The sequence below is a fragment of the Rummeliibacillus sp. SL167 genome, from assembly GCF_007896505.1.
GTDB classification, from domain to species: domain Bacteria; phylum Bacillota; class Bacilli; order Bacillales_A; family Planococcaceae; genus Rummeliibacillus; species Rummeliibacillus suwonensis.
The window spans coordinates 288,358-393,313 of record NZ_VCBM01000003.1 but is presented as its reverse complement, the minus strand read 5'-3'; the positions used below and the strand labels follow the sequence as shown (position 1 = coordinate 393,313).

At 35.9% G+C, this 104,956-nt stretch carries 95 protein-coding genes, 2 pseudogenes and 1 other annotated feature (1 of these 98 cut by a window edge); of the genes and pseudogenes, 65 read left to right on the top strand and 32 right to left on the bottom strand.

Annotated features, from left to right (window positions below; genetic code table 11):
• Positions 1–496: 496 nt before the first annotated feature.
• From FEZ13_RS20215 to FEZ13_RS20210, 8 genes and pseudogenes are all read left to right on the top strand, one after another.
• Entirely contained in the window at positions 497–802 is a 306-nt protein-coding gene (locus FEZ13_RS20215) for a lysophospholipid acyltransferase family protein (protein WP_243881324.1), read from the top strand.
• Between the two features lie 366 nt (positions 803–1,168).
• Positions 1,169–1,462: a helix-turn-helix domain-containing protein gene (locus FEZ13_RS15275; protein ID WP_146553383.1), complete on the top strand. Its 294-nt coding sequence runs from the start codon at positions 1,169–1,171 to the stop codon at positions 1,460–1,462.
• A gap of 415 nt (positions 1,463–1,877) precedes the next feature.
• A complete protein-coding gene (gene lepB, locus FEZ13_RS15270) occupies positions 1,878–2,417 on the top strand; it encodes a signal peptidase I (RefSeq protein ID WP_146547815.1) in 540 nt (179 codons plus the stop codon).
• Positions 2,418–2,445: 28 nt separating this feature from the next.
• On the top strand, positions 2,446–2,919 hold the full coding sequence (locus FEZ13_RS15265) for a low molecular weight protein-tyrosine-phosphatase (protein WP_146553382.1): 474 nt from the start codon (positions 2,446–2,448) through the stop codon (positions 2,917–2,919).
• 343 nt (positions 2,920–3,262) lie between these two features.
• Positions 3,263–3,976: a YebC/PmpR family DNA-binding transcriptional regulator gene (locus FEZ13_RS15260; RefSeq protein WP_146547817.1), complete on the top strand. Its 714-nt coding sequence runs from the start codon at positions 3,263–3,265 to the stop codon at positions 3,974–3,976.
• Between the two features lie 656 nt (positions 3,977–4,632).
• On the top strand, positions 4,633–6,333 hold the full coding sequence (locus FEZ13_RS15255) for a methyl-accepting chemotaxis protein (protein WP_146553381.1): 1,701 nt from the start codon (positions 4,633–4,635) through the stop codon (positions 6,331–6,333).
• Positions 6,334–6,617: 284 nt separating this feature from the next.
• Positions 6,618–7,193 (top strand): YdcF family protein, encoded by a 576-nt coding sequence (locus FEZ13_RS15250; RefSeq protein ID WP_244950957.1) that lies wholly within the window; start codon positions 6,618–6,620, stop codon positions 7,191–7,193.
• Between the two features lie 210 nt (positions 7,194–7,403).
• Positions 7,404–7,585: pseudogene (locus FEZ13_RS20210) on the top strand (transposase); the annotation flags it as partial.
• 135 nt (positions 7,586–7,720) lie between these two features.
• Here FEZ13_RS20210 and FEZ13_RS15245 read toward each other — a convergent pair.
• Both FEZ13_RS15245 and FEZ13_RS20205 read right to left on the bottom strand, forming a co-directional pair.
• Positions 7,721–8,476, bottom strand: a complete 756-nt coding sequence (locus FEZ13_RS15245) for a cytochrome c biogenesis CcdA family protein (RefSeq protein ID WP_244950958.1) — start codon at positions 8,474–8,476, stop codon at positions 7,721–7,723.
• A 333-nt stretch (positions 8,477–8,809) separates the two neighbouring features.
• Complete coding sequence (locus FEZ13_RS20205) at positions 8,810–9,826, bottom strand: SEC-C metal-binding domain-containing protein (RefSeq protein ID WP_255473201.1); 1,017 nt, start codon at positions 9,824–9,826, stop codon at positions 8,810–8,812.
• Positions 9,827–10,040: 214 nt separating this feature from the next.
• Between FEZ13_RS20205 and FEZ13_RS15235 the strand changes: the two genes are divergently transcribed.
• Complete coding sequence (locus FEZ13_RS15235) at positions 10,041–11,738, top strand: M3 family oligoendopeptidase (RefSeq protein ID WP_146553402.1); 1,698 nt, start codon at positions 10,041–10,043, stop codon at positions 11,736–11,738.
• 62 nt (positions 11,739–11,800) lie between these two features.
• Positions 11,801–12,074 (top strand) — a binding site (T-box leader).
• Between the two features lie 308 nt (positions 12,075–12,382).
• Entirely contained in the window at positions 12,383–13,243 is an 861-nt protein-coding gene (locus FEZ13_RS15230; RefSeq protein WP_146547824.1) for an SAM hydrolase/SAM-dependent halogenase family protein, read from the top strand.
• Between the two features lie 219 nt (positions 13,244–13,462).
• Here FEZ13_RS15230 and FEZ13_RS15225 read toward each other — a convergent pair whose 3' ends face one another.
• The gene (locus tag FEZ13_RS15225) at positions 13,463–14,173 is read right to left on the bottom strand and encodes a hypothetical protein (protein WP_146553380.1); all 711 of its coding nucleotides are present in this window, start codon (positions 14,171–14,173) and stop codon (positions 13,463–13,465) included.
• Between the two features lie 56 nt (positions 14,174–14,229).
• The gene (locus tag FEZ13_RS15220) at positions 14,230–14,943 is read right to left on the bottom strand and encodes a hypothetical protein (protein WP_146553379.1); all 714 of its coding nucleotides are present in this window, start codon (positions 14,941–14,943) and stop codon (positions 14,230–14,232) included.
• A gap of 135 nt (positions 14,944–15,078) precedes the next feature.
• Between FEZ13_RS15220 and FEZ13_RS15215 the strand changes: the two genes are divergently transcribed.
• The 4 genes from FEZ13_RS15215 (at position 15,079) to FEZ13_RS15200 (ending at position 18,384) form a co-directional block, all read left to right on the top strand.
• Positions 15,079–15,537: a DUF4879 domain-containing protein gene (locus FEZ13_RS15215; RefSeq protein WP_146553378.1), complete on the top strand. Its 459-nt coding sequence runs from the start codon at positions 15,079–15,081 to the stop codon at positions 15,535–15,537.
• A gap of 557 nt (positions 15,538–16,094) precedes the next feature.
• A complete protein-coding gene (locus FEZ13_RS15210; protein WP_146553377.1) occupies positions 16,095–17,174 on the top strand; it encodes an AI-2E family transporter in 1,080 nt (359 codons plus the stop codon).
• Between the two features lie 9 nt (positions 17,175–17,183).
• A complete protein-coding gene (locus FEZ13_RS15205) occupies positions 17,184–17,807 on the top strand; it encodes an NUDIX hydrolase (protein ID WP_146553376.1) in 624 nt (207 codons plus the stop codon).
• Positions 17,808–17,916: 109 nt separating this feature from the next.
• On the top strand, positions 17,917–18,384 hold the full coding sequence (locus FEZ13_RS15200) for a hypothetical protein (RefSeq protein ID WP_146553375.1): 468 nt from the start codon (positions 17,917–17,919) through the stop codon (positions 18,382–18,384).
• A 498-nt stretch (positions 18,385–18,882) separates the two neighbouring features.
• Here the strand turns inward: FEZ13_RS15200 and FEZ13_RS19680 are convergent, their stop codons facing one another.
• The gene (locus FEZ13_RS19680; protein WP_186725946.1) at positions 18,883–19,044 is read right to left on the bottom strand and encodes a hypothetical protein; all 162 of its coding nucleotides are present in this window, start codon (positions 19,042–19,044) and stop codon (positions 18,883–18,885) included.
• A gap of 796 nt (positions 19,045–19,840) precedes the next feature.
• Between FEZ13_RS19680 and FEZ13_RS15195 the strand changes: the two genes are divergently transcribed.
• The 4 genes from FEZ13_RS15195 (at position 19,841) to allB (ending at position 23,996) form a co-directional block, all read left to right on the top strand.
• Positions 19,841–20,551, top strand: coding sequence for an ABC transporter ATP-binding protein (locus FEZ13_RS15195; protein ID WP_146553374.1), 711 nt, complete (start codon positions 19,841–19,843; stop codon positions 20,549–20,551).
• 13 nt (positions 20,552–20,564) lie between these two features.
• Entirely contained in the window at positions 20,565–21,407 is an 843-nt protein-coding gene (locus FEZ13_RS15190; protein ID WP_146553373.1) for an ABC transporter permease, read from the top strand.
• Between the two features lie 27 nt (positions 21,408–21,434).
• A complete protein-coding gene (locus tag FEZ13_RS15185; RefSeq protein ID WP_146553372.1) occupies positions 21,435–22,490 on the top strand; it encodes an ABC transporter substrate-binding protein in 1,056 nt (351 codons plus the stop codon).
• 198 nt (positions 22,491–22,688) lie between these two features.
• Entirely contained in the window at positions 22,689–23,996 is a 1,308-nt protein-coding gene (allB, locus tag FEZ13_RS15180) for an allantoinase AllB (protein WP_146553371.1), read from the top strand.
• Positions 23,997–24,348: 352 nt separating this feature from the next.
• On the opposite strand, the gene FEZ13_RS15175 is transcribed toward allB, so the two are convergent.
• Both FEZ13_RS15175 and FEZ13_RS15170 read right to left on the bottom strand, forming a co-directional pair.
• Positions 24,349–25,347, bottom strand: a complete 999-nt coding sequence (locus FEZ13_RS15175; RefSeq protein WP_146547835.1) for an inorganic phosphate transporter — start codon at positions 25,345–25,347, stop codon at positions 24,349–24,351.
• Between the two features lie 15 nt (positions 25,348–25,362).
• Positions 25,363–25,983 (bottom strand): DUF47 domain-containing protein, encoded by a 621-nt coding sequence (locus FEZ13_RS15170; RefSeq protein ID WP_146547836.1) that lies wholly within the window; start codon positions 25,981–25,983, stop codon positions 25,363–25,365.
• Positions 25,984–26,267: 284 nt separating this feature from the next.
• On the opposite strand from FEZ13_RS15170, the gene FEZ13_RS15165 reads away from it, so the two are divergent.
• From FEZ13_RS15165 to fumC, 4 genes are all read left to right on the top strand, one after another.
• Positions 26,268–26,798, top strand: a complete 531-nt coding sequence (locus FEZ13_RS15165; RefSeq protein WP_146553370.1) for an NfeD family membrane protein — start codon at positions 26,268–26,270, stop codon at positions 26,796–26,798.
• A gap of 35 nt (positions 26,799–26,833) precedes the next feature.
• Positions 26,834–28,366 (top strand): flotillin lipid rafts scaffold protein FloT, encoded by a 1,533-nt coding sequence (locus FEZ13_RS15160; protein ID WP_146547838.1) that lies wholly within the window; start codon positions 26,834–26,836, stop codon positions 28,364–28,366.
• A gap of 314 nt (positions 28,367–28,680) precedes the next feature.
• Positions 28,681–29,217: a PCYCGC domain-containing protein gene (locus tag FEZ13_RS15155; RefSeq protein ID WP_255473200.1), complete on the top strand. Its 537-nt coding sequence runs from the start codon at positions 28,681–28,683 to the stop codon at positions 29,215–29,217.
• Between the two features lie 161 nt (positions 29,218–29,378).
• The gene (gene fumC / locus FEZ13_RS15150) at positions 29,379–30,761 is read left to right on the top strand and encodes a class II fumarate hydratase (RefSeq protein ID WP_146547839.1); all 1,383 of its coding nucleotides are present in this window, start codon (positions 29,379–29,381) and stop codon (positions 30,759–30,761) included.
• Positions 30,762–31,081: 320 nt separating this feature from the next.
• On the opposite strand, the gene FEZ13_RS15145 is transcribed toward fumC, so the two are convergent.
• A complete protein-coding gene (locus FEZ13_RS15145; protein WP_146553369.1) occupies positions 31,082–31,537 on the bottom strand; it encodes a GTP cyclohydrolase, FolE2/MptA family in 456 nt (151 codons plus the stop codon).
• 23 nt (positions 31,538–31,560) lie between these two features.
• Here FEZ13_RS15145 and FEZ13_RS15140 point away from each other — a divergent pair.
• Positions 31,561–31,746: pseudogene (locus tag FEZ13_RS15140) on the top strand (porphobilinogen synthase); the annotation flags it as partial.
• 99 nt (positions 31,747–31,845) lie between these two features.
• Here FEZ13_RS15140 and FEZ13_RS15135 read toward each other — a convergent pair.
• The 4 genes from FEZ13_RS15135 to FEZ13_RS15120 form a co-directional block, all read right to left on the bottom strand.
• Positions 31,846–33,579: an FTR1 family iron permease gene (locus FEZ13_RS15135; protein WP_146553367.1), complete on the bottom strand. Its 1,734-nt coding sequence runs from the start codon at positions 33,577–33,579 to the stop codon at positions 31,846–31,848.
• Positions 33,554–34,834: an iron uptake transporter deferrochelatase/peroxidase subunit gene (gene efeB, locus FEZ13_RS15130; protein WP_146553366.1), complete on the bottom strand. Its 1,281-nt coding sequence runs from the start codon at positions 34,832–34,834 to the stop codon at positions 33,554–33,556. Before efeB ends, FEZ13_RS15135 begins: the two co-directional genes overlap by 26 nt.
• Positions 34,835–34,840: 6 nt before the next feature.
• On the bottom strand, positions 34,841–35,716 hold the full coding sequence (efeO, locus tag FEZ13_RS15125; protein ID WP_146553365.1) for an iron uptake system protein EfeO: 876 nt from the start codon (positions 35,714–35,716) through the stop codon (positions 34,841–34,843).
• A gap of 974 nt (positions 35,717–36,690) precedes the next feature.
• Complete coding sequence (locus FEZ13_RS15120; RefSeq protein ID WP_146553364.1) at positions 36,691–37,851, bottom strand: class I SAM-dependent methyltransferase; 1,161 nt, start codon at positions 37,849–37,851, stop codon at positions 36,691–36,693.
• 603 nt (positions 37,852–38,454) lie between these two features.
• On the opposite strand from FEZ13_RS15120, the gene putP reads away from it, so the two are divergent.
• The 9 genes from putP (at position 38,455) to FEZ13_RS15075 (ending at position 49,901) form a co-directional block, all read left to right on the top strand.
• Positions 38,455–39,942, top strand: coding sequence for a sodium/proline symporter PutP (gene putP / locus FEZ13_RS15115; protein WP_146553363.1), 1,488 nt, complete (start codon positions 38,455–38,457; stop codon positions 39,940–39,942).
• 456 nt (positions 39,943–40,398) lie between these two features.
• Positions 40,399–41,091 carry a VOC family protein gene (locus FEZ13_RS15110; RefSeq protein WP_146553362.1) on the top strand — a complete coding sequence of 231 codons (693 nt, stop codon included), beginning with the start codon at positions 40,399–40,401 and terminating at the stop codon, positions 41,089–41,091.
• Positions 41,092–41,215: 124 nt separating this feature from the next.
• A complete protein-coding gene (gene hflX, locus FEZ13_RS15105; protein ID WP_255473199.1) occupies positions 41,216–42,484 on the top strand; it encodes a GTPase HflX in 1,269 nt (422 codons plus the stop codon).
• Positions 42,485–43,594: 1,110 nt separating this feature from the next.
• Positions 43,595–45,082 carry a peptide MFS transporter gene (locus tag FEZ13_RS15100; protein WP_146553360.1) on the top strand — a complete coding sequence of 496 codons (1,488 nt, stop codon included), beginning with the start codon at positions 43,595–43,597 and terminating at the stop codon, positions 45,080–45,082.
• A 331-nt stretch (positions 45,083–45,413) separates the two neighbouring features.
• A complete protein-coding gene (locus FEZ13_RS15095; RefSeq protein ID WP_146553359.1) occupies positions 45,414–46,364 on the top strand; it encodes an ABC transporter permease in 951 nt (316 codons plus the stop codon).
• Positions 46,357–47,307 carry an iron chelate uptake ABC transporter family permease subunit gene (locus tag FEZ13_RS15090; protein ID WP_146553358.1) on the top strand — a complete coding sequence of 317 codons (951 nt, stop codon included), beginning with the start codon at positions 46,357–46,359 and terminating at the stop codon, positions 47,305–47,307. The genes FEZ13_RS15095 and FEZ13_RS15090 overlap by 8 nt, the downstream gene beginning before the upstream one ends.
• A complete protein-coding gene (locus FEZ13_RS15085) occupies positions 47,304–48,065 on the top strand; it encodes an iron ABC transporter ATP-binding protein (protein WP_146553357.1) in 762 nt (253 codons plus the stop codon). Before FEZ13_RS15090 ends, FEZ13_RS15085 begins: the two co-directional genes overlap by 4 nt.
• A gap of 16 nt (positions 48,066–48,081) precedes the next feature.
• Positions 48,082–49,065 carry a siderophore ABC transporter substrate-binding protein gene (locus FEZ13_RS15080; RefSeq protein ID WP_146553356.1) on the top strand — a complete coding sequence of 328 codons (984 nt, stop codon included), beginning with the start codon at positions 48,082–48,084 and terminating at the stop codon, positions 49,063–49,065.
• Between the two features lie 218 nt (positions 49,066–49,283).
• Entirely contained in the window at positions 49,284–49,901 is a 618-nt protein-coding gene (locus FEZ13_RS15075) for a phosphatase PAP2 family protein (protein ID WP_146553355.1), read from the top strand.
• Between the two features lie 540 nt (positions 49,902–50,441).
• Here FEZ13_RS15075 and FEZ13_RS15070 read toward each other — a convergent pair.
• On the bottom strand, positions 50,442–51,647 hold the full coding sequence (locus tag FEZ13_RS15070) for an MFS transporter (RefSeq protein WP_146553354.1): 1,206 nt from the start codon (positions 51,645–51,647) through the stop codon (positions 50,442–50,444).
• 569 nt (positions 51,648–52,216) lie between these two features.
• Between FEZ13_RS15070 and zupT the strand changes: the two genes are divergently transcribed.
• Positions 52,217–53,026, top strand: a complete 810-nt coding sequence (zupT, locus tag FEZ13_RS15065) for a zinc transporter ZupT (protein ID WP_146553353.1) — start codon at positions 52,217–52,219, stop codon at positions 53,024–53,026.
• A 244-nt stretch (positions 53,027–53,270) separates the two neighbouring features.
• Here zupT and FEZ13_RS15060 read toward each other — a convergent pair whose 3' ends face one another.
• From FEZ13_RS15060 to thrC, 4 genes are all read right to left on the bottom strand, one after another.
• A complete protein-coding gene (locus tag FEZ13_RS15060) occupies positions 53,271–53,906 on the bottom strand; it encodes an NAD(P)-dependent oxidoreductase (RefSeq protein WP_146553352.1) in 636 nt (211 codons plus the stop codon).
• 81 nt (positions 53,907–53,987) lie between these two features.
• Entirely contained in the window at positions 53,988–54,404 is a 417-nt protein-coding gene (locus FEZ13_RS15055; protein ID WP_146553351.1) for an Rrf2 family transcriptional regulator, read from the bottom strand.
• A gap of 357 nt (positions 54,405–54,761) precedes the next feature.
• On the bottom strand, positions 54,762–55,673 hold the full coding sequence (thrB, locus tag FEZ13_RS15050) for a homoserine kinase (protein ID WP_146553350.1): 912 nt from the start codon (positions 55,671–55,673) through the stop codon (positions 54,762–54,764).
• Positions 55,670–56,722: a threonine synthase gene (gene thrC / locus FEZ13_RS15045; RefSeq protein ID WP_146553349.1), complete on the bottom strand. Its 1,053-nt coding sequence runs from the start codon at positions 56,720–56,722 to the stop codon at positions 55,670–55,672. The genes thrB and thrC overlap by 4 nt, the downstream gene beginning before the upstream one ends.
• Positions 56,723–56,952: 230 nt before the next feature.
• Here thrC and FEZ13_RS15040 point away from each other — a divergent pair, with 230 nt between their 5' ends.
• From FEZ13_RS15040 to glpK, 6 genes are all read left to right on the top strand, one after another.
• Positions 56,953–58,164 carry an MFS transporter gene (locus FEZ13_RS15040; protein ID WP_146553348.1) on the top strand — a complete coding sequence of 404 codons (1,212 nt, stop codon included), beginning with the start codon at positions 56,953–56,955 and terminating at the stop codon, positions 58,162–58,164.
• A 555-nt stretch (positions 58,165–58,719) separates the two neighbouring features.
• On the top strand, positions 58,720–59,457 hold the full coding sequence (locus FEZ13_RS15035; protein ID WP_146553347.1) for a gluconate 2-dehydrogenase subunit 3 family protein: 738 nt from the start codon (positions 58,720–58,722) through the stop codon (positions 59,455–59,457).
• 17 nt (positions 59,458–59,474) lie between these two features.
• A complete protein-coding gene (locus tag FEZ13_RS15030) occupies positions 59,475–61,184 on the top strand; it encodes a GMC family oxidoreductase (RefSeq protein WP_146553346.1) in 1,710 nt (569 codons plus the stop codon).
• Positions 61,185–61,229: 45 nt separating this feature from the next.
• Complete coding sequence (gene tatA, locus FEZ13_RS15025) at positions 61,230–61,433, top strand: twin-arginine translocase TatA/TatE family subunit (protein WP_146553345.1); 204 nt, start codon at positions 61,230–61,232, stop codon at positions 61,431–61,433.
• 15 nt (positions 61,434–61,448) lie between these two features.
• Positions 61,449–62,363 carry a twin-arginine translocase subunit TatC gene (gene tatC / locus FEZ13_RS15020; protein WP_146553344.1) on the top strand — a complete coding sequence of 305 codons (915 nt, stop codon included), beginning with the start codon at positions 61,449–61,451 and terminating at the stop codon, positions 62,361–62,363.
• Positions 62,364–62,812: 449 nt separating this feature from the next.
• Positions 62,813–64,309: a glycerol kinase GlpK gene (glpK, locus tag FEZ13_RS15015; RefSeq protein WP_146553343.1), complete on the top strand. Its 1,497-nt coding sequence runs from the start codon at positions 62,813–62,815 to the stop codon at positions 64,307–64,309.
• 106 nt (positions 64,310–64,415) lie between these two features.
• On the opposite strand, the gene FEZ13_RS15010 is transcribed toward glpK, so the two are convergent.
• Complete coding sequence (locus FEZ13_RS15010; protein ID WP_146547863.1) at positions 64,416–64,724, bottom strand: nucleotide pyrophosphohydrolase; 309 nt, start codon at positions 64,722–64,724, stop codon at positions 64,416–64,418.
• Positions 64,725–64,822: 98 nt separating this feature from the next.
• Between FEZ13_RS15010 and FEZ13_RS15005 the strand changes: the two genes are divergently transcribed.
• Complete coding sequence (locus FEZ13_RS15005; RefSeq protein WP_146553342.1) at positions 64,823–65,998, top strand: M20 peptidase aminoacylase family protein; 1,176 nt, start codon at positions 64,823–64,825, stop codon at positions 65,996–65,998.
• A 224-nt stretch (positions 65,999–66,222) separates the two neighbouring features.
• Here FEZ13_RS15005 and FEZ13_RS15000 read toward each other — a convergent pair whose 3' ends face one another.
• On the bottom strand, positions 66,223–67,029 hold the full coding sequence (locus FEZ13_RS15000) for a GNAT family N-acetyltransferase (RefSeq protein ID WP_146553341.1): 807 nt from the start codon (positions 67,027–67,029) through the stop codon (positions 66,223–66,225).
• Positions 67,030–67,256: 227 nt separating this feature from the next.
• Here FEZ13_RS15000 and FEZ13_RS14995 point away from each other — a divergent pair, with 227 nt between their 5' ends.
• On the top strand, positions 67,257–68,183 hold the full coding sequence (locus FEZ13_RS14995) for a manganese-dependent inorganic pyrophosphatase (protein WP_146553340.1): 927 nt from the start codon (positions 67,257–67,259) through the stop codon (positions 68,181–68,183).
• Positions 68,184–68,367: 184 nt separating this feature from the next.
• Here the strand turns inward: FEZ13_RS14995 and FEZ13_RS20200 are convergent, their stop codons facing one another.
• Positions 68,368–69,750, bottom strand: coding sequence for an FAD-dependent oxidoreductase (locus FEZ13_RS20200; RefSeq protein ID WP_146553339.1), 1,383 nt, complete (start codon positions 69,748–69,750; stop codon positions 68,368–68,370).
• Positions 69,751–69,867: 117 nt separating this feature from the next.
• Between FEZ13_RS20200 and FEZ13_RS14985 the strand changes: the two genes are divergently transcribed.
• Positions 69,868–70,575, top strand: coding sequence for a DsbA family oxidoreductase (locus tag FEZ13_RS14985; RefSeq protein WP_146553338.1), 708 nt, complete (start codon positions 69,868–69,870; stop codon positions 70,573–70,575).
• A gap of 118 nt (positions 70,576–70,693) precedes the next feature.
• A complete protein-coding gene (locus FEZ13_RS14980) occupies positions 70,694–71,341 on the top strand; it encodes an FMN-dependent NADH-azoreductase (RefSeq protein ID WP_255473197.1) in 648 nt (215 codons plus the stop codon).
• A gap of 507 nt (positions 71,342–71,848) precedes the next feature.
• Here FEZ13_RS14980 and FEZ13_RS14975 read toward each other — a convergent pair.
• Both FEZ13_RS14975 and FEZ13_RS14970 read right to left on the bottom strand, forming a co-directional pair.
• Positions 71,849–72,376, bottom strand: a complete 528-nt coding sequence (locus FEZ13_RS14975) for a YceI family protein (RefSeq protein ID WP_146553337.1) — start codon at positions 72,374–72,376, stop codon at positions 71,849–71,851.
• Positions 72,377–72,478: 102 nt separating this feature from the next.
• Positions 72,479–73,345 carry a VOC family protein gene (locus tag FEZ13_RS14970; RefSeq protein WP_255473196.1) on the bottom strand — a complete coding sequence of 289 codons (867 nt, stop codon included), beginning with the start codon at positions 73,343–73,345 and terminating at the stop codon, positions 72,479–72,481.
• Positions 73,346–73,491: 146 nt separating this feature from the next.
• On the opposite strand from FEZ13_RS14970, the gene FEZ13_RS14965 reads away from it, so the two are divergent.
• The 7 genes from FEZ13_RS14965 (at position 73,492) to crcB (ending at position 80,264) form a co-directional block, all read left to right on the top strand.
• Positions 73,492–73,797 carry a winged helix-turn-helix transcriptional regulator gene (locus FEZ13_RS14965; protein ID WP_146547869.1) on the top strand — a complete coding sequence of 102 codons (306 nt, stop codon included), beginning with the start codon at positions 73,492–73,494 and terminating at the stop codon, positions 73,795–73,797.
• A 79-nt stretch (positions 73,798–73,876) separates the two neighbouring features.
• Complete coding sequence (murB, locus tag FEZ13_RS14960) at positions 73,877–74,806, top strand: UDP-N-acetylmuramate dehydrogenase (RefSeq protein ID WP_146547870.1); 930 nt, start codon at positions 73,877–73,879, stop codon at positions 74,804–74,806.
• 691 nt (positions 74,807–75,497) lie between these two features.
• Positions 75,498–76,250, top strand: a complete 753-nt coding sequence (locus FEZ13_RS14955; protein ID WP_146553336.1) for an exodeoxyribonuclease III — start codon at positions 75,498–75,500, stop codon at positions 76,248–76,250.
• A gap of 341 nt (positions 76,251–76,591) precedes the next feature.
• Complete coding sequence (locus tag FEZ13_RS19670; protein ID WP_186725943.1) at positions 76,592–76,924, top strand: hypothetical protein; 333 nt, start codon at positions 76,592–76,594, stop codon at positions 76,922–76,924.
• Positions 76,821–79,181 carry a penicillin acylase family protein gene (locus FEZ13_RS14950; protein WP_146553335.1) on the top strand — a complete coding sequence of 787 codons (2,361 nt, stop codon included), beginning with the start codon at positions 76,821–76,823 and terminating at the stop codon, positions 79,179–79,181. The genes FEZ13_RS19670 and FEZ13_RS14950 overlap by 104 nt, the downstream gene beginning before the upstream one ends.
• A 361-nt stretch (positions 79,182–79,542) precedes the next feature.
• Complete coding sequence (locus tag FEZ13_RS14945; RefSeq protein ID WP_255473195.1) at positions 79,543–79,920, top strand: fluoride efflux transporter FluC; 378 nt, start codon at positions 79,543–79,545, stop codon at positions 79,918–79,920.
• A complete protein-coding gene (crcB, locus tag FEZ13_RS14940) occupies positions 79,917–80,264 on the top strand; it encodes a fluoride efflux transporter CrcB (RefSeq protein ID WP_146547874.1) in 348 nt (115 codons plus the stop codon). Before FEZ13_RS14945 ends, crcB begins: the two co-directional genes overlap by 4 nt.
• A gap of 127 nt (positions 80,265–80,391) precedes the next feature.
• Here the strand turns inward: crcB and FEZ13_RS14935 are convergent, their stop codons facing one another.
• Positions 80,392–81,381, bottom strand: a complete 990-nt coding sequence (locus FEZ13_RS14935; RefSeq protein WP_146553334.1) for a P1 family peptidase — start codon at positions 81,379–81,381, stop codon at positions 80,392–80,394.
• Positions 81,382–81,923: 542 nt separating this feature from the next.
• Here FEZ13_RS14935 and FEZ13_RS14930 point away from each other — a divergent pair.
• The 6 genes from FEZ13_RS14930 to FEZ13_RS14905 all read left to right on the top strand — a co-directional run bounded on the left by FEZ13_RS14930 (position 81,924) and on the right by FEZ13_RS14905 (position 87,341).
• Positions 81,924–83,033: a GNAT family N-acetyltransferase gene (locus FEZ13_RS14930; RefSeq protein ID WP_146553333.1), complete on the top strand. Its 1,110-nt coding sequence runs from the start codon at positions 81,924–81,926 to the stop codon at positions 83,031–83,033.
• Positions 83,034–83,392: 359 nt separating this feature from the next.
• A complete protein-coding gene (gene mntR / locus FEZ13_RS14925; RefSeq protein WP_146553332.1) occupies positions 83,393–83,815 on the top strand; it encodes a transcriptional regulator MntR in 423 nt (140 codons plus the stop codon).
• A 27-nt stretch (positions 83,816–83,842) separates the two neighbouring features.
• Positions 83,843–84,700, top strand: a complete 858-nt coding sequence (locus tag FEZ13_RS14920; RefSeq protein ID WP_146553331.1) for a CvfB family protein — start codon at positions 83,843–83,845, stop codon at positions 84,698–84,700.
• Between the two features lie 165 nt (positions 84,701–84,865).
• The gene (locus FEZ13_RS14915) at positions 84,866–85,801 is read left to right on the top strand and encodes a DUF1002 domain-containing protein (RefSeq protein ID WP_146553330.1); all 936 of its coding nucleotides are present in this window, start codon (positions 84,866–84,868) and stop codon (positions 85,799–85,801) included.
• A gap of 170 nt (positions 85,802–85,971) precedes the next feature.
• Positions 85,972–86,253, top strand: coding sequence for a GNAT family N-acetyltransferase (locus tag FEZ13_RS14910; protein ID WP_146553329.1), 282 nt, complete (start codon positions 85,972–85,974; stop codon positions 86,251–86,253).
• 602 nt (positions 86,254–86,855) lie between these two features.
• Complete coding sequence (locus FEZ13_RS14905; RefSeq protein ID WP_186725942.1) at positions 86,856–87,341, top strand: DUF4064 domain-containing protein; 486 nt, start codon at positions 86,856–86,858, stop codon at positions 87,339–87,341.
• Positions 87,342–87,538: 197 nt separating this feature from the next.
• Here the strand turns inward: FEZ13_RS14905 and FEZ13_RS14900 are convergent, their stop codons facing one another.
• Positions 87,539–88,141: a TetR/AcrR family transcriptional regulator gene (locus FEZ13_RS14900; RefSeq protein WP_146553327.1), complete on the bottom strand. Its 603-nt coding sequence runs from the start codon at positions 88,139–88,141 to the stop codon at positions 87,539–87,541.
• A gap of 208 nt (positions 88,142–88,349) precedes the next feature.
• On the opposite strand from FEZ13_RS14900, the gene FEZ13_RS14895 reads away from it, so the two are divergent.
• Together FEZ13_RS14895 and FEZ13_RS14890 are read left to right on the top strand one after the other, a co-directional pair.
• Positions 88,350–88,805 carry a GNAT family N-acetyltransferase gene (locus FEZ13_RS14895; RefSeq protein ID WP_146553326.1) on the top strand — a complete coding sequence of 152 codons (456 nt, stop codon included), beginning with the start codon at positions 88,350–88,352 and terminating at the stop codon, positions 88,803–88,805.
• A 90-nt stretch (positions 88,806–88,895) separates the two neighbouring features.
• Positions 88,896–89,225: a hypothetical protein gene (locus tag FEZ13_RS14890; protein ID WP_146553325.1), complete on the top strand. Its 330-nt coding sequence runs from the start codon at positions 88,896–88,898 to the stop codon at positions 89,223–89,225.
• A 492-nt stretch (positions 89,226–89,717) separates the two neighbouring features.
• Here the strand turns inward: FEZ13_RS14890 and FEZ13_RS14885 are convergent, their stop codons facing one another.
• On the bottom strand, positions 89,718–91,259 hold the full coding sequence (locus FEZ13_RS14885) for a succinyl-CoA:acetate CoA-transferase ScpC (RefSeq protein ID WP_146553397.1): 1,542 nt from the start codon (positions 91,257–91,259) through the stop codon (positions 89,718–89,720).
• A gap of 281 nt (positions 91,260–91,540) precedes the next feature.
• Positions 91,541–92,191: a LytTR family DNA-binding domain-containing protein gene (locus FEZ13_RS14880; protein WP_146547886.1), complete on the bottom strand. Its 651-nt coding sequence runs from the start codon at positions 92,189–92,191 to the stop codon at positions 91,541–91,543.
• Between the two features lie 392 nt (positions 92,192–92,583).
• Between FEZ13_RS14880 and FEZ13_RS14875 the strand changes: the two genes are divergently transcribed.
• From FEZ13_RS14875 to FEZ13_RS14860, 4 genes are all read left to right on the top strand, one after another.
• On the top strand, positions 92,584–93,372 hold the full coding sequence (locus FEZ13_RS14875) for a helix-turn-helix transcriptional regulator (RefSeq protein WP_146553324.1): 789 nt from the start codon (positions 92,584–92,586) through the stop codon (positions 93,370–93,372).
• Positions 93,373–93,668: 296 nt separating this feature from the next.
• Positions 93,669–94,520 carry a membrane protein insertase YidC gene (gene yidC / locus FEZ13_RS14870; RefSeq protein ID WP_255473192.1) on the top strand — a complete coding sequence of 284 codons (852 nt, stop codon included), beginning with the start codon at positions 93,669–93,671 and terminating at the stop codon, positions 94,518–94,520.
• A 79-nt stretch (positions 94,521–94,599) separates the two neighbouring features.
• Positions 94,600–94,845 carry a hypothetical protein gene (locus FEZ13_RS14865; RefSeq protein ID WP_146553323.1) on the top strand — a complete coding sequence of 82 codons (246 nt, stop codon included), beginning with the start codon at positions 94,600–94,602 and terminating at the stop codon, positions 94,843–94,845.
• 102 nt (positions 94,846–94,947) lie between these two features.
• The gene (locus tag FEZ13_RS14860) at positions 94,948–95,703 is read left to right on the top strand and encodes a M15 family metallopeptidase (RefSeq protein WP_255473191.1); all 756 of its coding nucleotides are present in this window, start codon (positions 94,948–94,950) and stop codon (positions 95,701–95,703) included.
• A gap of 364 nt (positions 95,704–96,067) precedes the next feature.
• Here FEZ13_RS14860 and cls read toward each other — a convergent pair whose 3' ends face one another.
• Both cls and FEZ13_RS14850 read right to left on the bottom strand, forming a co-directional pair.
• Positions 96,068–97,543: a cardiolipin synthase gene (gene cls, locus FEZ13_RS14855; RefSeq protein ID WP_370467713.1), complete on the bottom strand. Its 1,476-nt coding sequence runs from the start codon at positions 97,541–97,543 to the stop codon at positions 96,068–96,070.
• Between the two features lie 340 nt (positions 97,544–97,883).
• Positions 97,884–99,053 carry an MFS transporter gene (locus FEZ13_RS14850; RefSeq protein ID WP_146553322.1) on the bottom strand — a complete coding sequence of 390 codons (1,170 nt, stop codon included), beginning with the start codon at positions 99,051–99,053 and terminating at the stop codon, positions 97,884–97,886.
• A 311-nt stretch (positions 99,054–99,364) separates the two neighbouring features.
• Between FEZ13_RS14850 and FEZ13_RS14845 the strand changes: the two genes are divergently transcribed.
• Positions 99,365–99,658: a hypothetical protein gene (locus FEZ13_RS14845; RefSeq protein WP_146547892.1), complete on the top strand. Its 294-nt coding sequence runs from the start codon at positions 99,365–99,367 to the stop codon at positions 99,656–99,658.
• Between the two features lie 328 nt (positions 99,659–99,986).
• Here the strand turns inward: FEZ13_RS14845 and FEZ13_RS14840 are convergent, their stop codons facing one another.
• From FEZ13_RS14840 to FEZ13_RS14830, 3 genes are all read right to left on the bottom strand, one after another.
• Positions 99,987–102,191 (bottom strand): heavy metal translocating P-type ATPase, encoded by a 2,205-nt coding sequence (locus FEZ13_RS14840; protein ID WP_255473190.1) that lies wholly within the window; start codon positions 102,189–102,191, stop codon positions 99,987–99,989.
• A gap of 185 nt (positions 102,192–102,376) precedes the next feature.
• A complete protein-coding gene (gene copZ, locus FEZ13_RS14835) occupies positions 102,377–102,586 on the bottom strand; it encodes a copper chaperone CopZ (RefSeq protein WP_146553321.1) in 210 nt (69 codons plus the stop codon).
• A gap of 13 nt (positions 102,587–102,599) precedes the next feature.
• A complete protein-coding gene (locus FEZ13_RS14830) occupies positions 102,600–102,908 on the bottom strand; it encodes a metal-sensitive transcriptional regulator (protein ID WP_186725941.1) in 309 nt (102 codons plus the stop codon).
• 293 nt (positions 102,909–103,201) lie between these two features.
• On the opposite strand from FEZ13_RS14830, the gene FEZ13_RS19665 reads away from it, so the two are divergent.
• Entirely contained in the window at positions 103,202–103,339 is a 138-nt protein-coding gene (locus FEZ13_RS19665) for an Lmo0850 family protein (RefSeq protein WP_164489537.1), read from the top strand.
• A 163-nt stretch (positions 103,340–103,502) separates the two neighbouring features.
• On the opposite strand, the gene FEZ13_RS14825 is transcribed toward FEZ13_RS19665, so the two are convergent.
• Positions 103,503–104,690, bottom strand: coding sequence for an FtsW/RodA/SpoVE family cell cycle protein (locus FEZ13_RS14825; protein ID WP_146553319.1), 1,188 nt, complete (start codon positions 104,688–104,690; stop codon positions 103,503–103,505).
• Positions 104,691–104,945: 255 nt separating this feature from the next.
• Between FEZ13_RS14825 and FEZ13_RS14820 the strand changes: the two genes are divergently transcribed.
• On the top strand, positions 104,946–104,956 hold the beginning of the coding sequence (locus FEZ13_RS14820; RefSeq protein ID WP_312754959.1) for a hypothetical protein. It continues 751 nt past the right edge of the window; 11 of the gene's 762 nt are visible here — the first part of the coding sequence; its start codon is at positions 104,946–104,948; its stop codon lies beyond the right edge, outside the window.

Below are 104,956 nucleotides of genomic sequence, written 5' to 3'. Positions count from 1 at the left end.
ACGGCGACTCCTACGGGAAAAGCTTGAGCTGAAAGCCCCGCAGGAACGTAGTGACGAGGAGATTGAAGCCAAGCCCGTGGAAAGCGCCGTCTGTAGCGGAACACACAAAGATACGAATTGATAGAAAACATTTGTGCGTATTTTTTATCTAAATTTTGCATTATGAAATTGATTCACATAAACAATATTTGTTGCTGGATGCTATATCGTTTTTACTTATTTAACCTAAAATTTTTGAAAAAACAAACTATTTTCAATGAATTTTGCGCATTGGGTACACATTTTGAAAATTTAGACTACAATATAAAGTAAGGGAAATAGAGATGGATTCATGGAAGTCAACTAATTTAATGGGTTATTAATTTAGTATGGCGCGTGTAGGATGTAAAGGTGTGGAAGAAATATAGCGGACAGGTAGGGTTTGCTATGTTTCTTAAAAAATAAGAGTAAAATTTTTTATAGATTTGTAAGGCGGTTTGTTACTAGATTCTTAGGCTTGTTTAATAAGATAAAGATTGATAATAAGCAAAATATGCCAGCAGAGGGTGGTTATATAATTGCTTGTACACACACTGGATGGATTAATATTTTGAATCTTGGTGTTTCTATTTGCCCGAACCCAATTCAATTCATGACGAAGAAACAACTCTTTGATTATAAACTACTAGGTCGGTTTATAACAAAGATGAAAGCTTTCCCAGTAGATCGTGAAAATCCATATCCTAGCGTTGTGAAAGTACCTATGAATTGGATTCAAGAAGGAAAAGTTATAGGGATTTTCCAAGTGGTACAAGGAATATAGAAGGTACGTCTTTAAAACAAGGTGCTATTCAATCACTCAGCTTTTAAAAGCACCTATGAGATCCCAGTTGTTTAATAGATGCCAATAGCCCAAAAGAGGTCTCACTTGTAAAAAGGGTTGTATGGAAAATCTTTCTATGTTACAGCAAGAGGAAGAGGCAGAGAGAAATTTACACATTACTTGGAAGAGCAGTTAGTTACTTTAAAAGAGAAACTAGAAGAAAAGATTTTGCGAAAAGAGCATTTCGATCTTGAGAACTAGATGGTGTATCTTATGTCAATATTATTTCTTCTAAGTTCGGCAATCTTGAAAAGTAACGCAATCAAAGAATACTGTAGAACACAATTTCTTTTAAGGAGTGGTTAGATGGTTTCTGTAGGTTTATTTGAACAGGAAGATAATAATGTTGAGCGGGAGAAAACTCCTTTAGAAGTGATGGCAGAAAAGCGAAGTCAAATCATTTTTAAACAACGTATGTCGGTAGGACTAACACAATCAGAATTAGCAGAGCGAGCGAATGTCACGCAAAAAACGATCAGCCGCATTGAACGTGGTGACAGTAAAGTCAGAGAAACTACTCTACAAAAGGTGTATGAAGTTTTAGGTATCACAGAAAAGCATTTAGAAACTCTGAAAGAACAGCAGGATACGCAGCTGTAAAAAATTCCGAAGAAACTGTCTATTAAGTCATATTTGACCTAATAGACGGTTTCTTTTTTGCCAGACAGTATATTCTTCACCTCAAGATTCAAGTAAAAAGCAGAGGAAGAGTGTGGTGAAACGGATCATAAAAATACGAGTGGCTTAACGAATGAACAATGTAGATGAAGAAAAGAAGATCCCAATAAATGAAGTTTCACTTGACCTCGCACAACTATCAACAAGTCACTCACTTTGAAATAGATGAGGAAATATTCACATAAATGGAAGTTTTACTTTGCCCTATGTTAAAATTAGAAAGTGGTAGTACAGTTTTTTATATTTTTGATTATTATTCAATGACAGAATTTATCTAAGGGTGGCATAATATTGAATAGCTATGAAAGTAAAGCCACAAATTAGAGGGTGATATAAAATGGAAAAAAGAAATCTAAGCAAGGAAATTTTATCATGGGTATGGCCTATTTTAATTGCAGTAGTTATTGCAGTTTTATGTAGACAGTTCCTGTTTTCACCAGTAACAGTAAAAGGTGAATCAATGGAGCCAACATACGAAAACAATAATAAGATTATTATTAGTAAGACAAGCCACATTGATCGTTTTGATATAATCGTTTTTCAATCTCCTGTAGAAGACGATCATTATATAAAACGTGTTATTGGTTTACCAGGAGATACTGTTAAAGTGAAAAATGACAAGCTCTATATTAATGGTAAAGAATATAAAGAATCTTACTTAAAAAAAGGGATTCGAGAGTACCAAGAGATGGGCGATCATTTCACGGAAGATTTCACACTGAAAGAAGTAACTGGTGAATCCAAGGTTCCGAAAGATTCTTATTTTGTATTAGGCGACAATCGTCAAAATAGTAGTGATAGCCGCGAATACGGTTTTATCAAAAAAACAGCGATTACAGGAGAAGTGAAATTTCAATTTTATCCAATTCAATTTTAATATTAGTAGATTTTAGAGGAGCTTTATTATGAAGATAGGTATATTATTTGTTTGCTTAGGAAATATTTGTCGCTCCCCAATGGCTGAGGCTATATTCCGAAGCCTTGTACAGGAACTGGAAATAGAAGATCAATTTGATATCGATTCGGCGGGTACGGGTGACTGGCATATAGGAGATGGGCCGCACCAAGGAACCGTTCAAAAGCTTGCTGAGCATAATATCTCTACTGAAGGAATGTATAGCCGACAGCTGAGACTAGAAGACTATGATCGCTTTGACTATATTGTATGTATGGATAATAGCAACATAGAAAATGCATTGCCAATGTTAGGACAGCCTGAGAGTTCAAAGGTATTTCGATTACTTGATCTACTGAAAGATCCTAAAGATGTACCAGATCCCTATTTTACAGGTGATTTTGAAGAAACATATCAGCTATGTGTAGAAGGTTGTAAAGCCTTGTTGCAAAAAATTAGAGAAGATGGAGGAAGTCACTCATAAGGGGGCTTCTTTTTTTATTCGGCTTTAACGGGCAGTGAGACCCTCATCTCAAGATTTGAGTAATAAACAAGAGGATTAATGGAGGAACAATTGCCTGTAAAAACCCGATTGGTTCGGGAGAGCAAGATGTTGGTCACTCAGGTGTTGTCACAGGCGCTTTTCACTTCCGTTCTCTAGTTCAGTGGGGATCAAGAAAACCTCCACTGGGTGAAGTTTCACTTTATCCAAATATACAAATTATGAGGATTATAGTGTATAATACAACAGTGAATTAATGTCCTATACTATGTGGGGGCTACCCACTCGTAAATTATATATATTATTTTGAAAGAGAGTGAATCCAATGGGGCGTAAATGGAATAATATTAAAGAGAAAAAGGCTGCAAAAGACCAAGGTACAGCACGTATTTATGCCAAATTTGGCCGTGAAATTTATGTAGCTGCTAAACAAGGTGAACCAGATCCAGAATCTAATGGCACATTAAAAGTTGTTTTAGAACGTGCAAAAACATATAGTGTACCAAAACATATTATTGACCGTGCAATCGAAAAAGCAAAAGGCGGCGGTGAAGAAAATTATGATGAATTACGTTATGAAGGCTTTGGACCTAATGGCTCTATGATTATTGTCGATGCTTTAACCAATAACGTAAACCGTACAGCAGCAGATGTACGTGCGACATTTGGTAAAAATGGCGGTAACATGGGTGTCAGTGGTTCGGTTGCCTATATGTTCGATGCAACTGCTGTCTTTGCTTTAGAAGGTAAATCTGCGGAAGAAATTTTAGAAACGTTGATCGAAGCGGATGTCGATGTTCGTGATGTTTTCGAAGAAGGCGACTCAACGATTATTTATGCTGAACCAGCTCAATTCAATGCTGTACAAGAAGCATTGAAAGAACAGGGGATTACAGAATTTAATGTTGCAGAATTGACAATGCTTCCACAAACAGAAGTACAACTTGAAGGTGAAGACCTCGAAAAATTCGAACGCTTAATCGACCTTCTAGAAGACTTGGAAGATGTTCAACAAGTATATCACAATGTAGAAATGTAAAGAAAATGATCTACCTAAGAAAATCTTAAAATAATATAAAATAACAAGCGTATTGATTAGAAAAAATAGGTGGTAAGTTCGAAGCAATTCTAAAAAGTCTTGGAGAGAGCGAATAAATCCTTGGAGAAAGCGAATAAACCTTTAGAGAGAGCGAATAAATCCTCGGAGAAAGCAAATAAACCCATGAAAATAGCGAATAGCGGGGTAAAAGTAGATAACCAACACGCTGATAAAATGATGAAAAGTCCAGTGGTATAGAGGCCACTGGACTTTTTTTGAATAGCTATTTTATCCCGCGTCAACGAGCAGTAAGACATCCATCGCAATGCTTAGAGAAAATAGGTGGGGGTCTTACTGCTCGTAAAAACCCGATTGGTTCGGGCAGAATGTTAGTCACTCAGGTGTTGTCGCAGGACGTGGCGTGGCGCTTTTCACTTCCGTTCCTCTAGTTCAGTGGGAATCAAGAAACCCACACTGATGGAAGCTTCACTGTATTATTGATTTTTCACGAAATTGTAAAGTGTTGGACACTATTTATGTGATTTTTGTTGTGCAAAGATATTCTATATAGTAACATAATACTATATATGAATGATAAAAAAGAACTAATATTATTTTTGATAGTGACTATTTACATAAGCTGGGGGAGATTTTGAGTGAAAATATTTTTTAATTTTAAATCTTTAAAAACAAAGATATTATTTGGATTTGCTGTAGTACTCCTATTAAACATTTGTCTAGCACTTTATAATATTTTTGCTATGAACAGTGTAAATTCGAGCATAAACAAATTGGCGAAAAAAGATATGCCACTATTAGTGGGCGATGAAAAAATGTCATTTAATATTGCTGAACGCATTGCATTAGCGCGAGGCTATCTTTTAACGGGAGAACAAAGTTATAAAGATGACTTCACGGATTATGCAAAAGAAAGTCAAGTTATTGCAGATGACCTATTAACAAAAACGGATTCTGAAAAAGCAAAAGAATTAGTAGAAAAAAGTAAACAATGGGAGGATATTATTGTTAATGATGTCTTTCCTGCTTATGATGTAGGGGAGTACGAAAAAGCTACAACATTATTAAATGGTGAAGCTCAAACCCTTGCTCGTGATTTGATGAAAGAATATGAAAAAATCGCAAATCAACGTGAAACACAAGCATTAGATAATAGTACAGTTGTTATGGAAACAGGTAAAAAATTATTACATGTAATACTAGTAGTTTCCTTAATTGTGTTGGCTGTTTGTGCTTTTATCGCATTGTTTACGGCCAATACGATTATTAAACCGATTAACCGAGTGATGAAACAATTAGCTGAAATTGCTAATGGTAATTTAACAGTGGAACCTCTAACGACGAAATTAAAAGATGAAACATCAAGATTAATGAAATCATCAAATGATGTACTAGATAAGTTAAGTTTTCTAATGAAAAAAGTTCATTCCAATGCAGAGACACTAAGCGCACATAGTGAGGAATTGGATCAATCTGCCAATGAAGTAACGGAGGGTTCTGACCAAATTGCAACGACCATGATTGAATTAGCAAAAAGCGCTGAGTCACAAGCAAGTAATTCTGTGACGATATCCAATCAGATGGAACAATTTACTAGCCAAATTGAAGAAGTCAACCATAGTGGGCAGGAAATAAAAGAGAATTCCATGAAAGCATTAGTAGTAACCCAAAGGGGACGTGAACTTATGGATTCCTCTATTGGTCAGATGACAACTATTGATACAATCGTAAAAAGTTCTGTAGATAATGTCCACCATTTATATGATCAATCAAAAGAAATTTCTAATCTTGTTTTGGTTATTAAAGAAATCTCAGATCAAACGAATCTATTAGCATTAAATGCGGCTATCGAGGCAGCACGTGCAGGTGAACATGGTAAAGGTTTTGCGGTTGTTGCAGATGAAGTACGTAAATTAGCAGAACAGGTGTCCAATTCTGTTTCAGATATTACAGGCATTGTAAGTAGTATTCAACAAGAAACGGGATCTGTCGTAGAATCATTGGTAAAGGGTTATGAAGAAGTAGAAAAAGGTACTGTTAAGATTCAAAAAACGGGTGAAACATTTAAAGTCATTAATGACTCTTTCGCCCAAGTAAATGCGAATATCGAAAATATTTCTAGTAGTCTTAATAGAGTTTTAGTTGATAGCGAGCAAATGACGAAGTTGATTGAAGAATCAGCTGCATTATCAGAAGAATCAGCGGCAGGTATTCAAGAAATATCAGCATCTGTTGATCAATCAAATAATTCAATGCATGAAGTATCGAAGAGCGCAGATGAACTTGCGCAAACGGCAGAAGATCTTATGGAAATTGTAAATAGCTACCAATTGAAGTGACTAAGTAACGAAAAGACCGCTGAGCAATAGCCTTGCTTCAGCGGTCTTTTCAATACATAATATTTTTAATTCTGCATTAGAAGACCTATGCATCAAAACTTTAGAAATAATAGGGGATTAGCTGGGTTATACAATTTATCCCGCTTTAACGGGTAGCAAGACCCCCACTGATGGAGTTTCACTATCTTATAAGGTGACAGAAAAATATGCTTCTATTTAAAAGGTGTAGATTTTGTTATTATTGAAGTAACATAAATAATAGTCTGTAAGTAGGTGATACTGAGGTGAGAAAAAAGACAATGTTCATCTTACTAATTATTAGCATACCAGTGATATTCTTTTGGGGCATGACGAGCAAATGGTTAAAAGATGGTGAACAACCCAGAGCAAATGGAAAATATAAATATGTTATAGTACTAGGTGCAAAAGTAAAAAGAGGGGCAATACCATCAAAGGCATTGGCCTTTCGTTTAGACGCGGCCTTAACTTATGCTAGGCAGTACCCAAATGTGAATCTTATTGTTTCAGGCGGTCAAGGCGCTGATGAAGATGCAACAGAAGCTTCCGTTATGAAAAAGTATTTGATAGATCGAGGCTTTCCAGAATCGAAAATCGTCATTGAGGATCAGTCAACGTCTACTTACGAAAATCTATTAAACGCTAAAAGAATAGTTGGAAACGATTTAGAAGGATTAACCATTGTATCAAGCGATTATCATCTGGCACGTGCTAAAATGCTTGCAGAAGGACTTCATATAAAATGTGATGTCGTTCCAGCTAAAACTCCCAAAAGTATAGAAAGAAAAGTTAGATTTCGAGAGCGCTTTGCCCTTTTGAAATCAGCTATTACAGGAAAATAACAGGTTGTTATGTTCCAAGTACTGCTATAAGTACTAAATAATAATTGAATACTTTTTTATTTTGTAGATAAGGGCTTATATTGAACCTTGTCTACAGTTTTATTGGTTAATTTTCAAAATATTAAGATAATTAAATTGATTTTATAATTGCTCTTTTTAAAAATACAAAAACCTGCAGAGTTTTGATGTTTGTAAAAAAACAAAAATTACGTCCCTAGTTTATATGAATTATGTGAAAAAGAATCGGTTTATTATATTATCCGCTTAAAATCAAACGCGATTCTCCAACAACTTGCGGAAGAATACTTTCGACTTCAGATATTACTGAAACAGAAGTCTATTATGAAGAAACCATTTATCAAGCAAAATCATGGGATCAACCAAGAAAATTAAAAAACGTAGGCTAATTCAAGGGAGTAGTCCGCCCAAAAACAGCACTTTTTTACGCAAAAATTGGAAAATCGTATCTTTGGAAAGCAAATAAGTACTTAATAAACTTAAGACGGGGAAAATAACTAATTTTCTTACTAATTCCACAACTTATTGTGTGGCTGTGAATAATTCAGGATAAATAAGTTTTTAAAAAAATTTTGCATCTCGGAAGCCCAAATATTAATGTATATCATTTTATCAAAAAAAACCATTATACCAATCATAATCATTAAAACTCCACCAATTTTCATAAATAATGAAGAATATTTTAATATTATTTTGGTTTTACTAATGAAAAATGCCATTATTATAAAGGGAATACAGAATCCTAATGAATATGCTGTTATGTTAAATAAAGTTTGTGTAGGGTACATTATATTTGTATAAATAATTGCCCCAAAAATTGGCCCTACACAAGGGGTCCAGCCAGCACCAAAGACCATTCCTACAATTACAGAATTAATAAATCCTATTTTTCTTTTTCCAAGATTGAAACGATGCTCTTTCATTAAAAAGGTCGGCTGAAAAATTTCTAATAAAAACAATCCCATTGTTACCAAGAAAATCCCACCAAGCATTTTTATTAAATCGTGATATTCGATAAATATCTTTCCGATAAAGCTTGCAGAAAATCCCATTGCAAAATATATTATTGTAAATCCAATTGAAAAATAGACTGAATGCAAAAGAACAATTTTGCGAATATCTATAGAATTTCGTTGATTTTTTAATTCCCCAACTGTAACACCTGAAATATAAGATATAAATGATGGATATAATGGTAAACAACAAGGGGAAAAAAACGCTAATAACCCACCTGCAAAAGCAAGCCATATTGAAACATTTTCCAAGCTAATTCCTCCTTCCCTTTCCATTATACATTTAAATCATTTTGATAGAAGAGTGATAATGTGTAAATAAAGGCAATATTGTGTTATTCAAGGAATAAAAAAAGCATCTCAATAGGGAGATGACTGAGAGATGTTTTGTACCTGGCTGTTTTCAGATCGCATCTCTAAGAGTAGACTTGTTATTCACTAACAAGTCTACTGCCAATTCGCTTGTTTATCATGTGCGACAATATGCTAATTGAACCGCCTATACACTAGAATAGTACGGTGGCGTGAGGGATCGGAGACTAGTAATTGCCTCCTACCACTCTAGGTTCATTTTTTATAAAATAGTTAGCGAGATTGAATGATAAAATCATTAAATTGATGTCGATATCTTGAGATAGAGGATGGAGATACTCCGAAATAACCAGCAATCTCTTTAACCTTTGCCAATCCACCATCAGAGATTAAACCAATTGCTTGACCAACTAAAATAGTGCCAGCAGCAACTGTTTCAGCTTTTTTCGCTGTAACAGCTTCCTCAGTTAGAAAGTCAGTTAACAACTCTAAGAATTCACTTGCATCTAAAGTGTATTCATCTACATATTTTTGAACAACATCAAGTACCTCTATTGTAAATGGAGTTAAATTGGCTTCAGCCTCAACTGATACAGCGACTTCATCATGATCTTCTTTGGTACTTGTACTAGCATTTTTTTTATATGTAACAAATGTATGATACAAGTTTAATGAGTCTCTATAACCATTTTGAAGTTTTAAGCGCAAAGCTTCCACAATATCTTCTTTTTCATCTGGAATAAAAACGACACTGCTTGTTGCAGTTAGTCCATTTTCTCCCTTACGAGCATCTGGCATAAAAATACCAAATAGCCAATTACCAGAAAACGTTTTTACAGGTGTACCATTCATTACATAGCTTTTGTTTGTTACAAGATCTGTGATCGCTATGATTTCGGGACTTTGAGAATCGACTTTTGCAAGCAAGAAGACTGGTTGTAACCATGATTGAAGAATATCTTTTACTTGTTGTCTATGTTGTTTAGTCAATTGCTTATTTATATAACTTTTCCAAAATTCAGGGTGATCAATATAAATATACGTTTCCATGGCGATTGTATCGAGTAATTTGTCTGAAAATACATGATGCAAAGAGTCTCGCCATAGTTGACTTCTTTTTTCTAGTTCATGATAATTCGCAGAATGAACGGATTCCTTTACAAATCCTTCTACAATGCGATCGATTTCTTCACTTACAAGTGTAGTCATATCGTTTAGCGTATTTTTACCATGACACTTTTTATATTTTTTGCCACTGCCACATGGACAAGGATCATTACGACCTACCAATGTAAAGCACCTCTCTTTAAAAATTGGGCATGAAATTAGGGTAGCACAATTTGAGGAAAAAAATAAGTGTTTTAGTGATTCTATTTTGAAATGAGGAACTTATTACCAAAATTTAGAGTGTATTTGACACATTAGTTGCAATATTTCAGAATATAATAAATAATGAAGAGAATACTTCGGATTTCGAAAAATCCATAGGAAAAGAGGAATGAAATTGGTTACTTTTAAAGATTATGAATACAAACGACCAGATCTATCCGCAGGGAAAACGTATTTTCATCAACTGCTAACAGCGTTTAAAAACGCAAAATCCGTGGATGAACAAAGTGAAGTGATTGAGAAAATCAATGCTTTCCGTAATAATTTTTCAACTCAATATAACTTAGTGTATATTCGTGCCTCTATTGATACAAATGATGAATTTTATCAACAGGAACGAGATTATTTAGATGAAAAAACACCTGAGATGGAAGAGCTGACGACCGAATATTATAAGGCTCTTTTAGCATCTCCATTCCGTAATGCTTTAGAAGAAAAATGGGGTTCACAATTATTTGATTTAGCAGAAAATCAAATTAAAGGTTTTGCACCCGAAATCATGGAGTTCATGCAAAAAGAAAATAAGTTGAGCTCTGAATATTCTAAGCTAGTAGCTTCAGCCCAAATCTCCTTTGATGGCAAAGAATTGACACTGGCGCAATTAGGTCCTTACATAGAGTCTACAGATCGTAGCGTTCGAAAAGCAGCCATAGAAGCTCATTTTGGATTCTTTAAAGAGCATACTGAAGATTTTGATCGTATTTATGATGAGCTGGTAAAAGTACGTCATCAAATGGCGGTTACACTCGGTTATAAAAATTATGTGGAGCTTGGGTATGTATTGATGAATCGAATCGATTATAATGCGGAAATGGTTAAAAGTTATCGTGATCAAATCCGTGATGTCATCGTCCCATATGCAACAGAATTACGCCAACGACAAGCTAAACGTATCGGTGTAGACAAATTAAAATACTATGATGAAGGACTAAAGTTCTTGAGTGGTAATGCAACACCAAAAGGTACAGCCGAATGGATTGTTCAAAATGGTCAAAAAATGTATGAAGAACTATCTCCTGAAACAGCAGAATTCTTTCATTTTATGATTGACAGAGAGCTTATGGATCTTGTGGCGAAAAAAGGAAAGGAAGGCGGGGGCTACTGCACATTTATCGAAGATTATCAGTCACCATTTATCTTCTCAAACTTTAATGGGACTTCTGGTGATATCGATGTATTGACGCATGAAGCAGGGCACGCATTTCAAGTATATACAAGTCGTAACATAGGAATTCCAGAGTATATTTGGCCAACATACGAATCATGTGAAATCCATTCAATGAGCATGGAATTCTTTACATGGCCTTGGATGGAATTATTCTTTAAAGAAGATACGGAAAAATATAAATTCTCTCATTTGAGTGAAGCTCTATTGTTTTTACCATACGGTGTAGCGGTAGATGAATTCCAGCATATTGTTTATGAAAATCCTGAAATGACACCAAAAGAACGTAAATTGGCTTGGAAGAAAATTGAACAAACTTATTTGCCACATCGTGATTATGATGGCATCGAATACCTAGAACAAGGTGGTTTTTGGCAACGTCAGCCACATATCTATAATAGCCCATTCTATTATATCGACTATACATTAGCGCAAGTATGTGCATTCCAATTTTGGAAAAAGTCTCGTGAAAATCATAAAGAAGCGTGGAAGGATTATATACATCTATGTCAACTGGGGGGCAAAATGTCATTCACAAAATTAGTGGCTGAAGCAAATCTTGTATCACCATTTGAAGAAGGTTGTTTAGAGTCTGTATTGAAAGCTATTCGAGAATATTTGGATGCAGTACAGGATGACAAATTATAAATAATTTTTAGTCAATTCATTGACAACTTTAGTGATTAGCTATACATTAGAACATGTAAATAATAAAAGCAATGACGAGAAAAAGTAAAATGAGTTCGTATTTCTTAAAAGAGAGCTTCGGTAGCTGAAAAGAAGTAGAAATCGATCATTTGAAAAATGGCCTCTGAGCTCCGTTTTGAACGTGCATAAGCATTAGTAGGATGCGGCGGGAGTTGATACCCGTTACCTATATCACAGTCTAGAAAGCATTCCGAATTTCTGTACTGATGGAGGCCAACTTATGTGAGTAAGTAGGCAAATAAAGGTGGTAACACGAGTATACAACTCGTCCTTAACAATCAAAATGATTGTAGGGACGAGTTTTTTTGGCTCTATACTAAATGTTGGAATATTGAAATAACAACTTTCAAGATGCTAATTGTTTGTATGTTGATCCAACTAAAACAATAGAAAAGTGAGGGTGTGTCCTGACACTCCATCTAAAACTGGTTACGGAAACTCTATAAGCGTTCATGAATAGGTAGCGCAATGATTGGTGAAAAGAAAGACTGAATAGTTAGATATTGAATGACGGAATGCATTCATCACATAACTAGTTAAATTTTGCTTCTAATGAGATATATACAAATAAGGAGATGTTTTATATGGGAAAAGGTCTACTTGTATTTCAATCAGATTTTGGCATAAGCGATGGTGCGGTGAGTGCCATGTACGGAGTAGCGCATTCTGTAGATCCGGAAATTAAAATTTACGATATTACACATCAAATTCCACAATTTAATATATGGGAAGCAAGTTACCGCTTACTGCAAACAGCTCAATATTGGCCTGACGGAACAGTTTTCATTTCAGTTGTGGACCCAGGTGTTGGCTCAGATCGCAAAGCAGTAGTTGCGAAGACAGTGAATGATCAATATGTTGTAACACCTGATAATGGGACATTGACACATATAAAACGTTATTATGGTATTGCAGAAGTTCGAGAAATTGATGAATCGATTAATCGTCTACCTAATTCAGGCGAATCACATACATTTCATGGACGTGATATTTTTGCCTATACAGGCGCACGATTAGCTTCAGGGATCATTACATTTGAAGAAGTAGGACCTTCTCTTAAAGTGTCTGATATTGTGGAATTGAATTTAAAAGAATCTACTATTGAAGATGACGTTATTACGGGAATTATTGATATAGTGGATAACCCCTTCGGAAATTTATGGACTAATGTCCGTCGTAGCCAATTCAAACGATTGGCCAAACATTATGGAGATGCATTCGAAGTAACGCTTAGCACCGATAATCGTAAAATCTATCAAAGCATTATGACATATGGTCGTTCTTTTGCGGACTTACGGGTAGGGGAACCCCTCCTCTATATCAATTCATTAGATAATGTAGGTATTGCGATCAACCAAGGATCTTTCGCAAATGCATACCATGTAGGGACAGGGACTAATTGGGAGGTTTCTATTCGTAAGGCTCCTAAAATCGTATATATATAACCTGCTAATTGGGGCTTACGCATACATTAAACTCGTTATTTAGGGAGAAGATGGGTAAAATTTCCCCTAAATGAAAGAGCCTGTGAAATTTGATGATGAGTAAAATTCACAGGCTTTGATTCTTTTTAAAGTGGAAATTAAGTTATTACATAAAGTCCAAACAGAAAAATCTCCTTATGTTTAGAAGTTATAAACAAAGTCAATTGAGGAAAATGGGTCTTAAATCGAATCGTTATAGACCTGTTTTGCTTTTTCTAAACTATTTACTTCAAGCTCTTTGGTTTCTAAGTCCTTCGCATATTGTTTTTCTAAAAAGGCACGCTGCTCATCATATTTTTGTTTGTTAATGGTTGCAAGTAATTCATCTGAACTCATTAATCCTCCATGATTGTTTATTAGTCCAATTTCATAGCACCGTTGTAAAATATCTAAATGCTGCATCGCGTCTTGGACATCGATACCTTTCCCATTAACCGTTGTATTTTTAAAAAAGGTGAACCAATTTTTCGATTGAATTTGTTGTTGTGCCTCATCGGAACTTAATGCATTTTGAGGGTTTACCATCTTTCCTTTTTCTGCTAAATAGCAAAAATCAAAAAAGCTCATCGAATATCCAGTTGAGTACCCTGTATTTCCTGTTCCAACTATCTCTTCCCAAATATTCTTTAACGGTCCTTGTTCTTGATTGATTTGGTTCCAACGTTTCACATCTTCTTCAGAAAATTGATTTGCTAATAGTGAATTTCCTACATTAATCCCAAATACCTCTGTGTTCCCATACTTATCGTATACTATTGAATCTGAATCAATTGTCTCCACATCTATCGCATCTGTCTCGTTCGTAGTTTCTAATGTTTGTACGGGTTGATTTCCTTTTGGTTGTACACTGCCCAACAAACTTAGTTGTGTTCGCCCAACTTGTCCTATCATTTTTAAAACCACCTTTTTTAGAAGTTATAAACAAAGTCAATTGAGGAAAATGGGTCTTAAATCGAATCGTTATAGGCCTGCTTTGCTTTTTCTAAACTATTTACTTCAAGCTCTTTGGTTTCTAAGTCCTTCGCATATTGTTTTTCTAAAAAGGCACGCTGCTCATCATATTTTTGTTTGTTAATAGTTGCACGTAATTCATCTTCACTCATTAATCCTCCACGATTGTTTATTAGTCCAATTTCATAGCACCGTTGTAAAATATCTAGATGCTGCATCGCGTCTTGGACATTGATACCTTTCCCATTAACCGTTGTATTTTTAAAAAAGGTGAACCAATTTTTCGACTGAATTTGTTGTTGTGCTTCATCTGAACTTAATGCATTTTGCGGGTTTACCATCTTTCCCTTTTCTGCTAAATAGCAAAAATCAAAAAAATTCATCGATACTTTAGTTGAATACCCTGTGGTAGCCTCCACTCCTGCCATTTCGTCGAAAATAATCCTTAATGGACCTTGTTCTTGACTGATTTGTTTCCAACGCTTCACATCTTCTTCAGAAAATTGATTTGCTAATAGTGAATGTCCTACATTTATTCCAAATACTTCTGTATGACCATACTTATCGTATACTATTGAATCTGAATCAATTGTCTCCACATCTATCGCATCTGTCTCGTTCGTAGTTTCTAATGTTTGTACGGGTTGATTTCCTTTTGGTTGTACACTGCCCAACAAACTTAGTTGCGTTCGCCCAACTTGTCCTATCATTTTTAAAACCACCTTTTATTGTTTATATTTTGTATCGACAGTTTTTCTATTTTTTTAAGATTTTTTATTTTATGTAAGGAAACAGTTAAATATGGAATATTATAGACGATAAATTAACAGGAGGAGGTGATACACATGAAAAAAACATGGAATTTATTATTAGTTGCTTTTGTCGTTTTTGTTGCCATTTTAGGTAATTCAAATTCAGAAGCCAAAGCCGTACCAGCGCCTATATTAAAAAGCGCCGTCATTGATCAAGTATCAAACGATGGTGGAAACTGGGAAAACATCCCTTATAATGCGCAGCCACTATATAAAGCAAATGCAGTTATGCATGATTATGTTTATTTCCGCGTAACTACAGATGGTTATTCTAATAATTATATCTACAGTGGTTCAACAATGATCACAACGTATGCAACGAACTATAAAAGTATCCCTATTGTAGGATCTGATAATATCGTGACAGGTTATAAGCGTTATTACCGTGTTCCTGTAGAAAACTTGGTAACAAATAGTATCCAAGTTTATGCATATAGCCAAGTTGGTACAACAAAAATTTGGACAAACATTATCAGTTTCGATGTAGAATAAGTGAAAAGAGACTGGGGCGAAATCTATCTCCAAATGAAAAAGCCTGTGAAATTTGATGATGAGTAAAATTTCACAGGCTTTGGTCATTTTTAAAATAAAATAAGGTTGTCTTCTGTTGCCCATTCTGTTTATCCTGCGTTAACGGGTAACTCAAGGTTTAGAGAAAAGCGAGAGAGATGGTGGGGGATCATCTGCCCGTAAAAGTCCGATTGGTTCAGCTAACTATCCTTGGGGATGAAGAACCCCCCCACGGATGGAAGCTTCACTTTATCATGCATGAAAAAAATCGAAAGTTGAAAACGAAATGGGCATCGCATTAATGACCGTAGATTTACGAAAATACACGGTCAAAAGACGAGATGGCAAAAGAACTAATAACAAGAAATGGAGAAGGGAGAATTTGAATTGGCTCAGATTCTCCTTTCTTTCTATTTAGAGTTAGTTATGCTTCAGTCTCTTTCTTTTTTTAGAGAATGTTATTTCCAGTTTTCTAGAGTATCGCGTATACTTAATATAAGTAAAATAATTAGGTATTTTTGTGAATGGAGTGGAAATAATTGACGAAAAAACTATGGTTTCAAGCGGGTGTGGGTATACTTCTGGCATTATTAATCGTGAAGTATTTTCTCGAAATCAAATCCCTCTTCTATCCAATCGTAGTCATATTAAGCGCTATATTTATTCCATTGTTAGCTGGGGGAATTTTATACTATGTAACCGAACCGATCCAACGTTTTTTAGAAAAGAAAAAATTCCCACGTTGGGCAAGCATACTCTCTATTATTGTATTAATCAGCGTTGCAGTCTATGGCTTTATAGCTATTGTTGTCCCACCAATCAATACGCAAATCAATAATTTAGTGAAAGCAACGCCAACATTGGCAAATGAGCTTTCAGATATGGTGGATTATGTACTAAAAAATCGTGAAAACTTCCCAGATCAACTAAATGATGCGATCGATAGCGTAACGAATTCCATCCAAGACTATGCAGTATTTACAAGTAAATTTTTAGTTCAATTCATTTCGAGTATTGTTTCAGGAGCATTTGTGTTAATACTTGTGCCATTTTTCTTTATCTACATGTTAAAGGATCACGAAAAATTTGCTCCAACGATTTATAATTTATTTACAGGTTCAAGACGTGCATGGATTAAGAAAACATTATCTGAAATTGATGATGTATTACGCAATTATATTCAGGGGCAGCTACTGATTAGTTTTATCTTGGCGATTATTATTTTCATCGGCTATAAAATTATAGGGTTAGAATATGCATTATTACTGGCACTGTTTGCTTTCTTTATGAATATGGTACCGTTTATTGGACCTTGGATCGCACTTGTTCCAGCAATAATAGTAGGCCTTGTACATGATCCAATGCAAGCCGTCTGGGTATGTGTCGTGACACTTGTTGCACAACAAATAGATAGTAACTTTATCACACCAAATGTCATGGGGAAAACACTAGATATTCATCCATTGACTGTTATCACGATTATTCTAGCAGCAGGTAATATTGCAGGGTTTGTAGGGATTTTACTAGGTGTACCGTTGTATGCTGTCGGGAAAGTAGTGGTGAAGAATGTTTATCAACATTGGAAAGCGATTCGTACCACTGCAACTAAAAATGTGTAGGTGATAGAAGTGGAAACGGAGATTTTAAAAACTTTTGATGAACAGCATAAACCATTAGGTGTTGCTACGAGAGCAGAGATACATGCAAAGGGATTATGGCATGAAACTTTCCATTGCTGGTTGATCAGTGAGATTGCTGGCGATTATTATTTGTATTATCAGTTAAGAAGTGCTGATAAGAAAGATTATCCCTCCCTTTTTGATGTGACAGCAGCCGGGCATTTGCTGGCATCAGAAACACCTGATGATGGTATAAGAGAATTACATGAAGAGCTAGGACTATATTTGACGATAGAAGATCTAGAAAAACTGGCGATCATCCCTACAATGATGAAAAAATCTTCCATACATGATTGTGAATTTGCTTATGTATTTCTTGCGGTACAGTCGGGAGGCTTTACTGATTTCCATTTACAAGTGGAGGAGGTCGCCGGTATTGTACGTGCAAAACTGACAGATGTTTTCGATTTTATTGCAGGTGATACACCATTCCTCCATCTAATAGGGTTTGAGATACTTGCAAATGGAGAAAAGAAAAATCTTGTTTTAGATGCAAAACCGAGTGATTTTGTTCGGTATGACGATTCATATATGACAACATTTATGAATTTATTGAAACAAAGGTTTCTATAACGAAATGGGTTGAGTATGATTAACCTATTTCGTTCTTTTCATTTTAGGACGATTAAAAATACGAAAGATGCTATACTTAAAACGATTATGAAGGACAAAGGAGAACACTATGTTAACATTTGAACAAAAACAACAAATTATTGAAAGTTTTCCAGAACTCATACGTAAAGAAATTTCAATGAATCGTTTAAATTATCATTTTGACGGTAGTCAATATGATAAAAAAATCGTAGTTGAAAAACTACATCCAAATGGCAATGGCTTTGTTTATGTTGGAGATTTACTGCGATATAATGCGGATGACAGAGGTTTAGTGAATATTCGCGATTTCTCAGAACAAGAGTTGCGGGAAGCCATTGAAGATTCTATTATGTATTTATCAGAAGTAGATGAACCCGTTGAAGAAGTGAAGATTGAACAAATCTGGCGTAATCGTACGAATGATCAATTACTTCTTGTCAATGATGCACCTTATTGGAATATTTATCATGGTTTTAACTTAGAAGAAAGCTTTGGCACACGTAAGGATGCTGAAGATTATCTATTCGCTGAAGGTTTTAAACCATCGAATAAATAGCATGAATCTGGAAAGGAAGAAGCAGATGTCAGGTAAAAAGATAACCATATTCGTGATAGGTTTTGTGATTATTTGTGCGATTCTTATTTATCTATCGATATCAATCTTTTATAAAAACAATCCACATCAACCAAATCAAAAATCATTAGGTTTGATAACGGAAATTACTCATAAGTGAATGGACCAAGCCTATGCTGTTTGAAAAACTGAATTATGAAGTTAACTCTTTTGTATGAATTTAAAAAAAACGTTATTCATCGATTTTTCGAATAGCGTTTTTTTATTTGAGTTACAAGACTTAGTGTTATCAAGGGGAGTTAATAAAGATAATCATTATCACGCGTGTTGATTAGGCAGAAATTAGGAAATATTTTTGATATAATTCTTAAAAAAACATGTATTTTTCGTTTCATTTATATAGATCTTCGCTGCGGCTTGCTTGAGTCCTCTATTAGGCTTGCGCATTTCCTTCGTGCGATGTGGATTCAGGAAGTCCATTCAATGTCCCGCGGGAAAAGCGAATAGATGAGAACCCGCAGCGCAAGCGATTAAGGAACGGAGTTGTAGTGCGCCACGTCCTGTGGCAACGACTCCGTGACCAACATCCTGTGGCCCCCAGCATTCGCCCGCATGAGTCGTGCAAGCCTTCGCTGCAATCAACGAATTCTCCCTATCTTCATGGATAAAATTGGATAATAAACATGCCTGAATCATTATATTACCATAGAGAGATTTTCTTAAGATTCCCTTGTAGTGGTTCAAATGTCTTTTAAACAAGGGAGTAGTCTCTTTTGCATTGTGAAAATTTCTATAAGTCCATGGTTTTAACAAGGGGTTGCCAATCGAAAAGGTTCAATTGGAATGATAATTAGAATTGAAATTGTAGAGATATTAAAATAGGATTTTAAAAGGTAGAAATCAATGTTAATTTTTATGACATTGATTTCTGCTTTTTATTATTCATTTAGCTCGCTTTAACGGGCAGTAGACTCCATCTCAAGATTTAAAGAGAAACGAGAAAGATAGATGGAAGATTAACTGCCACATGCGTCCGATTGGTTTGGGCGGGCAAGATGTTGGTCCCTCAGGTGTTGCCATAGGACGTGGCGCTTTTAACCTGAGTTCTTCTATTTCAGTGGGGGGATGAAGAAAACCCCCACTAATGGAAGCTTCACTTTATGCATGGAATAGAAGAAAATTGGATAGGCGCTACGCTTGATACTGTTTATAAGTAGCAACATGGAATCATTTGTTACTTCTTCTATGTAAAGGGTTCGGTCATTTTCAAAAGTATTATATGACAAGAAAATGAGCCATTATTGAATTATGGTTTGTACAAGTTGCCTAATGTATTATAGATAAATTGTTAATATTACTAAAGAATATTAATGTGAGAAAAAATATAATAACCATGTAATAAAAAATAACGTATAAAATAATGTAAGAAGGTGTTTGTATGGAACTTGTGTTAAATAATATAAAAAAGAGTTTTGGTGACAAGATTGTCTTGCAAGATATCAATCTAGAAGTTGAAGATGGTGAATTTGTTTGCATTCTCGGTCATAGTGGATGTGGTAAATCAACTATGCTGAACTTAATCGCAGGTTTTACAAAACCGGATTCTGGGGACATATCAGTCAATCGAGTGCCCATTGGCAAGCCTAATCAGGAACGTGGGATTGTCTTTCAAGAGCACGCCCTGTTTCCTTGGTACACTGTTTTTGAAAATATTGCTTTTGGGCCAACTGTTCAGGGGAAGTCAAAAGAGGAAGTACAAAAAATCGCTTATAAATATCTTCAGATGATTGGCTTGGAGCCATTTAAACATCATTATCCTTCAGAACTATCAGGAGGGATGAAACAAAGGGTAGGGATTGCAAGAGCTTTAGCGGGTCAGCCCAAACTCCTTTTAATGGACGAGCCTTTTGCGGCACTTGATGTATTTACAAAAGAAACGATGAGAAAAGAATTAATAGATATTTGGAATGAGCTAAAGACGACTATTATCTTTATAACGCATGATATTGCAGAAGCTGTTTACTTAGCTGATCGTATTGTTGTAATGAAACAAGGTGTAATTGCGGCGGAAAAACAAATATCAATGAAGCGACCAAGGAAAATAGAAAATTCTCTTGTTCAAGAATTGCAACAAATTCTAATTAATTAAGGAGGCTTGTGTGATGACTATGAACACTATAGTAGATGAGCAACAGAAAGTTCACACGGTAAGCAAAAATAAAATAAAGAATGACAACAAATTATCGTGGGTACCAATTGTTGTTGTTATCGCCCTCTGGGAACTGTTTGCTCGATATAATTTGCAGGCAGAAATGTTTAATCCAAAATTTTTACCACCTCCCTCAATCATCATTGCCCAAATGTGGGAATTGGTACAAACAGGTATATTAGTGAAAAGTATTGTTGCAAGTACTATTCGTGTATTTATAGGATCTATGATTGGAATCGCGTTAGGTGTATCGGTTGCATTGCTAATTGGTAGTAATAGAGTCATTGACTATTGGATGTCCCCTATTTTGAACATCTTAGGGCCGATTCCCGCATTGGCCATTTTACCTTTATTTATTATTTGGTTTGGTATTGGAGAGTTGCCAAAGATCATTTTAATAGCTTGGACAGTGTTTTTTCCAGTACTCACCAATACACTAGATGGTTTAAAATCTGTTAATTCGACATTAATTCGTTCAGCAATGAGTTTAGGAGCCTCACGTTTTCAAATATTTAAGCGCGTTATTACACCGTCCATTTTACCTAACGTCTTAGCAGGTTGCCAAATCAGCTTAGGATTAGCATTTTCGGCATTAGTCGTATCAGAGATGTTAGGGGCGACATCAGGGTTAGGTTATATCATTGTTGATGCGCGAAATTATTTCAAAATTGAAAATATGTATGTTGCCATTATCGTTATTGGATTGGAATATAGTTTATTCTCTATTTTCTTTAAATGGATTGAAAGAAAGTTATTATCTTGGAGGAAGAATGGGTTATCGGCAGTAGAAAAATAAAATAAAAAAGATATCGGAGGAATTTATATGAAAAAGTATTTATCCATTTTAGTTGTGTGTGTAGTAATGATACTAGCTGCGTGTGGGAAAGATTCATCTAAAGATCAAAGTTCAAATGGAAGTACAGATGGTAAACTGGAAAAAACAGAAATCGAATTAGTTGGTGTTCGAGATGCACAAATATCTTCTCAACAAATCATCGCTGATAAGAAAGGTTATTTTAAAGAAGAAGGATTAACAGTTAAAAATAAATTAATCGAAAGTGGCCCAGATATTGCACCGCTTGTGTCAGGTGGCAGTGCACCTATTAGCTTACAAACAAATTTTATGGATATTATTTTAGCCTCAAATGGAGTAAAGGTAAAAATTGTTTCACCTTTAGCGCAGATTGCAGGTACTCAAGCAGTAGTCGCTGGACCAAAAGCTAATATTTCATCCCCAAAAGATTTAGAAGGTAAAACGATTGGTATTCCATCAGGAGCAGATGTTCAAATCGCTATCAATAAAATGGCGGCAGAATACAATGTAGACATGAAAAAAGTAAAAGTAGCGAATTTAGCACCTAGTGATGCTTTAGCGGCTTTACAAAATGGTAGCATAGATGCTATGGCGGCATGGGAACCGTTTATTACGAAGGCAATTGGAGAAGGTGGAAAACTTCTATTTAGTGGAACAAAAAGTTATTTAGAGGGCAATGAGAAAGAGGTGGATTGGATGAGTGTACATTCAACGCTACAAGTAACCGATGATTATCTAAAAGAAAATCCGAATACTGTAAAGGCAGTTATTCGTTCATTAGAAAAAGCGACGATATTTATCAATGATCACCGTGAAGAAGCAGTGAAAATATTAGCTCCAGAACTCCATTTGTCAGAAAAAGAATTAACAGAAATTATGAATCGTAACGTTTATAATATGCAAGTTGACGATTCATTTATCGATGGAAGTAATGGGAAAACTGTAACAGATTACTTAATGAATACAAATAATATTTCAAAAGTTCCCTCACAATCAGATTATATTGATCTTTCTTATTTAAAAGAGGTAAATAAAGAGTTAGTAAAAGCAGATGTAAAAAAATAGAAATAACTTCTTTTATGAATGACTATTTATTAAAAAAGGATACGTGAAAAGTAAACTTTGATGAGTGATTACTCTATGATGAAGAAATTCTTGACATAAAAAAGTACCCTTCAATGGATGCATGGTTATTGGAAAAGTCGGACTATCTCAAAAAAGGTGAAAATCATTTCAAACGTGACGTTTAAGGGGAGAGTTTCAATGTATGAAGTTATTATTAAAAATGGAAAAATTGTTACAGCATCAGGAATTATACGAGGAGATATTGCTATTCAAGATGGTAAAATTCAAGTAGTAGCTACTAAGGTTAAAGAGGATGCCATACAGGAAATTGATGCAACGGATCAGTTTGTTTTTCCAGGGTTAATCGATATACATGTTCATTTTAGCGAACCAGGGCGAGAAATTTGGGAAGGGTTTAAAAGTGGTTCGCAAATGCTTGCGGCAGGAGGATGTACAACATTTTTTGATATGCCATTAAATTCTATCCCAGCAACGACCAATGCAGAACGGGTTCGTGAAAAGCAAAAACTAGCAAAGCAAAAATCAATTACCCATTGTGAATTGTGGGGAGGTTTAGTAGATAATAATGTTGAAAAGTTAGAAGAGATGGCAAATGCCGGGGTGATAGGGTATAAAGCTTTTATGCCAAGAACGAATGATCCAACTTTTGAACATGTACAAAATGAGATATTATTAAAAGGAATGAAAAAAATTGCAAAGTTAGGAAAAATACTAGCTTTACACGCAGAAAGTGATGAAATCCTACAATTTGCTTTACAAGAAGCCAAAAAAGATACTTCTGCAACGATTGCAGGAAAATATTTGAACTCTCGACCAAAAGAGGCTGAACTAGAAGCTGTAAGTCGCGCCATTTATTACAGTCGATTAACACACTGTCCGTTGCATTTTGTTCATATCAGTACAGCGGAAGCAGTGCATATTATTCAACAAGCAAGAGATGAAGGACTTGATGTGTCATTAGAAACATGTCCTCATTATTTGCTCTTTAATAGCACTGCCGTTGATCAGATAGGGTATGATGCTAAATGTGCACCACCTTTACGTGAAGAAAAAACAAGACTGGCGCTATTGGAGGCTTTTAAAAGAGGAGAAATCGATATGCTTTCTTCGGATCATTCACCTTGTACAAAAGATTTAAAAGATCCAGATCAATATGACATATTTAGTGCATGGGGAGGTATTAATGGTGGGCAGTTCACATTTTTAGCGGCGCTAGAAATTGCAAAGAAGGAAAATATACCTTATTCAGATTTAATTTATTATACATCCATTCACGCAGCGAGAAGATTTCATCTAAAAGATAAAGGAAGTATTGAGGTAGGAAAATTAGCAGATATTGTTATTGTTTCAGAGAAAGACTTTATTGTCCAACAAGATAAAATGTTGTCTAAAAATCCACAAAGTATTTATGAAAGGCATACTTTTCTACATACAATTGAATATTGCTTAGTTCAAGGTAGGATCGTTTATAATGCTAAACAATAATAAGTGAGTCAATTTTTCTTCGTGAGGTGTTGATTCAGTGAAGCTCATTCAATGTCTAGAGAGAAAAGCTTGAGCTAGACCCGTAGGAACGATGAAAGGGACGAGGTCTTAGCTCGCCGCGTCCTATACTGTGGCAACGGCTTCACATGATTATTAAAGAAATTAATTCAAGTAGAAATAATTTTAGTAAATGTAAAAGTACGAACGCTCATTTAAGCAGCATTCGTACTTTTAATTGGAGAATAAATTAAAAAGTATTTTTTAATATGATCTTTTAAGAGTTAAATCAATCATCAGTTGATAGATGTGATCTTAACAAGAAACAGTCAGTATATTTTAAAGTGATCATATTTTATAAAAACAGATTGAAGATAGAAAAGATTGTAGCGCCTAATAACGCAGCTATAGGTAATGTGATTACCCAAGTAATGACGATTCTACGTGCAACTCCCCAATGGACCCCTTTCGCATTTTGTGCAGCACCTACACCCATAATAGAGGAAGAAATGACATGGGTTGTAGAAACTGGCAAGTGTAAATGCGTAGCGCCAAAAATAATGATGGCAGAGGATAAGTCAGCCGCTACACCATTCACCGGACGAATTTTCATAATTTTACCGCCAACGGTTTTAATAATTTTATAACCACCGATTGAAGTACCCAATCCCATAGCAGCAGCACAAGCGACACGTACCCATAGAGGTATATCTTCCCCAGTTTGTAGTCCTGATGCAATCAAGGCCATTGTAATAATCCCCATTGATTTTTGGGCATCATTTGTACCATGTGTAAAGGCTTGTAGAGCGGCTGTGAAAATTTGTACTCTTCGGAATTTTTTATTCGTACGATACAAATTTAAGTTCTTGAATATTCCCTTAAATAGGGACATCACTAAAAACCCGAAGATAATTGCGATAAATGGTGAAAGGAGTAAGGCTTCGATAATTTTGATAAATCCACCAAAGTTAATAACAGAAAAACCAGCAGCGGCGATTGCAGCTCCAGCTAGAGAACCAATGATTGCGTGTGATGAACTTGAAGGGATTCCTAAGTACCATGTTGCCAAATTCCATATAATGGCTGATATAAGTGCAGCTAGTATAATGAAAGATCCGTTACTGAGCGCAAATGGATCGACAATATCTTTTGCCAATGCTTTAGCAACACCAGTAAACGTAACAGCCCCAACAAAGTTCATCGATGCGGCTAAAACTACAGCAAGACGTGGTGAAAGTGCACGAGTAGAAACAGCTGTAGCAATGGCATTTGCAGTATCATGAAAACCGTTTATGAAGTCGAATAATAGTGCGAATATAACAACAAGAACGGTTGCGATTATTATAGTATTCATGTGTTTCTACAACTCCTATGCATTTCGCATTATAATAGTGTCCATTGAGTTAGCGACATTTTGACAATAGTCGGCTACTTCTTCAAGTTGCTCATAAATATCTTTAAATTGAATAATGCGGATAGGATCTTTTTCATGTAAGAATAGTTGTTTAATGGATGTCCGTAATACTTCATCGCATTTACGTTCATAATCCTTAATACGGATAGCGTGTTTACGCATATTAATCAGCTTTTTATTCGTTAAGTGTTCCATTGCAGTAGCGATTTCATCCGTACTTAGGATGATATATTTTAAGAAATCTCTCATATAATCATCGACTTCTGTTAGTGAGAACATTTCAAAGTGAGCAATACAGTCTTCAATGCCATCTAAAATATCGTCCATTCTTACGGCTAATTCTAAAATATCCTCACGTTCGATAGGTGTCATGAATGATTTGTTGAGCATCTGGATTAATTCATGAATGAGTGAGTCCCCATCTGTTTCATATTTTTTTAATGTTACGCTAAGCTCTTTCAGGTCTGCAACGCCTGTTATTTTAAAATCATCAGCATAGTGAGCTGCTTCATTTACATTTTTAGCAACTTTCAAAAGCGCAGCAAAGAAAGGGTCCTCTTTTTTTGAGCTGAACATACAAAGCCTCCTAATTTGTATACAAAACATTAAGATTTTATTTATTTATTTTTAAACGCAACTATAATCATAACAAATTGAGCAAAAAATCCATACAACAATTATGTGAATTATTTCAAACTTTACAATCCTGTAATATTTCAAATGTATATACATCAAGTGAAATTTCCATAAATGGAAATACACTTCTAGATAATGTGAAATAACCAGAAAAATTGAAACTTTTACTGATATTTATCCGTATAACTTATTGAAAGGGCAAACAATGGTTAAAGGGGGTGTAGATGATTGATGTAAATTCTTGGTCTATTGACCAGTGGTATTTGTACTCATTAATATTCTTAGCTATTTGTATGATTTTATATCTTTTTTTTGGTGATATAGTTGATGGAATTGGAGAAGGGATTCCTTTTTTTAACCCTACCGTCATCTTGGCCTTTTTGACTTTCCTCACAGCACTTGGTTTTATCTTCGAGACGTTTACATCATTAAATAGTATTCTTATTGCTGTTATTTCCGCAGTTATTTCATTTGTAATCGATATTTTGATGTATTATTTCATACTAGTCCCTTTAAAATCAGCCGAGGTGTCAATGGCTTATAGCGAAGAATCTTTAGGCGGTCAAGTAGGAAAGGTGATTGTCCCGATTCCTATTGATGGCTTTGGTGAAGTAGTGGTTGAAACAGTCAACGGTATTATTTCAAAACGTGCAACAAGCTATGATCATGTGTCCATACCATATGATTCGAAAGTGCTCATCGTGGAAGTGAAAGAGGGAACTTTATATGTCAAAGAATATGAGCCGTTATTTTAAATGATTAGAAAGATAAAAAACAGGAGGAATGAAATATGCCAGTTTTATTAATCGTAGGTGCTATTGTCGTTGTTGTTTTGTTGGCGATTATCGGGGTGTATATAACGAAATATCGAACAGCAGGTCCAGACGAAGCACTCATTGTTACAGGTAGTTACTTAGGTTCCAAAAACGTACATACGGATGAAGGCGGAAACCGTATTAAGATTATCCGTGGTGGTGGTACATTTGTTTTACCAGTGTTCCAACAAGCCGAACCACTTAGCTTATTATCCAGTAAATTAGAAGTTACAACGCCTGAAGTTTATACAGAACAAGGCGTACCCGTAATGGCTGATGGTATTGCCATTATCAAAATTGGCGGTTCAATAGCCGAAATTGCAACAGCTGCGGAACAGTTTTTAGGCAAACCAAAAGAAGAACGTGAAAACGAAGCAAAAGAGGTACTCGAAGGCCACTTACGTTCGATTCTAGGGTCTATGACCGTTGAAGAAATTTATAAAAACCGTGATAAATTCTCACAAGAGGTACAACGTGTTGCTTCACAAGATCTAGCAAAAATGGGGCTCACTATCGTATCTTTCACGATCAAAGATGTACGAGATAAAAACGGTTACTTAGATTCACTAGGAAAACCAAGGATAGCACAGGTTAAGCGTGATGCAGATATTGCAACGGCTGATGCTGAAAAGGAAACGCGTATTAAACGCGCAGAAGCGGATAAAGAAGCACAAAAGGCAGAGCTAGAACGAGCTACTGAAATTGCAGAAGCAGAAAAAGAAAATCAATTGAAAGTAGCAGAATTCCGCCGTGAACAAGACATTGCAAAGGCTCGCGCTGACCAAGCGTATGAACTAGAAACGGCACGTGCAAAACAAGAAGTCACAGAACAAGAAATGCAGATCCAAATCATTGAACGCCAAAAGCAAATCGAATTAGAAGAAAAAGAAATTCTCCGCCGTGAAAAACAATATGATTCAGAGGTAAAGAAAAAAGCGGATGCAGATCGTTATGCCATTGAACAAAACGCAGCAGCAGAAAAAATGAAACAATTAGCTCAAGCGGACGCAGAAAAATATCATATAGAAGCGAAAGCAAAAGCTGAAGCAGAAAAAGTCCGCCTAGATGGTCTGGCAAAAGCTGATTCAGAGCGTGCGCAAGGGGAATCAGAAGCGGAGATCATCCGTCTGAAAGGTCTTGCAGAAGCCGAAGCAAAACGTAAAATCGCAGAAGCTTTCGAACAGTTCGGTCAAGCTGCTATATTAGATATGATTATCCAAATGATGCCTGAATATGCAAAACAAGTAGCAGGTCCATTATCAAACATCGATAAAATCACGGTTGTGGATACTGGCAGTGGTGAAGGCGGAGGTGCCAATAAGGTGACTGGCTATGCAACAGACTTAATGGCAACCTTACAAGAAACACTAAAAGCATCGTCAGGTATTGATATGAAAGAATTGATCGAGAACTACTCAGGCAAGTATTCGATTCGCCCAAGCATTGAGCGATTGGCTGATAATGTACAACCAAAAGAAGATGTATCAGCCGCAACAACTGAAGATTGATCCATTTTTGAATTGCCGTATAAGCTGGTTATCATTAGCTTGTGCGGCAATTTTTTTATGAAAGAAAAGGCTTTAAAGCTTTTATATGGGAGGAAACAGGATTTATCCCGCTTTAACGGGCAGTACGCCCCCCATCTCAAGTTTTAGAAGGAAACAAGAAAGATAGGGGGGATGAAGAAAACCCCACTGATGGAAGCTTCACTTTATGAAAGAAAAAACTTTAAAGCCCTTATATAGGATGAAACAGGATTTATCATGATATATAAAACCCTCTAAGGTATAATGAAAGAAAAAGCTGACGAAGGAGTTTTACAGTGAAGAAAAAATGGTTATCCATGTTATTAGCAAGCACGATGCTTATAGCAGCCTGTGGTAATGATACAGATGAATCATCGAAAAAAAAGCATGTAGAACATGAGCAAACAGAAACAACGCAACAAACGAATCATGCTCATCATCAACATACGTTAGCCAATGGCGATCTCCAAGAGGAAACAGCATCAGTGGATGTATTGCCAAGCTTTTTAGATCAACAATCAGAAGATTTAAAATTGGTTTATAAAGCTGCTGGGAAGGCTACAGAAATTTTAAAATGGCTGCCTTGTTATTGTGGATGTGCAGAAAGTGCTGATCACAAAAGTAATCTAAATTGTTTTATTAAAGAAGTAAAAAAAGATGGCACGGTTGTTTGGGATGATCATGGAACACGTTGTATTGTTTGTGTGGAAATTGCGATTAAGTCGATTGAACAAGCACAAAAAGGGACAACACTTAAAGAAATCCGCGAACAAATCGACCACGATTATAAAGAAGGATATTCACAGCCAACGCCAACACCGATGCCGTCATAGGGGTTGCTTAGAAAAGGTGGGGTAGACAAAAAATAGCTTCCAATTTTTCAAAAGATTTTTGCGATAATTTAAACAGAATTGCAGACAATTGAAGCAGAAAACGCTATCATAGTAGTTGAGAGAAAACAAAACTCATCGTAAAAGAAATGGAGATGAACAACTTGGAATATCGTATTGAACATGACTCTATGGGAGAAGTAAAAGTACCTGCAGATCACAAATGGGGTGCTCAAACTCAACGGAGTAAACAAAACTTTAAAATCGGTTCTGAACATATGCCAATCGAATTTATTCATGGCTATGCATTACTTAAAAAATCAGTAGCAAAAGTTTGTGCTGAAATCGGCACACTTTCACAAGTTAAAGCAGATGCTATTATCCATGCTGCAGATGAAATTATAGATGGTAAGTGGGACAATGAATTTCCACTCGTTATTTGGCAAACAGGTAGCGGTACTCAAACGAACATGAATGTCAATGAAGTAATCGCTCACTTAGGTAATGAATATTTGGAAGCTCAGGGCAGTGAAGAACGCCTACATCCAAATGATGATGTCAACAAATCTCAAAGCTCAAATGATTCTTTCCCAACAGCTATGCATATTGCAACTTCCATTGCAGTAGAAGAGAACTTATTACCAGCTTTGCGTCAAATTAAAGCAACTTTAAAAGCAAAATCTGAAGAGTTCATGCAATTGATTAAAATCGGCCGTACACACTTACAAGATGCGACTCCATTAACATTAGGACAAGAAATCAGCGGCTGGTTACACATGATCGAGAAATCAGAAGAAATGATTGCAGAAAGTGCTAAACATATGTTAGAACTTGCAATCGGTGGTACAGCAGTTGGTACTGGATTGAATACTCCTGATGGCTTCGATCAAAAAGTAGTGGCTGAATTATCAAAAGCTACAGGTTTGAAATTCGTTGCATCACCAAACAAATTCCATGCACTAACTTCTCATGACCAAATGGCAACGACTCATGGTGCTATGAAAGCACTAGCAGCTGATTTGATGAAAATCGCTAATGATGTTCGCTGGTTAGCTTCAGGTCCACGTTCTGGTTTTGGCGAAATCTCAATTCCAGAAAACGAACCGGGTTCATCTATCATGCCAGGTAAAGTAAACCCAACTCAATGTGAAGCTGTTACAATGGTAGCGGTGCAAGTTATGGGGAATGATGTAACCCTTGGCATCGCCGCATCTCAAGGTAACTTTGAATTGAATGTGTTCAAACCAGTTATCCTTTATAATTTCTTGCAATCCGTTCAATTGTTATCTGACGTTATCCGCAGCTTTGATGAACACTGTTTACAAGGCATTACTGCTAACGAAGATAAACTTGAACATTTCTTAAATAACTCATTGATGTTAGTAACTGCTCTTAACCCATATATTGGTTATGAAAATGCTGCTAAAATCGCGAAACATGCTCATAAAAATGGCTTAACATTAAAAGAAGCAGCACTTGAAACAGGTCTTCTAACAGAAGAACAATTCAATGAATGGGTTGTTCCAAGCAAAATGATTAAATTCTAAGATTTTGCCCTTTCTATTAGTTGAATTATTTGTCTGGTAAAGATGGGACTGTAGATGATCTCGAATTTTTCGATTTGTTCTACAGTCTTTTTGTGTGTAAAAAACTTTTCCATGTATAGGTTAGGGACAATTGGTCATCACTCATGAAAGTTTATTTCCAGAATTGTGGATTTGGATTGTAGGTGGAAAATCCCTATTTGCTTGGATTTAAAATCTTTTAGAGAAGAAAAAGGAAGGAATAACTGTCTGTAAGAAGCTCAATTGGTTCAACCCATATATAGTGAAGGATGAAGAAAAATCCTACTATGAGAAATGGCACTTTATAGATGGATTTGTGCTATTGCATTGTGGGCATGAATAGATTCTTCGTTTTCACAAATGACTTGTTTATGATCTAGCCACTTTACATCTGAGAGATCTACGGCGATTAACCGTGCTAAATCCTCTACAAATCTAGGGTTTTCATAAGCATGCTCGGTCACATATTTTTCATCCTGCCTTTTTAAAAGAGAATGGATTGGTGCGCTGGCATTATTGATCGCGATATCTTTCAATTGTAATTTCCAATCACTAGGAATAGATTCCACGCTTATATTTCCGGATATCGTTATTTTACCTCGTTGATTGTGAGTACCATACTTACTTATTTCTTTGGAGCATGGGCAAAGTGTTGTTGCAAAGCAAGTGAGCGAAACGAAGTTCATCATTTTCTCTTTCGAATCAATAGTGCTTTCAATACTCACTTCTCCATATTGAAGATTGTTGTTTTGACCAATGGGAACTCACACCATAAAACTATCTTTCAATCGTTGCTTATCAAGTAAGTGGAGAATACTCAATGGTAAAGGCAGCTGCCATAAATGGTTGGATTGAAGAGAAAAAAGTGATTGAGGAAATTTTAATTGGTACATTTAGGGCTGGTGCGGATGCAATAATCACTTATTTTGCAAAAGACTATGTCAAATGGCAAAAAGGTATATTATGAGAGTGCCTTTTTAATAGGAAAGAGGAAAGCCTAAATAGGGTATGTATACAAAAACAGCATGCTAGGAGTAACCCTGGCATGCTGTTTATTTTATGGTATTTATAATCGATTGTTTTTTCGTTTTTTATAAATAATTGTTAGAGCAATTAAAACAAGTAGTATTACTTGACCGATGATGGTTTCAACTGTTGGGTAGAATCCGATTGCTGCCCAAACAGGTACACCATTTAGAACAGTTGAAGGCAATGTATCGGTTAATTGTAATGTATGAATACTTACACCAATAATTTTAAATGCAAGAATATAGATGAAAATCGTCGCAACTGCAAAGAATCTGTGTATAGGAATCTTTCCACTTACACGTAATAGCAAGAATGCTACAACAGATAAAATGGCAATTGCTATTGCGATTCCTAGAGAGAAATCAGCTGTTGACATTTTAGGTGCGATTCCCATATAGAAGATCAATGTTTCAGCACCTTCACGGAAGACAGAAAGGAAACTGATAAAAGCCATAGCCCATACGCTTTGTTTTGACATTGCATGATTGATCTGTTTGGCTATATAAGCATTCCAAGCTTTGATATTGGACTTACTATGCAACCATACACCGACACCAATCATCATAGCTGCAGCGATCAAACCTACATAACCTTCAATCATTTCACGGCTAGTATTAATTGTTGAAGAATTAAAAATAGTTGACATCAATATAGCTAAAACAGCACTAACAGCGACTCCGATGCCTGCGCCAATATAAATCCATATTTCCATATGGCGATTGCCTGATCTTTTCAAGAAAGCAACTAAGGCAATGATAATAAGTAATGCTTCTAAACCTTCACGAAGAAGGATTAATGCAGAATCCCAAAAACTATAGCTTTGATCATCTTGGATCAATTGAATTTGTTGTTTAAAGTTATCAAGTTGTGAGTTGATATCTTTTGTGTCAACGGCATCCTTCATCAGGTCGCTAGCAATAATCGGCATATCACTTTCGATCTTTGTATAAAGAGAAGCATTCTTTGTACGGATGTCGCCTTCCACATTCGGCCAAGTTGTAATGAATTTTTTGACAGTTGAAGCTGCTTTTGTATAATCTTTATCATCGATTTGCGTTTTCGCATCATCGATTAAATCAATCAACGTTTGTAAAGAGTAAGTGCCATTGGAAGTAGCAGATACTTTTTTATTGTTACCAAAAGCGGTAATGTATTTTTTTAACGTGTTAAATTGATCCTGAAAATCATCCATACTAGGATTTTCATCCGCAAGTGTAATTCTCATAAAAGATATTTGAGTTTCAATTTGTCCATATGCTGCAACGTCATAGGAACGTACTGGTTTTTCTTTTTGGTTCCAAAAAATATTGAAATGATTATATTCTGCTTTCAGCTTGTCTATGTTTCCTTCTTTCATTACTGTTTCTAATCGATTCAGTTCAGGAGTCATAGTTTTGAGGAACGTTTTTCTCTCAGCTTTTTCATCGACTGGATTTTCAGCTTTTTCAAGAGCCGTTAAAGCCTTTGAGAGAGCCGTTAACGTTTTTAAACGCTCATCATCAGTCGTTGCAGATTTCGCTTGATCTAAAGCTTGTTCAACAGCCTTCGATTCTTTCGATTCCTTGACGCCAGCTTTGTTCCAGCTTTCTTCAAATGCTTGAACAGCTTTCTCAGCTTTTGTATCGTTCCCTTGTTTGGAATTCATAATGGCATCGCTAATCGAAATATATAAATCCCTATATGATTCAGCAGCGAAGACAGGTTGTACAGTTGCCAGTAAAACAAAGAGTATGATGATGAATTGACTACAACGTGTTAAATAATGCTTCACCTATATAACTTCCTTTTTTAATACCTGGGAAGCAAGCAAAAACCCCACTTCCTCGATGGGTAATATATTCATTCATTTTATCCAAACGACCAAAACTGTTTTGGATTTTAATAAATTGTTCAGGATTTTTTTGGAAAGAAATAAACACAAGCCCGGCATCATAAGTACCAGTTGAGTCAATAACACCTGAAGAATAAGAATATGAACGGCGCATAACTCTAGCTTTCGCCTTTTTTGCTAGAAAAACATGTGAATCTTCTGGAACAATATAGTTGCCATTTGCATCTTTCCGTTCAATTTCCATATCATCAAATTCACTTTTTTTACCAAGTGGTGCACCTGAATCACGATGGCGTCCAAATGTATTTTCCTGCTCAGATAAAGCAGTGCGATCCCATGTTTCTAAATGCATTTGAATGCGACGGACGACTAAATAAGTGCCGCCTGTCATCCAAGGTTTAGAATCACCGGATTGTACCCAAACGACCTTATTCATATCTTTTTCATCAGAGGTATTTGGGTTTTCTGTACCATCTTTGAAAGCGAATAAATTACGAGGTGTTTGTTTTTTACCGTTTTTCATAGGAAATGAATTGAACCCTGCTTGTGACCATTTCATAGTTACTTTACCTGATGCGGCACGAATAAGATTACGTACTGCATGGAATGCGACTTGTGGATCATCCGCACAAGCTTGAATGCAAATATCCCCACCTGTATATACCTCTTCTAGCTGATCTTTTGGAAAATGGGGTAAATCTTTTAATTCTTTTGGTTTTAAAGAGGAAAGACCAAGTTCTTTCTTCTCAAATAAAGATGGACCAACACCAAATGTAATGGATAAGTTGCGAGCATCTAAGCCCTTTGCTTCACCAGTATCTTTTGCCGGAATCAGCGTATTCTTGTATACGCCGATCACATTGCCATTCATCATTTGAACGGCAAGAGGTGTCCACATTTGGAACAACTCTTGCAATTCTTTTTTAGATTTTACTAAAACATTTAATGAAGCAAAGTAGATATTCGTCTGTACAGCAGTAGCAATACCAGATTGATGCTTGCCGTAAAAGTTTACTTTATTGGTGGCGCTGGTATCATCATCTTCTAAAAAATCCTTGCCAAATGCTTTCAGAATTCCTCCCATGCCGGAAGCGCCGATTGCGATTCCAGCGGCCCCAGCACCTGTTACTTTCAGCATTTGTCTGCGTGTAATCTTTTTATCTAGCAATTTTTCATCATCGTTTGTTTTAGTCATTTATAATCACTCCACTACGACTCCCATTTGACTTAATGGTTCACCTAATTGATTTACAGCTTCAGATAAAGTTTTTGTATCATCTTTTGTTAGTTCTGTATAAGAAACATAACCGCCATCTTTTGTTTCATATTTTGCAAGTAAATCATTAACAGCTTTGAATTTGTCAGCTAAATTTTTGGCTAAATCAGCATCTTTTTCTTTCAGCTTATCTTCTAAAATAGTAAAGATTTTTTCTGCGCCTTCAACATTAGCTTTGAAATCATATAAGTCAGTATGAGAATAGATTTCTTCTTCACCAGTAATTTTTGAAGTAGATACTTCATTTAATAAGTCAACAGCACCTGTTATCATCAAATCAGGTGTTACATCAGCAGTTTCAACACGACCACGTAGCTCTTTTGCATCTGCAAGCAATTGATCAGCTACTTTTTCATAACCTTTAGTAGTGTTCTTTTCCCATAAACCGTACTCGATTTTGTGGTAACCAGTCCAGTCTTCAGCACCTTTACCTTCATCTTTTAAATCAGCTAAACGAGCATCAATGCGAGGATCAAGATCGCCGAAGCTTTCTGCAATTGGTTCAGAACGTTCATAGTACATACGAGCTGTTGGGTAGATTTCTTTTGCCTTATTAATATCACCATCTTTAACAGCGGCTACAAATTTCTCTGTTTCAGTAGTGAATTTGTCTAATTGATCAAGAGCGAAGTCTCTGTATGCATCCACTTCTTTTTGTAAATCAGCAGTTGATGAGGCATCTTTCGTTGTTTCCTGCGTTTTCGTCTTGCTATCGTCCTTTTTCGCATCATCAGCACTGTTGCATCCAGTCATTACGACGCTCCCTGCTAATAAAATGGCTAATAATGATTTTGTTTTCATCTATTATATCCTTCTTTCCAATGATTTTTTTGCATCATCTAGGTCTTTAATAACAATGATAATCATTATCAATAAAAAATCAATAGAATTTAGGAAAGAATTTTTATTGTAACCGATATGACAAATAAAGAAAACAAAGTAGTTCTAAGTCTGTCAAAATTTTTCAAGGAAGACCCCGTTATATGCATATATAGTAAAAAAGATACAAAAAACAAGTCTAAATAAGAGATATAGAGTTTACTAATAGAATAGAAATGTTAAAAAACAAGTTTATTTATTAGAACTTCTCTTATGAATAAACGGCATCAATTTTTTTGCTTTCGATATAAAAGCCTTCAATTAAACGAAATAAGTTGAACTTCCGATGTCAACTAAAATCATACAGAAAAACATAGTCAATAATCAATATAAAATTCACACGTGTTGATTTGACAAAAATTAGGGGTGTCTTTTTGACATAGTTTTTGAAAAACTCTGTATTTTTAAGACCATTTATATAGATTGGAGTGGAGGCTTGCTCGACTCCCGCGGGAAAAGCGAATAGATGAGACCCCGCAGCGTAGCGAGGAGGCTCAGCATTCGCCCGCATGAGTCGTGCAAGCCGGAGTGGAAATCAACAAATCCTCTTATTTTTATGGATTAAATTGGATAATCAACACGCTTGTATAAAATTAAAATAATATGCGTATTGATGGTTCAATGGTATTCATAAAATAGACATTATCGATTTATTTTCGCCACGGCTTGATTTCCTGCGGCGTGTAGCTTACGACGTTTCCTTCGCTACCATCTATCTATAGTAGACTAGAAATGATTGTCTTGTTATCAGCTAGTATTCATTCTATTTTTTTCAATTAGCAAACTAAAAAATAATCTTTTAAAATCACATATTTTAACGAAATAATAGTAATAAAAAACATCATGTCTGAAAAAACATGCCTCATCAGAAAATGGGCATGTTTTTTAGATTCTTCTTATTCGAGATATTCTTTGAGTTCGTTTTCTAGAAAAGGTTTAGCTGATAAAAATTCTGTAAATGCGTTGTAACGAGCTTTTTGCACAATAGTTGGTTGTTTACCAGTATAGTAAGCACGGATCAAGATATTCTTGGGTGTATGTTCCATATCGATAAATTCTAGAAGTTGTACATCGTAACCTACCAGGCTTAAAATTTCTGCACGGATCGAATCAGTTGCTAATGCTGCAAAACGTTCTTTGATGATCCCATGTTGTAGCATCACATCGAGAGGGGCTGATTGTAATTGACGATGGAGTTCATGCTGACAGCAAGGAACACTTAAAATGACTTGAGCATCCCATTTTACAGCACGGGCTAATGCCATATCTGTAGCAACATCACAAGCGTGCAGCGTAACAACCATATCAACGGACGTTTCATCATTGTAATCATTAATATCACCAACTAAAAATTCAAGCTGATCATATTGCAAGTCTTTGGCAATTTCCGCACATTCTTCGATTACTTCTTTTTTTAAATCAAGACCCGTGACATGGATATCCAAGCCCCTTTCAATTTTCAAGTAGTGATAAAGAGCGAATGTTAAGTATGATTTACCAGAACCAAAATCTAAAATGCGAATGGTCCGATCCTTTGGAAGATAATCTAAAGAATCATGGATAAATTCAATGAAGCGATTAATCTGTTTGAATTTATCATATTTTTGTTTTTTTACTTTGCCTTCTGGAGACTGTATCCCAAGCCGGACTAAAAATGGATAGGGCTTGTCGGGGTCAAGTAAATAATTTTTTTTACGGTTATGTGATAACTCGACCTTTTTCTTTTCCGTTTTTTCGGTTTTCCGTAACACTTTATTTTTCTTAGAAAGTTGAATATGGATATTTTCTCCTATAAATTCACCTTGGAATTGCCGAAACTGGTCAAATAACTCATTTAAGCTTTGTCCAATTAATGATAATGGTATATTTTCATGTTTTAAAATGCGTTCATATTGATATTCTAACTGAATATAGTAGATTCCCTTTAGTTTTATTGGTTTTAACTTAATCCGTTTCAGATCGCTTGATTTTGTACGTGGTTGACTGATGGTTGCTGATACAAGTTCTTCCTTCAATAAATGCTCAAGCAATCCTTGTTTCATTTCATTAATATCCATCTTGCGTCGCCTTCTTTGCCATTTAATCGTTGGCATAAGTGTATCATAATTTTAGCTTTTCTAAACACAGAGCTAGGCCCCTATTTATGAACAATTAGAAAAAGAATAGTAGAACATCATGAATTCAGTAGAAAACAAGTAAGAAGAACATGTAGCTAAGCGGAAAATGAAATATTTTTCTTAATAGAGAAAAGGAGATTTCAAAAGCATGTTTTGAATTTGCAAAAAAACGTATAAATAATCATTTTTTAGAGGTTATTAATAACAGAATTTTATGATAACATGTAGTAGATAAAGTGAAACTTTCATCCGTGGGGGGCATCCCGCACTAAACTAGGGGAACTCAGGTTAAAAGCGCCACGTCCTGTGGCAACACCTGAGTGACCAACATCTTGTTGGCCCGAACCAATCGGGCTTATACGGGCAGTTGCTCCTCATCTACCTATCTCGATTGAGGTGGAGCTTACTGCCCGTTAACGCGGGATAAACTTGTAAGCATATTATTTTATAGTTTCATAGTATTCATATTTTATTCATAAATATGGTAGTAATACGTGTGGATTATAGAAAAATTTGAATACAAAAATAAAGGAGGATTTCAATATGTCCGACAATATGTATCAATTATTGGCCATTCTGATTTATATGGTCGCCATGTTATGGATTGGTTGGTACGCATTTATGAGGACGTCCAATTTAACGGATTATATGTTAGGAGGGCGTTCATTAGGTCCAATGGTTACCGCATTAAGTGCAGGAGCTGCAGATATGTCTGGTTGGCTATTAATGGGGTTACCTGGGACTATTTATGCAAACGGTTTAGTAGAAGGATGGATCGCCATTGGTTTAACAATAGGTGCCTATTTAAACTGGAGACTTGTTGCGCCACGTTTGCGTATGTATACACAAGTGGCGAATAATTCTATTACGATACCAAGCTATTTAGATAATCGTTTACGTGATCATACAAAATTACTTCGAATCACTTCAGGACTTATTATTCTTGTATTTTTTACATTCTATGTATCTTCAGGGATGGTATCAGGCGGCGTATTCTTTGATAGCTCTTTTGGTTACAGTTATCATACTGGTTTACTAATTGTATCGGGTGTTGTAGTTGCTTATACGTTATTTGGTGGATTTTTAGCTGTTAGTTATACGGATTTTATTCAAGGTTTAACTATGTTTTTAGCTTTGATTACAGTACCGCTTTTTGGATTGTTCAAAACAGGAGGGTTTTCTCAAACAGTCGCCTCTATTCAAGAAGTAAAGCCTCATTTATTGAGCTTTACTGCTGGAGGTACAGCATCGGCTGCAGTCATTATTTCAGCGATGGCATGGGGACTGGGGTATTTTGGTCAACCGCATATTATTGTTCGTTTTATGGCTATTTCTAGTGTCAAGGAAACAAAACAAGCTCGTCGTATTGGAATTAGTTGGATGTTCTTAAGTCTATTCGGAGCAATTTCTACTGCTCTTGTAGGGATTGCCTATTATCAACAAAATGGTTTGGAATTGAAAAATCCAGAAACAGTATTTATCGCATTGGGTCAAATCCTATTCCATCCATTTATTGCAGGCATAATGCTAGCAGCCATATTAGCGGCCATTATGAGTACTATTTCATCCCAACTCATTGTCACATCTTCTGCGTTAATAGAGGATATTTATAAAGCCATTTTCAAAAAAGATGGATTGGACAAACATTATGTTTTTATGGGCAGATTGGCCGTGTTAATCGTATCGCTAATCGCTATCGCACTTGCATGGAACCAAGATAATAAAATTTTAGATTTGGTGGCATTCGCATGGGCTGGTTTTGGTTCAGCATTTGGTCCAATTATTTTACTTTCTTTATATTGGAGAAAGCTAACAAACTGGGGAGCATTTACAGGCATGATCGTTGGTGCTGTTGTCTCTTATGTTTGGGGATCAATTGATTCGCTTCATGTAAAGTTATATGAAATCGTTCCAGGGTTTGGCTTTGGGTTGCTCGCTGCTATTATCGTAAGTCTACTGACATATAAGAAAAATAATGAGATTGAAAAAGAATTCAATGACACATTGGATTTATTGCAAAAAAATAAATAATACAGGTGTGTAGATTATCTAATTTTATCTATTCAATATAGATCATCGACTGATTTCCGCTAAGGCTTGCTTTTCTGCAAACGTATGTTAAGTTTGCTTCTTGCGAAACGCTCGCCTATAGATGACTATTCTAAAATCTATCTATTTTTTACCTGTATATTCCAAAAATAGTATGTTAAGATTACTCTTAGCATACTATTTTACTTTCGGAATAGCATCATTTTATCCTGTAAGAATAGGTGGTCAGCATTTATCTCTAAATAAGTAAAAAGTAGCGAAGGGTGAGCGGGGAAACAACTGCTTGAAAAGATGGATTGGTTTAGGCGAGCAGGATGTTGGTCCCTCGGTGTTGCCATAGGACGTGGCGCTTTTAACCTAAGTTCCTCTAGTTCAGTGGGGGAAAATGAAGAACACCATTGTGTGAAGTTTCACTTTATAGATAAGGGGATGAGTGAGATGTTTGAGTTAGATCATGTGGTATATTTTACAAAAAAAGCACCGAGAGATATCGTAAAAGAGGTTGCGATAGAAGAGGTACATCCTGTTATGGGAGGTCAGCATTTACATTGGGGTACATATAATGCTTTGCTGTATACAAAAAATAGTTATATTGAATGGTTGGCAATAGAGAATCTGGATATTGCCAAAAACACAACACAACCGCTTGTTCAGCAATTACTGTATGATATTGATGACGGAGAAGGATATTCTTCATTGTGTTTGCGTTCAGATGATTTGAAAGAGAGCGATCGCTATTTCCGAAAACTAGGTTATCAAACAACAGGCGTTATTCCTGCTGAGAGAAAAACGGAAGACGGCAAGATCATCAGATGGAAAATGCTATTTATCAAGCATAAGATAAATCATTCTTTACCTTATCCATTTTTTATTGAATGGGAGCAGCCTCTGCACAAGCGATATGAGATGTTAAAAGCTGATGGGATCATACAACAGGCGAATGAGGAGTTACAGATTAAACGCTGTATTTTTAATGTTCAAGACATAGAAAAAAAGCTAATCCAATGGGCGCGTTTATTATCCTTGCCTACTATAGGGAATACGTTGAAGCTTAAGAATACGACTTTTGTTTTTCAACAACTTCAAGAAGGAAAAGAACGGCTTCAAACGATCGATATTGTGAAAATTTGAGTTTTAGACATTTCCTATGTTAGGATGAACATAATTATAAATACGAATGGCAGGGGAGAGTGGGTGTTCTGCTCTTCTCTTTTTATTTTCAGTTCTTGGCAGTATTTACGAAGGGGGAAAATTTTTGAATCCATTTATCGAAAAAGCAATCTTAGTTGGAGTGAACTTACGTAATGATATTCATTTTGACTATTCAATAGAAGAATTAGGTAATTTAGCTGAAGCTTTAAATGTAGAAGTAGCTGGTGTAGTGACTCAAAATCTAGAGCGTATCAATCCTTCTCACTATGTTGGAACGGGGAAAATAGAGGAGATCAAAAGTTTTTATGCTGCAACAGAAGCAAATTTGATCATATTCGATGATGAATTATCACCATCCCAAATCCGAAATTTGGAGAAGGATCTGGAATGTAAAGTGATTGATCGTACGATGTTAATTCTTGATATATTTGCTAAACGAGCAAAGTCAAAAGAAGCTCAAATGCAAGTAGAATTAGCTCAATTACAATATATGCTCCCACGTTTAGTAGGACTTCGTGATTCGTTAAGCCGTCAAGGTGGCGGAACAGGTGGAGGATTTAGAAACCGTGGTGCTGGTGAAACAAAACTTGAATTGGATCACAGAAAAATTGAAGATCAAATCGCTAAGCTTCATAAGGAATTAGATCATGTAAAAGAACAACGTGAAACGCAAAGAAAGCAACGACGCAAAAGTGAAATTCCGATTGTCTCAATAGTGGGTTATACAAATGCCGGAAAATCCACTATTATGAACCAATTATTAGAAAAAACAAATCAAGAAGTTCATAAACAAGTTTTTGAAAAAAATATGCTGTTTGCAACGCTTGAAACATCGGTCAGACAAATTACCTTACCAGATAATAAAAGCTTCCTATTAACGGATACAGTTGGTTTTGTCAGTAAGCTTCCACACCATTTAGTGAAAGCATTCCGTTCCACATTGGAAGAGGTGAGAGATGCAGATTTACTTTTACATGTGGTAGATGCATCAAATGCGGAAAATCAGTATATGATGGAAATTACAAATAATACTTTACAGGCAGTAGGCGTAGAGGATATCCCAACCATATATGTATTTAATAAATCGGATTTAGCTAATCTTGCCTATCCATATGTCAACAATGATCAAATTTGGATATCTGCAAAGGAAGGAAAGGGACTGGATGAACTGCTCCAACTGATTCGCCAACATATTTTCTCAGATTATATAACTTGTACTTTGTGTATACCGTATGATCGTGGTGATATTGTATCGTATTTGAACGAATATGCGCATGTCTTAAAGACGTCATATGATGAAAAGGGCACCATTCTTCAAGTTGAGCTTCACGAGGTAACAGCGAAAAAATATCAGGCATTCTGGTTAAACTAATAGAATAATCCCAGGTGAAGATAGCGTGTTAGGAATAATCCTAGCACGCTATTTTTGATATATAAATAAAATCTATATAGTCTTCTGTGAGAAAAATATTTATCTTAAAACACATGTGTTGATTTTACAAAAATCAGGATACCTATTTGGTATAATTTTTGAAAAACCCTGTATTTTCAGGACCATTTATATAGATTGGAGCGGAGGTTTGCTCGACTCCCTCTTAAAATGTTGTTATATCAACGTTTGCTAGAGTTTTTTCGTGTGAAAAAAATTTTTTCTTGGCCAAGATAGAGTGAGAACTAGTTTGATATTTCCATTTGTTTAAATAAATAACAATGTTAGTGTACGCTACGCTAAAACTAATTGGAAATGAATTAACTCTATTGCCATTATTTGATGCACATTAGATCTCTGCGATGCTTATGATGACGTACCCTCCCATGTCTCTTGGCGTCTAGCGCGTACATTCCTTCGTTCGGTCTATCCATAAGGCAGAGGCGGCTGGTTTGCTCCCGCGGGAAAAGCGAATAGATGAGACCCCGCAGCGTAGCGATTAAGGAACGGAGTCTAAGGGCGCCACGTCCTGTGGCAACGACTCCGTGACCAACATCCTGTTGCCCCCAGCATTCGCCCGCAGGAAAGCGAGCAAGCCGGAGTGGAAATCAATGAATTCCCCTATTTTTATGGATTAAATTGGATAATCAACACGCCTGATCTTAAAAAGGTGATAAAAATCAACTTTTTTAACGACCTATTAGCTTTCAATTAAGTATTTTATTATATTTAAAAAATAATAGAGGGGATTTTTAAGAGGATGTGCCACAGAATGAAATGTATTTTTGAGAAAGACACATTTTTTCGTAACTTCTTTTTCTTTATAAGAAATAATATTTCATTAGTTTATGAAATTTATGGAAATACCTATATAACAGTATTTTGATTTATTTTAATAATCTAAAAATATGGAATTATCAATATTTCGCTGCTTTTTGACATTGCAAAATTGTGTGTGTATAATGGACAACATCACTATGAAATTACAAATTTATAAACTTTATAGTTTGAATTGTAAGATAATTTTTTATATTGAAAGAAGGAGAATTTTTTATGGCAACGAAAGAGGAAATTGTTAAATCAGTTCCTCAGACAGGATTTTTTGGGCATCCTAAAGGTTTGTTCAGTTTATTCTTTACAGAATTCTGGGAACGTTTCTCATACTATGGTATGAAAGCAATTCTTATCTACTTCATGTATGATAAGGTAAAAAACGGCGGTTTAGGATTAAGTGAAACTACCGCTGCATCGATCATGGCTATTTATGGTTCTTTAGTATATATGTCCGGTATTATTGGTGGATGGATTGCAGATAGAATTTTAGGTACTAGAAGGACTATATTCTGGGGTGGTATTTTAATCATCTTAGGGCACCTTTCTTTAGCAATACCAGGTGGTTTAACATTCTTATTCGCCTCAATGGTATTTATCATTATTGGTACAGGACTATTAAAACCAAATGTATCATCAGTTGTTGGTGATATGTATGCAGAAGAAGACACTCGTCGTGATGCAGGATTTAATATTTTCTATGTGGGGATTAATGCTGGTGCATTTCTCTCTCCATTAATCGTAGGTACAGTACAAAAAAATTATAACTATCATGTAGGCTTTAGTATTGCTGCAATTGGTATGGCAGTCGGTTTGTTTATGTACAAGCATAAGCAAAAAGAAAAATTAGGTCTTGCAGGTTTAGAACCTAAAAATCCGTTGACAGCTCAAGAACGTAGCAGCATTTTTAAAAAATTCATTGCTGCTGTTATTGTTGTTGCAGTATTGATTATAATTACCGCAATGACTGGCGTTTTGACAATTGGCGGTGTTGTGAACTTCTTTACAGTCATTGGATTATTAGCTCCAATCGCTGTGTTTATCTGGATGTTCACAAGTAAAAAAACAAAAAAAGAAGAGAAATTTCATCTTCTTGCCTATATTCCATTATTCATCACAGGTACAATGTTCTGGGTTATTCAAGAACAAGGTACAACGATTCTTGCAACTTATATAGAAAGACGTACGGACTTAACAGTAGGATCATTCAATATCCCACCTGCTTGGTTCCAATCTTTAAACCCATTATTTATCATAACTCTGGCACCAATCCTTGCTTGGATTTGGGTGAAAATGGGGAAACGTCAACCATCTACACCGATTAAATTCGCATTTTCATTATTCTTTGCCGGTATCTCATTCCTAATCATGATTATTCCAGCTATTTCTTCTGGCGGTAAAGAGTTAATTAGTCCATGGTGGATTGTCATTTCATTCTTCCTAGTTGTTATAGGTGAATTGTTAATGTCACCAGTTGGTTTATCAGCGACAACTAAACTAGCACCGGCAGCATTTGCAGCGCAAACAATGTCACTTTGGTTCTTGACAAGTACGGCTGCACAAGCATTGAATGCTCAATTTGCAAAACTATTTGCTAAAATTACTGAAGTTCAATACTTTGGATATCTAGGTGGAGCCTCTGTTTTGCTCTTCCTAGTTATGTTAATCTTAAGCCCATGGATTTCTAAGAAAATGGGTAATATTCGATAAAGTGAAACTTCTGTAATAAGAGTCACTATTTGTATAGCAACCTGTCCTAAAAATCATTAGATGATTTTGGGACAGGTTTTTTTATATTCTCCAACTCCAATACTTTTACCGAGGATAGGCATAATAACGTCATTCTTCATTCTAATTGAGAATGTGAGAATTCCAAACATCAGTATTGGAGGGATTTATAGAGTTTTAAAAAATATTTTATAATCATTTTCATTTAACTATTGAAATAGAATTTATTGATGTTATAATATGTATCGCGAGTAAATGATAATTATTTTCAATGGATTGTATTACTTATCAAATGGAAAAAGTCGGGGTTGTTATGAAGAAACGATATTTGTTTATTGCATTAATTGTTTTATCAATCTTATCTCTTTTTGTTGGGGTAAGTAGTATTTCGCCAAAGGATTTGCTAGACATACATTCGGACAAAACACAAATTTTCCTTATTAGCCGTGTACCAAGGTTAATAGCTATTATATTGGCGGGGGTTGGAATGAGTATTGCTGGTTTAATCATGCAAAGTTTAAGCAGTAATAAGTTTGTTTCACCAACAACAGCAGGAACATTAGATGCTACTCGCTTAGGGATTCTTGTATCGATGTTGTTATTTGCAAATGCATCGATGTTAGAGAAAATGACTGTTTCCTTTGTATTTGCTTTAGCTGGTACACTATTATTTATGCAAATTTTGGACCGTATTAAATTTAAAGATGCAATTTTCATTCCGCTTGTTGGGTTAATGTTCGGAAATATCTTGTCTTCAATTACTACTTTCTTCGCGTATAAGACAAATGTTATTCAGAATATTTCGGCTTGGTTGCAAGGTGATTTTTCAATGATTATGAAAGGACGCTATGAATTACTTTATATAAGTGTTCCAGTATTAATCATTGCATATATATATGCAAATCGTTTCACTGTTGCAGGAATGGGGGAAGACTTTGCGAAAAATTTGGGCCTAGCATATAAACGTATCGTTAATTTGGGGTTAATCCTTGTAGCGTTAATAACAACTACTGTTGTATTAACTGTAGGAATGATTCCATTTTTAGGGTTGATTATCCCGAATATTGTTTCCATTTTTAAGGGGGATCATTTACAAAAGACTTTACCCCATACTGCATTACTCGGTGCGATCTTCCTTTTGGTTTGCGATATCTTAGGACGATTGCTCATATATCCATATGAGATATCAATTAGTTTAATGGTTGGCGTTATTGGTAGTGCAGTCTTCCTATTCTTGTTGTTTAGGGGGAAAGCATATGCGTAATAGTATAAAGATTTTAATATTAGCAGGTTTGTCTACGATTTTTTGTGGATTGTATTTGTTTCAAGGATTGAATGGTAATTATGATTACATATTGCCACGACGTATGATCAAATTGATTGCTATGGCACTGACAGGGGTTTCAATTGCGTATTCAACTGTTATATTCCAAACAATCACACATAATCGTATTCTAACCCCAAGTATTATGGGATTAGACTCATTGTACTTATTGCTACAAACCGTGATTATCTTTTTCCTCGGCTCTAGCCATATGGCAGTGATGAATACACAAGTTAACTTCTTTATATCTGTTATCGCTATGGTTGGTTTTGCCTTACTACTTTACCAGTTTTTATTCCGCTCCGGCGGACGTCCGATTTACTTCTTACTTTTAGTAGGAATTATTGTAGGGACATTTTTTGGAAGCATTACAACCTTCTTGCAAGTATTAATCGATCCGAATGAGTTTACTCGAGTGCAAGATAAGATGTTTGCGAGTTTTAATAATGTGAATGGTGATTTAGTGTGGTTTGCATTAGTAATCGTCATCATTGTTATGATTATTGGATTGAGAATGGTCAATGATTTAGACGTTTTATCCCTTGGACGTGATAATGCCATTAATTTAGGTGTCCCATATGATAAGGTTGTAAAACGTATGCTTATTATAACTGCTGTATTGATTGCTGTTTCAACAGCATTAGTTGGTCCAATCACATTCTTTGGATTAATTGTTGCAAACCTTTCCTATCAATTTTTTAATACTTATAAGCATTCCGTGTTAATCACGGGAGCAGCTCTATTAAGCTTAGTAGCTTTAATCGGTGGGCAATGGATTGTCGAACGTGTATTTACATTCTCAACAACTTTAAGTGTCATCATCAATTTCATCGGTGGTATTTACTTTATTTACTTATTATTAAGGGAGAGTCGATCTGCATGATCCAAGTAAAAGAAATATCCAAAAACTTCGGTAAAAAGAGAGTTGTCGATAAGGTAAGTGTGGATATAAAACGTGGAAAAATCACGTCATTTATCGGTCCGAATGGGGCTGGTAAATCGACATTACTATCAATGGTAAGTCGATTATTGGATGCAGATACTGGGGAAGTATTACTTGATGGTACGGATGTGAAAAAAGTAAAATCAAATGATTTTGCAAAACGAGTTTCAATATTAAAACAATCGAACTTTATGAATGTACGTTTAACGATTCGTGAGCTTGTTTCTTTCGGGAGGTTTCCGTATTCACATGGACATCTAAATACGGAAGATCACAAGAAAGTAGATGAAGCAATCCAATATATGAACTTAGAAGATATTCAACATGATTATTTAGATGAGTTATCAGGTGGTCAACGACAACGAGCTTTTATAGCCATGGTCATTGCACAAGATACTGAATATATTTTGTTGGATGAGCCTTTAAATAATTTGGATATGAAACATTCTGTACAGATTATGAAAATTTTACGTAAGCTTGTGGATGAATTAGACAAAACAGTTGTTATTGTCTTACATGATATTAACTTTGCATCTGTCTATTCAGATTATATTGTGGCTTTAAAGGATGGAAAGGTTATTAGGGATGGACCAACAGATGACATTATTAACTCAGAATCATTAAAGGAAATATATGATATGGATATTCCTATTCAAGAGATGAATAGCTGTCGTATTTGTGTATATTTTAATTCATAATAAAGGAGAAGAGAAAATGAAAAAGTGGTCATTGTTAACATTGGTTTTTGCGTTACTTCTTGTGTTAGGAGCATGTGGATCCAAAGATTCAAGCAAAGAAGATTCAAATTCAGGTTCAAAGAAAGATACAATAACAATAACAAACGACTTTGGTATTCAAAATGAGGATGGCTCTTCAGATTCTGTGAAAGACGAAGTAAAAGTACCTAAAAATCCAAAAAAAGTAGTATCTTTTGATATGGGATTCTTAGATACACTTGATACATTAGGGATTGATATTGCAGGTGTTCCTCAAGATTCGATTCCATCTTACTTAAAAAAATATGAAGGTTCTGATTACGAAAATGTTGGTTCTCTAAAAGAACCAGATTTCGAAAAACTAGCTACAATTGCTCCAGATGTTATTTTCATCTCTGGTCGTCAAGCAAGTCTTTATAAAGAATTTAGTAAAATTGCTCCAACTGTATATGTAGGTTTAGACACTGCTAACTACATGGAGTCATTTAAAAAGAATACAGAATTAGCTGGTCAAATCTTTGGTAAAGAAGATCAAGTTAAAGCTGAATTGGCAAAAATCGACAATACCATCGCAAAAGTACAAGGTGAAACAAAAGATTTAGATAAAAAATCTCTTATTATTTTAGGTTCTGAAGGTAAAATTAGTGCTTATGGTCCGGCATCACGCTTCGGATTAATCCATGATGTATTTGGCTTCAAAGCAGCTGATGAAGGAATTGAAGTTTCTATTCATGGACAAAATGTATCTTATGAATATGTATTAGAGAAAAATCCTGACATTATCTTTGTCGTAGATCGTGACGCAGTTGTTGCTGAGGGTGCTTCTGCGAAAAAAGATATTGAAAAAAATGATATTGTTAAGAAAACAACAGCTTATAAAGACGGCAAAATTATCTACCTTAACCCAGAAGTTTGGTACTTATCTGGCGGTGGGTTACAATCTCTGGCTGAAATGGCGAAAGAAGTAGAATCTGCATTATAGTAGTTAGGCTTTTAGAATATAGAAAAAGTGACTTAAAAGGTGTAATACTTTTAAGTCACTTTTTGTTATGCGATATTTCAATCACTTTTTGTTATGCGATATTTCAATCACTTTTTGTTATGCGATATTTCAATCACTTTTATATAGCATAATAAGTAGGTATAGTATTACATATGAATATAATATGTTGGAAGTGTATATAAAAGGAGGAAAATAGAGTGAAGAAATTTTTCTATCCTTTAGCTATTTTAACGTTCGCGATCTTTTTTGTTATGTTGGCAAATCTAAATAGTAATTGGGTTACTAGCCTAGATATAAACGCTTCAAATCTATTGAAAGGTAACAACTTCCTTGAATTTTTCCATTACTTTGGAGAAAACGAATTTATAATGATTGTGACCTTGCTATTATTACTTTGGCTGTGGATCTATTATCATAATTATCGTGGCATGATGTTTGCACTTATAACAGTAGCTGGAGGGAATGTGTTTAATCGGTTAATCAAGGAATGGGTACATAGGCCGCGCCCAATCATTCCACATCAATTAGCTAGTTTTAGTTTCCCATCAGGGCATGCGATGATGGGCATTCTCTATATTTTTACAATCGCTTATTTTATAACAGAGTTTGAAGCATCTATAAAAAGAAAAGTAACAGTTTGGTCATGTGCAGTCATTATGACCATTTTAATAGGTCTATCTCGAATCGCAGGAAGTCGACATTTTGCATCAGATGTTATTGCTGGGTGGGCGATGGGTTATACATTTTTTATTCTGATAGTTATTTGGTATGAACGCAGAAAGAGAATTATCAAACACCATGCGAAAAAAGCATAAAAGAAGGATTACCTACAATTATCAGAATAAGGTTAGCAATCCATTCGTATTTACACCTATGTAAAGAAAAATTTTATGGTGAGAATGCAAACAGAAAGATGCTGAAAGATTACTATGCATCTATCTTTTCTTTTATCCCGCATGAACGTGCAGTAATACTCCCACCAAAAATTCAGCGAAAGTAAAGAAGTTAAGTGGGAGAACAACTGCGCTCGATTGGTTCAACTAACATGAGCAGGCAGTAAATCTCCCATATCTCGAGTATTCAGTATAGGATAGAAGGATAAGTGGAAAGGGAAGCTTCCTGTAAAAAGTCCGATTGGTTTAGCTAACCACCAGTGGGGGATGAAGAAAACCCTCACTGATGGAAGCTTCACTTTACCATATTAAGTTGACTTTTCAGAGAGTTCAAACAGAAACGGTAAGAGGCAATTTGTTATGTTCATATAACTCCTGTGTTTAACAGAACACTTGGTAAGTAGACAAAAAGCTAAAATTTTCAACTTGAAGGTTTTGACCAATGGACAAACTTCAACTTGCTTATCCTTGTGCTGCTGAGTTTCTCGATGTAATTTGATTGATCATATAGGTTAAAACAGTCGCTACTATTAAAAATATTAAAATGATGCTAATAACACCGCCCCAGCCAAATTTGGACCAAAAAATACCACCACTTGTACCGCCAATGCTCGATCCTACGTAATAGAAAAATAAGTAAAGTGAAGATGCCTGTGCCTTATCATGTGTAGCCTGTCTTCCTACCCAACCACTTGCAATTGCATGACTACCGAAAAATCCAAAGGTAAAGATAGCAATGCCTAGAATTTTAAGAATAAGATGACCGACTAATGAAAGAGCAGCACCACCAAACATTAAACCAATCCCACTTAATAATATTTTATAACGTCCGTGATTATCGGCTAATCCTCCCATCCATGCAGAACTAAAGGTGCCGACTAAGTATATTAAGAAAATCCAACCGACAATCGTTTGACTTAAAGAATAGGGAGGATCTAGTAATTGGAAGCCAATATAATTATACATAGTGACAAATGATCCCATTAGTAAGAAGCCAACACCAAATAGACTCAGTAATGCGGGATCTTTTAAATGCATCACTAATGATTGGACTAAAGGCTTAAATGCCAATTTTTCGGGTTTAAAGTGTTTGGAGGCAGGTAATAAGAAATAAAATGCTATAGCGACCAGTAAACTGATGACACCAATCGTTATCATGCCTATGCGCCAACTAAAAATATCACTAATCGTCCCCATAATAATACGCCCAGCAAGACCGCCAATTGAGTTTCCGCTAATATAAAGCCCCATTGCAGCACCTAAACTAGCTGGTTCGATCTCTTCTCCTAGATAAGCCATCGCAATAGCAGGAAGTCCTGCGAAAACAACACCTTGAATGATCCGTAATACAAGTAACATATGGTAATTGGGGGCAAAAGCAATAAGTAAAGTTAAAATAGCAACAGCAATCATTGAAAAGGTCATAATGGGTTTCCGTCCCCATGCTTCTGAAAGTGATCCAACGATTAACATACTAATGGCTAAAGCAACAGTTGTTAATGATAAAGAAAGACTTGCAGTAGCAGGTGAGATACGAAAAACTTTTGAAAGTGTCGGTAACACAGGTTGAGTCATATATAAATTCGCAAATGTACTAAAAGCACCAGCAAACAATGCTAAGTTCGCTTTACGAAAATCCATCGTTCCTTTTTGAATATAATCATTCATTGTTCAATTTCACTCCATATAAAATGGCAAGAAATATGCTTGGTTGTCATTTTTTCTAATTAAACTTTATTATAAGTTTATTTCACGAATAAATACAATTTATTATTTCATTCTAATAAGTTATGAGATTACTGCTATATTATATTGATTCAAAAAATAGCTGATGACCCATTTGCTTTGTTAGAAAAAAGCTTGCAAACAAATATTTATTCTTATGGGTCTTTGTCAAAGCCATGTGCTTGGCGAAATGAATAAGCATATTTTGGTGTAGAGCCATTCTTCTATAGTAAAAATAAAACAATAGGTTTACTCTTAGATTTCTATTTTTAGGACAATCTTTTTTACAAAATAAAGTTGCGCGGAGGAAAGAATTTGCATACAATAAACAAAATATTTCATTCCTTTAGCTTACATTGGGGGTAGCTGTGGATCGACTGACTGTTAGTTTAAGATGTTTAGAAAATAGGTCTAAATTTTAAGTGCTTGTTCCAAGGTGTGGAGTGGCTGTGCAGATTGTACTTTAAGGTCTAGATATTATTATGTCAGTAGGAATAGAAAGAGGGATGCGGATGGATGGAAATGTTTTATATGCTTTGGGGTTAACCTTGTTCGCTGGATTAGCGACAGGTGTTGGAAGTTTGATCGCTTTTTTTACTTCTAGAACGAACACAAAGTTTTTATCTTTTTCGCTTGGGTTCTCAGCTGGCGTGATGATTTATGTGTCACTTGTAGAAATCTTCGTAAAGGCTAAAATAGCACTTGTCAGTGAATTAGGGGAGAAGCAAGGCTATTTATATACAGTGATAGGATTTTTTAGCGGGATGTTGCTGATCACATTGATTGATAAATTGATTCCAAAGCGAGAAAATCCACATGAAGTGAAAATGGTAGAGGATTTACAAAAAAAGCCTTCAAATGAGGATTATTCAAAGCTTATGAAGATGGGGATTTTCACAGCATTGGCAATAGGAATTCATAATTTTCCAGAAGGAATCGCAACATTTGTTTCAGCTTTAAATGATCCCCATTTAGGTTTGGCTATTTCGATTGCGGTAGCTATACATAATATTCCGGAGGGGATTGCTGTATCTGTACCGATTTTCTATGCGACAGGGGATCGTAAGAAAGCATTTAAACTATCATTTTTATCAGGTTTGGCAGAGCCTGTTGGTGCGTTTGTTGCTTATTTACTATTAATGCCTTTTTTAAATGATGTGATGTTCGGTATGATTTTTGCTGGGGTTGCAGGAATTATGGTTTTTATTTCATTGGATGAGTTGTTACCAGCTGCACGCAAATATGATGAAGCACATTCATCTATCTATGGTGTTGTTTTAGGGATGATTGTAATGGCTATTAGTTTAGTTTTATTGGCATAGGATAGAGCTATCTCATAAATTTCTTCCAAGGCAAAGCTTACAAAAGCAAAAGACACAAATATGGATTGAGTACCAATTGTGTCTTCTACTTTTTGAGTTATTTGAATCAATTTCATCAATTATTTTTTTGAAAAATACGAACATTTAATAATGCTAATTTTGATAATTGTGGAGCGGAGGACGGCGACTCCTCGAAAATGCAGCATCACACTGATAAGAGAACTGTTTATTTGATACTTTGGTTTTATTTGTTTGATGCAACAGTGAAGCGTTCATTTATATGTTTAGGGTTTTCGATTTCATCTAATACTGCAATGGCGAAGTCAGCGTAAGATACATAGCTTTCTCCTTGTTCATTGACAAGTAGATGATCTTGACCAGCTATATATTTGCCAGTACGAGGACCTTCTGGGTCAAAGAATGCTGATGGGCTTAAGAATGTCCATGTGATAGAAGATGCTTGTAAATCTAATAAATTTTGTGCTTGATTTGAAGCAGTTGCTTTGAATATTTCGGGGAAATCTGGTGTTTCGATGACACGGACTGTTTTTTCTGGATTTACGAATAGACTGCCTGCACCACCAACTATAAATAATTTAGTTTCTTTTGCATCTTTAAAGATCTCGATTAGATGACGACCCACTTCTACATGTAAAGTTTCTTTGCCTATTGGTGTACCAAATGCATTGACTACCACGTCAAATCCTTTAATATCTGCTGTTGTTAAGTCAAATACATCTTTTTCTAATACCGCTACAGATTTGTCTGTTAATTTTGCTGCGTTGCGGACGATTGCGGTTACTTCATGACCACGTGATACGGCTTCTGTTAAAATTTTATGACCTGCTTTTCCAGTTGCACCGATAATTCCAATTTTCATATTGAATTCCTCCTAATAAAATGACTATTGATTTAATGTAACAAATTTGGTTACAGGTTAGGTGAGAAAATAGATCGTCCCTTATGAAAAGAGATGATCTAAAATGCCCTGTAAGGTCTCTTCTTGTAATTTACTTTCCATTGCTTGTTGAACGGAGCTGAATACATCATCTAATGTTGACTGAATTTGTTTACCCACTGCACAATTTGGATTTGGATTGTCGTGAATCGCAAACAAATCTTCAGGAGCTTGCACCGCACGATAAATATCTAATAATGTAATATCCTTTGGGGATAATGCGAGTTCATAGCCAGATAGACCAGCATGTGATACGATCAAACCTGCTTTTTTCAATTGGCTGCTGATTCTTCTTATAACGACTGGATTTGTATTCACACTACTAGCGATAAAATCCGAAGTCAATGCATGTGAATTATTTTTTGTTGAAGCAATTAACGAAAGTATATGAATAGCTACAGAGAACCGGCTGTTTACCATTGGTCTCACCACCCGTTGTAACTATCATAGTTACAACTGTGTTAAATGTCAATTATTTTATTCCGTAATGGGGAGTATGAACTTTACTGCAAGATGCTAGAACTTATAGAGGATAAAAGAGTAAGAAGCCACTGCCTGCAAAAGTTTACTAATACCCGAGATAAAGAAAACGCTTATTAGGTGAAGCTTCACTCTATACAGTCAATCTTTCTTCCGATTAGGACAAGATAGGAGAAACTGTAGCCTTTTGTTTTGGTTATAGGCATAATTATTCCTATTTATTGACATTAAATATAAAGCCTAAAAAAGAAAGCCGAGAACCTATTATTAGTGTTCTCGACTTCTTATGAGTTAATCTTATTTGGCAAGTTCTGAAACGGTAACTTGTACACCCTTTGTATCCACGTGTACAGCTTTAATATCATAGCTTGGAAATAATGGTTTCATCTTTGCGACAAAGCTTTCGACTTGTTCTTTGCTCATCAGTGAGATGACAGTTGGACCTGCACCACTAATAGCAGTACCATAAGCCCCCGCGTCCTTTGCTATTTGACGGATCTCGTGATAGTTTGGGATCAAATTGGCGCGAAATGGCTCGTGGAATAGGTCATGCTCCATAAATTCTCCAGCGCGTTTATAATCTTTTAGCAATAATGCCGCTGTTAGCATATTAGCATTTGCACTTGCATGTACCGCATATGCTTTGTCATAACTTGCAGGCAATACTTTTCGAGCTTCTGCCGTTTTTAACTCAACATTTGGGATGAAAACTGCAAATGCGGCGTCAACATCTTGTACATGAATAAGTTCTAGTTGCCCATTAGGTAATGTAGCACCAATTGTAAGCCCGCCACATACAGAGGCAGCTGCATTATCAGGATGACCTTCAATTTTAGAGGCTAAGCGGCAACGCTCATCGATCGATAGATTTAAATTACATATTTGGTTTGTAATCTCAATTCCCGCTACGATGGCAGAAGCACTACTGCCAAGTCCGCGTGCTAAAGGTAATTCGCTATGCATAATCACTTTACAAGGTGGCAAACTTACGTTATAACGTTCTGCAGTTTCAGTCGCAACTTTGTAGATCAAATGGTCTTCTACAGTAAACTTTGCTGGAAGATAGATAGAGTGATGTTCAAATTCCCAGTGATCGCTAATTGTGACATCTAAATAGAGATATAAACCTAAAGCTAAACCGATGGAGTCAAACCCGGGTCCAAGGTTAGCCGTACTACCTGGAACAGTTATGGTCCATTTCTTACTCATATTAATTCCTCAATGTACTTGCGAATTTCTTCTTCATCATTTGGTAATGATACCATGTCCACATTAGAAGCTTTAACAGCCGTATCAGGATCTTTTAATCCGTTACCAGTTAATACGGCAACTACACGGCTGCCCTTAGGGATAGAGCCATTTGCAACTGATTGTAGTACGCCAGCAACTGAAGCAGCAGAGCCTGGTTCAGCGAAGACACCTTCTTTTGCGGCAATTTGGCGATAAGCATTTAAGATTTCTTCATCTGTTACAGAACCAATTTTACCCTTTGATTCGTCACGAGCAGCTTCTGCCAGTTTCCAACTTGCTGGATTTCCGATACGGATAGCAGTTGCGATCGTTTCAGGATGAGCAATTGGAGCACCTTTGACAATCGCAGCAGCACCTTCCGCTTCAAATCCGAACATTTGTGGCAATTTTGTTCTTTTTTTCTCATGATATTCTTTGAAGCCTTTCCAGTAGGCACTGATATTACCAGCATTTCCGACTGGAATTGCAAGGATGTCTGGTGCATCTCCTAACTGATCGCAAACTTCAAAAGCAGCTGTTTTTTGACCTTCTAAACGGTATGGATTTACAGAGTTTACTAAAGTGACAGCAGTTGTTTCGCTAATATCACGAACAACTTGTAATGCTTCATCAAAGTTGCCGTCGATTTCAATGATTTTGGCACCGTACATATAAGCTTGAGCTAGTTTTCCAGCAGCTACTTTTCCTTTTGGGATAACGATGATTGCCTGAATGCCAGCTCTAGCAGCGTATGCAGCGGCAGCAGCAGAAGTATTACCAGTTGAAGCACAGATCACGCATTTACTGCCGTCTTCAATTGCTTTAGCTACGGCCATTACCATGCCGCGATCTTTGAAAGAACCAGTTGGGTTTAGCCCTTCAAATTTTACATGTAAATCTATTCCAAGTTCTTTGGATAATGTATCTAAATGAATTAATGGTGTATTACCTTCATGTAATGTTAAAGTAGGTGTTTTATCAGTTATAGGTAAGAATTCTTTATAGTGATCTAAAAGGCCTTTCCACATATGTAACATTCTCCTTAGTAATAAAATTTTGGTGTTCATTCTAAAAATACAAGTGTTTTTCTATAAAAGACATTTTAACGCATTATGGGCTCTGTTTTCAATAGTATTATATACAAATTTTCAAAACTATTCGAATTGATTTGACATCTTGTCACAAAATATATTTCTGTGTATAGTGATATTAACAATATAGTTTACATGTGTAAAGACACTGGGGGGCGCGTACAACAATGAAACAAGCGGTTAATGCACAACCGATTTCAAGAAATAAATTATTAGGAGTAGCCGGCGTTGGCTGGTTATTCGATGCCTTAGATGTTGGTATTTTATCATTTATTATTGCAACGTTGGCAAAAGAATGGAATTTGACTTCTGGGCAAATGGGGTGGATTGGTAGTATCAACTCTATTGGCATGGCTATCGGTGCTTTTGTATTTGGCGTTTTTGCAGACCGGATTGGTCGTAAATCAGTTTTTATCTGGACATTAGTTATTTTCTCAATCGCAAGTGGTCTATCTGCACTGGCGACTTCATTGACCATTTTTATGATATTGCGGTTTTTTATTGGAATGGGACTAGGAGGAGAGCTACCGGTTGCTTCTACATTAGTTTCAGAAAGTGTAGCTCCAAATGAAAGAGGTAGGATTGTCGTATTGTTAGAAAGTTTTTGGGCTGTAGGATGGTTGGTGGCAGCGCTTATTTCTTATTTTGTGATTCCACAATTTGGCTGGCGAGTGGCATTAATTTTAACAGCTATTCCTGCCCTTTATGCTGTCTATTTACGTTTACATCTACCAGATTCGCCACAATTTACTGCAAAGAAAAACTCTTCAAGAGGTATTTGGCAAAATTTAAAAAGTGTTTGGTCAAAGTCATATGTAAAGCCTACGTTGATGCTTTGGATTGTATGGTTTACTGTCGTATTTTCCTATTATGGTATGTTCTTATGGTTGCCAAGTGTTATGGTTTTAAAAGGATTTAGTTTGATCAAAAGTTTTGAATATGTATTAATCATGACATTAGCTCAGTTACCTGGGTATTTTACGGCAGCTTGGTTGATTGAAAAAATAGGTCGCAAATTTGTATTAGCTACCTATTTATTAGGCACAGCACTTAGTGCGCTTGTCTTTGGAGTTGCAGATGCGACATGGATTTTGATCGTATCTGGTATGTTGTTATCATTTTTCAATTTAGGGGCATGGGGAGCTCTCTATGCATATACGCCTGAACAATATCCTACAGTCATCCGAGGCACTGGTGTAGGGATGGCAGCTGCAGTTGGCCGACTTGGAGGGATTTTTGGTCCATTATTAGTGGGCATGTTAATGGCACAGGGATATACAATAGGCTGGATCTTCACAATCTTTTGTGGCTCCATTTTAGTAGGTATTTTAGCCATTTTATTCTTAGGTAAGGAAACCAAACAAACCATTTTAGAATGATGCAGAAAAAGTAAGCCGATGTAGATGATTGACCGTAATTTGTATTATGATAGCGCATTTATAGTATAGTTTGTAAAAAAATGAAAAATGCTCGTTCATACACAAATTACAAGGAATAATTCTCAATTTATTCTCATTTATATCGGTTAGTCATCCCATAAAAGTTTTTATGATATAGTGATGGGAAATAAGCATTTAATTTAGTAAAGTGTGAATATTTAGATATTATAACCTTTAAGGTCAAATAATATGATAATATGTAAAATAATAGGTAGAAATAGAGCTGACAAGCAATAATTGTTTGCTCTATTTTTTTACATTTATTGAAACAAAATAAAATTATGTATCATATATTAATTTTTATGATTACTATGACTTATTGTCCTTATAAATCTACATTACTAGAATAGATAAATGTGAAGTTTTTTAGAACTTTTATGTAATGATGAGACTAGAATAATGTTTCAACGGGAAATACTAAGAATTGAGAATAAGTATTTTTTATTCAATTGGAGTAGAAAAATGATTTCTATTATTTAGAAGGAGGGTACTATTATGAGTAACAAAGATATTTCAAGACGTGACTTCCTGAAAACAACTGGTATTGCTACGGGAACGTTAATTGGTGGAGGATTAATCGGTGGATTAATTGGTTTTAATTCCAAAAAGACTACTGCACCAACAAAATCTTCAAATACAAATACAAACAAAACAGCTGAAACTAGTGAAGGTAAAATGTTCTTCACAACAGATAAAGACTTTAATATATTAGCTGCAGCTACTGAACGTATTTTTCCAAAAGATGATTTAGGCCCAGGTGCAATGGAATTAGGAGTGCCTTACTTTATCGATCGTCAATTAGCAGGTCAATATGGTAGTAATTCAAAAGAATATATGCAAGGACCATTTGGTAAAGGTGAACCTACACAAGGCTATCAATCCCGTTTAACCCGTGCAGAAATTTTTACACAAGGTGTTCAAACATTAGAATCTGAAGCTCAAAAACGTTACAAAAAAAGCTTTACAGATATTACAGATAAAGAACGTGATGTCATTCTAACAGCTTTACAAAAAGATGAAGTTAAGATGAAAGGTGTCACTGCAGGTTTCTTCTTCTCTTTGCTTCGCTCAGCTACAATTGAGGGCGCCTATTCTGATCCCTTATATGGTGGGAATAGAAATATGGAAGGCTGGAGAATGAAAGGCTTCCCTGGTCACCAAATGTCATATATAAACGTAATTGAAAAAGAAGGATTCCAAAAAATTGAACCTAGATCACTAGGTATGCACTAATTTAGGGGGGAATAACAATGGTTAAAACTATGCCAAAAGTTGATGTTGTAACTGTCGGTGTTGGTTGGACAGGCGGGATCGTTGCTGCCGAATGTACGAAAGCCGGCCTAAAAGTTGTAGGACTTGAAAGAGGTAAAGATCGTGGTACAGCAAATTTTGCCAATGTACATGATGAGTACCGTTATGCAATTCGCTATGAGTTAATGCAAGATTTATCGAAAGAAACAGTTACTTTCCGTAATAATCGTAAACAGCAGGCTCTACCAATGCGCCAATTGGGTTCGTTCTTACTTGGTGAAGGACTTGGTGGTGCTGGTACTCACTGGAATGGACAAACATACCGTTTCTTGCCATATGACTTTGAATTAAAGACAATGACCGAAAAAAAATATGGTAAAAACTTTTTGGACAAAGATTATCAAATCCTTGACTGGGGTCTAACTTATGATGAAGTGGAACCATATTTTGATAAATTTGAGAAAACAGCTGGTATCAGTGGTGAAGAAAACCCACTAGGTCCTAAACGTTCGGACAACTATCCAAACAAACCGATGAAGAAGACACCTTTACTGAAAAAATTCGAAACAGCTTCTAAAAAATTGGGTTATCATCCATATATGATACCTTCAGCAAACTTGTCTGCACCATATAAAAATCCTTATGGTCAAACCATCAATGCGTGCCAATACTGTGGCTTCTGTGAACGTTTTGGTTGTGAATATGGAGCAAAAGCGACTCCCGAAGTAGCTGTTATTCCAACAGCATTGAAATCGGGCAAATACGAAATTCGCTTTAATTCCAATGTTGTAAAAGTTTTAACAAAAGGTGATAAAGCAACTGGGGTCAAATATATCGATACCGTCACTGGTGAAGAATATATTCAACCAGCAGATATTGTGGTATTAACATCATACATGATGAACAACGCTAAATTATTAATGGTATCCAACATTGGCACTATGTATAACCCTGAAACAGGTAAAGGCACACTTGGAAGAAACTATTGTTATCAAATTATGCCGGGGGCAACAGGGTTCTTCGATGAACAATTTAATACATTTATGGGTGCAGGCGCACTTGGTAATTGTTTTGATGATTTCAATGGCGATAACTTTGATCACTCGAAGCTTGGTTTCATCCATGGTGCTAATATCGCATTGACCCAATTGGGTAATCGACCAATTGGAAATAACCCAACACATTCTGATACACCATTATGGGGAGCAGAATGGAAAAAAGATTCTATTATGAACTACACACGTTCGTTAAGTGTTGGCGGTCAAGGTGCTTCTATTCCTTATAAGGAAAACTTCTTGACATTAGATCCGAAATATAAAGATGCTTATGGTGTCCCATTATTGCAAGTAAACTATGATTTCACTGATCAAGACAAAAAATTGCACAAATTCATTTCTGCTAAATGTGGAGAAGTTCTAAAAGAAATGGGTGCAAAAAAAGTAGAGGTACGTGCTGAACTGACAAATTACAATATCGTACCATATCAATCAACTCACAATACTGGTGGTACAGTCATGAGTAAAACACCAGAAGAAGGTGTAGTAAATAACTACTTACAACACTGGGATTGTGAAAATCTATTTGCTGTAGGTGCGGGTGCATTTGCAAACAACTCCGGTTATAATCCAACTGATACAGTAGGTGCTCTAGCATTCCGTTGTACGGAAGGGATTATTAAATACTCTAAAAAAGGCGGTTCATTAGTTTAATAGCATCTGCTATTAAGCTAATCGCTGTTAAAGGAGGAATGAGATATGGGTTTAAGTTCAATTGGTGTCCCTGGATTAATCGTTATTTTGATTATCGTTTTAATCGTTTTTGGTCCCAAAAAATTACCTGAGATCGGATCTGCTATAGGTAAAACTTTTACAGAATTCAAAAAGTCTACAAAAGGTTTAATGGAAGACGAAAATGAATCAAAAAAAGAAAAATTAACGGATGATAAAAAAGAAATTTAACTAGAGGGTGTTCGTATGGATCCATATGAAGAAAATGCAAAAAAAGTACTTAGCCCTTTGGATAAAATGAGCGAAAATGATGTAGAAGAGACAGAGAAAGAGACTTTGGATGAGGCTTCTCATAAAGAGGAGATCTCAAAAATTGGCTCTACTGATCTTGAAAATGTTGATGAGAGGGAAGAAGAGTTAGACGAGGATAACCCTTTAACAGATGCAAGTGAAGCTTTTGTAGAACATTTAGCTGATCTAAGAAAACAACTAATCAAAGGCGTTGCCGTTTTTGTTGTTTTTTTCATCATTGTATTTTCAACAGTGAACAAATGGCTTCCATACGTGACAAGGGGACATGAATTAGTCATTCTAGGCCCATTTGAAGTGGTTAAATTCTATATGTCTATCTCTACGACACTAGCCTTAGGTCTTTCATTGCCATTTTTAATGCATTTTATATGGACATTTATTAAACCAGGGCTTAAAGAAAATGAAAAAGGATTCTTAGGATTGTATTCTCCTGTTATGCTTCTCCTATTTTTGATTGGTGTGGCGTTTGGATATTTTGTTCTAAACCCATTAAGTTATGATTTTCTTATTGGTATAGGAGAGGCAAACTTTAATGTGATGATTTCGGCTAGTCAATATATGAGTTATCTTATTATGACAACTATTCCCGTTGGTTTAATGTTTGAATTGCCCATAATTGCCATGTTTTTATCGACAATAGGTGTTTTAACTTCTACTACGATCAAGAAAATTAGAAAATGGGCATATGTTATTATGGCTGTCATTTCTGCGCTCATTACGCCTTCTCCAGATTTTTTCAGTCAAATAATCGTGCTTATTCCAATGATCCTTTTATATGAAATCAGTATCTTATTAGTAAAGAGGATTGAACGCAAACAAACCTTAAAAGAGCAAAGTTCTAATGTATAAAGGGAGACTTAGATTTTAACTCCTTCATAGGACTTGCTGAACTGCTGATGATCAGTTAAAATATTTGGATGTTGTCCTAAAAGTAGGAAGAGTACCATTCACTTTACTGACCTAAATAATAATCAAATTCATATTCTGTAGTTCCATTGAGAAATCCATATTTAAAGAGTCTGCTAATAGCAGTCCTTTAGATGTGGATTTTTTAATAGTTACAAGATACAGTTATGTATATAACTACATTAATAAATGAAATGTAGGCTATCAGTTATGTTGATTAGGAATTAGGAAAAATCAGGATAAGTATTGAGCGTGATCGTGAAGAAATCCATGTTTTATTCTATTAGAAGTATTAGGGATTTTTTCTTAGAGCACTGTCTCTATGATATAGTAGTCATAAATAATGGCAGCTTTTCTTGGTGGAATGAAATCACAAAAATCGGGGGCAGAATATGATGAAAGCAAACTACATTATGGCTTTAGATCAAGGCACAACTAGTTCTCGTGCCATTTTATTTGATCAATCTGGCAGTATTTTTCATACAGCGCAACAAGAGTTTCCACAATACTTTCCACAGTCAGGTTGGGTAGAACACAATGCAGAAGAAATCTGGGCTTCTATATTGTCCGTTATTGCCAGTGTGCTTTCCGAAAAAAATGTAAGCGCTGACCAAGTAGTGGGTATAGGTATTACAAATCAACGAGAAACAACAGTTGTATGGGACAAACACACAGGCGTACCGATATACAATGCAATCGTGTGGCAATCACGTCAAACTGCAAGGATTTGTGAGGAGCTAAAGGCAAAAGGATATGATGCTTTAGTCAAAGAAAAAACAGGACTACTAATCGATGCTTACTTTTCTGGAACGAAAGTGAAATGGATTTTGGATAATGTAGAGGGAGCTCGTGAAAAAGCTGACAAGGGTGATCTTCTATTCGGTACAATTGATACTTGGCTAATATGGAAGTTAACAAGTGGTCGAGTACATGTTACTGATTATACAAACGCTTCACGTACATTAATGTACAATATTCATGAGTTAAGATGGGATGAAGAATTACTTAAAATTCTTGATATTCCACTTTCAATGCTTCCAACAGTCCGTCCTTCATCGGAGATTTATGGTAAAACAGATGCTATTCAGTTCTTCGGTCAAGAGATACCCATTGCCGGTGTTGCAGGTGATCAACAAGCGGCATTGTTTGGTCAAGCATGTTTTGAAAAAGGAATGGTGAAAAATACTTACGGTACAGGGTGTTTCATGCTGATGAACACAGGGGAAAAAGCCGTTAAATCCGAAAAAGGTTTATTGACGACCATTGCTTGGGGAGTCGATGGCAAAGTAAGTTATGCACTTGAAGGTAGTATCTTCGTAGCGGGTTCAGCCATTCAATGGCTACGCGATGGTTTGCGTATGTTTCGTACGGCTGAAGAAAGCGAACATTATGCAAAAAAAGTAGATTCTACAGAGGGCGTGTATGTAGTCCCTGCGTTTGTTGGATTAGGTACACCCTATTGGGATAGTGATGTACGAGGTGCAATATTTGGCTTAACGCGTGGTACGCAGAAGGAACATTTTATCCGTGCAACTTTAGAATCCCTAGCCTATCAAACAAAAGATGTGTTAGACGCAATGGAAGCGGATTCAGGCATTTCTTTAAAAACGTTGCGGGTAGACGGTGGGGCCGTAGCAAATAATTTCTTAATGCAATTTCAGTCTGACTTGCTCGGTGTTCCTGTAGAACGTCCATCTATCAACGAAACAACAGCATTAGGAGCAGCTTATCTTGCAGGTCTTGCAGTAGGTTTTTGGAAAAATACAGATACCATTGCAAAACAATGGCATTTGGAAAAACAATTTAATTCCGCAATGACTGAAGAGAAACGTAAAAAGCTATATGCAGGATGGCAAAAAGCTGTCCACGCAGCGCAAGCGTTTAAATAATTTAGCAAATAATAAATAGATAAATTGCTGAATTCTATATATGAGTTTTCAAACGATGAAACAGACAAGGAAAATGCCCAAATATAGTAATTGGACATTTCCTTTGTTATTTTGTTAATTTTTCAGGCAGTGGATATTTAATCGCATTTTTTATAAGCTTATCTTTCACAGCTTTTTCTAAATCAACGTTCATGCAATCCGCCATTTGAATAAGATATATTAAGACGTCTGCCATCTCTTCAATAATCGCTTGCTTATCATTTGCAATGGATTCATCAGCCGTTGTCCATTGAAAACATTCAAGTAACTCATTTGCTTCAAGAGAAATGGAAATCGCTAAGTTTTTTATATCGTGATTGCCCTTCCAGCCTCGATCATCACGGAATTTTAAAATTTCTTCAGTAATTTCTTGCATATTGTCACCCACTTTCGATAAAGAATAATAATAATCTAATTATATAGAACTTTGCCCATTTTTGCAGTTCTATAAAAGGTTAAAGGATGGGATTATGGATGAAAACAAAATTAAAGGATATAGAGCCGAGGCTTAGAGAGATATTCGATTATTTACATGAAAACCCAGAGATTGCTTGGCGAGAATATCATACAACAGCATATATCATTCATCTCTTAGAGCAAGAAGGGTATAAAGTGCATACTTTTTCGAATAGCACTGGATTATATGTAGAAATTGGGCAGGGGAAGCCTGTTATTGGCTTACGTACAGATATGGATGCCTTATGGCAAGAAGTGGATGGAGAAATGCGTGCGAATCATTCTTGCGGGCATGATGGGCATATGACGATGATTATTGGGGTACTTTTGCTTATGAAAAAGCTCAATCCACAATTTAATGGTACATTACGTGTATTGTTTCAACCAGCTGAAGAAAAGGGGCAAGGCGCTCTTTCTTTCGTTGAAAGAGGATTGGTGGACGATATGGATTATTTATTTGGCGTACATTTAAGACCTTTTCAAGAGTTGGAAGATGGAACGTATTCCCCAGCATTACATCATGGTGCATCCATGATGATCGCAGCAGAAATCTACGGTGTAGAAGCACATGCAGCCAGACCACATTTAGGGAAAAATGCGATTGAGATCGGCAGTAGCTTGGTTGAGGCATTAAAATCAATTCATATTGATACGATGATCCCTTATTCCGTCAAAGTAACTAAATTTCATGCGGGCGGAGAGTCGGGCAATATTATCCCTGGAAAAGCTTTTATAAATCTGGATGTGAGAGCTCAAACGAACGATGGTATGGAAAAATTAGTACAAGATATTCACCGGATTACGAATGCGATCAGTACATTATACGATGCTCGCATTGTTTTAAAGGTTTTGGTCGATATAGCAGCTGCACAAGTTGCTGAAGAGGCAAAAGAAATTCTAGAGCATGCAATTATTCAATCAGTTGGTCATGAAAAAGTACGTCCGCCTTTGTTTACACCAGGTGGGGAGGATTTCCATTTTTACGCGAAACAACGTCCTAATATTAAAACAACAATGCTAGGAGTAGGTTGTCACTTAACTCCAGGACTGCATCATCCAAATATGACATTTAATAGAGAGCGATTAATTACAGGAGTAGAAATTTTAACAAGGACGGTATTATGTGCATTTGAATATACGCGCTTGATGAACAACGTATCACGATCACAACAAAAAGCGGTATCCGAAGACTAACTGCACGGCGACTAAAATTGTATGGAAATATTATCGTTCGTCTAATTAGTGAATATTTGTAAGGTGCAGTTCAGATGGCTGCTGAATGGTACTGAATGAACAGTCTTTTGGTGGAGAAAAATGATTTGTAAAGGTTGGAATCAGCATTGATATCCAATCAACCATTGTATAAAAAATGATCATGCAAATGATGTAATTGCATGATCATTTTCTATATAAGCTAGTTAGTCAAAAACTTTTGCCATATAGAATTCATCCATATAGTTTGAACCGATTTTGATCGATTTTTTTCTTTCTCCTTCAATGACAAAACCAAATTTTTGATATAACGAAATCGCTTTTTGATTTGATTTCATAACAGACAATTCTAATCGTGTTATGTTTCTTGTACGTGCCCAATTTTCAGCTTCAGTCATCAGTGCAGTACCTATGCCATAGTTAGTAAATTTCTCTAGCACGCCCATTTTGATCGAAATACAATGCTTTTTACGTGGTATAGTGCTACCCATTATGGCAATAGCACCACCAATTTCCCCATTAATAATGGCTATTAGCATGGTGCCAGAGTTTTCGACTTTCCATTTAGAAATAAGTTTTCGAAAACTTTGAACAGAAACATTATTTTCATTTTGTCCATATAACATGTAGTCTGTTTCTGCAAACAATTGTTGATATAATCCAATGACATCACGTGCGTCATCCAATTCAATTGACCGGATTATATATGTGGGATGGTCGTTAGAATCTTGGTTAAGTGTTGATGATGTTGAATTTGTTGTTGGTTTTTCAAAAGTTACATAATAACCTAATTTTATCTCTGTTACACTATAGCCAAACGTAGTCCAGGCGGTAAAATGTTTTAGTGGCGGCTTTGTTTTCTTCCACCAACTTACATTTAAGTAAGAAGCATTTGGAAGTGGCTGACCTATAATAGTTTCTATTTCGGAAAAGGTTAGTGTAATTTTATCTTTGGTGGCTGCTTCAAAATAAGCGGCCAATGGTATGTATTTCTTTTCGATATTTTTGTCCATGTGAACCCTTCTTTATTTTGATAAATAATATATAAAAATATTAACATAGGTTGAAAATGAATGACACTTCTTTTTCATAAAAATGGATTTGAGGGAAAATATATTTACTTCGCATGAATGAGAGTCATATCTTACTTCAATTGATAGAAGGAACTTTCATTCTTTTTCATTACTATATATGATAAAATATAATCGGAATTCGTAGATAATTTTTAGGAGGAATTGGCATGAGTAAAATCCTTGTATTCGGACATAAAAACCCTGATACCGATACAATCACATCAGCATTAGTATATGCATACTTAAAACAACAAATCGGAGTGGAAGCTGAAGCCGTTCGCTTAGGTGAGCCAAACAATGAAACAGCTTATGCTTTAGAAAAATTCGGATTTGAAGCGCCACGCTTAGTGGAAAAAGTAGCTTCTGAAGCATCTAAAGTGATCTTAGTTGACCATAACGAACGTCAACAATCTGCAGATGATATCACAGAAGTACAAATTACAGAAGTCATCGATCATCACCGTATTGCGAACTTTGAAACATCGGACCCACTATACTACCGCGCAGAACCTGTTGGCTGTACAGCAACGATCTTGAACAAAATTTTCAAAGAAAATGATGTTGAGATTCCTGCAAACTATGCTGGATTAATGCTTTCAGCTATCATTTCTGATACATTATTATTCAAATCTCCAACTTGCACAGATCAAGATGTAAAAGCTGCAAAAGAACTTGCTGAAAAAGCTGGCGTCAATGCAGAAGAATATGGTCTTGCTATGTTAAAAGCGGGAGCTGATTTAAGTGATAAATCATTAGAAGACTTATTATCACTTGATGCAAAAGAATTCTCTATGGGAGACAACAAAGTCGTCATTGCACAAGTTAATGCTGTAGATGTAAATGATGTTCTTGATCGTCAAGCAGAACTTGAAACTTTACTTCATAAGGAAGTGGAGGAAAAAGGTTTAGATTTATTCTTCTTCGTTGTGACGGATATTTTAAATAATGATTCAGTAGCAGTGCCAGTGGGGAAAGTAGCAGAAAAATGTGCTCCAGCATTCGGTGCCACTTTAGAAAACAATCGTGTGGTTTTGAAAGGCGTTGTATCACGTAAAAAACAAATCGTACCAACACTAACAGACGCTTTAAAATAATTTTTCAAAAATAAAAAGAGTTCAATTCAGCCTCCATTTGTAATGGGTACTCAAAAGTTCGATTTTGGATCTAACTTTTGAGTGTACTATACTGAATTGTACTCTTTTGTTTTTTTAGGGTCGACCTTTGTATCAACAGATATTTTTCTATGGTATTTGCCTCGAAAAATTTTCTGCTTAAACACTAAGTCGATTTTTTGAGATCTAATGGTTTTACAGCAGGTCCTTCTAGCACAGAGCCATCTTTTGCAAATCTTGACCCATGGCAAGAGCAATCCCATGTTTCATCTGCTTTATTCCATCTTGTTTTACAGCCTAAATGTGTACATCTTGGATTTGAACTTCTTGTCACGTATCCACCAACTAAATCGACCACCGTTTGCCCACCTATTTTCAAGGCTTGTAAGAATGCATCACCAAACTTCGTATGTTGTGGCGAATAGAGTTTGATGCCAGCATTAGAACGACCTAATAATCCATCACTAATGATTTGTCCGGCAACAAGAGAATTGGATATCCCCCACTTTCTAAAGCCTGTAGCAAGCCAAATATTCGGATAGCCTGCGCTGATTTGTCCGACATAGGGGAGTAAATCTGGTGTTTCTGGATCTTGAGCAGACCATTTATGCGAGATATCACTAGCGGCAAACTTTTCATAAGCTTCTTTTTCAATGGCTTCGTAAAATATATTCGTATTCGAAGAAGAGCCAGCTCTTTGTGAAGAACCAGCAAGCAGGGTATAGTAATCACCCTCTATTTTAGCGGTACGGATAGAGCGGTTCGTTTGATCAATTGATAAATATTGCCCTGCAAGAGGCTCAGAACATTTGAAAGCAATTATATAGGAACGATTTACTCGGAGTTTGACTAACTGCAAACCGACCATAGCTTCCAAAGGATAATGAGAACAAATGATTAAATCATTACAATAAACCGTGTGCTTATTTTCTAATTCAACATAAGGTTTGGATAGATTAATATGTGTTGCTCGAGAATGTTCAAAAAAATTAGCGCCATTTTTAATCGCCATATCCATTATACTTTGACCAAATTGAACAGGATGGATCTGTGCTTGATCTAACATGGCAACAGAAGCTTTAGGCGAGTAAGGAATTTCACACTTTTCGCCAAACGTTCCAGGTATATTTAACAGCTTATAAGCATCCCATTCATCTTCAATCTTCTTTCTATTATTTTCTTCTAATGTATATAAAAACGAGGTTTTGGTTTGAATGATAGAGGAGTCTACTAAATCTAAAGCAGAGGAAATAGCCTTTTGGTTTAGTTCATAGTAAAGTAAAGCCGCATCCAATCCAAATTTTTCAATGATTGTTTGGTAGATCAATCCATGCTGTGCAGTCAATTTTCCCGTAGAATGACCTGTTGCCCCGCTTAGAAAAGAGTTACCTTCAAGTAATGTCACAGATTTTCCAGCTTTAGATAAATGATAGGCGGTCATAATGCCGCTAAGTCCACCGCCAATAATACAAACATCAGTCTGTATGGAGTCTTCGAGAGCTGGTTTTGATTTCAGTAATTTATTTTGTAGCCAAATGGATGAGTTCATAGAATCTCCTACTTATTTTTTTATGTAGTATGTGTAAAGAATGAAATATCATACATAGGCAGAAAAATTGCATAATCTATAAAAGGCTCGATACAATAATTCGAGAGGTGAATGAACATGAAAATTGAAGTTTGGTCAGATTATGTATGTCCTTTTTGCTACATTGGAAAAAGGGAACTAGAAAATGCGATCGAAAAAACAGGCTTTCAAGATCAAGTGGATATAGAACTCAAAAGCTATCAACTTAGTCCTGATTCGCCTGCAACGTCAGAAGAAAGTATATATGAAGTGTTAGCTAAGAAATATGGTACAACAATTGAGCAAGTAAAAGCACAAACAGCAGGCATTATTGATCGTGCTGCAACACTGGGATTAAATTATCAGTATGAAAATATGAAACCAGCAAATACGTTTAAAGCCCATCGCCTAGCAAAATATGCTGAGTCTGTAGGAAAAGGTGCTGAGATGAGTGAACGATTGCTACAAGCCTACTTTATAGAAAATCAAGAAATAGGTTTAACTGATATTTTAGTGGGATTGGGAGTAGAGATCGGCTTAGAACGACAAGCAGTAGAAGATGTTCTAAATGATGGATCCTTTGCAGACGAAGTACTATCAGATATCCAAGAAGCATCGCAAATCGGAATACGTGGTGTACCGTTTTTTGTATTCAATGGAAAATATGCAATATCTGGTGCACAACCAGGAGAGGTTTTTGAAAATGCGGTTCGTCAAGTTGCTCAGGAGGAAGGATTACGACCAAGCTTGAAAATGATGGGGCAAGAGGGTATAGGAACTTGTACAGATGGTAAGTGTGAATTGTAAATATCAGTCGAAAGTATGAGGGCATGTTCGTTGACTATGAATGTGTTTTCTTTTACAATGGTTTTATCTCGAATTGGAGATGTTCATTTTGCAAATAATAGAAAGCGAGAGATATACTTTGACAAATGTATTAGTAGTAAAAGCAAATAATCGCCCAGCTGATCAAGCTGTTTCAAGTAAAATGTATGAAACATTTATGGAAGAAATTAAAGGTTCTAACCTTAATGTTTCTGTATATGATGTATATGAAGAAGACACTCCATATTTTGGGCAGGATCTTCTTGAAGCATTCGGTAAAGTACAAAATGGTGAAGAATTATCTGATCTTCAAAAACGCACACTAGCTGCCAAACAAAAAGCAATGGATGCTATTTCAGCAGCTGATGTTGTTGTATTTGCATTCCCATTATGGAACTTAACCATCCCAGCTAAATTGCATACATTTATCGATTATGTATATGCTGCAGGATTTGCTTTTAAATATGATGCTAACGGTAATTTAGTGAGCTTAATGCCAGAGAAAAAAGCTATTTTCTTAAATGCTCGCGGTGGAGTTTATTCTATTCCAGAAACAGCACCAATGGAAATGTGTGTAAACTATATGCGTAATGTATTTGGTGGTATATTCGGCATGGAAATCATCGATGAAGTGGTTATTGAAGGTCATAATGCAACACCTGATAAAGCACAAGAAATCATTGAAAAAGGTTTAGAAGAAGTTAAAGCAGCAGCTAATCATTTAAAAAAGCTTGCTATTGAAGCCTAATGAAATCTCGACATGAATTCATGTGTTAAGTTGAACCCTTTAAGTTGGACTGGATCAATTGAAGTCTAACTTAAGGGGCTTTTTTGTGAAGATTTATCATAGAAGGAAGGGAAGTAGTCGATGAAAGATATAAATTGAAAATTGTTTGAAGAGCGAATAAAATTTTTGAAAGGGCAAATAAAGTCTCCGAAAGGGCAAATAAAGTCTCCGAGAGAGCGAATAAATCCATCAAAGGAGCAAATAAATGGTCTCAAAGAGCGAATAAACCATCAGAGGGCAAATAAAGAGCGCATAAAGCAGATATAGATAGGGTGCATTCTCGAGAAGTTGCCACTTACTTCAATCAACCAATCCTCCATAATTAAACAAGCAGCTATTCCTATTGATCTCCTTTCGTCACTTCATCGTTTCACCATAAAAAAGCTGCCCATTCTACCTAATAGAATGAGCAGCTTTTCGCTAACTAATCAAAACAACACTTTTTAGAAAGTTTCTCACAGTTTAGAATTATTGAGCTGGGTTAAGTTCTAATTCTACTTTGATTTTGATATCTTCACCAACAAGTACGCCACCAGTTTCAAGTGCTGCGTTCCAAGTTAAGCCGAAATCTTTTCGGTTGATTTTACTTGAAGCTTCGAATGCTACAACTTCTACACCCCATGGGTTAGTACCTTTACCACCATATTCAACATCAAAAGTAACTGGTTTTGTTACATCTTTAATAGTGAAATCGCCTGTTAGTTTGTATTCGCCATCGCCTTCTGATTTGATATCAGTTGAAACAAAAGTAATTTTAGGGAATTGTTCTGCATCAAAGAAGTCAGCTGATTTTAAGTGGTTATCACGATCAGCGTTGTTTGAATTGATGCTGTTTACATCGATTTCAAATTTGATAGAAGCATTTGTTAAATCTTCTGGGTTTCCTTCGATGTCAGCTGTGAATGAATCGAAACCACCTTTTACTTTTGAAATCATCATATGTTTTACTTCAAATCCTAGGTTAGAGTGTGCTACGTCAACGTTAAATTTTGTCATTTTTAATTTCCTCCTAAAGTCTATTTGTTTTATTGTCATTATCATAATACATAATTATCTTGAAATCAAGAGATATTAATTAAAGATATTGTGAATTTTAAATTAAGTGTTTTTAACACTAAAAATCATACCATTGTGATTCAGGTCTTGAACGATTACTTTTCCATCGACTTCTTCATAAGAAACATGATGCTCTGTTAAGTTTCCTTTCAACTTATTTAGTTCATCAATAGAAGAAAGGTTTAATGAATAGTTGATCAGGCCGTTAGCAACAGATGGTGCTAACGGTGCGCCAATACCGCTCCAAACATTTGCAGCAATATGATGGTGATAGCCACCTGCTGACATAAAGTAAGCTGAACCCATAAAGTTTGTTTTTAAATCTAGACCAAGTGCTTCTAAATAGAAGTGGCTAAGTTCATCATTTAATTTAGATACGGTTAAATGCATGTGACCTAAAACCGTACCCTTAGGGAAGCCTGTCCATTCACGGTTAGGATCAAATAGAGCCATAATGCCATTAAAATCAACTGGTAGTGTATCCGTATCGATCCCGCCGTCATCTTTGATGGTCCATTCGCTCCGTGGTCTATCACGGTATATTTCAATACCATTTCCCTCTGGATCTGTTAAATAGAATGCTTCAGAGTATAAATGGTCACCGGCACCACTGAATGGAGCTTTTATTTTCATCAAATTGCCCACCATATAGGCAAGATCCTCACGACTCGGAACTAGAATCGCAAAATGGTAAAGACCAGTAGTGCGAGGCGGTCTAGAAACTACATCCTCACTCGCTGTTAAGATAAGAATAGGTTCTGAACTTCCAGCGCCAAATATGACTTCTTTATCCTTTTCTTTTATAATATTAAATCCCAATGCTTGATAAAACTTTTTTTGAGCTGTTAATGATTTTACACGCAATTGTACATATCCCAATTGCATTTTAGGATCTAACTTGAAAGTCAAAGGTAATTCCTCCTTTCAATAATTCATAACTTACTTTTCGTAACTTACTATAAAACAGTAAATTGATTACGTCAAGTAATTAAGTTACGAAAAGTTTGCATTTTTTTGGATTATCGGTACAATGTAATTATCAGAGGTGAGAATATATGAAAGAAACAGCATTATGTCCACGATTGTCAAAAGCAATGGATTTGATTGGAAAACGTTGGGTTGGCTTAATCTTATATGAATTATTAGAAGGACCAAAACGATTTAACGAAATTGAATCTTCACTTCCTATTAGTGGTCGTTTACTGTCAGAACGTTTAAAAGAATTGGAAAAAGAGGGACTCGTGGAACGACAAGTGTATACAGAAGTTCCTGTTCGAGTTGAATATAGTCTTACAGAAATGGGATTAAGTCTAAAAGGTGCCATTGATGCAATTGAAATTTGGTCAAAAAGATGGCTTTAGGTTATTTTCACTTGTAAAAATGGCATTGTATCTTCATACTTAATGGTGGAAAAGAAAGTATGAAAGGAATGGACTTTCCATTATGAAAGAACAATGGTTTAATGATTTATCTACTATTGTAAATACTCAAGATGTTAAAATAGACGAACCACTTAAAAATTATACAATGACAAAACTTGGGGGCAATGCAGATGTATTTGTGATGCCCTCTACAGAAGAACAAGCCGCTGAAGTTGTAAAATATGCATATCTCCACCAAGTACCAATCTTTTTGCTAGGAAATGGTTCAAATATGGTTATTAGAGATGGTGGTATTAGAGGGATTGTTTTAAATCTTTCGAAGTTAAATCTAATTCATATTGAAGGCACAACGGTATATGCACAATCTGGTGCACTTATTAAAGATGTTTCAAAGGCGGCAGCTGCTAAATCACTAACGGGTCTTGAATTTTCATGTGGTATCCCTGGATCTATTGGTGGTGCAATGGCTATGAATGCCGGTGCTTACGGCGGGGAGATCAATGATGTCATCGTAAGCTGCAAAGTATTGACAAAAACGGGTGAAATATTAGATCTTTCAAAAGAGCAATTAGAGCTTGGCTACCGTAAAAGTATTATTGCAAAGAACGGTTATTATGCATTGTCATCTATTTTCGAATTGGAAAAGGGTGATCAAGCAATGATTGATGCCAAAATTGCAGATTTAACATTCAAACGACAATCAAAACAACCACTTGAATATCCTTCTGCGGGAAGTGTTTTCAAGCGTCCTCCAGGTTATTTTGCTGGAAAACTTATTCAAGATAGTGGCATGCAGGGAAAAGGTGTAGGTGGCGCTGAGGTCTCTACAAAACATGCGGGCTTTATCATTAACAAAGGTAATGCAACTGCCACCGACTATATTGAAACCATTCATATGGTGCAGAAAGCTGTAAAAGAAAAATTCAATGTAAATCTTGAAACAGAAGTTAAAATCGTTGGAGAAGATTTACCAATCGATCAAAAATAATAAAACTTTTATCTTGATTCAGCAATCTTTTATGGTGGCGAAAGCACAGCAACAGGAGCTAATGTTTTGTGACGAAAGCATAGCCATTGGAGCAAATCTTTTTTGTACCGAAAGCGCAACAATAGGTATAAAAGATGTATAAGTGAATCAATTTCATAAATCATTTTCTTTTTAAAAAATACGAATATTTAAGAATAACTAATTTTGATAGTTGTGGAGCGGAAGACGGCGACTCCTCGAAAATGCATGCGCATTTCCTTCGTGCGATGTGAGTTCAAGAAGTTTATTCAAAGTCCTACGGGAAAAGCTTGAGCTGAAAGCCCCGCAGGAACGTAGTGACGAGGAGATTGAAGCCAAGCCCGTGGAAAGCGCCGTCTGGAGCGGAACAAAAACTTCTGAATATTAATGTTCATGTTGATTCGAAATGTTCGTGTTTTTCATCTAAATTTTGCATTATGAAATTGATTCAAGTGATGAGATGAATGTGATTTTATTTTCTATTCAGCGGATGTACAAACATGCCTGCTGAGTCAAGATGAAGTTTCCGGCGAAGATGCCACGGATTTTGAAGAGGAGCTTCTAGAGCAAACTAGAAAAAAATCCGAATGTCCTTACACTGGGGTGTAATGGATAGCGTCTTTCGCCGATCATTTGCGGAAGGCGTATTTTTACATATAGGGAGATTATGACATTGAAATTTGTATCATGGAATGTAAATGGTATTCGTGCTTGTCTAAAAAAAGGATTTATGGATTATTTTGATACCATGGATGCCGATTTTTTTAGCATTCAAGAAACAAAATGTCAAGATGGACAAGTAGAGTTAGAATTACCTAATTACCATCAATTTTGGAACTATGCTGAACGAAAAGGTTATTCAGGCACAGCTATTTTCACAAAACATGAACCCATATCAGTGAAATATGGCATTGGTGATGATACGCAGGAAGAGGGACGTATTATTACACTAGAATACAACAATTTTCATTTAGTAAATGTATATACACCCAATTCTAAACGTGATTTGACCCGCTTAGACTATCGCATCGCTTGGGAGGATGAATTACGAGCATATTTAAAAGCATTAGATCAAGTCAAACCTGTTATCTATTGTGGGGATTTAAATGTAGCACATGAAGAAATTGATCTCAAAAATGCTAAAGCTAATATCGGAAACTCTGGTTTTACAGATGAAGAAAGAGGTAGAATGACTAGATTACTAAATTCAGGTTTTACAGACTCTTTTCGATATCTGTATCCAGACTTAACAGATCATTACACATGGTGGTCTTATATGAATAAAGTGCGTGAACGGAATATTGGATGGCGTATCGATTACTTTATCCTGTCCGAACGTTTACAAGAACAAATTACAAAGGCTGAGATTCATGATCATATCTTAGGGAGTGACCATTGCCCGATTATGCTAGAAGCTAAAGTGTGATAGAAGGATCTGTTAGATGTCATCGTTGATTTTTCATGTTACTTGAAGTGATGGAGGAAAGTATTTAGCGAATGAAAAATGCTCGATTCATCTGAGCAGAGGGTTCATATGTAGAAAAATCCCATCAAGTATCAACATATTGCTAAACAGATCTAAAAAGAAGATATACCTTAAATTCCTTTTAAAAAAAATTCATAAAAGCATGGAAGCTGATCAAAACAGCCTTCGTGCTTTTATTTTTAGTTTAAAAATGTCCCTTTTCAATAACTCTAATTTTCTGTTTTAACTTTATCCCTCTTTAACGGGCAGTAAGACCCCCAACTCAAGATATAGAGAGATAGATGGGGGGATTAACTGCCTGTAAAAGTCCGCTTGATTTGGACGGGCAAGATGTTGGTCCCTCAGGTGTTGCCACAGGACGTGGCGCTTTTAACCTGAGTTCTTCTAGCTCAGTGGGGATGAAGAAAGCCCCAACTGATGGAAGTTTCACATTATCCAACTGTATTTTTAATAGGGAATCAGGGATAAAGCGTAAACCTTTGGAATATAGAGAAAGTGGGAGGGATACGTATGAAGAAAAAACTGAGTCGATACGGGAAATGGATTGGAAGTATACTCGGTATTTTGGTCATTATGGTGATAGCGTTTGCCCTTTACGTAAATTATTATATTGATAAATCTTTACCACAAATTGAAGGAAAGATAAGCGTTAAGGGAATGGATCAGGATGTTACCGTAACAAGAGATGAAAAAGGCGTACCTCATATCCATGCAAAGTCTGATGCCGATCTTTATCGTGCACAGGGTTTTGTTCAAGCGCAAGATCGTTTATTCCAAATGGACCTATCACGTAGGCAAGCAAGTGGCACGTTATCAGAGATAATTGGTCCATCAACGGTCAAAACAGATAAGTTTTTTAGAACATTTAGTTTAAGGGATGCTGCTAAAAAATCCTATGATGGCTACTCAAAGAAAGCTAAACAAGTGCTTGCTTGGTATGCAGAAGGAGTTAATGCCTATATGGAGCAGGCAAAAGAAAAAGGAACACTCCCATATGAATTTAAATTATTAGGATATGAACCAAAACGTTGGACAGAAATAGATTCCTTAACAATTGGAAAATATATGGCTTACGATTTAGGTGGAAATTGGAACATGTTGGCGTTTAGACATTGGGCTTTGACCAATTTGACCGCAGATGAAGTGCAAGAATTGATGATCCATTATCCAGATAACGCAAAGTCCATTATAGAAGAAAATATCGAAAATCCTGTGAAAGTTTCTGGACAATTCGATGCGTCTCTTATTCCAAACGAATTTAATGGTAGTAACAACTGGGTTTTATCTGGAGATAAAACGAAAAGTGGGAAACCATTATTGGCAGATGATCCTCATCTAGGGTTGAGTACACCTTCTATATGGTATCAAATGCATCTTACATCACCTACTCAAAATGTGAGTGGAGTTATTTTTACTGGTATTCCAGGGATTATTTTAGGTCATAACGATCAAATTGCTTGGGGTGTTACCAATGTGGGACCTGATGTACAAGATTTATATATTGAAATACCTAATCCAGATAATCCAACGCAATTTAAATATGAAAATAAATGGGAACAAGCGGAAGTTCGAAAGGAAAAGATTCAAGTAAAAAATCAGAAGACTATTGATTATGAGGTAATTGTTACAAGACATGGTCCTGTTGTTTCAGACTTAGCATTCAAAAAAGAAAAGCCAACAGCAGTTTTCTCGATGCAATGGACAGCATTACAATCTACGCAAGAACTACAGGCTGTGTTGAATATGGATAAAGCAAAAAATTGGGAGGAGTTTGAAACCGCGCTAAATGATTTTAAGGTACCTGCCCAAAATTTTGTATTTGCGTCCAAAGATGGAACGATCGCTTATAAAGCGAATGGACTAATCCCTATTCGCAAAAGAGGGGATGGTCAATTCCCTGTGCCAGGTTATTCAGCGGATTATGGTTGGAAAGGTTATATTGATTTTAATCATTTACCGAAAGTGATTAATCCGGATAACGGATATATTGCAACCGCAAACAATAAGGTTGTAGGAAGCGGCTACCCATATCATATTACAGACTTTTGGGCACAACCCTACCGCTATGAACGAATCGTGGAAATGCTAGAAGAAAAAGACGACTTTACTGTAGAAGATATCAAAAACATGCAGCTAGATACAGAGAATTCATATGCAAAAGAATTTTTGCCTCATCTTATTGAATCAGTGAAAAAACAACATAAACTAAAGGATATTGTAAGAATGATGGAGGATTGGGATTATCAAGATTCTATATCTGAAGGTGCGCCGCTTGTGTTCCATCTATGGATGATTAAAATTCAAGATCAACTTTTTAAGAAATCAATGCCTGCAGATGTTTATCAAATGATGCCGGGAAAATATAATATTGCTGATGAAATACTTCGACAAGCATATAGAGGAAAGCCAGGAGAGTTTGTGGATAAAGCTGGCGGCATCGATGAACTGGTGACAAAAGCATTAGAGGAAACTGTGAAAGAGATTAAAAAAAATTATGGTGATGATGTATCAAAATGGCGGTGGGGAGATTATCACCAAGTTATTTTCAAACATCCGTTATCTTCAGCATCTTCTATTTTGGCTTATTTTTTAGATTCTAAAGCAACAGCTGTGTCAGGGTCAAAGGTGACTGTTCGCGCGGCTGCTTCCAATAAAACAGGTATTGTGGATCATGGTGCCTCATGGCGTTTTATTGCCGATTTAAGTGATTTGTCAAAGGCTTATCATATCGTTGGTCCTGGGCAAAGTGAACATTTAAGATCAAAATGGTATCATGACCAAGTGGACGATTGGGTGAATGGAAAGTACCATGAAACCGTGATAAATGGTAAAATTTTAAATGGTCATACATTGATATTGAAAGCCGAATAAAAAGATATTTCATACTAGATATACTAATGGAAAAATAAGGATAATAAACACACTTGGCTTCATACAAGAGAAATAGGATTTTCCCCCTATGTTGTAGCTGTTGGAGGAACGAATAATAAAGTGAAGCTTCCATCAGCGGAGGTTTTCTCCATCCCTCACTGAAATAGAAGAACTCAGGTTAAAAGTGCCATATCCTGTGGCAACATCTGAGTGACCAACATCCTGCCCGTCCGAACCAATCGGGCGCATGCGGCAGTTGGATTCCCCCCACCTATCTTTCTCGTTTTCTCTCTAAACCTTGAAATGGGGATCTAACGGCCCGTTAACGTGGGATCAAGTAAATAAATTGAAGGTGCATTAAATGATAAAAAATGTAGTAGGAGTAGTATTAGGTGGAATATTAGGTACCTTGATGCGTTACGGTGTTATGATAACTGTCCCAACTGAATGGATGCTGTGGATCGTAAATGGTGTAGGAAGTTTTGCTATGGGCATATTGAATGGTTTATTCACACGTTTTCTACAACAGAATATGAGTTGGAAGTTATTTTTGACGACTGGCATGCTTGGCGGTTTCACGACATTTTCCACATTTTCAGCTAGTTGGTTAATATTAATGCAAGAACATGTTGTGATGGCAGTCATTTATGCAATCATCATGACGACTTTATGTGTTGCATTGGCGTCGTTCGGTTATTTACTTGCCGTTCCTAACAAGAAAGCAGGTGAGCGTCTATGATTTGGCTCGTACTTGCTGTTGGTGGGGGTTTAGGTACACTTGCACGTTATGGAATGATTGTTTGGATGGAACATCAAAAACAGCCATACTATGTAGCAACATTTATCGTCAATAGTGTTGGTTCGTTGTTGATGGGATTGGCCCTTCACATAACAGTTGATCAGCAGTTATGGACAGCATTCTTGGCTACAGGTTTTTTAGGAGCATTTACAACGTTTTCTACATTTGCTTTTGATACAGTAAGATTATTGCGAGAACACGATAAACGAGTAGCATTTTTATATCCTGTTTTAACATTATTTGCAGGGATTATCCTTGTTACTTTAGGATGGCAAATCGTATAAAGAGGCAGGGATAAAATCTGTTTAAAATGAATAAACCACATGAAGTCAAAGCTTTTACATTTGCCTTCATGTGGTTTTATTTTCATTAAAATCAACTCGTTTTCAGCTTATGTCCAGGTCTCTTTTATTATTTAAATTTGGCTTTCTCTACAACACGATTTTTCCGGCCAACCGTTGTCTCAGCATGCAGCAATGATTGATAGACCGATTCTTCTGTCGCTTCAATAGCCGCTTGGAAAAGGTCATTCATTATTGTGGAATCATCTCTCACAAATGCTACCGCTTCGCCAATGGATGAACTAAATTGATGCGGAATTGTGTAGGCAGTTGAAAAAGCGATCATAATATCACCACTGCCATTATGAATATGGGTACCTGTACGTCCAAGTCCAATAGCCGCCCTTTTAGCTAGTCTTTTTAGTTGGCGATCACTGAGTGGTGCATCAGTTGCTATAACAACGATTACAGAGCCATCGGGTTTTTCGATAGGAGGATTTTGTTGCCAACTTGTGAAACGACATTCACCAGCGTTACCGAAATTGGTGAGTGCTAGTACACCAACTGTAAAACTTTCACCATCCCGTTTAACGATTCTTGAGGATGACCCAATGCCACCCTTCCGCTCATAGCAGATCATTCCTTTGCCAGCACCGATAGCACCTTGTCCAAATGGTGCATGTTTGGCGTTACGTATAGCAGATATAGCATGCTCTGGCTTTACAGCACGAAGCCTCATACTATTAAGAAAGCTATCATTACATTCGCCCACAACGATATTAAGTGAACTAGTAGAGTCGCCAATACTAGGATTTTGTTGAAGCATATAATCTAAAGTGCCATCTAAAACAGCTGCTACACTAAAGGTATTCGTTAACATTAATGGAGACTCCATTAATCCCAACTCTTCTACTTGAACAAGCCCTATTGACTTTCCAAATCCATTTAAGACAAAGCTTGCCGCAGGAATCTTCTGCTCAAATAGATTGCCTCCGTGTGGCAAAATAGCTGTTACGCCTGTACAAATTGTATCCTCTGCATCTAACTTCTCATATAATGTAACATGCCCAACATGAACATCTGCTACATCGGTAATCATATTCCATTGCCCTTTGTTCATAAACCCACCCCTTTAGGTATTATTTTAGGCGTATCGATTAAAAAAATAAGGCTGAATGTTTGGCATAATTATAAAAAATTCTATGCTTTAGCTCCAATTATATGGATTAAAGCGAAAGCTTGCTTGAATTCTTGAAAATGCATATCCATTTTCTTCGTGCATTGCTCATGCAGAAAATAAATTCAAAGTCCCGCAGAAGTGAGCAAGCCGTAGCGAAAATCAGCTAGTTGAATGACTTCACAATATTAAAATTAGTTATTATTAAACGTTCGCATTTTTCAAGAAGAAAATGATTTATGGAATCGATTCAAATATATAAAAATAATAAATGATTCTCAAATGCGAAATATTCATTCTTGATCGATTAAACGCTGTTATCCAATTAGTTTAATAGAAAAATATAGATAAAATGATTAACATAACTATTGATTATTCCGGTATGATAAAGATTGTAGAATCCCATTTAGGTATATGTAAGATTAAGATATTGTTAGTCGAGTAAAAATAACATACAAATGTTCATACAATCGGAGGCGAATAATATGAAACTAATCGAATGGACAATGGAAGAACAAGAACAGTTGATAGAGTTTATAACGACCAATATATGGCCATATCATGTCAATTCACATCCCGCGAGAGATATTGTTGAAAAGACAATTGATGAAGGTGGCTACGAATCAGATGAAGCCAAAACATTTTGGTTAGTCGATGATGCTGATGTACAAGTAGGAATGGTAAAAATATATGATTTGCAAGATGACATACCATTGTTTGATTTACGCATAGCCGAGAAGTGGAGAGGATTAGGCTATGGGACCAAAGCATTAAAATTGATTAGTGAATATGTTTTCTCGTTGCCAAACAATAAAATACGTTTAGAAGGTCATACTAGACAAGATAATATTGCTATGAGAAAGACATTTGAAAACGCTGGTTTTGTCAAAGAGGCTCATCTTCGTCAAGCATGGTATGTACCAAAAGAAGATGCTTATTATGATGCAGTTACGTATGGTATTACGCGTCAGGATTATTTGGAAGGGAAAACCACACCTGTTAGCTGGGATGATGAAGTAAAAATCGACCATTTCGATTATAAAGAAAATTGGGATTTCCCAAGCAGCTTTGAATCAGAGAGACTAATTATACGAATGCCTTTTATGGAAGATGTAGATGCTGTTTGGGAAGCTATCGTACATTCTGCCAAGAACTTAAAACCATTTATGCATTGGGCACAGACTTTACCGAAGAAAGAAGAAACAAAGGAAAATCTTCGCCAAGCGATCGGTGATTTTATCGCAAGAAAAGATTTACGCTTGCATGTATTTTTAAAAGACAGTGGGGAATTTATCGGTTCTTCGGGCTTACATAATATTGATTGGACGATTCCTAAGTTTGAAATTGGTTATTGGTTAGATGCGAGATATGAAGGAAAAGGTTATATGACAGAGGCTGTGCAAAGGATTTCTCAATTTGCATTTGAAGAACTGAGCGCAAAGCGTCTGGAAATTCGTTGTGATAGCGATAATATAAGAAGCCGAGCTGTCGCAAGCCGAGCACGATTTGAACTAGAGGGAATATTAAAACAGGATCGTCGGTCAGCTGATGGAAAAACACTTCGTGATACATGTATTTATGCAAAGATCAAATAATAGCAATGTCGGTAATTGATAAACATTAGATTTATTCAGAGTGATGTTGTGCAAAGAGCAAGAAATTTTAATGGATGCAAGTAGAATAAGCGTGTACAGTGGCATTTTTCTGTGGCAAGTAATGTAAGAAAAAAACAGTGTTTTTCCACGAGAAGCGATTACAAAAGTATGCATATGGTGAATAAAAGATATACACAAAGTTGTTCATTTAAAATGCTCAGCTATAATGAAATGGATAACGATTCATCATATTATTATGAAAACTGTGAATTAAATATAACGCTTTTATGCTATAGGTTACGTTTTACAGTTTCATGTAGTAAACTAAAGAGAAGGAAATCGAAAGAGAGGGAATTGAGATGCCGACACCGAGTATGGAAGATCACATCGAACAAATTTATTTACTAATTGACCAGAAAGGTTATGCACGTGTATCGGACATCGCAGAAGCATTGTCAGTTCTGCCTTCCTCAGTTACCAAAATGGTTCAAAAACTCGATAAAGATGGTTATTTAGTATATGAACGCTATCGGGGTCTTACTTTAACGCCCAAAGGCTTAAAGCTAGGGAAACGACTAGTAGAGAGACATAGCTTATTGGAGCAGTTTTTAAGACTTATTGGTGTAGATGAAGAACGAATTTATGATGATGTGGAAGGAATTGAGCATCATTTAAGCTGGAATTCTATTGAATGTATAGCAGATCTTATACAGGTATTAGAAGAGAATCCTGAATTTATTCATAAACTGGAAGCGTTAAAAGATGTTCATCTAGGCAAATAATGATGTCATATGAAAGGAGTTAATAATATGGCAGAGTTACAATCAGGTGAAGTTGTAAAATTAGTCGTGAAAGAAAAGCAAGAATCAAAATATATTTTAACAAATGATGATGTAGATATCCCATTAAATGCTTCTGAGGTAACAGAATCATTAAACGTCAATCAAAAAATAGCCGTGTTTTTATATACGGATCGTAGAGGGAATCTAGCTGCAACAACAGCGCTGCCGCATATCTATAAAGGAGAGTATGGGTGGGCGCGTGTATTGCATGTCAACGATCGCGAAGGAGTTTATGTGGATATTGGTACTTCCAGAGAAGTATTAGTACTATCTGAAGATTTGCCCAAGTTGAAATCACTGTGGCCTGAACCGGGAGATCATCTATATATCACCTTGCGAACAGATCGAGAAGGTAAACTATTTGGCCGTTTGATAACAGAAGAACACGTGCTTGAAATATATGAAGACGCAGAACCTGAATTGTTCAATAAGGATATTTTGGCTCGCCCTTATCGATTGTTACCAGTAGGAACCTTTTTGCTGGGTGTTGACACTCCCTATCGCATTTTCGTTCATGAATCTGAACGTCCATCCGAACCACGTCTAGGTTCAGATGTCAATGTACGTGTCATCGAAGTAAAAGAGGATGGTACGATTAATGCCTCTATGCTTCCGCGTGTATACGAGCGTCTTTCTAATGATGCGGAACAAATCTTTAAATATCTTGAAGAGGTTGGAGGCAAAATGCCATTTGGAGATAAATCTTCACCAGAGGAGATCAAAGAAATGTTCCATATGAGCAAAGGGGCTTTTAAACGTGCTCTCGGCACACTGATGAAAGCAGATCGCATTATTCAAGAAGATGGTTGGACACTTATGAAATAAAAAACAAGAGCAAAAAGAGAAAGTTTATCCACTTTCAGAAACTTTTTGCTCTTTTTAGCGTATTATTATTGAAGATGCTTAAAGCATATTCTATATTATTTGTTACAAAACGACGTAAACGGATTACACGAAAATGTATGAAGGTTTTTAAGGAGGAATTTCATAATGAAAAAGCAAATCTTTGCTGTGGTAGCAGCTATGTGTTTGACAACTGCAATTGTTGCACCTACAACAAGCTATGCAAGTACTAATTCATCCCAAGCGTCAGATGATGTTGTTAATGAAAAGCTAGGTGTTCCAATCGTTGTTTATGGTGGAAGTCTTTCTGCAAGTGAAAAAGAAACCGTTAAAAAAAGCTTAGGTGTAACAAGTAATTCTGATGTAGAAGAAATTACAATCACGGGTGCGGACATTGCGAAATATATTGAAAATGGAAACTCAAGTGCACGCCTTTACTCATCTGCTAAAATTACACCAAAAGATGCAGGTTCAGGCCTTGTCATCAATATCGTAACTCCTGACAATATTACAGAAGTTACTTCAGATATGTATACCAATGCGATGCTCACAGCAGGGATTGAGGATGCAACAGTTGAAGTTGCTGCACCTAAAAAAGTAACAGGTCACTCTGCACTTGCAGGAATATACAAAGCTTATGAAGTGACAACAGGTAAAAAACTAGATAAAGATCGTACAGATGTAGCCAATCAAGAATTATCAGTTGCAACTGACCTCGCTCAAAATTCAGGTATCGATGAAGAAAAAGTAAGTCAACTATTAACCGATATTAAAAAGCAAATTGCTGAACAAAAGCCAGCTACAAAAGAAGATGTTGAAAAAATTGTTGATGAACAACTGAAAAAATTAGAAATCAATTTAAGTGATCAAGACCGACAATTATTGATCGATTTAATGGATAAAATCAGTAAGCTTGATATTGATTTCAGTAAATGGTCAACACAATTAGATGATTTAAGTGGTAACATTAAAGACCAGTTGAACAAAATTAACGACGATATTAAAAGTGATTCAGGTTTTTGGGCAAGTGTGAAAAACTTCTTCCAAAAAATCATGGATGGAATCAGTAGTATATTTAGCTAAATCAAAAAATTCTTTGTGAAAGAATGGAGTGCCCTAAAAGGTGTTATTGAATATCTTTTGGGGTATTTTTAGCATTAGATGGGAAAACCAGGGCTTAAGAGATTCACTCTGCTATCCTAACATGGTTATGATATGTTAAACTATATTCTAAAATATGGGGGTGTGAATATATGGAATTTCAATTGAGTAATAGAGGTCATGAAGAATTTGCCTTTGAGTATGTAGAAGATCGTCAGGTGCTAGCTGAAATCATATGGACGCAATTGGGTGATATTATGGTGATTAATCATACGTTTGTGGATTATTCATTGCGTGGTCAAGGCATTGCAAAACAATTACTAGATCGAGCAGTAGAATATGCTCGAGAAAATGCATACAGAATCGAAGCAGTTTGCTCATATGTTGTGAAAATGTTTGAAACGTCACATGAATATGATGATGTAAAAGCGTAGTATTCCATTTATAATTAATAAATGAGATGATCTATATAGAGGAGAGTTCATAATAAGGAGTTTTTCATGTTTGAACGCTATCCTAACTTTCTCTAAGCAACTGTCTGATGATAAATTATCGTCTCTTTTTTTGTATACCTGAATCAATTTCATCAATCATTTTCTTCTTAAAAAATACGAACATTTAAGAATAACTAATTTTGATAGTTGTGGAGCGGAAGACGGCGACTCCCCGATTAGGCTTGCGCATTTCCTTCGTGCGGTGTGAGTTCAAGGAGGCTTATTCAAAGTCCTACGGGAAAAGCTTGAGCTGAAAGCCCCGCAGGAACAATTGAAGGGACAAAGCCTAAGTTCGCCACGTCCTGTGGCAACGGCTTCGGGGTCAACATCGTGTCGACCCGAGGAGATTGAAGCCAAGCCCGTGGAAAGCGCCGTCTGGAGAGGAACAAAAATTTCTGAATATTAATGTTCATGTTGATTTAAAATGTTCGTGTTTTTTATCTGAATTTTACATTGTGAAATTGATTCACCTACAAAATTTTGAAACTTTTTAAAAGTGTGAACGTATAGTAATTTATAACAATTAGTATAGAGGTGATATAGTGAAAAGAACGGCAGAAATAGTATTGGGAATCATCGGCACATTTTTTAATGTCATCGGTATTGCATTTATAGGTGTTATGTTAAGTGGGGTATCGGAAGTAAAAAATAATGAACAGTTCCAAGATGAAATATTAAAAGAATTCAAATCTCAGCAGTCAAACGATCCTCAGCTTCAAGATATAGATGTACAAATCTTTACGGACGGTATGGAAAAAGTCATCAATTTCTTAGGAGTATTTGGTTGGTTGATCATTGCATCCTGTATCATCAGCCTAATAGTAGGTGTGGTAGCTACAGTAAAAGTTGTAAAGGTAAAAGATAAAAAAGCAAATTTCGAGGGGAGTATGTTCCTAATAGCAGGTGTACTTTCAGGGATTCTATCTTTAACATCTATTATTTATTACATTGCAGCCATTGTTTGTTTTGTTCGAAAACCAAAAGAAGTAATCGATGATACCTCAAATCAAAATACTTCGGTTCTATAAAGCGTTTTTAAGTAAAATCCGAACTTATCCTAGTAAGCCCACTATTTCAATATGAAGTAAAGAACAGAGGATAAGTGTGGAACAACTGCTTGTTAATAATACCTGATTGGGTCAATTTCACCCAGTGGGGGTCTAGAAAACTCTCACTGGGTGAAACTTTACTTATGGATTAGTCTAGTCGAGGATATTTTACAACTTTACTTGAAGAGTTTCCCTTCTACTAGATCAATAAGTGTTTGACGAATATTTGGAGGAACCGCGTTTAAACTTAAATCAGGATTATAAATTTGCATATGTGTAATCATGGCGAGCAAAGATCCAATAATACCAACTTGAAAGAGGATCAAATCGATTTTAGGCAATTTTCCTTCATTCATCCGATGGACAAGCTCTCGATCAGCATTTGTCATACTATATAAATTGTCAATATACTGTTCAGATAACTCTGGATGCTTTGTTGATTCATTGAATATAATGGAATATTGCGGACGGTTATAAAAGACATTGTCTATTAGCTCTTCAATCCATACATGTAATAGCTCTTGATGGGTTAAACTTTGATAATAGGTCATTTCCATAAAAGTTAATCGTTGTGGTTTGACCGTTGCTAATAATAATGCCATTTTATTTTTGAAATATTTGTATAAGGTTGCTTCAGATACCCCCACTTTTTTGGCAATAATTGCTGTAGTCGTGGTATCATAGCCTTTTCTATAAAATAATTGACGAGCGATTTTAATAATTTTTTCCTTTGTTAAAGCGCCCTTTGTTTTTTTTACTGACTGATGTCTTTCTGTCATCAAACATTACCACACTTCCATCTTTTACATTACGCCTTATTATGATAGCAAAAAAACATCATAAACCATAGCTCTAGGGGCGTTTGATATGCATGAACAAGCAGTAAACCTTCCTTTTAATTTTGGGCAGGATGCTTGAAAAAATTGAACTCCTATATTCGAAAAGAAACGCTGTTTGTGAAATAATAGTGCTATGGGAGTGAGTTAATTGGCATGGAAAGAACAACGATTTGAAGAACTTACAACAGAAGAGCTGTATAAGATTATCCAATTAAGAATTAATGTATTTGTGGTTGAACAAAAAGCTTATTATGAAGATCTAGATGATCATGATCAAAATAGTCTTCATATAACTTACGAGGAAGATGGTAAAATCATTGCATATGCTAGAGCAGTTCCTCCAAATGAAAAATATGAGAATATGGCATCATTTGGTCGTGTAATAGTACGACCAGAAGCTCGAGGCACAGGATTGGCACAACAATTATTAAAAAGGATTATAGCAGTAACAAAAAGAGAATGGCCAGAGCACGACTTATTTATCCAAGCACAGGCTTATCTACAAAACTTTTATGGTAAATTTGGTTTTGAAGCTGTGTCGGAACCATATGAATTTGAGTGTTTACCACATATTGATATGGTATGTAAAAGTGATAAATCGTGACAAATTATTGTAAAATCACAGGAAAACGTGTATTTTCTAAAAAATAGGGTATAGTTAATTTAGAATGATAAATGGGAGGAAATGATGAAAATGGCAAAAGGTAAATCTTTATTGATCGCTGGACTTGCAGCAGGTGCATATGCATATTTTCGTAAAAAGGAAAATCGTGATAAAGCAGTAGAAGCATTTAATAGTACTAAGGACAAACTAAATGGCTTTATAGACAAACTATCTGATTCATCTGTTAAAGTAGCTGACGATGCTATTAATACAACAACCGCTGAGGGGCATACGAACGAACATAAAACATATGACGATGATGATACTAAAATGATCTATGAAGGTTCTGGAACGGCGATTCAATATGAAAATGAAGAACAACATGAACACTTGAACGGTGTAAAGCCACCTCAATCATAGGTCATAGCTAGTTTTACTATAATGAGTAGAATTCTTTTGATAGAGCTTTATCCCGCGTTAACGGGCAGTAATATTCCCACCTCAAAATTCAGCGAAAGTAAAGAAGTTAGGTGGGAGATAAACTGCCCGTAAAAGCCCGATTGGTTCAACTAATAATCAGTAGGGATGAGGAAAACCACCACTAATTAAAGTTTCACTTTATCCCGTGTTAAAGGGTGAAAAAGTAAGGACCAATTCTAAGACACAGATATAGGTGTGAGGGATCAACGATTGATTCAACTAATACATAGTGTAGGAAAGTAAACTACCACTGTGTACTCACTTACTCTATCATCGTGGTCAAAAATGCAAAATTAAAAAAACGTAGATGTTTATTAAAAAAACATCTGCGTTTTTTAATTTTCTATGTTATTTGTGGTAGAGATATTCCTTTTTGCTTTGAAAGTAGGATTCAGCTTTCCAAAACAAAAAGGCTTACTCAAAACTCACAATTTAGTTTTCTTCAGGAGAAAGCATTGTACCATATTTAGCGAAGTTCGTATGGAATGAGAATGCTTTTTCTAAGATGTGAGGAGTTTGTCCACCATGTGTTTTCGCTTCTTCAAAGTAGGCACGAAGAGCAGATTTATATTTAGGGTGCGCACAGTTTTCAATAATCAATTCCGCACGTTCACGAGGCGCTAAGCCACGTAAATCAGCAATACCTTGTTCAGTTACGACTACGTCTACATCGTGTTCTGAATGATCTACATGTGATACAAATGGAACGATTGATGAAATTTTGCCATCTTTAGCAGTAGATTTTGTAACGAAAATGGAAATGCGGCCAGCACGAGCAAAGTCACCAGAACCACCGATACCATTCATCATTTTAGTACCTAGTACATGAGTTGAGTTGACGTTACCGTAAATATCGAATTCAAGGGCTGTATTCATACAAATCAATCCCATACGACGAATCACTTCAGGGTTATTTGAGATTTCTTGCGGACGTAATACCAATTTATCTGCATATTTATCTAAATGGTGGAAAACAGATTCCATTTTTTCTTTAGATAGTGTAATGGAGCAGCAAGAAGCCGTTTTCACTTTGCCAGCATCGATTAAATCAAATACTGCATCTTGTAGAACCTCAGAGAATACTTCAAGGTCTTCAAATTCAGAATCAACCATACCCGCTAATACAGCATTTGCTACTGAACCAATTCCTGATTGAAGTGGTGCAAGCTTATTTGTTAAACGACCTGCTTTGACTTCATCGCGGAAGAAATCTAAAAGATAGTTTGCCATTTGTTGTGTTTCTTCGTCAGGAGGAACGATTAATGATGGAGAATCCTCTAGATTAGTAACGACAACAGCAATCACTTTATCCATATCCAATGGGATACCTTTTTGACCGATGCGATCTGCCGAATGAATAATAGGAATAGGTTGACGTTCTCCCTGAGGCTCTGGGATATAAATATCATGGATTCCTTCAAGTTCAGGATATGAAGCAAGGTTCAATTCAATAATCACTTTGTCTGCATCTTGAATGAAAATAGGTGAGTTACCTACTGAAGTTGTTGGAATCAATAATCCATCTTCTGTAATAGCAGTAGCTTCAACTATTGCAACGTCAACACCTTTTATAGAACCTTGTCGTAAATATTCAGCAGTTACTGATAGATGTTGATCAACAAAGTACAAATCACCTTTATTGATGTGGCTTCGCATCGTACGGTCTACTTGGAATGGTAAGCGTTTTCGAACAATACCTGCATCAGACATTAACGCATCTGTGTCAGAACCAAGTGATGCACCCGTATATACATCTACTTTAAAATTCTCAGTTTTAGCGCGTTCTACTAAAGCATGCGGTACAGCTTTTGCATCACCTGCACGTGTAAAGCCACTTAATCCTAAAGTCATGCCGTCTTTGATGAATGAAGCTGCTTCAGCGGCTGTCATGATCTTATCAGCAAGTTGTGGATAACGAAGTCTTTCTTCTACTGTTACTGTCACGAAAATCTCTCCTTTAACAAAAAATTCCATTTCTGATTTATAAAAATCTTCTGTTTCGAACATTAGTAATTGAGCGGCTATCACGGATTTGAAAGAAAAACTTTTTGAGCAAACTCAAAAAAATCCGGATGCAATTATGCCGAAGTGTAATTGATATAATTAATTTTATAATATCACCAAATTGTCACAATTTGCTTACAGTTTCATGAAAGGGATTAAAAATCGAATAAAGTAGAAAATTGACGAAAAAAAGAGTTGCCAGAGAATAGTCTTTGACAACTTTTTTAGATTATACATGGCATGGAAATTTTTTAGAACCCTAAAGAACGACGGAAATAGCTTGCATAACGTTGGCTAACTGGTATACGCGTACCATTCTTCATGATTAATAAGAATGTTGAATGTGAGTCGGGTTGAATTTCTTCAATAAAATTAATATTCACAATATATGAGCGATGACATCGAATAAATGTATCAGGTGATAAGAATAATTCAAGATCACTTAAATTTAAACGATGGTAGCCTTCTTTTTGCATGGTTTTGACAAATGTTTTACGAAGTTGAGTTTCTAGATAAATCACTTCATCATGCTTAACGGGATACCAACAGTCGTCAATTTTAATGGTAATGTAGTTAGTTAAGAAAGGAGAAGGCTTTTGAGGGAATACTGCAGTAATAGCACCCTTCGTTTCTCCTTCGTCCATTAATGGAATACTCATTCCATAATAAGGGACACCGAATATTTCAGGTTCAATAAATGAATTTACTTTTTGACCATAGTCAAGTGCCTTTTGAGTCGCAGAGCCTTCAGGTATTTCGTCACCGGGTTTGATCTTCAAATCAATTTTTTTACTCGGTTGATAATACAAATATTTTTTTGTATCTGAAATAACGATTGACGTATTATCAGGGAAGAACTCCTTAATAATCTGTATCAATTCCTCGATAGATCGTGGATCCATTAAATTTCTACCTCGTTTCTTTCCATTCTTAAAAAATTTTTTCGCATTCATATTACTATAGATCAATTATAAATTTAAGTATAGCTAATGAGTGTATGAGTTCATACACTCGTGACAAATAAACTTGCCTATATAAATACTATAATTTGATGGACGATAAAAATAAAGATAAATATTTTGTTAAGATTCTATAAGGATTGATCTCTTATATTTATAGTCTTTGTAAAAGAAATTTGCCAATTGCTTGTTTAATAAGTATAATTTCCTATGAGAAAAATGAGTAAAATTTCTTCATACTTGGTTAATAAAACTATTTTCATATTACCATTTTCGTTATATAGTAAAAATAATGTAATAGAAAAATGTGTAATTTATAGAAAGATGGGGAGTCTATGCTACAATACGAATATTCCATTTCAGAATCTATTTCTAAAAAGTATTTTAAGGAAATTGAGACGATGAACCAACACGAAGAAATAGAAAAATTCTTCGACATTGAAGCTCAATTGTTACGTGAAATCTATCAATTAGAAGCGATAGCTGCAAAAGAATCATTGCGACAATTAATTGATATGTTATCAGTACGTTTTGGCAAGCATTTTTTTAGAGCAGTTCGATATTATTTTGTTATTCTATCTTCAGTAGTTACGAGAAAGCTAATTGATAATCAAGCGCCATCTAGGAAAGCGTTTGCTTTTAATGTTGCTTGTGTGGAAATGATCGATGAACACATGAATGATGCAGAATTTTTGCAATTTGCAGATGACTTAATCGAATTTTATATTTATGTTATATCCGAAAGAAAGCAACCATCTTATAAGCATCAAACTGTCAATAAAGTAATTATGTACATTGATGATGAGATTGAAACAGATTTATCAGTAGAAGATATAGCTGCATACTTTAAAATCAGTACAAGTCATCTATCACGTATATTTAAAGAGCATGTAGGAATAACATTAGTAGAATATTTGAATGTACGAAGAGTGGAAGAGTCACAATATTATTTACGGCATACAAACAAAAGCATCTCTAATATCTCAGAACAATTCCATTTTTGCAATCAAAGCTATTATACTCGTATTTTTAAAAAATATGTTGGTGTTACACCAAAACATTTTAGAGATAAACCAGATCGAGAGTATTTCCGCTTCCAACTACCTGAAAAGCTTTTAAAATAAAGGTCCTGTTTAATAATAAATACTGTTGATAGATATCTTCCGATTTGCTACAGGCGGGTGCTTTTCCATAATGAATCTAAGGTTTCCCTGCGCGGGTTTTGATTCGTTTGTTTTGAACGCAGGGGCAGTTACCGCCTTTCGCTTCTTATAAGTTACTAAAACCAACAATATCCTGAAAAAAGAGCTAAAATAGAAAGAATTATATATATTATGTTCCCTTGTATGACTTTGATTTGATTAGTATCCACTATATAATGTATACTTCACTATAGCTTGAGAAATTGTAGGTGAAAATATTGAAGAAGAAACTTTGGCTAATTTCAATGCTTGGTTTAGCACCATTTGTGCTAGCTGGTTGTGATTCAGTTAAGAACCAAGAAGGCTTTTTTTATAATACTTTCGTAAAACCAATGGAAATTTTGCTAGATTTATTCGGCAATAATGTATTTAACGGTAGTTATGGTGCAGCGATCATCCTTATCACTGTTATTATCCGCTTAATATTAATGCCATTCATGCTGAAAAACTATAAAAATCAACAAGGCATGAAAGAAAAAATGGATAAATTGAAGCCAGAGATGGACGAAATCCAAAAAAAATTAAAAGCGGCAAAAACAAAAGAAGAGCAAATGGCACTACAACAAGAAATGATGGGATTATACAAAAAGTATAACGTTAATCCTATGAACATGGGCTGTCTTCCCGTTATTATCCAAATGCCAATTATCATGGGCTTATACTACGCTATATTGTATTCTAGTGAAGTGCAATCCCATCCATTCTTATGGTATGAACTAGGTAAACCTGATATCATCATGACACTTATTGCTGGTGCAGTATACTTTATACAAGCACAAGTATCATTGTGGACAGTTCCAGAACAACAAAAGTCTCAAATGAAGATGATGATGTATATTTCACCAATTATGATTATGTTCATCTCATTTTCTAGTATGTCAGCATTACCACTTTATTGGTCAGTCAGTGGTGCTATCTTGATCTTCCAAACATATTTAGGACGTAAATTCTATTCAGAACATCCTGAAAAAGCGACGAAAGAAGTTGCAAAAGCATCTGAGGAAAAAAGAAGATTAACACCTGCAGAGAAGCAAGCTGCAAAATCTGCAAAGAAAAAAACAAAAAAATAAGGTAAACTAAATCGGGGTGAATCGATCGCTCCGATTTTTGTATGAAGAAGAGTAAAAGGGCAATATGAGGAGGGCTATCATGAATGTAAGATTAGTATCAGGTACACTTGTGGCGATCACGAGTTTACTTGCGGTGTTTTTTGTATTCAAGCAAAATTTCAATCTTGCTGTTTTGTTCATTACATTAATGTTTACTATTACTAATACATTTCGTGCAAAAGATATGGCGAAACAAGGTTATGTAAAAGAAGCAAAATGGATGAAAGGAATGGCCATATTTTTTGGAATCGCCACATTAGCTATCCTTTTTACTATCCTTTTCTAATGAAAAAAGTATGAATGTATCTTGTTGTTTGATCATGATTTTTTGTATAGTAAAGTAAATTATTTATGATGAGTTTAAAAGTTAAATAGAGGTGGTTCAATAGTGGGTAAAGGGAAGCATTATCAATTTCCGGTAGCTTTAGCGTTTATCATGGCTATTTCAGGGAGTTTACTTGCAGGGTGTAATGACTCAGAAAAGGAAAATTCGGCAACTAAAGCTGAGCAAAAGACTGCTACACATAATACATCAGAAAAAAAGGAAACGACTGCTGCTACTACTAAAAAAGAGCAAGAGGTGGATGCAGGAGGCTATATTATAGGACAAAAGCTACCGAAAAAAGCAACATATATTCAAGGTGTCTTGGTAGCAAGCAAACAGTATCCGTTACCAACTGATTTTGCACCAGGTGAAAATGCAGATGCCCGTGCAGCTTTTGAAGAGTTAAATGCTGCGGCAGCATTAGATGGATTTAAATTCGATGCTTTTAGTACCTATCGTTCATATGATAGACAAGTAGAACTATATGATGCCTATGTGGAACGCGATGGAAAAAAAGCAGCCGATACTTATAGCGCAAGACCGGGTTATTCTGAGCATCAAACAGGTCTAGCGTTCGATATAGGAGAAGTAGGGAATACAGAGGCATATGCTGATAATAAATTTGCCGAAACAGAAGCAGGCAAGTGGATTGCCAAAAATGCACATAAATATGGCTTTATCATGCGTTATCCAAAGGGTAAAGAGAACGTGACAGGTTATATGTATGAATCATGGCATTTTCGTTATGTGGGCAAAAAAATTGCCACTGAGATTTACAATAAGCATGAAACACTTGAAGAGTATTTAGGGATCAGATAAAGTGAAACTTCTCAATGAGGTTTTCTTTACAGAAAGTGACTCTACTGTATTATACTGGAGTGTATCTTCTGCTCGTTCATGCGGGATAAAATAAGAAGCATATAGTACAAGGAATGAATTTGTACTATATGCTTTTTTTATGGATCAATTAATGCTGATGGCTCTACCGCTTTGCTGAAAGGCCTTACATAGGCTCTAAAATTTTGTGCTATAAAAAGTTGCGGAGGACTTAGAAATACCTCACATACTCGTTTCAGTGCCTTTGAGCAGGTTTGAAGGTGTCAGCTGAAGACAAGGGATGGCTGGCGGAACACCGAATTCCTTTCTACGCTTGTATGACGGGCAAAAGCTTCTAAATGCTCTATTATAAGATGGGCGCTAGCAAACGAGAAATGGATTCTTTCATTTTAATAATACGTGACCGACTATTGTATAATTCAGGTGTAAGTTCAGTTGAAAGTAGCATATCTTGCTCAAATAATTCTGCTAACTGATGGGATGTATCGCGATGATAGATAAATGCATTTACTTCAAAATTAAGCTTAAAGCTTCTAAAATCGATATTAGCTGTCCCAACTGTAGAGGCCTCATCGTCAATAACAATCATTTTTGCATGCAAGAATCCATTTTCGTAAATATAAATTTTAGCTCCTGCCTTGATTAATTGTCCAACATAGGAATAAGTTGCCCAATATACAAACATATGGTCAGGCTTATTTGGGATCATAATACGAACATCGATCCCTGATAAGCAAGCAATGCGCACAGCATCCATAAAACTATCATCTGGGATAAAATATGGAGTTTGGATATAGATATACTTTTTAGCCATGCCTATTAATTTTAGATAACCATTTTTAATCTGTTCCCATTCAGAATCGGGTCCGCTAGATACAATTTGAATACCAACTTCCCCTTTGCGAGAGATCGTTGGAAAGTAGTTGTCAGAGTACTGAATATCTTTTGTATCGGAGGCTTGATTCCAATCTAATAAAAATCTTGTCTGCATAGGATGAACCGAGCTACCTTCAATGCGCAAATGTGTATCTCGCCAATAGCCGAATTTTTTTTTCAAGCCAAGATACTCATCACCCACATTAAAACCACCAATATAACCGATACGACCATCGATAATGACAAGTTTTCGGTGATTTCGGTAATTCATCCGTGGGTTAAAAAGAGGAAGTATGGAAGGAAAGAAAACTTCAACTTCTCCACCAGCTTCTATTAGTTCTTTGAAGTGTTTTTTATGTACGCCTCTAGAACCCATTTCATCATATAAAAGTCGAACTTTTACCCCCTGTTTTGCTTTTTTTAGTAGCAATTGATAAATGCGTGTTCCTAAGTTATCCAGTTTAAAGATGTAGTATTGAATATGGATATGGTGTTTAGCGGCTTCAATATCCTTTAATAGTTTTTTAAACTTTTCTTTCCCATCACTAAAAATTGTAACAGCATTATCTTGTGTCAGTACCGCATGATTTGTCGTTAAATGCATGTAAATGATGTCTTCGTAATGAGCTGCATCGTCTAGTCGATATTCAAAAGAACCATCACGAATGGCTTCCATTTGATAATCAATTAGTTTATCGATACCGATTTTTTTGCGGCCTTCCCAGCGAAATAAGTGCTTTTTGCGTAGTTGCCTACCTAATAATAAATAGAGTATGAATCCTACAACAGGTAAAAAGAATAGGACAAGAATCCAGGCCCATGTGGAGGTAGGTTCTTTTCTTTCTAGGAAAATAATAATAGCTGCAAGAAATATGTTTAAAACCAAAATAGTGGAAACGATTAAAGATGTTAAACTGGCTGTATCCATTTTATCACCTTCTTCCATAATCTTTTCTCTTAAGTATAACTTATCCAACAATTATTAAGAAGCGATTACAAATAACATTATACACTAATAGAATTTTAAAATAATTGTAAGAGCGATTTGAAAATGTGCAGTATTAGCAGGAGTAACTGTCAAAAAGGAAGATAGAAAAACGAAACACGCTAAAAACTAAGGATTGTAGGTCATCAAGTATTATACTGATCGTGATTACTTCTTATATGATGCGTTTATCAGTTATTCAACAAATATATCCACAATTGACTTCCTCTAAATCTCATATAAAAGAAAAAGTCCGGCATTTATAGAACAAACGAAAGATGCTGAACTTTTTGGTGAAACATTATGCTTCTTTTTGACTGCGTAATGTTCTTTTGCTTACATGGAATAGGACAAGGATGAGGATGCTGAACAAGGCTAATGTCCCCGAAATTTCATAGACGAAATCGGCTTTTTTTGTAAGAATCCATGTAAAGAACATGGGCCCAATGATACGCCCTATATTATCCATGGAATAGGAAATACCAGCTGCCGTTCCATACTTTCCACCGGCTTCCTTTGAAGAAAGTGACGTATTTAATGTACGGGCTAAAGCATTCCCAGCAGTAAATACACATAGTGCAAATCCTGCAAAGGCTAAACTTTTGGTAAATGGAAACATAAATAAGCCCATTGCAGTGACTACTTGAGCCCCTATTAACCACTTCACTTCAGTACCATCTTTAATATGACGAACAAGTCCTCCCTGAACCATAAAATCTACAAATCCACTGAATAGAAAGAGCGAACCTAATTGTGCAGAAGTAATGTTGATCTTAGCCATTTGGAATAATTGAAGTGTAGATTCTAAGCCCGCCAATAAAAAGGTCACCATAAAAGAAAATACGAATAAGTAACGTATGCGATACTGGAAGAGTATTGAGGCTCCTTTTGGCACAATGGCACGTTTTTGTGATGTTATATGTCGTTCCGGTTCTTTCAAAATAATGCTTGCATAGATGAATAACAAAAAGATTAGGATGGATGAGACGGTAAATGGTGTAGTTAAACTGATTTTTCCGAGTAAACCACCTAATGCTGGTCCAAAGATAAAACCAAGACCGATTGACATGCCCATAAAGCCCATATATTTATTGCGATTTTCCTCTGTCGATAAATCACCTACAAATCCTGTCACAGCAGTATAAAGCGCACCGGAGAATAAACCACCGATAATTCGGGAAATATAAAGTAATGTCAATGAATTCATAAATAATGAAATCAGTAAAAAGCTAGTACAGAACCCAAGTAGGCCTATTAAAATTAATCTTTTCCGCCCTATTTTATCACTGAGCATTCCCCAAAAAGGAGCTGTAAAGAAACTTGCGAGTGAGTAGATGGTTAATAAGCCACCCACATGTATTTTTGCAAATCCTTGTTGTACCACTACCTCAGGTAAAATAGGGATGATTAATCCAAACCCTAAGTACACAAAAAATTGCACGGACATTAGCAAGATAATGGATTTTTTCATGATAGCCCTGCCTTCTATTTTCAAATAGTCAAGAAATTAGGTTTACCCTCATTAGGTGTTAACATTTTGTCATCTAAAGGAGAGTAAACCTATAGAACGTAAGATAGTGTAATACGAAGGGTTTCAGTTTGGCAAATGGAAAGTGTGAAATAAGAATCTAAAAAGTAATGGCCCCATTTTCGATTGCAACTTGCTTATGACGTAGTTTCGCTATGTAGCTGTGACATTTCTCTCACTATTGAGGCTTTTGTTCGGAAAATTTGTATAGTGCTATAATAAGAATGATTAAGATAAAGGAGGATTTCGTAACGATGGAAATTACAGCAATCGCTATTATTAAAACAAATGAAGGTACAAAATCCATTCTTGATTTAGATATTCCTTTACTAATTGATTTGGTACCTGCTCGTACATTCAAAGTAAAAACTGTACTACAATCACTTGGACATACAGATATAGAAGTTGAATCTGTCAATATGGAAGTTTTTAAAGCCAAAAGTACATTAAACGGCGCTCCACAAGAAACAACTGTTGAGTTTAGCTACGCTTTACGCGGCGGAGATCGTTTATTTGAATTGACGGAATTACATGGCGTTATTAAATAAGTAAAACTTCACCTCCTATTGAATAGGGGAACTCAGGTTAAGCGCCACGTCCTGTGATACTACCTGAGTGACCAACATCATGTTGACCCGAACGAATCAGGCTTCTACAAATAGTTGATCCCATTTATTCTCCTGCTTTTTAGTGGGAAGTTATAAATGGGATCTGTTCATTCATATGAGAGATAAATGGAGTAGGAGTATTTGTTGCTGCAATGCACGGGAATGAAAAAATAATAAAGGTGATCTCAAAAGTTGTTAGTTGAACGATTCTGAGGTCACCTTTTATTTTTAAAATATATATCAGGTCTTCTGTTCAGAAAAAATATGTTTATAATTGAACTCTTTGCAATCGTAATGCATTTAGTACGACTGATACGGAACTAAATGCCATTGCTGCGCCAGCGAGCCATGGTGCAAGCAAGCCAGAGGCAGCGATTGGAATGCCGATGGAGTTGTAGGCCAGTGCCCAGAATAAGTTTTGTTTAATATTACGAACAGTTAAGCGACTCATTTTCACAGCATCTACTACTTTCAGTAAATCTCCCTTCATAATCGTGATATCTGCCGCTTCAATAGCCACATCTGTTCCTGTGCCCATGGCTATACCGATATCAGCTTTTGCAAGGGCAGGGGCATCATTTAATCCATCTCCGACCATGGCAACATGTCGCTTTTCTTCTAAAAGTTTTTCGATTTCTACCGCTTTTTCAGTAGGTAAAACGCCTGCAATGACACGGTCGATGCCAACTTCCTTTGCAATCGTCTCAGCCGTTTTCGGTTGATCACCTGTAAGCATGATCGTATGAATCCCCATGCTTTGCAATTTGGAGATCGCCTCTTTAGAAGTTTCTTTTACCTCATCTGCTACAGCAATTGTTGCAACATGTTGTTGATCGATGGCCGCATACATAACCGTTTTGCCTTCATCTTCAAAATGACTGTTACAGTTGATCTCAATATGGCGATCTTTAAACAATTTTCGAGTTCCAATTATGATTTGTTTATTTTCAACAGTTGCTGCGATTCCTTGACCAGGGATCGCTTTAAATGTTTGAACTGCGGGTAATTCACCATAATCTTTACCATATGTTGTAATCGCTGTTGCGACGGGATGTTCTGAATTACTTTCAGCTGCTGCAATAAGAGGAACCAATGTTTCTTTTTCATATTGATCTAGTACTAAAAAGTTTGTGACAGCAGGTGTTCCTTTCGTAATTGTTCCTGTTTTATCGAACACAACCGTATCAATCGTGTTTGTATACTCAAGTGCTTCAGCTGTTTTAAAAAGCACGCCTGCCTCAGCAGCACGCCCAGAACCCGCCATTATGGATGTCGGTGTGGCAAGCCCAAGTGCACATGGGCATGCTATTACGAGAACAGCGATCATTCGTTCAAGTGATGGTGTAAAGTTACCATCTGTCAAAAGGAAATAGCTAAGGATAAATGTGATGACAGCTAAAGTGACGACAATAGGTACAAAGATCGCTGAAATTTTATCGGCTAGTCGTTGAATAGGAGCTTTTGAGCCTTGAGCTTCTTCCACCACACGGATAATGTTTGAAAGAACTGTATCATGACCGATTTTTTTAGCCTTGATCCGTAATGTGCCGTTTTCGTTTAAAGTGGCAGCATAGACCATATCGCCTGTTGATTTATCAACAGGTAAGCTTTCACCTGTCAGCATCGATTCGTTTACCGCAGAATCTCCAGAGATAACAATTGCATCAACAGGTATAGACGCTCCAGGTTTTATGATAAGTATATCTCCTAGCTTTACTTCACGAATGGGTATTTCGAGAGGCTTTCCATTTCGTTCAACAAATGCCGTTTTCGGCTGCAATCGTATCAATTTTTTAATCGCATCGGATGAGTGACCTTTTGCGCGTGCTTCAAATAATTTTCCAAGCAAAATAAGAGTGATTAAAATCGCGCTTGTTTCAAAATATAAATCTAAATGATGCATGCCGATATGTTCGCGATTTTTAAGAACCATATAAACACTGTAAAAGTACGCAGCGGATGTTCCCAATGCGACGAGTACATCCATATTGGCACTTTTATTACGGAGTGCATAATAAGCGCCTTTATAAAACTGCCAGCCAATGCCGAACTGAACGATTGTGGCAAGAGCCCATTGTACATATGGATTCATCAGAAATTCAGGAACATAAATGCCTCTTGTGAATGAAAAATGTGCAAACATTGTCCACAAAAGAGGTAGAGAAAAAATGGCAGAGATGATAAATATACGCGTTTTCTTTTCAATCTCAATTTGACGATGATCTCTTTCTTCATTTTCTTTGTGAACGACTGCATCATAGCCAAGCTTTTGAATTTTTGCGATAAGTGCCTCTTCATCGAGTTTTGTACTATCAAAGGACACATGACCGGTTTCAAGAGCTAAGTTAACAGTTGCTTGATCAACCCCCTCTAACTTATTGAGTCCACGCTCAATACGAGCAGAGCAGGCAGCACAGGTCATTCCTTGAATATCAAGCGTTACTTCTTTATTACTAGTACTGGATGTTGTCACTGAAAATGCCTCCTTTTATCCCGCGTTAACGGGCAGTAAGACCCCCATCTTAAGGTTAACCTGAATTTCTCTAGTTCCAGTGGGGGATGAAGAAAATCCCCACTGATAGAAGTCACACTTTATATACCTGCAAGGGGTATAAAAATATGCTAAAAATAACTGCAAAGATTGCAGCTATTTCCAGATTATTTAACGATATAGCCTTCTTCTTCGATTGCTTCTTTAATACTTTCAGTTGTTACTTTAGAATGATCAAAATCTACATTTACTAGACCTTTTTCTAAATTGACATTTACACTTTTTACGCCGTCTAAATCGCCGACACCTGTTTCTACTGCTTTTACACAATGTCCACAAGACATACCTTCTACTTTTAATTGGATTTTTTCCGTCATTATGAAACACTCCTTATTTTCTCATTAGTTTTTGAAAAGTTGTAACAAGTTCATCTAATACCGCGTCATCACCTTCAGCTAAACGATCCTTGACACAACCTTTTATATGGCCTTCAAGTAATACTTTAGCTACACTATTGAGCGCAGATTGTGTAGCGGATAGTTGAGTAATAATATCATCGCAATAAACATCTTTCTCGACCATGCCTTTAATACCACGGATTTGACCTTCAATGCGATTTAAACGAGTGGTTAAATCCTTTTTTACATGTTCGGGATGGTGACTTTTGCGACAAGAATGGTTTGTACATTCTTCTGTCAAAAGTATTCACCTCCTATTGTTTATAAAATATCATACCTTACGGGGGTATGTAAAGAAGAATGATTGTGAAGAAAAATGATGTCAGTCAAAAGTATGATTGTAAGAAAATAGTGTATGTAGTATGATAATTACCCATACGATATGTAACAATATTGAAATTATTTATATGGATAAAAAATGTTATGATAATAAGGAATAAAAAGTATTTTATTTGTTTATGATTGAATAATAGTAGCAACTTTTATAGAGGCGCTACGTCATATAAAATATAAGAAATAGAAGAGGTGGAAGGTATGTCAAGAAATGTAGATGTAACAAAAATAATTGCGAATTTATCAAAACTTGGCGTTAAGGCAACGACTACTAAGTCTCGCTTAGAATTATTAAAAGCATTAGCACCACCAAAATCATCTCCACAAACTCAAAACTAACTTGAACACAGTTATTAACTTCGGTCTTAGCATAACCGGAGTTTTTTTATGCTCGCGTTTTTAACATACAGAAAAACAGTCCAGAGAGATGAAATAGGTTCTCTTTGGACTGTTTTTAAGTTTGTTGCCGATAAGGCTATTGCGAATTACTTTCAATTTTTAATTAAAAATCATCATCATCATTACCAAACATGTAGGTTTGATGGTGGAATTTCATACTAAACACTAAGCCTAATGCAAGTGCATTCCCCATCATCGAGCTACCACCATAACTAATGAATGGTAATGGAATCCCTGTAATTGGAAGTAACTGAATCGTCATTCCTATATTCTCGAATACATGGAAGGTAATCATGGCAATAATACCTGCACAAACATAAGTACAGAATGGATCTTTCATCCGTAAAGTAAGTTTTGTTAAGTGAAAGATTAAGAAGAAAAATAAACAAATCACAATACTTGCTCCGATAAATCCATATTCTTCGCCGATCACACTAAAGATAAAATCAGTATGGTTTTCCGGAACAGCTACCTGATGATTCTTGAATCCCTTCCCCAAAATTTCGCCGGAGCCGATCGCATTTAAAGAAGATATTAAATGAAATCCATCAGTAGATGAATAAGAATAAGGATCCAGCCATGAATAAATGCGTGCTAATTGATATCGGTTAAAATCAAGTTTTTCAATAAGAAAATCTTGCATATAAAGTGCCATCCATAATAAGGAACTACCAACAGCAACAGCAGAGGCGGCAACTGGCAAAATAATTTTCCAAGATACCCCTGCTGCAATGATAATTGCGGCAGTAATGGCAAGGAATACTAATGAAGTACCAAGGTCCGGCTGTTGCATAATCAATGCTAATGGAACCAATAGCACTAAAAAAATTTTCCCTAAAAGGATAAAATCCGTTTTTAATGTTTTAATTGGATTTTTTTCATGATGCTTACTGACTATTTGTGCAAGGGCAAGGATAAAGAATGTCTTCATAAACTCAGATGGTTGGATATCAGCAAATCCTAAATGAAACCAACTTTTTGCATTATTTCTGGGCTCAGCAATTTGATCGACGCCATCAGGAGCAATCATTAAGAGAATTAGAATGAATATTCCTAAACCATATAAGTACCAAGACATTTTTTTGTATTGATCTGGCTCGAAATACATCATGCCCGCAATAATACAGGCGCCTACGAAGTACCAAAAAAGTTGCTTAGGTACAAAGTTAGTGTCATATACTCCTGTAGTTTGTGCAGAGGCAATAGCCATCACACTGATGATACAAAATAGTATCATTATAAAAGCGAGCGTCCAGTCAAAACGATCGGAAAAAGTTCTCTTTGAATTCATAATAGTCACCTAAATTAGTAGATTTAACACAAGGGTTGTCTAGTTCACACGCCACATCCTTGAAAATGCAATTCTTTAACAAGAGGCCAATTTCAAGTCTATCTACAGTGTTATTCAAATTTAAACAGCGCGTTTCACCTTTCAAATATTATAGTCTATATTATTGTATCACGCTCGTGTACAAAGTTGTGACGAAATCGAATCACAAATGTTTCAAATTTTGTATTTACATCTTATAATAGAAATGGAAATGAGGTGATCGGCTT

Excerpts from the sequence above, each read along its gene's own strand:
- FEZ13_RS14975 (WP_146553337.1), bottom strand. The coding sequence starts at position 72,376 with ATGACAAAATTTAACGTTGACGTAGCACACTCTAACCTAGGATTTGAA.
- putP (WP_146553363.1), top strand. The coding sequence starts at position 38,455 with ATGTCCGACAATATGTATCAATTATTGGCCATTCTGATTTATATGGTC.
- efeB (WP_146553366.1), bottom strand. The coding sequence starts at position 34,834 with ATGACTAAAACAAACGATGATGAAAAATTGCTAGATAAAAAGATTACA.
- crcB (WP_146547874.1), top strand. The coding sequence starts at position 79,917 with ATGATTTGGCTCGTACTTGCTGTTGGTGGGGGTTTAGGTACACTTGCA.
- efeO (WP_146553365.1), bottom strand. The coding sequence starts at position 35,716 with ATGAAAACAAAATCATTATTAGCCATTTTATTAGCAGGGAGCGTCGTA.
- FEZ13_RS15095 (WP_146553359.1), top strand. The coding sequence starts at position 45,414 with ATGAAGAAACGATATTTGTTTATTGCATTAATTGTTTTATCAATCTTA.
- lepB (WP_146547815.1), top strand. The coding sequence starts at position 1,878 with ATGGAAAAAAGAAATCTAAGCAAGGAAATTTTATCATGGGTATGGCCT.
- copZ (WP_146553321.1), bottom strand. The coding sequence starts at position 102,586 with ATGACGGAAAAAATCCAATTAAAAGTAGAAGGTATGTCTTGTGGACAT.
- FEZ13_RS14850 (WP_146553322.1), bottom strand. The coding sequence starts at position 99,053 with ATGAAAAAATCCATTATCTTGCTAATGTCCGTGCAATTTTTTGTGTAC.
- FEZ13_RS15185 (WP_146553372.1), top strand. The coding sequence starts at position 21,435 with ATGAAAAAGTATTTATCCATTTTAGTTGTGTGTGTAGTAATGATACTA.
- FEZ13_RS15190 (WP_146553373.1), top strand. The coding sequence starts at position 20,565 with ATGACTATGAACACTATAGTAGATGAGCAACAGAAAGTTCACACGGTA.
- FEZ13_RS15110 (WP_146553362.1), top strand. The coding sequence starts at position 40,399 with ATGTTTGAGTTAGATCATGTGGTATATTTTACAAAAAAAGCACCGAGA.
- FEZ13_RS15005 (WP_146553342.1), top strand. The coding sequence starts at position 64,823 with ATGAAAACAAAATTAAAGGATATAGAGCCGAGGCTTAGAGAGATATTC.
- zupT (WP_146553353.1), top strand. The coding sequence starts at position 52,217 with ATGGATGGAAATGTTTTATATGCTTTGGGGTTAACCTTGTTCGCTGGA.
- mntR (WP_146553332.1), top strand. The coding sequence starts at position 83,393 with ATGCCGACACCGAGTATGGAAGATCACATCGAACAAATTTATTTACTA.
- FEZ13_RS15070 (WP_146553354.1), bottom strand. The coding sequence starts at position 51,647 with ATGAATGATTATATTCAAAAAGGAACGATGGATTTTCGTAAAGCGAAC.
- FEZ13_RS14920 (WP_146553331.1), top strand. The coding sequence starts at position 83,843 with ATGGCAGAGTTACAATCAGGTGAAGTTGTAAAATTAGTCGTGAAAGAA.
- cls (WP_370467713.1), bottom strand. The coding sequence starts at position 97,543 with ATGGAAGAAGGTGATAAAATGGATACAGCCAGTTTAACATCTTTAATC.
- FEZ13_RS15040 (WP_146553348.1), top strand. The coding sequence starts at position 56,953 with ATGAAACAAGCGGTTAATGCACAACCGATTTCAAGAAATAAATTATTA.
- FEZ13_RS14930 (WP_146553333.1), top strand. The coding sequence starts at position 81,924 with ATGAAACTAATCGAATGGACAATGGAAGAACAAGAACAGTTGATAGAG.
- tatC (WP_146553344.1), top strand. The coding sequence starts at position 61,449 with ATGGATCCATATGAAGAAAATGCAAAAAAAGTACTTAGCCCTTTGGAT.
- FEZ13_RS15090 (WP_146553358.1), top strand. The coding sequence starts at position 46,357 with ATGCGTAATAGTATAAAGATTTTAATATTAGCAGGTTTGTCTACGATT.
- FEZ13_RS15120 (WP_146553364.1), bottom strand. The coding sequence starts at position 37,851 with ATGGATATTAATGAAATGAAACAAGGATTGCTTGAGCATTTATTGAAG.
- FEZ13_RS20200 (WP_146553339.1), bottom strand. The coding sequence starts at position 69,750 with ATGAACTCATCCATTTGGCTACAAAATAAATTACTGAAATCAAAACCA.
- FEZ13_RS14915 (WP_146553330.1), top strand. The coding sequence starts at position 84,866 with ATGAAAAAGCAAATCTTTGCTGTGGTAGCAGCTATGTGTTTGACAACT.
- FEZ13_RS15175 (WP_146547835.1), bottom strand. The coding sequence starts at position 25,347 with ATGAATACTATAATAATCGCAACCGTTCTTGTTGTTATATTCGCACTA.
- FEZ13_RS15010 (WP_146547863.1), bottom strand. The coding sequence starts at position 64,724 with ATGCAAGAAATTACTGAAGAAATTTTAAAATTCCGTGATGATCGAGGC.
- FEZ13_RS15260 (WP_146547817.1), top strand. The coding sequence starts at position 3,263 with ATGGGGCGTAAATGGAATAATATTAAAGAGAAAAAGGCTGCAAAAGAC.
- FEZ13_RS14875 (WP_146553324.1), top strand. The coding sequence starts at position 92,584 with ATGCTACAATACGAATATTCCATTTCAGAATCTATTTCTAAAAAGTAT.
- FEZ13_RS14865 (WP_146553323.1), top strand. The coding sequence starts at position 94,600 with ATGAATGTAAGATTAGTATCAGGTACACTTGTGGCGATCACGAGTTTA.
- FEZ13_RS15060 (WP_146553352.1), bottom strand. The coding sequence starts at position 53,906 with ATGAAAATTGGAATTATCGGTGCAACTGGAAAAGCAGGTCATAAAATT.
- glpK (WP_146553343.1), top strand. The coding sequence starts at position 62,813 with ATGATGAAAGCAAACTACATTATGGCTTTAGATCAAGGCACAACTAGT.
- FEZ13_RS15215 (WP_146553378.1), top strand. The coding sequence starts at position 15,079 with ATGAAAAAAACATGGAATTTATTATTAGTTGCTTTTGTCGTTTTTGTT.
- FEZ13_RS15195 (WP_146553374.1), top strand. The coding sequence starts at position 19,841 with ATGGAACTTGTGTTAAATAATATAAAAAAGAGTTTTGGTGACAAGATT.
- FEZ13_RS15275 (WP_146553383.1), top strand. The coding sequence starts at position 1,169 with ATGGTTTCTGTAGGTTTATTTGAACAGGAAGATAATAATGTTGAGCGG.
- allB (WP_146553371.1), top strand. The coding sequence starts at position 22,689 with ATGTATGAAGTTATTATTAAAAATGGAAAAATTGTTACAGCATCAGGA.
- FEZ13_RS14945 (WP_255473195.1), top strand. The coding sequence starts at position 79,543 with ATGATAAAAAATGTAGTAGGAGTAGTATTAGGTGGAATATTAGGTACC.
- FEZ13_RS14995 (WP_146553340.1), top strand. The coding sequence starts at position 67,257 with ATGAGTAAAATCCTTGTATTCGGACATAAAAACCCTGATACCGATACA.
- thrB (WP_146553350.1), bottom strand. The coding sequence starts at position 55,673 with ATGAGTAAGAAATGGACCATAACTGTTCCAGGTAGTACGGCTAACCTT.
- FEZ13_RS15170 (WP_146547836.1), bottom strand. The coding sequence starts at position 25,983 with ATGTTCAGCTCAAAAAAAGAGGACCCTTTCTTTGCTGCGCTTTTGAAA.
- FEZ13_RS15100 (WP_146553360.1), top strand. The coding sequence starts at position 43,595 with ATGGCAACGAAAGAGGAAATTGTTAAATCAGTTCCTCAGACAGGATTT.
- FEZ13_RS15200 (WP_146553375.1), top strand. The coding sequence starts at position 17,917 with ATGTTAACATTTGAACAAAAACAACAAATTATTGAAAGTTTTCCAGAA.
- tatA (WP_146553345.1), top strand. The coding sequence starts at position 61,230 with ATGGGTTTAAGTTCAATTGGTGTCCCTGGATTAATCGTTATTTTGATT.
- FEZ13_RS14965 (WP_146547869.1), top strand. The coding sequence starts at position 73,492 with ATGAAAGAAACAGCATTATGTCCACGATTGTCAAAAGCAATGGATTTG.
- FEZ13_RS14950 (WP_146553335.1), top strand. The coding sequence starts at position 76,821 with ATGAAGAAAAAACTGAGTCGATACGGGAAATGGATTGGAAGTATACTC.
- FEZ13_RS14885 (WP_146553397.1), bottom strand. The coding sequence starts at position 91,259 with ATGGAATTTTTTGTTAAAGGAGAGATTTTCGTGACAGTAACAGTAGAA.
- FEZ13_RS14845 (WP_146547892.1), top strand. The coding sequence starts at position 99,365 with ATGGAAATTACAGCAATCGCTATTATTAAAACAAATGAAGGTACAAAA.
- FEZ13_RS14985 (WP_146553338.1), top strand. The coding sequence starts at position 69,868 with ATGAAAATTGAAGTTTGGTCAGATTATGTATGTCCTTTTTGCTACATT.
- FEZ13_RS15030 (WP_146553346.1), top strand. The coding sequence starts at position 59,475 with ATGGTTAAAACTATGCCAAAAGTTGATGTTGTAACTGTCGGTGTTGGT.
- FEZ13_RS14935 (WP_146553334.1), bottom strand. The coding sequence starts at position 81,381 with ATGAACAAAGGGCAATGGAATATGATTACCGATGTAGCAGATGTTCAT.
- FEZ13_RS15220 (WP_146553379.1), bottom strand. The coding sequence starts at position 14,943 with ATGATAGGACAAGTTGGGCGAACGCAACTAAGTTTGTTGGGCAGTGTA.
- FEZ13_RS19665 (WP_164489537.1), top strand. The coding sequence starts at position 103,202 with ATGTCAAGAAATGTAGATGTAACAAAAATAATTGCGAATTTATCAAAA.
- FEZ13_RS15055 (WP_146553351.1), bottom strand. The coding sequence starts at position 54,404 with ATGGTAAACAGCCGGTTCTCTGTAGCTATTCATATACTTTCGTTAATT.
- FEZ13_RS14890 (WP_146553325.1), top strand. The coding sequence starts at position 88,896 with ATGGCAAAAGGTAAATCTTTATTGATCGCTGGACTTGCAGCAGGTGCA.
- FEZ13_RS15160 (WP_146547838.1), top strand. The coding sequence starts at position 26,834 with ATGCCAGTTTTATTAATCGTAGGTGCTATTGTCGTTGTTGTTTTGTTG.
- FEZ13_RS14880 (WP_146547886.1), bottom strand. The coding sequence starts at position 92,191 with ATGGATCCACGATCTATCGAGGAATTGATACAGATTATTAAGGAGTTC.
- FEZ13_RS15080 (WP_146553356.1), top strand. The coding sequence starts at position 48,082 with ATGAAAAAGTGGTCATTGTTAACATTGGTTTTTGCGTTACTTCTTGTG.
- FEZ13_RS14910 (WP_146553329.1), top strand. The coding sequence starts at position 85,972 with ATGGAATTTCAATTGAGTAATAGAGGTCATGAAGAATTTGCCTTTGAG.
- thrC (WP_146553349.1), bottom strand. The coding sequence starts at position 56,722 with ATGTGGAAAGGCCTTTTAGATCACTATAAAGAATTCTTACCTATAACT.
- FEZ13_RS15035 (WP_146553347.1), top strand. The coding sequence starts at position 58,720 with ATGAGTAACAAAGATATTTCAAGACGTGACTTCCTGAAAACAACTGGT.
- FEZ13_RS15225 (WP_146553380.1), bottom strand. The coding sequence starts at position 14,173 with ATGATAGGACAAGTTGGGCGAACACAACTAAGTTTGTTGGGCAGTGTA.
- FEZ13_RS14900 (WP_146553327.1), bottom strand. The coding sequence starts at position 88,141 with ATGACAGAAAGACATCAGTCAGTAAAAAAAACAAAGGGCGCTTTAACA.
- FEZ13_RS15165 (WP_146553370.1), top strand. The coding sequence starts at position 26,268 with ATGATTGATGTAAATTCTTGGTCTATTGACCAGTGGTATTTGTACTCA.
- FEZ13_RS14825 (WP_146553319.1), bottom strand. The coding sequence starts at position 104,690 with ATGAATTCAAAGAGAACTTTTTCCGATCGTTTTGACTGGACGCTCGCT.
- FEZ13_RS19670 (WP_186725943.1), top strand. The coding sequence starts at position 76,592 with ATGGGGGGATTAACTGCCTGTAAAAGTCCGCTTGATTTGGACGGGCAA.
- FEZ13_RS15230 (WP_146547824.1), top strand. The coding sequence starts at position 12,383 with ATGGGAAAAGGTCTACTTGTATTTCAATCAGATTTTGGCATAAGCGAT.
- FEZ13_RS15000 (WP_146553341.1), bottom strand. The coding sequence starts at position 67,029 with ATGGACAAAAATATCGAAAAGAAATACATACCATTGGCCGCTTATTTT.
- FEZ13_RS15265 (WP_146553382.1), top strand. The coding sequence starts at position 2,446 with ATGAAGATAGGTATATTATTTGTTTGCTTAGGAAATATTTGTCGCTCC.
- FEZ13_RS15085 (WP_146553357.1), top strand. The coding sequence starts at position 47,304 with ATGATCCAAGTAAAAGAAATATCCAAAAACTTCGGTAAAAAGAGAGTT.